Annotated in this window: 89 protein-coding genes and 1 riboswitch (1 of these 90 running past the window's edge); of the genes, 47 read left to right on the forward strand and 42 right to left on the reverse strand. The window is 67.7% G+C overall.

The features are described from left to right. Positions 1-10: 10 nt before the first annotated feature. The 22 genes from ileS to ACT86A_RS21510 all read right to left on the reverse strand — a co-directional run bounded on the left by ileS (position 11) and on the right by ACT86A_RS21510 (position 26,130). The gene (gene ileS / locus ACT86A_RS21405; RefSeq protein WP_445093961.1) at positions 11-3,145 is read right to left on the reverse strand and encodes an isoleucine--tRNA ligase; all 3,135 of its coding nucleotides are present in this window, start codon (positions 3,143-3,145) and stop codon (positions 11-13) included. 286 nt (positions 3,146-3,431) lie between these two features. Next, positions 3,432-3,632, reverse strand: a complete 201-nt coding sequence (locus ACT86A_RS21410) for a hypothetical protein (protein ID WP_445093962.1) — start codon at positions 3,630-3,632, stop codon at positions 3,432-3,434. Between the two features lie 77 nt (positions 3,633-3,709). Next, positions 3,710-4,564, reverse strand: a complete 855-nt coding sequence (gene wag31, locus ACT86A_RS21415) for a DivIVA-like cell division protein Wag31 (protein WP_445093963.1) — start codon at positions 4,562-4,564, stop codon at positions 3,710-3,712. Between the two features lie 69 nt (positions 4,565-4,633). After that, on the reverse strand, positions 4,634-4,936 hold the full coding sequence (locus ACT86A_RS21420; RefSeq protein ID WP_445093964.1) for a YggT family protein: 303 nt from the start codon (positions 4,934-4,936) through the stop codon (positions 4,634-4,636). An 88-nt stretch (positions 4,937-5,024) separates the two neighbouring features. After that, positions 5,025-5,801, reverse strand: a complete 777-nt coding sequence (locus ACT86A_RS21425; protein WP_445093965.1) for a cell division protein SepF — start codon at positions 5,799-5,801, stop codon at positions 5,025-5,027. A gap of 178 nt (positions 5,802-5,979) precedes the next feature. Beyond that, entirely contained in the window at positions 5,980-6,708 is a 729-nt protein-coding gene (locus ACT86A_RS21430; RefSeq protein WP_445094058.1) for a YggS family pyridoxal phosphate-dependent enzyme, read from the reverse strand. A gap of 53 nt (positions 6,709-6,761) precedes the next feature. After that, positions 6,762-7,490, reverse strand: a complete 729-nt coding sequence (gene pgeF / locus ACT86A_RS21435) for a peptidoglycan editing factor PgeF (RefSeq protein WP_445093966.1) — start codon at positions 7,488-7,490, stop codon at positions 6,762-6,764. A gap of 103 nt (positions 7,491-7,593) precedes the next feature. Then, positions 7,594-8,844, reverse strand: coding sequence for a cell division protein FtsZ (gene ftsZ / locus ACT86A_RS21440; protein ID WP_445093967.1), 1,251 nt, complete (start codon positions 8,842-8,844; stop codon positions 7,594-7,596). 345 nt (positions 8,845-9,189) lie between these two features. Further along, positions 9,190-9,912: a cell division protein FtsQ/DivIB gene (locus ACT86A_RS21445; protein ID WP_445093968.1), complete on the reverse strand. Its 723-nt coding sequence runs from the start codon at positions 9,910-9,912 to the stop codon at positions 9,190-9,192. Between the two features lie 6 nt (positions 9,913-9,918). Next, positions 9,919-11,358, reverse strand: coding sequence for a UDP-N-acetylmuramate--L-alanine ligase (gene murC, locus ACT86A_RS21450; RefSeq protein WP_445094059.1), 1,440 nt, complete (start codon positions 11,356-11,358; stop codon positions 9,919-9,921). A gap of 160 nt (positions 11,359-11,518) precedes the next feature. Continuing rightward, entirely contained in the window at positions 11,519-12,679 is a 1,161-nt protein-coding gene (gene murG / locus ACT86A_RS21455; protein ID WP_445093969.1) for an undecaprenyldiphospho-muramoylpentapeptide beta-N-acetylglucosaminyltransferase, read from the reverse strand. Next, positions 12,625-14,067, reverse strand: coding sequence for a putative lipid II flippase FtsW (ftsW, locus tag ACT86A_RS21460; protein ID WP_445093970.1), 1,443 nt, complete (start codon positions 14,065-14,067; stop codon positions 12,625-12,627). Before ftsW ends, murG begins: the two co-directional genes overlap by 55 nt. Continuing rightward, complete coding sequence (gene murD / locus ACT86A_RS21465; protein ID WP_445094060.1) at positions 14,064-15,506, reverse strand: UDP-N-acetylmuramoyl-L-alanine--D-glutamate ligase; 1,443 nt, start codon at positions 15,504-15,506, stop codon at positions 14,064-14,066. The genes ftsW and murD overlap by 4 nt, the downstream gene beginning before the upstream one ends. Positions 15,507-15,553: 47 nt before the next feature. Continuing rightward, the gene (gene mraY, locus ACT86A_RS21470) at positions 15,554-16,630 is read right to left on the reverse strand and encodes a phospho-N-acetylmuramoyl-pentapeptide-transferase (protein WP_445093971.1); all 1,077 of its coding nucleotides are present in this window, start codon (positions 16,628-16,630) and stop codon (positions 15,554-15,556) included. After that, on the reverse strand, positions 16,627-18,165 hold the full coding sequence (locus ACT86A_RS21475; RefSeq protein WP_445093972.1) for a UDP-N-acetylmuramoyl-tripeptide--D-alanyl-D-alanine ligase: 1,539 nt from the start codon (positions 18,163-18,165) through the stop codon (positions 16,627-16,629). Before ACT86A_RS21475 ends, mraY begins: the two co-directional genes overlap by 4 nt. Further along, positions 18,162-19,745, reverse strand: coding sequence for a UDP-N-acetylmuramoyl-L-alanyl-D-glutamate--2,6-diaminopimelate ligase (locus ACT86A_RS21480; RefSeq protein WP_445093973.1), 1,584 nt, complete (start codon positions 19,743-19,745; stop codon positions 18,162-18,164). Before ACT86A_RS21480 ends, ACT86A_RS21475 begins: the two co-directional genes overlap by 4 nt. Before the next feature lie 306 nt (positions 19,746-20,051). Then, positions 20,052-21,947: a peptidoglycan D,D-transpeptidase FtsI family protein gene (locus ACT86A_RS21485; RefSeq protein WP_445093974.1), complete on the reverse strand. Its 1,896-nt coding sequence runs from the start codon at positions 21,945-21,947 to the stop codon at positions 20,052-20,054. After that, positions 21,944-22,795, reverse strand: a complete 852-nt coding sequence (gene ftsL, locus ACT86A_RS21490; RefSeq protein WP_445093975.1) for a cell division protein FtsL — start codon at positions 22,793-22,795, stop codon at positions 21,944-21,946. The genes ACT86A_RS21485 and ftsL overlap by 4 nt, the downstream gene beginning before the upstream one ends. Positions 22,796-23,066: 271 nt before the next feature. Then, positions 23,067-24,041 carry a 16S rRNA (cytosine(1402)-N(4))-methyltransferase RsmH gene (gene rsmH / locus ACT86A_RS21495; protein ID WP_445093976.1) on the reverse strand — a complete coding sequence of 325 codons (975 nt, stop codon included), beginning with the start codon at positions 24,039-24,041 and terminating at the stop codon, positions 23,067-23,069. A gap of 185 nt (positions 24,042-24,226) precedes the next feature. Next, on the reverse strand, positions 24,227-24,658 hold the full coding sequence (mraZ, locus tag ACT86A_RS21500; protein ID WP_445093977.1) for a division/cell wall cluster transcriptional repressor MraZ: 432 nt from the start codon (positions 24,656-24,658) through the stop codon (positions 24,227-24,229). 423 nt (positions 24,659-25,081) lie between these two features. Further along, positions 25,082-25,501 (reverse strand): SCO2097 family morphological protein, encoded by a 420-nt coding sequence (locus ACT86A_RS21505; protein ID WP_445094061.1) that lies wholly within the window; start codon positions 25,499-25,501, stop codon positions 25,082-25,084. 197 nt (positions 25,502-25,698) lie between these two features. Continuing rightward, positions 25,699-26,130: an SAV_6107 family HEPN domain-containing protein gene (locus ACT86A_RS21510; RefSeq protein ID WP_445093978.1), complete on the reverse strand. Its 432-nt coding sequence runs from the start codon at positions 26,128-26,130 to the stop codon at positions 25,699-25,701. Between the two features lie 197 nt (positions 26,131-26,327). Here ACT86A_RS21510 and ACT86A_RS21515 point away from each other — a divergent pair, with 197 nt between their 5' ends. The 3 genes from ACT86A_RS21515 to ACT86A_RS21525 all read left to right on the forward strand — a co-directional run bounded on the left by ACT86A_RS21515 (position 26,328) and on the right by ACT86A_RS21525 (position 29,362). Continuing rightward, entirely contained in the window at positions 26,328-26,939 is a 612-nt protein-coding gene (locus ACT86A_RS21515; RefSeq protein WP_445093979.1) for a GNAT family N-acetyltransferase, read from the forward strand. 7 nt (positions 26,940-26,946) lie between these two features. Then, on the forward strand, positions 26,947-28,518 hold the full coding sequence (locus ACT86A_RS21520) for a phytoene desaturase family protein (protein ID WP_445093980.1): 1,572 nt from the start codon (positions 26,947-26,949) through the stop codon (positions 28,516-28,518). 112 nt (positions 28,519-28,630) lie between these two features. Further along, positions 28,631-29,362 (forward strand): LppM family (lipo)protein, encoded by a 732-nt coding sequence (locus tag ACT86A_RS21525; protein ID WP_445094062.1) that lies wholly within the window; start codon positions 28,631-28,633, stop codon positions 29,360-29,362. Between the two features lie 359 nt (positions 29,363-29,721). Here ACT86A_RS21525 and ACT86A_RS21530 read toward each other — a convergent pair whose 3' ends face one another. Beyond that, positions 29,722-30,429: a hypothetical protein gene (locus ACT86A_RS21530; protein ID WP_445093981.1), complete on the reverse strand. Its 708-nt coding sequence runs from the start codon at positions 30,427-30,429 to the stop codon at positions 29,722-29,724. 369 nt (positions 30,430-30,798) lie between these two features. Further along, a riboswitch (SAM riboswitch) is annotated at positions 30,799-30,892 on the forward strand. A gap of 99 nt (positions 30,893-30,991) precedes the next feature. Between ACT86A_RS21530 and ACT86A_RS21535 the strand changes: the two genes are divergently transcribed. The 14 genes from ACT86A_RS21535 (at position 30,992) to ACT86A_RS21600 (ending at position 45,604) form a co-directional block, all read left to right on the forward strand. Further along, on the forward strand, positions 30,992-31,993 hold the full coding sequence (locus tag ACT86A_RS21535) for an amino acid ABC transporter permease (RefSeq protein ID WP_445093982.1): 1,002 nt from the start codon (positions 30,992-30,994) through the stop codon (positions 31,991-31,993). Continuing rightward, complete coding sequence (locus tag ACT86A_RS21540) at positions 31,990-32,757, forward strand: amino acid ABC transporter ATP-binding protein (protein WP_445093983.1); 768 nt, start codon at positions 31,990-31,992, stop codon at positions 32,755-32,757. Before ACT86A_RS21535 ends, ACT86A_RS21540 begins: the two co-directional genes overlap by 4 nt. A 14-nt stretch (positions 32,758-32,771) precedes the next feature. Then, entirely contained in the window at positions 32,772-33,731 is a 960-nt protein-coding gene (locus ACT86A_RS21545; protein ID WP_445093984.1) for an ABC transporter substrate-binding protein, read from the forward strand. A gap of 4 nt (positions 33,732-33,735) precedes the next feature. Continuing rightward, a complete protein-coding gene (locus ACT86A_RS21550; protein WP_445093985.1) occupies positions 33,736-34,257 on the forward strand; it encodes a GNAT family N-acetyltransferase in 522 nt (173 codons plus the stop codon). Continuing rightward, positions 34,254-35,366, forward strand: a complete 1,113-nt coding sequence (locus ACT86A_RS21555) for an LLM class flavin-dependent oxidoreductase (protein WP_445093986.1) — start codon at positions 34,254-34,256, stop codon at positions 35,364-35,366. The genes ACT86A_RS21550 and ACT86A_RS21555 overlap by 4 nt, the downstream gene beginning before the upstream one ends. Further along, positions 35,363-36,982, forward strand: a complete 1,620-nt coding sequence (locus tag ACT86A_RS21560; protein ID WP_445093987.1) for an ABC transporter substrate-binding protein — start codon at positions 35,363-35,365, stop codon at positions 36,980-36,982. The genes ACT86A_RS21555 and ACT86A_RS21560 overlap by 4 nt, the downstream gene beginning before the upstream one ends. 2 nt (positions 36,983-36,984) lie before the next feature. After that, positions 36,985-37,992 carry an ABC transporter permease gene (locus ACT86A_RS21565; protein ID WP_445093988.1) on the forward strand — a complete coding sequence of 336 codons (1,008 nt, stop codon included), beginning with the start codon at positions 36,985-36,987 and terminating at the stop codon, positions 37,990-37,992. Positions 37,993-38,094: 102 nt separating this feature from the next. Next, a complete protein-coding gene (locus ACT86A_RS21570; protein WP_445094063.1) occupies positions 38,095-38,907 on the forward strand; it encodes an ABC transporter permease in 813 nt (270 codons plus the stop codon). Beyond that, on the forward strand, positions 38,904-40,517 hold the full coding sequence (locus ACT86A_RS21575) for a dipeptide ABC transporter ATP-binding protein (protein ID WP_445093989.1): 1,614 nt from the start codon (positions 38,904-38,906) through the stop codon (positions 40,515-40,517). The genes ACT86A_RS21570 and ACT86A_RS21575 overlap by 4 nt, the downstream gene beginning before the upstream one ends. A 176-nt stretch (positions 40,518-40,693) precedes the next feature. Further along, positions 40,694-40,930 carry a hypothetical protein gene (locus tag ACT86A_RS21580; protein ID WP_445093990.1) on the forward strand — a complete coding sequence of 79 codons (237 nt, stop codon included), beginning with the start codon at positions 40,694-40,696 and terminating at the stop codon, positions 40,928-40,930. Continuing rightward, on the forward strand, positions 40,930-42,063 hold the full coding sequence (locus ACT86A_RS21585; protein ID WP_445093991.1) for an LLM class flavin-dependent oxidoreductase: 1,134 nt from the start codon (positions 40,930-40,932) through the stop codon (positions 42,061-42,063). The genes ACT86A_RS21580 and ACT86A_RS21585 overlap by 1 nt, the downstream gene beginning before the upstream one ends. Continuing rightward, on the forward strand, positions 42,060-43,430 hold the full coding sequence (locus ACT86A_RS21590; RefSeq protein WP_445093992.1) for an NtaA/DmoA family FMN-dependent monooxygenase: 1,371 nt from the start codon (positions 42,060-42,062) through the stop codon (positions 43,428-43,430). Before ACT86A_RS21585 ends, ACT86A_RS21590 begins: the two co-directional genes overlap by 4 nt. Continuing rightward, positions 43,427-44,233, forward strand: a complete 807-nt coding sequence (locus ACT86A_RS21595) for a DUF1684 domain-containing protein (protein ID WP_445093993.1) — start codon at positions 43,427-43,429, stop codon at positions 44,231-44,233. Before ACT86A_RS21590 ends, ACT86A_RS21595 begins: the two co-directional genes overlap by 4 nt. Before the next feature lie 225 nt (positions 44,234-44,458). Then, positions 44,459-45,604: an LLM class flavin-dependent oxidoreductase gene (locus ACT86A_RS21600; protein ID WP_445093994.1), complete on the forward strand. Its 1,146-nt coding sequence runs from the start codon at positions 44,459-44,461 to the stop codon at positions 45,602-45,604. Positions 45,605-45,804: 200 nt separating this feature from the next. Here the strand turns inward: ACT86A_RS21600 and ACT86A_RS21605 are convergent, their stop codons facing one another. Beyond that, positions 45,805-46,803: a methylenetetrahydrofolate reductase gene (locus ACT86A_RS21605; RefSeq protein ID WP_445093995.1), complete on the reverse strand. Its 999-nt coding sequence runs from the start codon at positions 46,801-46,803 to the stop codon at positions 45,805-45,807. Between the two features lie 183 nt (positions 46,804-46,986). On the opposite strand from ACT86A_RS21605, the gene ACT86A_RS21610 reads away from it, so the two are divergent. The 4 genes from ACT86A_RS21610 to ACT86A_RS21625 all read left to right on the forward strand — a co-directional run bounded on the left by ACT86A_RS21610 (position 46,987) and on the right by ACT86A_RS21625 (position 52,563). Continuing rightward, entirely contained in the window at positions 46,987-48,120 is a 1,134-nt protein-coding gene (locus ACT86A_RS21610; protein WP_445093996.1) for a polyprenyl synthetase family protein, read from the forward strand. A gap of 67 nt (positions 48,121-48,187) precedes the next feature. Next, the gene (gene crtI / locus ACT86A_RS21615; protein ID WP_445093997.1) at positions 48,188-49,771 is read left to right on the forward strand and encodes a phytoene desaturase family protein; all 1,584 of its coding nucleotides are present in this window, start codon (positions 48,188-48,190) and stop codon (positions 49,769-49,771) included. Positions 49,772-49,834: 63 nt separating this feature from the next. Beyond that, a complete protein-coding gene (locus tag ACT86A_RS21620) occupies positions 49,835-51,532 on the forward strand; it encodes an alpha-(1->6)-mannopyranosyltransferase A (protein WP_445093998.1) in 1,698 nt (565 codons plus the stop codon). Continuing rightward, positions 51,529-52,563 (forward strand): phytoene/squalene synthase family protein, encoded by a 1,035-nt coding sequence (locus ACT86A_RS21625; RefSeq protein ID WP_445093999.1) that lies wholly within the window; start codon positions 51,529-51,531, stop codon positions 52,561-52,563. The genes ACT86A_RS21620 and ACT86A_RS21625 overlap by 4 nt, the downstream gene beginning before the upstream one ends. Positions 52,564-52,590: 27 nt before the next feature. Here the strand turns inward: ACT86A_RS21625 and ACT86A_RS21630 are convergent, their stop codons facing one another. After that, on the reverse strand, positions 52,591-52,959 hold the full coding sequence (locus ACT86A_RS21630; protein ID WP_445094000.1) for an Rv2175c family DNA-binding protein: 369 nt from the start codon (positions 52,957-52,959) through the stop codon (positions 52,591-52,593). Between the two features lie 165 nt (positions 52,960-53,124). Here ACT86A_RS21630 and pknB point away from each other — a divergent pair, with 165 nt between their 5' ends. Continuing rightward, positions 53,125-55,083, forward strand: a complete 1,959-nt coding sequence (gene pknB, locus ACT86A_RS21635) for a Stk1 family PASTA domain-containing Ser/Thr kinase (protein WP_445094064.1) — start codon at positions 53,125-53,127, stop codon at positions 55,081-55,083. 35 nt (positions 55,084-55,118) lie between these two features. Here pknB and ACT86A_RS21640 read toward each other — a convergent pair whose 3' ends face one another. After that, the gene (locus ACT86A_RS21640; protein ID WP_445094001.1) at positions 55,119-56,504 is read right to left on the reverse strand and encodes a class II 3-deoxy-7-phosphoheptulonate synthase; all 1,386 of its coding nucleotides are present in this window, start codon (positions 56,502-56,504) and stop codon (positions 55,119-55,121) included. A gap of 187 nt (positions 56,505-56,691) precedes the next feature. Between ACT86A_RS21640 and ACT86A_RS21645 the strand changes: the two genes are divergently transcribed. Continuing rightward, positions 56,692-57,192, forward strand: a complete 501-nt coding sequence (locus tag ACT86A_RS21645; protein ID WP_445094065.1) for a polyadenylate-specific 3'-exoribonuclease AS — start codon at positions 56,692-56,694, stop codon at positions 57,190-57,192. A 68-nt stretch (positions 57,193-57,260) separates the two neighbouring features. Here ACT86A_RS21645 and qcrB read toward each other — a convergent pair whose 3' ends face one another. The 4 genes from qcrB to ctaE form a co-directional block, all read right to left on the reverse strand. Further along, complete coding sequence (gene qcrB / locus ACT86A_RS21650) at positions 57,261-58,883, reverse strand: cytochrome bc1 complex cytochrome b subunit (RefSeq protein ID WP_445094002.1); 1,623 nt, start codon at positions 58,881-58,883, stop codon at positions 57,261-57,263. Next, entirely contained in the window at positions 58,880-60,055 is a 1,176-nt protein-coding gene (gene qcrA / locus ACT86A_RS21655; RefSeq protein WP_445094066.1) for a cytochrome bc1 complex Rieske iron-sulfur subunit, read from the reverse strand. Before qcrA ends, qcrB begins: the two co-directional genes overlap by 4 nt. 96 nt (positions 60,056-60,151) lie before the next feature. Then, the gene (gene qcrC, locus ACT86A_RS21660; protein WP_445094003.1) at positions 60,152-61,015 is read right to left on the reverse strand and encodes a cytochrome bc1 complex diheme cytochrome c subunit; all 864 of its coding nucleotides are present in this window, start codon (positions 61,013-61,015) and stop codon (positions 60,152-60,154) included. Between the two features lie 85 nt (positions 61,016-61,100). Further along, on the reverse strand, positions 61,101-61,709 hold the full coding sequence (ctaE, locus tag ACT86A_RS21665) for an aa3-type cytochrome oxidase subunit III (protein WP_445094004.1): 609 nt from the start codon (positions 61,707-61,709) through the stop codon (positions 61,101-61,103). A gap of 306 nt (positions 61,710-62,015) precedes the next feature. On the opposite strand from ctaE, the gene trpD reads away from it, so the two are divergent. Then, entirely contained in the window at positions 62,016-63,077 is a 1,062-nt protein-coding gene (trpD, locus tag ACT86A_RS21670; protein WP_445094005.1) for an anthranilate phosphoribosyltransferase, read from the forward strand. Positions 63,078-63,206: 129 nt separating this feature from the next. On the opposite strand, the gene ACT86A_RS21675 is transcribed toward trpD, so the two are convergent. Together ACT86A_RS21675 and ACT86A_RS21680 are read right to left on the reverse strand one after the other, a co-directional pair. Further along, on the reverse strand, positions 63,207-63,482 hold the full coding sequence (locus ACT86A_RS21675) for an Lrp/AsnC family transcriptional regulator (RefSeq protein WP_445094006.1): 276 nt from the start codon (positions 63,480-63,482) through the stop codon (positions 63,207-63,209). A 5-nt stretch (positions 63,483-63,487) separates the two neighbouring features. Next, positions 63,488-65,269, reverse strand: a complete 1,782-nt coding sequence (locus ACT86A_RS21680) for a DEDD exonuclease domain-containing protein (RefSeq protein ID WP_445094007.1) — start codon at positions 65,267-65,269, stop codon at positions 63,488-63,490. 558 nt (positions 65,270-65,827) lie between these two features. Here ACT86A_RS21680 and ACT86A_RS21685 point away from each other — a divergent pair. The 13 genes from ACT86A_RS21685 to ACT86A_RS21745 all read left to right on the forward strand — a co-directional run bounded on the left by ACT86A_RS21685 (position 65,828) and on the right by ACT86A_RS21745 (position 79,001). Next, positions 65,828-66,397 carry a C40 family peptidase gene (locus tag ACT86A_RS21685; RefSeq protein ID WP_445094008.1) on the forward strand — a complete coding sequence of 190 codons (570 nt, stop codon included), beginning with the start codon at positions 65,828-65,830 and terminating at the stop codon, positions 66,395-66,397. Positions 66,398-66,673: 276 nt separating this feature from the next. Beyond that, positions 66,674-67,699, forward strand: coding sequence for an NlpC/P60 family protein (locus ACT86A_RS21690; protein ID WP_445094009.1), 1,026 nt, complete (start codon positions 66,674-66,676; stop codon positions 67,697-67,699). 213 nt (positions 67,700-67,912) lie between these two features. Next, positions 67,913-68,944 carry a hypothetical protein gene (locus ACT86A_RS21695; RefSeq protein ID WP_445094010.1) on the forward strand — a complete coding sequence of 344 codons (1,032 nt, stop codon included), beginning with the start codon at positions 67,913-67,915 and terminating at the stop codon, positions 68,942-68,944. Between the two features lie 326 nt (positions 68,945-69,270). Next, a complete protein-coding gene (locus ACT86A_RS21700; RefSeq protein WP_445094011.1) occupies positions 69,271-70,398 on the forward strand; it encodes a glycosyltransferase family 4 protein in 1,128 nt (375 codons plus the stop codon). Between the two features lie 29 nt (positions 70,399-70,427). Then, positions 70,428-70,808, forward strand: a complete 381-nt coding sequence (locus ACT86A_RS21705; protein WP_445094012.1) for a polyketide cyclase / dehydrase and lipid transport — start codon at positions 70,428-70,430, stop codon at positions 70,806-70,808. Between the two features lie 37 nt (positions 70,809-70,845). Then, positions 70,846-71,283, forward strand: a complete 438-nt coding sequence (locus tag ACT86A_RS21710) for an SRPBCC family protein (RefSeq protein ID WP_445094013.1) — start codon at positions 70,846-70,848, stop codon at positions 71,281-71,283. Between the two features lie 23 nt (positions 71,284-71,306). After that, positions 71,307-72,581 (forward strand): ArsA family ATPase, encoded by a 1,275-nt coding sequence (locus ACT86A_RS21715; RefSeq protein ID WP_445094067.1) that lies wholly within the window; start codon positions 71,307-71,309, stop codon positions 72,579-72,581. After that, positions 72,571-72,996 (forward strand): hypothetical protein, encoded by a 426-nt coding sequence (locus ACT86A_RS21720; protein ID WP_445094014.1) that lies wholly within the window; start codon positions 72,571-72,573, stop codon positions 72,994-72,996. Before ACT86A_RS21715 ends, ACT86A_RS21720 begins: the two co-directional genes overlap by 11 nt. After that, positions 72,993-74,003, forward strand: a complete 1,011-nt coding sequence (locus tag ACT86A_RS21725; protein ID WP_445094015.1) for an ROK family protein — start codon at positions 72,993-72,995, stop codon at positions 74,001-74,003. Before ACT86A_RS21720 ends, ACT86A_RS21725 begins: the two co-directional genes overlap by 4 nt. 177 nt (positions 74,004-74,180) lie before the next feature. Further along, complete coding sequence (locus ACT86A_RS21730; protein WP_445094016.1) at positions 74,181-74,906, forward strand: lysophospholipid acyltransferase family protein; 726 nt, start codon at positions 74,181-74,183, stop codon at positions 74,904-74,906. A gap of 193 nt (positions 74,907-75,099) precedes the next feature. Beyond that, positions 75,100-75,864 (forward strand): sporulation protein, encoded by a 765-nt coding sequence (locus ACT86A_RS21735; protein WP_445094017.1) that lies wholly within the window; start codon positions 75,100-75,102, stop codon positions 75,862-75,864. A 244-nt stretch (positions 75,865-76,108) separates the two neighbouring features. Further along, positions 76,109-77,671 (forward strand): alkaline phosphatase D family protein, encoded by a 1,563-nt coding sequence (locus ACT86A_RS21740; protein ID WP_445094018.1) that lies wholly within the window; start codon positions 76,109-76,111, stop codon positions 77,669-77,671. A 52-nt stretch (positions 77,672-77,723) separates the two neighbouring features. After that, positions 77,724-79,001, forward strand: a complete 1,278-nt coding sequence (locus ACT86A_RS21745) for an FAD-binding oxidoreductase (protein ID WP_445094019.1) — start codon at positions 77,724-77,726, stop codon at positions 78,999-79,001. Between the two features lie 268 nt (positions 79,002-79,269). Here ACT86A_RS21745 and ACT86A_RS21750 read toward each other — a convergent pair whose 3' ends face one another. Further along, positions 79,270-80,031 (reverse strand): ESX secretion-associated protein EspG, encoded by a 762-nt coding sequence (locus ACT86A_RS21750; protein WP_445094020.1) that lies wholly within the window; start codon positions 80,029-80,031, stop codon positions 79,270-79,272. Further along, positions 80,028-81,875, reverse strand: a complete 1,848-nt coding sequence (locus ACT86A_RS21755) for a hypothetical protein (protein ID WP_445094021.1) — start codon at positions 81,873-81,875, stop codon at positions 80,028-80,030. Before ACT86A_RS21755 ends, ACT86A_RS21750 begins: the two co-directional genes overlap by 4 nt. Before the next feature lie 255 nt (positions 81,876-82,130). Between ACT86A_RS21755 and ACT86A_RS21760 the strand changes: the two genes are divergently transcribed. The 3 genes from ACT86A_RS21760 to ACT86A_RS21770 are packed head-to-tail and all read left to right on the forward strand — an operon-like array spanning position 82,131 to position 85,574. Beyond that, the gene (locus ACT86A_RS21760) at positions 82,131-82,385 is read left to right on the forward strand and encodes a hypothetical protein (RefSeq protein ID WP_445094022.1); all 255 of its coding nucleotides are present in this window, start codon (positions 82,131-82,133) and stop codon (positions 82,383-82,385) included. Next, positions 82,385-84,895: a TPR repeat domain-containing protein gene (locus ACT86A_RS21765; protein WP_445094023.1), complete on the forward strand. Its 2,511-nt coding sequence runs from the start codon at positions 82,385-82,387 to the stop codon at positions 84,893-84,895. The genes ACT86A_RS21760 and ACT86A_RS21765 overlap by 1 nt, the downstream gene beginning before the upstream one ends. A 25-nt stretch (positions 84,896-84,920) precedes the next feature. Then, positions 84,921-85,574 carry a hypothetical protein gene (locus tag ACT86A_RS21770; RefSeq protein ID WP_445094024.1) on the forward strand — a complete coding sequence of 218 codons (654 nt, stop codon included), beginning with the start codon at positions 84,921-84,923 and terminating at the stop codon, positions 85,572-85,574. Between the two features lie 92 nt (positions 85,575-85,666). On the opposite strand, the gene ACT86A_RS21775 is transcribed toward ACT86A_RS21770, so the two are convergent. The 4 genes from ACT86A_RS21775 to ACT86A_RS21790 form a co-directional block, all read right to left on the reverse strand. Continuing rightward, a complete protein-coding gene (locus tag ACT86A_RS21775) occupies positions 85,667-86,266 on the reverse strand; it encodes a DUF3558 domain-containing protein (RefSeq protein ID WP_445094025.1) in 600 nt (199 codons plus the stop codon). Continuing rightward, a complete protein-coding gene (locus ACT86A_RS21780) occupies positions 86,263-86,775 on the reverse strand; it encodes a hypothetical protein (protein ID WP_445094026.1) in 513 nt (170 codons plus the stop codon). Before ACT86A_RS21780 ends, ACT86A_RS21775 begins: the two co-directional genes overlap by 4 nt. 188 nt (positions 86,776-86,963) lie before the next feature. Beyond that, a complete protein-coding gene (locus ACT86A_RS21785) occupies positions 86,964-87,176 on the reverse strand; it encodes a DUF397 domain-containing protein (RefSeq protein ID WP_445094027.1) in 213 nt (70 codons plus the stop codon). After that, positions 87,163-88,080 carry a helix-turn-helix domain-containing protein gene (locus ACT86A_RS21790; RefSeq protein WP_445094028.1) on the reverse strand — a complete coding sequence of 306 codons (918 nt, stop codon included), beginning with the start codon at positions 88,078-88,080 and terminating at the stop codon, positions 87,163-87,165. The genes ACT86A_RS21785 and ACT86A_RS21790 overlap by 14 nt, the downstream gene beginning before the upstream one ends. A 308-nt stretch (positions 88,081-88,388) precedes the next feature. On the opposite strand from ACT86A_RS21790, the gene ACT86A_RS21795 reads away from it, so the two are divergent. From ACT86A_RS21795 to ACT86A_RS21805, 3 genes are read left to right on the forward strand one after another with little or no spacing between them, the layout of a single operon-like run. Further along, positions 88,389-88,769, forward strand: coding sequence for a hypothetical protein (locus tag ACT86A_RS21795; protein ID WP_445094029.1), 381 nt, complete (start codon positions 88,389-88,391; stop codon positions 88,767-88,769). Beyond that, positions 88,769-89,113 carry a hypothetical protein gene (locus ACT86A_RS21800; RefSeq protein ID WP_445094030.1) on the forward strand — a complete coding sequence of 115 codons (345 nt, stop codon included), beginning with the start codon at positions 88,769-88,771 and terminating at the stop codon, positions 89,111-89,113. The genes ACT86A_RS21795 and ACT86A_RS21800 overlap by 1 nt, the downstream gene beginning before the upstream one ends. Continuing rightward, positions 89,110-89,556 (forward strand): DUF4254 domain-containing protein, encoded by a 447-nt coding sequence (locus tag ACT86A_RS21805; protein ID WP_445094031.1) that lies wholly within the window; start codon positions 89,110-89,112, stop codon positions 89,554-89,556. The genes ACT86A_RS21800 and ACT86A_RS21805 overlap by 4 nt, the downstream gene beginning before the upstream one ends. 128 nt (positions 89,557-89,684) lie before the next feature. Here ACT86A_RS21805 and ACT86A_RS21810 read toward each other — a convergent pair whose 3' ends face one another. The 3 genes from ACT86A_RS21810 to ctaC all read right to left on the reverse strand — a co-directional run bounded on the left by ACT86A_RS21810 (position 89,685) and on the right by ctaC (position 92,911). Further along, entirely contained in the window at positions 89,685-91,262 is a 1,578-nt protein-coding gene (locus tag ACT86A_RS21810) for an AAA family ATPase (protein ID WP_445094032.1), read from the reverse strand. A 126-nt stretch (positions 91,263-91,388) separates the two neighbouring features. Next, positions 91,389-91,805 (reverse strand): cytochrome c oxidase subunit 4, encoded by a 417-nt coding sequence (locus ACT86A_RS21815; RefSeq protein ID WP_445094033.1) that lies wholly within the window; start codon positions 91,803-91,805, stop codon positions 91,389-91,391. Between the two features lie 14 nt (positions 91,806-91,819). Continuing rightward, complete coding sequence (gene ctaC, locus ACT86A_RS21820; protein ID WP_445094068.1) at positions 91,820-92,911, reverse strand: aa3-type cytochrome oxidase subunit II; 1,092 nt, start codon at positions 92,909-92,911, stop codon at positions 91,820-91,822. A gap of 366 nt (positions 92,912-93,277) precedes the next feature. Here ctaC and asnB point away from each other — a divergent pair, with 366 nt between their 5' ends. Next, entirely contained in the window at positions 93,278-95,221 is a 1,944-nt protein-coding gene (asnB, locus tag ACT86A_RS21825; protein ID WP_445094034.1) for an asparagine synthase (glutamine-hydrolyzing), read from the forward strand. A gap of 26 nt (positions 95,222-95,247) precedes the next feature. Here the strand turns inward: asnB and ACT86A_RS21830 are convergent, their stop codons facing one another. After that, the gene (locus ACT86A_RS21830; protein ID WP_445094035.1) at positions 95,248-96,357 is read right to left on the reverse strand and encodes a cytochrome P450; all 1,110 of its coding nucleotides are present in this window, start codon (positions 96,355-96,357) and stop codon (positions 95,248-95,250) included. A 423-nt stretch (positions 96,358-96,780) separates the two neighbouring features. On the opposite strand from ACT86A_RS21830, the gene ACT86A_RS21835 reads away from it, so the two are divergent. From ACT86A_RS21835 to ACT86A_RS21845, 3 genes are all read left to right on the forward strand, one after another. Next, positions 96,781-98,415, forward strand: a complete 1,635-nt coding sequence (locus ACT86A_RS21835; RefSeq protein ID WP_445094036.1) for a GMC oxidoreductase — start codon at positions 96,781-96,783, stop codon at positions 98,413-98,415. Between the two features lie 29 nt (positions 98,416-98,444). Then, a complete protein-coding gene (locus ACT86A_RS21840) occupies positions 98,445-99,314 on the forward strand; it encodes an SDR family NAD(P)-dependent oxidoreductase (protein WP_445094037.1) in 870 nt (289 codons plus the stop codon). A 395-nt stretch (positions 99,315-99,709) separates the two neighbouring features. Then, positions 99,710-115,343, forward strand: partial view of a non-ribosomal peptide synthetase gene (locus ACT86A_RS21845; RefSeq protein WP_445094038.1) — the 5' portion only. It continues 1,631 nt past the right edge of the window; 15,634 of the gene's 17,265 nt are visible here — the first part of the coding sequence; its start codon is at positions 99,710-99,712; the stop codon falls past the right edge of the window.

Consider the following 115,343-nt stretch of genomic DNA (forward strand, 5'->3'; position numbering starts at 1 on the left):
ACTCCAGCGGTCAGACCTTGGTGACCCTCGCGCGCACACCACCGACCAGATCGGCAGCCTCCGGGCCCGCGGCACCGAAGGTCAATGTGGTGGCCAGGATTTCGCCCGCGATCAGGTCACGATGGGTGTCGGCCCAGGCCGCCCGATCGGAGGGGACCTCCAACACCACGCTGATGCGATCAGAGACGTCGAGCCCAGCGGACTTCCTGGTCTCCTGGAGGTCGCGGATCAGGTCGCGGGCCCAGCCCTCGGCCTCCAGTTCCTCGGTGACCACGGAATTCAGCACCACCAAGCCCGCGTTGCCGGGCAGGGCCGCGGTCGACTCCGGCTCGGCGGCAACCAGGCGCTGGGTGTATTCCTCGGGCAGCAGAGCGATTCCGGCGACCTCGACCACGCCGTCGGCGCGCTCCGACCACTCCCCCGCCTTGACCGCCTTGATCACCGCTTGCACGTCCTTACCGAGGCGCGGACCCGCGGCGCGGGCGTTGACCACCAGCTCGAAACGGCCGTGCACGTCCACGTCGGTGGTCAGGTCCACCTTCTTGACATTGACCTCGTCGGCGATGATGCCGGTGAACGGCGCGAGCCGCTCGGCGTCGGCCGCGGCGATGGTGACCTCGCTCAGCGGCAGCCGCACCCGCAGGTTCTGCGCCTTGCGCAAACCGAGCACGGTCGAGCACACCATCCGCACCTCGTCCATGGCCGAGACCAGCTCCGGATCATCCGGCAACTCGCCCTGCTTCGGCCAGTCGGCCAGATGCACCGAATCGCCACCGGTCAGCCCACGCCAGATCACCTCGGTGATCAGCGGAAGCAGCGGCGCGGCCAACCGGGTGACCACCTCCAGCACCGTGTGCAAGGTGTCCACCGCGTCGCGGTCCTCGCTCCAGAACCGCGGCCTCGACCGGCGCACGTACCAGTTGGTCAGCGCATCGGCGAACGAGCGCAGTTCCGCACAGGCACCCGCGATGTCGTAGACCTCCAGCGCCTCGGTGATCACCTCGCTGGTTTGCGCCAGCTTCGCCAGGATGTAGCGGTCCAGCACGTGCGGTGAGTCCGTGCGCCAGGTCCCGGCCTTCGGCGCGTAAAGCTGCAGGAAGGTCCAGGCATTCCAGAGCGGCCGCAGCGCGTGGCCGACACCCTCGCGGATGCCCCGCTCGGTGACGATGAGGTTGCCACCGCGCAAGATCGGCGAACTCATCAGGAACCAGCGCATGGCGTCGGAGCCATCCCGGTCGAACACCTCGTTCACGTCCGGGTAGTTGCCCTTGGACTTGCTCATCTTCAGCCCGTCGTCGCCGAGCACGATGCCGTGCGCGGCAACGGTCTTGAACGCCGGGGAATCGAACAGCGCGGTCGCGAGCACATGCAGCGTGTAGAACCAGCCGCGGGTCTGCCCGTTGTACTCGACGATGAAGTCGCCCGGGAAGTGGCTGTCGAACCACTCCTTGTTCTCGAACGGGTAGTGCACCTGGGCATACGGCATCGAGCCCGACTCGAACCAGCAGTCCAGCACCTCCGGCACCCGGCGCATGGTCGCCGCGCCGGTCGGGTCATCGGGATTCGGGCGGGTGAGCTCGTCGATCATCGGGCGGTGCAAATCGGTTGGGCGCACGCCGAAGTCGCGTTCCAGTTCGTCCAGCGACCCGTACACGTCGACGCGCGGGTAGGCCGGATCGTCGGACACCCACACCGGGATGGGGCTGCCCCAGTAGCGGTTACGGCTGATGTTCCAGTCCCGAGCGCCCTCCAGCCACTTTCCGAACTGGCCGTCGCGGATGTGCTCGGGCACCCAGGTGATCTGCTGGTTCAGCTCGACCATCCGTTCGCGGAACTTGGTGACGGCAACGAACCAGGACGGCACGGCCATATAGATCAGCGGTTGGCCGGAGCGCCAGCTGTGTGGATAGGAGTGCTCGATCGTCTCGTGCCGCAACAGTTTTCCTGCGGTCTTCAGGTCCTTGATGATCACCGGGTTCGCGTCGAATACCATCAGGCCCTCGTACGGCGCAACCATCGAGGTGAACTTGCCGCCTGGATCCAACGGCTGCACCAACTCGATGCCGTGCGCGCTCGCGACCTCCATGTCCTCCTCACCGAAGGCCGGTGCGAGATGCACGATGCCGGTACCCGAGTCGGTAGTGACATAGTCGGCGTTCAGCACGCGGTGCGCGTTCGGGTGCCCGGCGAAGAAGTCGAACGGCGGTTCGTAACGCAGCTCGGCCAGCGCCGCACCGAGGTGCTCGGACAGCACCTCCGGTTCCGCACCGAACTCGCGGACATAGTGCGATACGCGCTCGGCGGCAACCAGATACCGCTTTCCGTCCTGGCCCCGCAGGTGCACGTAGGTGAACTCGGGATGCACCGCGATCGCCAGGTTCGACGGCAGCGTCCACGGCGTGGTGGTCCAGATCAGTGCGTTGGCGCCGTCGAGTTCGTGCAGCGGATGCTCGGCGGGCACCCGCAGCGGCATGTCGACCGTGACCGCCGGGTCCTGACGCATCTTGTACGCGTCGTCGAGGCGGGTCTCCTGATTCGACAACGGAGTCTGCTCATACCAGCTGTAGGGCAGCACCCGGAAACCCTGATAGATCAGCCCCTTGTCATACAGCGACTTGAACGCCCACATCACCGACTCCATGAAGTCGGTATCCAATGTCTTGTAGTCGTTGTCGAAGTCGACCCAGCGAGCCTGACGCGTCACGTAGTCGCGCCATTCCCCGGTGTAGCGCAGTACCGACGATTTACAGGCCGCGTTGAATTCCGTGAGCCCCATCTCGTCGATCTGTGATTTGTCCGTGATACCGAGCTGTTTTTCGGCTTCGATTTCCGCGGGCAATCCGTGACAGTCCCAGCCGAATCGCCGTTCCACCCGATGGCCGCGCATGGTCTGGAAACGCGGCACGACATCTTTGACGTATCCGGTGAGCAAATGTCCGTAATGCGGCAGACCGTTGGCAAAAGGCGGGCCGTCGTAGAAGACGAACTCCGCTGCACCGGAACGGTTTTCAACGCTGGAGCGGAAGGTGTCGGCGGCCGCCCACGCGTCGAGCACGCGGCGCTCCATCTCGGGGAACGACGTCCCGTTGCCGACGCCCAGGTCGGCGCGCGGGTACGCGCTATTGCTGGAAGTGTGGTCCGCCATGGCGGCTGCGTCTCCTCGTGCCGTGTCTCGTTGGCACGGGGACGATGACGGCGCCCGGTGCGCCGAAACCGCGGTACCACCCCGCTTGTCCGGCGGTACGCCGGACCTCTCGTTTCGCGAGCTGTGACGGGCTCACCCGTTCGGTTCTACTGAGTGCCCGGTTCGAGGCCGTGGCACCGTTCTTCCGAAGGCTCCCCGGTGATGGCCGGATCGACGCCGAGTTCAGGTTTGATTCTAGCCAGCCCGGTCAACTCAGTTTGCGACGCAGGTCGGAGTTCGGCCTGCTTCACCGTTTGGCATGACGACCGGGAGGCGGAGGAGCATCACTATCCGGACTCCGCATGGACAAGGCACTCACCAGCAAGAGCACAGCACCGACGACGCAGACCACGATGCATCCCCACGCCCAGATCACCGATCCCGTGGTCAACGCGGCCACGAGCAGGGCGAAGCCGATCGCGGCAAGGACGAGTGTCAAGACGAGCATGATGACCCCCAAGGCATGCCGGGCGGCTCGACCGATCCCCTAGCAGCGGATGAACCACTGCACAGGGGCGCGCCGTCCTACTTGCCGCCCTTGGCAAACGAGGCGGGCGCGAGGTTATTGGCCGTGTTGGAGTCGGCGAACGCTTCGCCGCCGTCCACCGGGACAGCCGATCCGCGGTTCTCCAGCTCTTCGAGCTGCGACTCCAGGTACGACTTCAACCGCACGCGGTATTCCCGCTCGAACGTCTTGAGCTGCTCGATCCGGCTCTCCAGCACAGTGCGCTGCTGGGCGATGGTCGCCATGATCTCGGCGTGCTGGCGCTCGGCATCGGCCTCCAGCGTGGCGGCCTGCTCCTTGGCCTGGCGCAACTGGTTGTCCGAGCGAGTCTGCGCGTCCGACAGCATCGCGTCCGACTTCTGGCGGGCGTCGGCGATCATGGCCTCCGACCGCGTCCGCGCATCGCCGACCAGCCGCTCGGAATTCGCCCTGGCATTCGTCAACAACCCCTCGGCCTCGGTCTTGGCATCGCTGGTCAGCCGGTCCGCCATCTCCTGGGCGAGGCTGAGCACCTTGGCGGCCTGCAGGTTCGCGTCAGCGCTCGTCTCCTTGGCCACCGGCGCGGCGGGGATCGGGGCCGGCGGCGCGGCCGGAACCGGCGGCTTGATCGGCTCCGGCGGCGGCGGCGGAGCCTGGGGCACCGGCGCTTTCACGACACTTGCCACCGCGGGGCCGCGAGTCTTCTTCGCATCGGCCAGTTCCGCGTCGAGTTCGCCGACCCGCTGGCGCAGATCGGCGTTCTCCTCGATCAGACGCGAGAGCTCCTGCTCCACGAGATCCAGGAACGCGTCGACTTCATCCTCGTTGTAGCCGCGCTTCCCGATCGGCGGTTTGCTGAACGCGACGTTGTGCACATCGGCTGGGGTCAGCGGCATGGAAGGATCCCTTCGCGCGTCTTTTGGAGATCTAGCAGATCTAGCAACCTGTCTACACGGCCCATTCTGTCATACCGGAGCTATGGGTTGCCCGAGCCTGCCCACGATCGACATCAGGATGAACACGATGAAAAGCAGGATCATTATCGACAGATCCAGGCGAATTCCCCCCAGCGACACCGGAGGGATCAAGCGCCTCAGGAGTTTCACCGGAGGATCGGTGATCGTAAAGATCACCTCCAGGACAACGACCACGACACCGGTGGGACGCCAGTCTCGGGCAAAGCTACGGATGAACTCGATGATCACCCGGCTGATCAGCAACAGCCAGAAGATGAACAGTACGAAGTACAACACCGCGAACAAGGCCACTACATCACTCTGCCGTAAAAATCGCGTCACGCAAAATGATCGCGCGGCGACACCGGCGATCGGTCTGCTTCACCCCCAGATCACGAGCTTATTTCTGGTTGTAGAAGCCGGTTTCCGCGATACGCCTGCGTTCTTCGGCTGATACGTCGACATCCGCCGGTGAGAGCAGGAACACCTTCGTCGCCACCTTGTCGAACGATCCGCGCAGGGCGAAGGCAAGACCCGCGGCGAAGTCGACCAGCCGCTTGGCGTCGGCGTTGCTCAGATCCACCAGGTCCATGATCACCGGATTGCCCTCACGGAAACGTTCGCCGATGATCCGAGCCTCGCTGTAGTCGCGCGGGCGCAGCGTCGTGATCTTGGACAAGGGGCCTCCGTCCTCGAAGATCCCGGGCCGCCGCACCGGGGCGGGCTCGGGACGCACGCGCTCCTCCAGCCTGCGCTCCTCGGCGTCGGGATCGACGGCGAGCGCGCCACGGGTGGCGCCACGCAGGGTCGGCGCGCTCCCGCCCGCCCGGAACCGGCCGGACGGGCCGGAGTCGATCCGGGTGGGGCGCCGCGGCGCCTGGTATCGGTCGTTACCGTACGGCTCGTCGGTGTAGTCGTCGCGCCGCGGCACCGGGTATCCCGCCTGGTACGGCGACTTGTAGGCCGGCTCCGGGTACTCGGCGTCCTCGAAACGGTCTGCGCCGTAACGCTCTTCGCCGTAGCGGTCGACATAACCGTCGGAATAGTCGCGGGGGCGGGGCCGACGAGCGTCACGCTCGTCCGCGCCTCTGGGGCCGCGATCGTCGACGTAGTCGTCTTCGTAATCCTCGAGCGGCACCATGCCGAAGTACGCCTTGAACTTGTGCAGCGTGCTCATGACCGCGCCTCGCTGTCGCTCGGCACCGTCATGAGCACGTCAGTGGCTGCGTCGATGACTCGCTCGCTCATTCTGGTCGACCTTCCTTCGGCCCCGGTGGCGGCCGGGTGTTGAAGTCTTGCTCAGCCCTCTTCAGTTCCCAGCATATGTGTCGAATGTGACTGATGAGGTTTCTTTGCTACGCCGAGGTTATCGGTCGCGCACCCATCAAGGCGGTACCGACACGCACAACTGTCGAACCATGTTCGATCGCCGATTCCAGATCTTCGGACATTCCCGCAGAAAGTTCCGTCGCGTCCGGATGTTCGGTGAGCAACAGAGTGCGCAATGTCGCAATTCGCGCAAATGCCGCATCAGACTCGACCCCCAGGGGCGGAATCGCCATCAGGCCGGCCAAACTCAATCCCGGTGTGGCGGCTACCTGTTCGGCGAGCGCGGCGAGATCACCCGCCGGCACACCGCCGCGCGTGGGGTCGTCATCCAGGCTCACCTGGAGCAACACGCGGACCGGTTCGGTGCGCTCGCCCGCCTCCAGCGCGGCTCGCGCACCAGCGCCGAGCGCGGTTGCCAGACGTTCGCTATCGACCGAATGGACCGTGTGCGCCCAGCGCGCCACAGCCCGCGCCTTGTTCCGCTGCAACCGCCCGATCATGTGCCAGTGGATGCCGGAGAGGTCTTGCTCACGTAGTGCGGCCACTTTGGCCGCCGCCTCCTGCTCCCGGGACTCGCCGAACTCGCGCCGTCCGAGCCGATACAGGATCGCCACGTCGGAGGCGGGGAAGAACTTCGTCACCGGCAACAGCCGCACCGCATCCGGTGCGCGTCCCGCTGCGCGACAGGCCGCATCGATCCGGGCGAGTAGCCCCGACAGCTCTGCGGACAGCTGCGCCGCACGCCCGTCCAGCACGGTCTTCGCCGCAGCGCTCACCCCGGTGCCGCGCAGCTGCTCGGGTCCGGTGCTCACGCCGTGGCCTCCATCCAGATCACCCCGCCGATTCTGCCGGTCGGCGCGCCGCGGCGGTGGCTGAAGAGAGCACGGTCCTCGATGGTGCAGCGCGGGTCGACGGCGATCGCGGCCACACCGGCTTCGGTGAGCTGCCGGGCGATGCCCGCGCGCAGGTCGAGCCCGGGGGTGCCGCGAGCGGTGGTGGTGGCGCTGCCGGGCAGGTGCGCTTCGACGTCGTCGCGCATCGCCGCGGGGACCTCGTACTGGCGGCCGGAGGCGGCGGGCCCGAGGAAGGCGCCGACGCGGTCCACGCGCGCGCCGACCGACACCATCGCCGCCAGCACCCGCGGCACGATGCCGATGCGGGCGCCGATGCGCCCGGCGTGCACCGCGGCGATCACACCCGCCTCGTCGTCGGACAGCAGGATGGGCACGCAGTCGGCGGTGAGCACGACGAGCGCGAGACCGGGCACGGTGGTCACCAGGGCATCGGTGGCGGGAACGGGTTCGGCCCGCGGGCCGTCGACGATCGCCACCGAGCGGCCGTGGATCTGTTCCATCCAGACGAGACGCTCGGGCAGCAGACCGATTCCCGCCGCGAGTCGATCCCGGTTGCGCCGCACCGCCGTCGGATCATCGCCGACGTGGTCGCCGAGATTGAACGAGTCGTAGGGCGGCGCCGAGTAACCTCCCGACCTGGTCGTGGTGACCCGTCGGACAGTCGTGGTCGGCGCGATAGTCATGGCGACGAGCCTAATGGCGCTCGGCGAGTCCACCCAAAGTCCGCAGGACCGGAGGCTGGGCAGCCGTCCAGCGCGCCGGACCGAGCGCACGCAAGGCGACTGTCTAGCCCCTTCGCATGAAGATCGGCACGTCCACGTCGTCATCGTCGTCACCGTCGCCGTCCGGCGGCGTGATGGGCGAGCGCGGGGTGTTCGCGGCGGTCGGCTCGGCCGAGGTGCGCGGCCGTTCGGTTTCCCGATAGCCCGGCACCGCTGCGCGGCCGGAGACGCTCGAACCCGACGTGCTCACCGAGCTGTCGGTACCGCGTGCGGCGATCTCGCCGACGCTTCGGTGCCCGACCTCGCCCGCGCGCGCCGGACTGATGCCACCGCCCCGGTTCGTGACCTCGAAAGTGCGCCGGGCGGGTCCACCACCATCGAAGCCCGCCGCGATCACGGTGACCCGCACCTCATCGCCGAGCGAGTCATCGATCACCGTGCCGAAGATGATGTTGGCCTCGATGTGTGCGGCCTCCTGCACCAGCGACGCCGCCTCGTTGATCTCGAACAGGCCGAGGTCCGAACCACCCGCGATCGACAACAGCACGCCGTGCGCGCCGTCCATGGACGCCTCCAGCAGCGGCGAATTGATCGCCGTCTCGGCTGCCTTCACCGAGCGGCCCTCGCCGCGCGCCGACCCGATACCCATGAGCGCGCTACCCGCCCCGGACATCACGCTCTTGACGTCGGCGAAGTCGACGTTGATCAGACCGGGGGTGGTGATCAGGTCGGTGATGCCCTGGACACCGTTGAGCAGCACCTCGTCGGCGGAACGGAATGCGTCCATCAGACTGACCGCCGCGTCGCCGAGCTGCAGCAGGCGGTCGTTCGGAATGACGATCAGCGTGTCGCACGACTCACGCAGCAGGTTGATGCCCACTTCGGCCTGGTTGCCGCGCCGCTTGCCCTCGAACGAGAACGGGCGGGTGACCACACCGATGGTGAGCGCGCCGAGCTTGCGCGCGATCTGCGCGACGACGGGGGCGCCACCTGTGCCGGTGCCGCCGCCCTCACCCGCGGTGACGAAGACCATGTCGGCGCCCTTGAGCACCTCTTCGATCTCGTCCTTGTGGTCCTCCGCGGCTTTCCGGCCGACCTCGGGGTCGGCGCCGGCGCCGAGACCACGGGTCAGCTCACGCCCGACGTCGAGCTTGACGTCGGCATCGCTCATCAGCAGCGCCTGGGCATCGGTGTTGACCGCGATGAACTCGACACCTTTGAGTCCCTGCTCGATCATCCGGTTGACGGCATTCACACCGCCGCCGCCGATACCGACGACCTTGATCACCGCAAGGTAGTTGTGCGGGGGCGTCATGGGCTCTCGCCTTCCTTCGATCTAAAGCCTGTCGTTTCCGGATGCTCGGCACGCCGCCTTCGCCCCGTCCGGGTCGGTTCGCTGCAGAAGCGAACCGCGGCATGGGCAACCCTAAAGCTGAACCATAGGGTTAGCGTTATGTCAAGTATCCGACTGGTGCGGAACGCTATTCGCAGCCGCCCCGATACTCGCGCAGGCGCGCCGAAACGAGAGCCAGAATCTTGCCGGATCCCGCTCGCCTCGCCGCTCCATACGTCGTATGGTGGACGGTCGCCCCCAAGCCCCTCTTCGACGTCGGAACCGCTGCCGGGCCGCCGAAAATTCCCTGGGCACAATGGGTGTGGATCATTTTACCGTGACCAGATTGGGACTCGAAACATCGAACACCGTTCCGGGGCGCGTCAACAACGGCACCACGACCGCCGACTTCCGTTCGCTGTCAGCGGTCCCGCCCCAGAGTACCGTGCGGCCGTCCTTCAGTTTCAGCGAAATATCCGAAATGGACCGTGCCACAACCTCGTCCACCTGAACGGCGAGCGCGGGCGGGGCAATGGCGAGGACCGACACGGCGGCACCGGTCACCGGGTCCGCGCTGCCGGGATGATCGGTGGTCAACTTCGGTACACCGATCGGCGTGGGCTCGACGGCGAATTCCACTCCCTCCGCGTCGAGCAGATGCGCACCATCGGGGCTGTCATAGAACAAGACAGGAACGCGCTCGACGAGCGTAACCCGAACCGTGGACGGGAAAACTCGCTGCACCCGCGCCGTGCGCACCTTCGGAATGGTCACCACACGCCGCGCGACCGCGGTGGTGTCGATGCGCAGGATGGAGCGCCCGGACGGGATTTCGAGCAGGTCGCGCACCTGCTGCTCGGGCACCGCCACCGCTCCCTCGACACGCACGGTGCGCACCGACAGCATGGGGGTGTACCAAGCGACGGCCCCTACCGTGGCGAGGACGCATACGGTCAGCAAGCCCCACAACCGAATCCGGTGCCATCGCACCGCGCCGAACCGCCCACCCGCACCGCGCCCGGCCCTGCGCGCCGACCAACCCCCGCGCACGCCAGGTCACCGACCGTGCTGGGGACGCGCCCGAAGTCCGTCGAGAATCTGACCGCCGAGCATCGTCACATCGCCGGCGCCCATGGTGATCACCACGTCGCCCGGCAGCGCCAACCCCGCGACCTGCCGGCCGACACGGGACATATCCGGCTGGTAATGCACCGGTTTCGTGACCGACTGCGCGACCAGCGCGCCATTCACGCCGGGCAGCGGCTTCTCCCGTGCACCGTAGACGTCGAGCACCACGACCTCGTCGGCCAGGCTCAGGGCGGTGCCGAAGTCCTGCGCGAAAGTCGCGGTGCGGCTGTAGAGGTGCGGCTGGAACACCACGATCACCCGCCCCTGCCGGGACCGCGCGCCATCGCGGGCCTCCTGCTCGACCAGTTCGGCGGCGGCACCGAGCACCGCGCGCACCTCGGTTGGGTGATGGGCGTAGTCGTCGAAGACCCGCACGCCGTTCTCCCGTCCGGCGAACTGGAACCGGCGGTGCACGCCGCCGAAACCCTCCAGGCCCTGGACGATTTCGCCCACGTCGGCACCGGTCGCCCGGGCCGCGAGCAGGGCGCCGAGCGCGTTGAGCGCCATGTGCCGACCGGGCACCGCGAGGCGCACGGTACGCGGGGCGGTCTCGTCGGCGAGCTGGAACTGCGCGATCCCGCCCACATCACGGGGCTCCCAGCTGTGCAGCCGAACACCGACCGGGACCGGCGCGTCGGCGAGCTCACCGGATCCGTAACCGAGCACCCGGACATTCCGCTCCGCCAGCCGCGCGCCGACCCGCTCGGCCAGCGCGCGCGAGCCGGGATCGTCCAGGCACACCACCAGCAGGCCACCCGCTGCGAGGCGGTCGGCGAAATCGTCGAAGACCTGGACATAGGCTTCGTCGGAGCCGAAGAAATCCAGGTGGTCGGACTCGATGTTGGTGACCACAGCGACGTCCGGGTCGTACTGCAGCAGCGATCCGTCGCTTTCGTCCGCCTCGGCCACGAAGATGTCGCCGGTGCCGTGGTGGGCATTGGTGCCCGCCTCGTTCAACTCACCGCCCACCGCGAAGGACGGGTCGACCCCGCAGTGCTGCAACGACACGATGAGCATCGAGGTGGTCGACGTCTTGCCGTGCGTGCCCGAGACGAGCAGGGTGCGGTGCCCGCGCATCAGCGCGGCCAGCACGGTGGGGCGCAGCAGCACCGGGATGTCGCGCCGGCCGGCCTCGACGAGTTCCGGATTGGTCTTCGGGATAGCCGCGTAGGTGGTCACCACCGCGGTCGGTCCGCCGGGTAGCAGGTCGAGCGCGGTCGCGTCATGCCCGATCCGCACCTGCGCACCCCGCGCGCGCAGTGCGAGCACCCCGCGGCTCTCCTTGGCATCCGACCCCGACACAGCACCACCGCGAGCGAGCAGGATCCGGGCGATGCCCGACATCCCCGCCCCGCCGATACCCACCATGTGCACGCGCGCCAGCTCCGCCGGCAGCGCGGCCCGCTCGACCGGCGTGTCCGCTCCCCGCTTGCTCGCGGTCGTCTCACTCACGCCTGCACCTCGCCGGCCCTCGGCTCGGTCGGGTGCGCCGGCGCGCTGCGTCCTCGGTTCACTCGCTGACGCGCATTCACCGGCTCGCCACCTCCATCGCGATACGCGCCACCTCGTCGGCGGCGTCGCGGTGCCCGGCGCCTGCGGCGGCCCGGCCCATTTCGATCAGCCGTGCGGGGTCCATGAGCAGTGGAATCACCTCATCGATCACGTACTTCGGCGTCAACTCGGAATCGGGGACAATTCTGCCACCGCCTTGCGCCGCGACCGGCCGGGCGTTGAGTTCCTGCTCGCCGTTGCCGTGCGGCAGCGGCACGTAGAACGCGGGCAGCCCGACCGCGGAGACCTCCGCCACGGTCATCGCGCCCGACCGGCAGACGACCGCGTCGGCGGCGGCGTAGGCGAGGTCCATCCGGGAGAGGTAGGGCACCGCCACGTAGCGGGCGTCCGGACCGGATACGGCCGCGTCACTGAGCTCGAGTGTGTTCTTCGGACCGTGCGCGTGCAGCACCGAGATCCGCGCCGCGGCCAACTGCGGCGCGGCCGCGGAGACCGCCTCGTTCAGGGTCCGCGCCCCCTGGGAACCACCGAAAACCAGCAGCACCGGGCCCTCGGCGGGCAGACCGAAGTGAGCTCGTGCCTCGGCGCGCAGGGCGGCGCGGTCGAGCCCGGTAATCGCTGCACGGACGGGAATGCCCACGACCTGGGCATTCGGCAAGCCCGAATCCGCAACAGCGGCCAGCACGCGGGCGGCGCGGCGCGCGCCGACTTTGTTCGCGATACCGGCCTTCGCGTTCGCCTCGTGCACTACCACCGCGACCGGGCGCCGACGACGCAGCACGCCCCGGCCCGCGGCCAGGTACGCGGGCAGCGCCACGTATCCGCCGAAACCGATGATCACGTCGGCCTCGACCGCGTCGATCACCGCCCTGGTGGCAGCCACCGAAGCGCGCACCCGACCAGGCAGCCGCAGCAGGTCGGTGGTCGGCTTGCGCGGCAACGGAACCGGCGGGATCAGCTCGAGCGGGTAGCCGCGGTCCGGAATCAGGCGGGTCTCCAGCCCGCGTTCGGTGCCCAGTGCGGTCACCCGGATCGAATCGTCGAGCCGCCGCAACGCGTCGGCCACCGCCAGTGCCGGTTCGATGTGTCCGGCCGTGCCGCCGCCCGCGACGATTACCGAGATCACCTGGATCTTCCTCGTTCCCTTGCGTGATTGACCGGATAGCTGGGTTCCCATGCCCTGGTGGCGCGCGCCGAACTGGTGCCGCGGCTCTCCGGCGACCGGCGCCGCGGCGGTTCCGTACCGTAGCGCCCGCGCCGGCCCGGCGGCAGCGCCGACGGTCCGCGCTCGGCAGATCTCGGCGCTCGCCCGCGCCGCGCCGCGCCGACCCGCGCCGGGGTGTACACCTCAGGTTTGGGCAACCGCAACAGCCTACTGAAACGACCGTCCTGTCCGGCATGCAGCGCCGCGACCGCCTCCGGCTCGTGCCGAGCCGCGTTCGCGATGATCCCGAACATGAACAGGGTGATGGCCAGCGACGATCCACCCGCGGAGACCAGCGGCAACTGCAGGCCGGTCACCGGGAGCAGGCCGACGACGTAGCCGATGTTGATCAGCGCCTGGCAGGTGATCCAGGTCGTCGCGGTCGCGGTGAGCAGCCGTAGGAACGGGTCCACCGAGCGGGCCGCGATGCGCAGACCGGTGTAGACGAACAGCGCGAACAGGCCGAGCACCAGCGCGCAGCCGAGATAGCCGAGCTCTTCGCCGATGATCGCGAAGATGAAGTCGTTGTGCGAGTTGGGCAGGTAGCTCCACTTGGCCCGGCTCTGCCCCAGCCCGCGCCCCCAGATGCCGCCGTCGGCCAGCGAGTACAGCGCCTGACGTGCCTGGTAATTGATGCCCTGCGGGTCGTCGCCGGGGTTGAAGAACGCGCGCATGCGATCGGAGCGATACCCCGCCGACAGCGCCAGCACCCCGGCGGCGATCGCGCCGGACAGCGCGATCGTCACGAACAGCCGCACCGGCAGACCACCGAACCACAGCAGCGCCACAAGCACCACACCCAGCGCGATCGTGGTGGACAGGTTCGGTTGCAGCACGACCAGCAGGCACACCAGCAGACCGGCAGGCACCAGCGGAACCAGGATGTCCTTCAAGCTCGCACGGTCGGCTCCGCGTGAGGCCAGCAGGTGCGCGCCCCAGACCACCAGCGTCACCTTCACGATTTCCGACGGCTGCACCGATACCGGCCCCAGCACCAGCCAGCGGCGCGCACCCTGCACCTGCGACCCGATGCCGGGAATCAGCACCAGCAGCAACGCGAACACCGAGAGCGCGAACACCGGGAACGACCACTGCCGCATCCTGCGCAGCGGAATACGCAGCGCCAGATAGAACAACACGGTGCCGACGACGGCGAACATGGCCTGCTGGATGAACAGCGAGTAGGCCGAACCGCCGTCGGCGTACGCCTCGACGCTGGAGGCCGACAGCACCATCACCAGCCCGAGCACGGTCAGCAGTGCGGCAATGGTGACCACCAGATGGAACGACGCGAGCGGGCGCGCCAGCCAGGCCCAGAAACGTGGGACCGACTCGCGCTTACGCCGCGCCGATTGCGTCATAGCTGCCGTCCGATGTCACCGTCTTCCAGAGCGTGCACCGCCGCGGCGAAGCTGCGGCCACGGTGCGTGTAATCGGCGAACATATCCAACGACGCGGCAGCGGGAGCCAGCAGCACGGTATCGCCGGATCGAGCGAATCCGGCCGCCGCCCGCACGGCGCGCACCATCACCGCGTCGGCCGCGGCGGTTCTCGACGCTTCGTCACCCATCCCTGCATCGTCTCCCGTGACCAGTTCGACGACCGGGACGTCGGGCGCGTGTCGCGCCAGCGCGGCCGCGATCACCGGCGCGTCGGCACCGATCAGCACGGCCGCGACCAAGCGGTCGGCGACCTCCTCGACCAGGTCCTCGATATGCGCGCCCTTGAGCTGCCCACCAGCCACCCAGATCACGTGCGGATGCGCGAGGATCGACGATCGCGCGGCGTGCGGGTTGGTGGCCTTGGAGTCGTCGATGAACTCGACCCCGGCCAGCTCGCGCACGAACGCGGCGCGGTGCGGGCCGACCTTGTGCTCGATCAAGCCCTCCCGGACGAACTGGGGGGCGATGTCGATCGCCCTGGTCAACGCCGAGGCGGCGAGCGCGTCGGCGACACCGGCGGGCCCGGGCGGGCTGATGTCGCCGACCTCGGCCAGGATCGCGGCCTTGGTGAACGCGCGGTCGAGTAGTTTGCCGTCGACCACGCCGAGCTCGCCATCGGCGGGCACCCCGACGCGGAAACCCACCGTCCGGCGCGCCTTGGACTTGCGGGCCAGTGCGGCCGCCACGGCGTCGTCCAGGCCGACCACGCCGACCCGGCCCACCAGCGCCCGCGCTTTCGCCGCGGCGTAGGCGTCCAAACTGCCGTGCCAATCCAGGTGATCCTCGGCCACGTTGAGCACGACGCCCGCCTCCGGCCGCACCGACGGAGCCCAGTGCAGCTGGAACGAGGAGAGCTCGACCGCGAGCACCTGTGGACCGGGAGTGCGCCGCAACGCGTCCAGGATCGGAAGACCGATGTTGCCGCAGGCGACGCTCGCGACCCCCGCGGCCCGCAAGATGGCGTGGGTCATCTGTGTGGTCGTGGTCTTTCCGTTGGTGCCGGTGATGACCAGCCACTTGCGGACCGGGCCGTAGATCCTGGCCTGATCGACCCACCAGGCGAACTCGACGTCACCCCATACCGGCGTGCCCTCGGCCACCGCGGAAACGAGCACCGGCGAGTCCGGCCGCCAGCCCGGGCTGGTGATCACCAGCGCGAACCGGCTCCAATCCGCGGACCGCAGTTCCGTGGACGTGGCCACCTCCACACCGAGCCCGGCGGCCTCGGCGAGCGCATCGGCGCCGCCATCGGTGACCACCGGACGGGCGCCGATATCGCGCAGCGGCTCGATGAGCGAGCGACCCGACACGCCCCAGCCGGCCACCAGGACGTCCCGGCCGCGCAGGAATTCCAGCATGGGCCCCGGTGTGCGCAGGGCCCGCGAAGAATGTTCGACCATATCGTTCACCCGACCGCGGAGAGATATTCGCTGTAGAACAGACCGAGCCCGACGGCCGACGCCATCGCGGCCAGCAGCCAGAACCTGATGATCACTGTGGTCTCGGCCCATTTGCTGAGTTCGAAGTGGTGGTGGAACGGCGCCATCTTGAACAGTCGATTGCGCGTGGTGCGGAAGACCGCGACCTGCAACACCACCGACGCCGTCTCGGCGACGAACAGCGCGCCGATCACGATCATCAGCAGCTCGGTCCGGGTGGTGATGGACAGACCCGCGAGCAGGCCACCCAGCGCCAGCGAACCGGTGTCACCCATGAAGATCTTGGCCGGGGCGGCGTTCCACCACAGGAAACCGACGCACGCCGCGGCGCCCGCGGCGCAGACCAGCGCGAGATCCAGCGGATCGCGCACGTTGTAACAACCGGTCTCGGGCTTGGTCTCGCAGGCGTGGTAGTACTGCCAGAAAGTGATGATCACGTACCCGCCGAGCACCAGGCTCATCGATCCGGCGGCCAGCCCGTCGAGACCGTCGGTGAGGTTCACCGCGTTCGACCAGGCGACCACCACGAAGCACACGAACACCACGAATACGACCACACCCATGGTCACCGTGCTGATGTCGCGGACATAGGACAGATGCCTGCTGGCGGGGGTCAGCCCGCTCGGGCCTTTGAACTGCAGCGCGAGCACGCCGAAGAGTACAGCCGCGGACAGCTGGCCGAGATACTTGCCCGCCGCGGTCAGTCCCAGGTTGCGTTGCTTGCGGATCTTGATGAAGTCATCGAGGAAACCCACCGCGCCGAGCGCCGTGGCCAGCCCGAGGACCAGCAACGCCGACGCCGAAGGGCCGTCGGCGTGGTAGCCGATGCCGATCAGATGCGACCCCAGATACCCGGCCCACATACCCACCAGAATCGCGACGCCACCCATGGTCGGGGTGCCGCGTTTGGCCTGATGGCTGGCGGGGCCATCGACCCGGATCTCCTGTCCGAATCCCTGCTTGGCGAACAACCTGATCAGCAGTGGGGTCAGCAGGATCGATACCGTCAGCGCTATCGCCGCGGCAAAAAGAATCTGTCTCATCCTGCTGCCTCCGTGTCCTGTCCCACCCCGCCGGTCGCCGCGGCGGCGCGGCGTGCGGCCACGGCGCCCGGGTCGGTCAGATGCTCGGCGACCTCCCACAGGCCGACCGACTTCGACGCCTTGACCAGCACCACGTCGCTCGCCCCGACTTCCTCGTCCAGCAGTGCGATCGCCGCCTCGATGTCCGGTACGAGGACCGATTCCTCGCCCCACGACCCTTCCATCACGGCTCCCTGGTGCAGCGCGCGGGAGGGCCTTCCGGTACCGACCACGACGACGCGGCTGACGTCCAACCGCACGGCGAGCCGGCCGATGGCGTCGTGTTCGATAACCGACTCCTCGCCCAGTTCGGCCATCTCGCCCAGCACCGCCCAGCTGCGTCGCGGCGTCCGGCCCGCCCGCGCCATACTCACCAGAGCCTTGAGCGCGGCGCGGACGGAATCCGGGTTGGCGTTGTAGGAGTCGTTGACGACGGTGAGCCCGTCGGCGGTGGTCCGCACGTCCATCCGGCGCGCCGACGCGGCGCGCGCACCGGACAGCGTCTGCACCACGGCGCCCAGATCCGCCCCGCATTCCAGCGCGACCGCGATCGCCGACAGCGCGTTGCCGACCTGGTGCTCGCCATGGACCGCCAATCGGACCGGTGCGCTGCCCGCAGGGGTGTGCACGGTGAACTCGGCGCGGGCTTGGTCGTCGAGCCGGATGTCGGTAGCGCGGATGTCGGCAGTGCCGGCCTGCCCGACCGTCACCACCCGGGCGGACGTGCGCGCGGCCATGGCGGCCACTTGAGGATCGTCGGCGTTGAGCACCGCGAGCCCGGTCGACGGCAGCGCCTCGACCAGCTCGCCCTTGGTCTGCGCGATGGCCTCCCGGCTGCCGAACTCACCGAGATGCGCAGTTCCGACGTTGAGTACCACCCCGATACTCGGTGGCGCCACCTCGGCCAGCGCGGCGATATGCCCTGGTCCCCGCGCGGACAGCTCCAGCACGAGGAAGCGGGTGCCCGCATCGGCGCGCAGCGCGGTCCACGGGTGACCGAGTTCGTTGTTGAACGAACCCGGCGGCGCCACCACCGGGCCCAGCGGCGCCAGGACGGCGGCCAGCAGGTCCTTCGTCGAGGTCTTGCCGGAGGAGCCGGTGACGCCGACGACGGTCAGCCCGCCGACGACCAGGCGCGAGACGCTGGCGCGCGCCAGTGCGGCGAGCGCGGTGAGCACGGCGGCCCCCGAGCCGTCCGAATCATGCGTCAGGGCAACGGAATTCGACGGCATAGTGGCATGGTCCGGCGCGACCACGATGGCCGGCACGCCCACCCGCCGCGCCGCGAGCACCGCCACCGCGCCCGCCGCGACGGCCGCGCCCGCATAGTCGTGGCCGTCCGAGCGCTCGCCCGGCAATGCCAGGAACAGGTCGCCGGAACCGATTCGGCGCGAATCGAATTCGACCGCGCCGGTCACCCGCACCTCCGGGTCTGCGACGTCGTGCAGCGTGCCGCCGACGACGTCCGCGATCTCCCGCAGTGTCATCTCGATCATGAAACCGTCAAGTCCTCCGCGTGATTTCCTTGCGGGCTGCGTCTTTCCAATGCGGCCGCGAGAACGTCGCGGTCGTCGAACGAATGCTTCACGCCGTCGATCTCCTGCCCTACCTCATGTCCCTTGCCCGCGATCAGCACCACGTCACCGGGGCGCGCCCAGTCCACCGCGGCCGCGATCGCCGCTGCCCGATCACCGATCTCGCGGACCTCACCGCGCTCGGCCTCGGGCACCTCCAGCGCACCCGAACGCAGGGCGCCGCGGATCGCCGCCGGGTCCTCGGTCCGCGGATTGTCGTCGGTGATGATCAATAGATCGGCCCCCCGCGCGCCCGCCGCTCCCATCAGCGGCCGCTTGGCCACGTCCCGGTCGCCGCCCGCACCGACGACCACCGCGAGCCGTCCCGTGCTGTCCGCCGCGAGATGCCCGCGCAGCGTGGCGATCACGGATTCCAGCGCGGCCGGCTTATGGGCGTAGTCGACGATCGCCAAGAAGTCCTGTCCGCGCTCGACCCGCTGCATCCGTCCGGGCACGTCCACGGTCGCCAGCGCGGGCGCGGCGACCGTCGGCTCGACCCCCGCGGCGGCGCACACGGCGACCGCGAGCAGTCCGTTGGCGACGTTGTAATGACCGGGAAGACGCAGGCGCACAGCGACTTCCCCCTGCGGACCGGACGCGATGAAGTCCTGTTCACCGCCGTGCGCCGACACCGCGCCGGTGACCTTCCACGCGGCCGAACGGGTGGTCGAGACGGTGATCGGGGTCGCGAGACCGGCGGCCAGCCGTTGTCCCCACTCGTCGTCGACGCAGACCACGGCGGTGCGCGCCGCTACCGGCGAATCCGGCTGGAACAGTCGGCGTTTGGCGGCGAAGTAGTCCTCGAAGTCGGCATGGAAATCCAGGTGGTCCTGCGACAGGTTGGTGAACGCGCCGACCGTGAACCGCACCCCGTCCACCCGTCCCAGCGCCAGCGCGTGGCTGGACACCTCCATCACCACCGCGTCCACGCCCTGCTCGACCATGAGCGCGAACATCGCATGCAGCTGCGGCGCCTCCGGGGTGGTCAGCGCGCTCGGCACCCGCCTGCCGCCGATCCTGGTCTCGATGGTGCCGATCAGGGCGGTGGACAGCCCCGCGGCAGCCAGGCCTGCCTCGACCAGATAGGAGGTCGTCGTCTTGCCGGATGTGCCGGTGATCCCGATGATGCGCAACCGTTCGGACGGGTTGCCGTAGATCGCCGCCGACAGCTCGCCGAGTACCGCGCGCGGGTTCTGCTGGATCAGGACCGGCACCTCGAGCGTGCCCATCAACTGCGCACCCGCCGCGTCGGTCAGCACCGCCACCGCGCCGCGCGCGACGGCGTCCTGCGCGAAACGCGCGCCGTGCGAACGGGCGCCCGGCAGTGCGGCGAACAGATCGCCCGGCAGCACGGCATCGGAACGCTGCTCGATACCGGTGACCGACACGCCACGCGCGGCCGTTTCGGGGCTGGTCACCGCACCGATGACGGCGGCCAGCGAAGCCAGCGGCGTCGACGGCGAGTGCTCTGGCCGCAATGCGCGCGGTTGGCCGGACTGCACAGAAACCAGGCTCCTTTCGAGGGCAGCGATCGAGGTGTCAGGTTACCGGCGACCGGTCACGGCGGGACCATGCGCCCCACCGCAAAGCCGGGGACCCTGCCCACCGCACACTACGGGTTCGTTCTCCCGGCCGGGAGCGCGCCACGCGCCGGTCGAAGGTCGCCCAGCCCGGCCGCTGCGGGCGAGGCCGATCGGCGATCACCGCTGCGGCCGCACGATGTCGTCCACCTGCTGATCGCTGTGCACAGTGCCGATGCCTTTCCGGCCGGTCACGCCCGCGGTCGTCGTGCCGTGGCAGCGGCCGGATCACCCGGCCTGCAGCACGAATCGCTTGGACGGCTGCGGCGACGGCGGAACACGGTCGCGCTGCAGCGCCCACGAGGCGATGTTGTGGAACAGCGGAGCCACCGACCCACCGCCGCTGCCGTCCGAACTGCGGACGGGCGCGTCGAGCATGAGACCGATCACGTACCGCGGATTGTCGGCGGGAACCATGCCCGCGAACGTGATCCAGAACGACGACGTGGAGTAGCACCGGCACCCCGGGTCCACCTTCTGCGCGGTACCGGTCTTGCCTGCCACCTGGTATCCCGCGATGGCTGCCGGCCACCCGGTGCCGTTCTGCTCGGCGTTCATCGGGTCGCGCTGCACGACCGCCTGGAACATCGTCCGCAGCGTGGCGGCGGCTTGCGGGCTCACCACCCGGACGCCGTCCGGCTGGGTCTCCTCGGTACGTGCGCCGCCCGGCGCGATCGTCGCTCGCACGATTCGAGGCGGGATGCGAACGCCGTCGTTGGCGATGGCCTGGTACATCCCGGCCATCTGCAGTGTGGTCATCGAAAGACCTTGCCCGATCGGAAGATTCGCGAACGTGCCGCCGGACCATTGGTCTCGGTCCGGCAGCAACCCCGCGCTCTCGCCCGGCAGGCCGATACCGGTGCGCTGCCCGAGCCCGAACCGGTGTGCCATATCGGCGAAGCGGTCCTCGCCGACGCGCTGGGCCAGCAGCAGGGTGCCCACGTTGGAGGATCGGCCGAAAATGCCCGTGGTGGTGTAGGGCTCGACCTCGTGCGACCACGCGTCATGCACGGTGACGCCCGCCATCTGAATCGAGCCGGGGACCTGCAGCACCTCGTCGGGCTGGGTGAGGCCGTACTCGATGGCCGCGGCTGCCGTCACGATCTTGTTCACCGAGCCGGGCTCGAACACATCGGTGACCGAAGGGTTGCTCAGGTCGGCGTTCACCCAGTTCTGCGGTCCCAGCTCCGGGTTGAACGTGTTGTCGTTCGCCATGGCCAGGACTTGCCCGGTCTTGGCATCCAGCACGACGGCCGAGGCAGCACCCGCGCCGGAGACCTCTTTCGCCTGCTGCACTTGTTGCTGCACGTAGTACTGCAGATCCGAGTCGAGGGTCAGCTCTACCGCCGCCCCGTTGACCGCCGGTTGCTCGTCTCGCCAGCTGCCCGGTATGACCGCGCCGTCGGAACCACGATCGTAGGTGTGCGACCCGTCGGTACCGGCCAGCACCGCGTCCATCGACGACTCGAGTCCGACCTGTCCGTGGCCATCCCACCCGGTGGCGCCGACCACGTTCGCCGCCAGCGAGCCGCCGGGATGCACCCGGATGCTTTCCGGGTCGGAGCCCACCTGAGCGAATTGCTCGGTGATCTCGCCGGCGATTCGCGGATCCACCTTGTGCGCAAGGTACACAAACGGCTCGTCGCTGCGCAGCTTCGCCAGCAGATCCGCTTCCGCCGGGGCGTCCTTGCCCAGCTTGTCGTGGATAGTGCGCGCGATGGCACGCAGCCGCTCCTCCGGATCGGGTGCCTTGTCACTCTTGGCTCTGGCATCCGCCAGTTCCTGGCGGACCCGGATCGGCTGGAAGTTGAGGGCTTTCGCGGAGATGGTGAAAGCCAGCGACTTGCCGTTGCGGTCGGTGATCGGCCCGCGGGTCGCCGGGTCCGGTTGATGGGTGGTGCGCTGACTGGCCGCTTGCGCCGACAGTCCCGGCGCCGCGATGCTCTGTACCCACAGCAGTTGCAGCGCGACCACGGCGAGCGCGACCAGCATGACCACCCGTCCGACGCCGAGGCGCAGTCGCAGCGGACCGCCCGGGACCGACGCCGGAGTCCGATGCGGTCTGCCGCCGCCCCTCGGCGCCGAGGGTCGGCGCGCGCGTTGCGCTTGCCTGGGTGGGGTCACTGTGGCACACCGTCGGTCTGTGGCTGCGGCGCCGCCAGCGCCTGCGGCGCCGCCAGCGCCTGCGGCGCGTCTATCTGCGGTTGCGCGGCCTGCGCCACCCCCACCTCGGGCGAAACCGACTCCTGCGGTGCGGCGGCCGGTGGCACCGCCGGATCGCCGAGCGGACCAGCCTGCGGCCGGCTGCCAACCGGAGGAGACACTGGTACCGGGCTCCCCGGTGCGGGTGCCGCGTTCGCCTGAACGTTGGTTTGCGGCCCGGTGATCGGCCGTCCCGGCGCGGGGGCGCCGGGTGTGGTGGTGACCGGGACAACCCGTTCACCCCTGGCCGCGCCCGATGGAGTCGGCGATGCGTTCAGCGGCGGGGCCGGGTCGCCTTGGGCCGGGGTCGGCGTGCCGATCACCGTCACCGAGCCGTGCGGGCCGACCAGCAGGCGGGCCGGGTCCTTGGCCGGAATCATGCCGAGTTCCCGCGCCCGCGCGGCCAGCTCCGGCGCCGAGTCGGCGGCCTCCACCTCGCGCTGCAGGGCGGCGCGCTCGTCGGCCAGTCGCCGGTTGGTGGCCCGTGCGTCCCCGAGCTGGTAGCTGTCCTCGGCGGCACGGGTGGTCAGCAGCAGTGTCAGCGCGAGACCACAGCCGAGCAGCGCGATGAGCGCGGTGACGAAAGGAATCCGCGCAGCCATCGCCGAGCGCCGCACGGCCGGTCGAAACGTATCGTCCGAACCGCTCTCGGCGCGCATCCGCCGTCGCGCGTAGGCGCGTTGCGCCGCACCGGATTTCACCCGCTCGGCATCCTGGACCCGCCGGGCGACCCGGCCCGGCGCCGCAACGGTCCGCGTCCGCACGCTCATCGGTTCCCCTCCTCTGTCCGCATCGGATGCCGGATCGACGCAGCACGCCGCTGTCTCATCCGGCCCCCGGTGCCTTTACAGGACATCCGCGTCCGATCGGTACGACCGGACGCCAACCGCGGGTTCCGCACCACACCCGCGCAGTCTTCGCAGTGCACCCACACCCACGCGGCGCCACCCGACACCGCAGACGCATTCCGCGCCCGGCCCGCTGTGTCTGCACAGGACAACCGCGTCCGGTCGGCGCGACGAGGAGCTGCGCGATGCCTCGTCATTGCGCCTCCTGGATCCGCTCCGCCGCGCGCATCCGGACGGGCGCCGCCCGCGGGTTCTCCTCGATCTCCTGTTCGGTCGCCTTCTCCGCGCCGCGGGTCAGCAAACGGAACTCCGGTCCCATGCCGGGCAGTTCGACCGGCAAGCCCACCGGGGTCCGGGACGTGGTGCGGGCGGCCAGCTCCTGCTTGACCACTTTGTCCTCCAGCGACTGGTAGGACATCACGACGATGCGGCCGCCGATTCGCAGCGCGGCGAGTGCGGCGGGCAACGCGGCCCGCAGCGATTCGAGTTCCTGGTTCACCTCCACCCGCAGCGCCTGGAAGGTGCGCTTGGCCGGATGCCCGCCGGTGCGGCGAGTCGCCGCGGGGATCGTGGCGTAGAGCAGTTCCACCAATTCGGCGCTGGTGGTGAACGGCTTGATCCGGCGCCGCCGGACCACCTCCGCGGCGATCCGGCTCGCGAAGCGTTCCTCCCCGTAGGTTTTCAGCACGCGGGCCAGTTCGCCGTGGCTGTAGGTATTGAGCACGTCGGCGGCGGTGGGCCCGGTGGTCGGGTCCATCCGCATATCCAGCGGGGCGTCGACGGAATAGGCGAAGCCGCGGTCGGTTTCGTCCAACTGCATCGACGACACGCCCAAGTCCATCAGGATCGCCGAGACCGAGCCGCCGACAGGCAGTCCCGCCTCGGTCAGCGCACCGGCGATACCGTCATAGCGGGTGTGCACCAACGTGATTCGGCTCGCGAACGGCGCGAGTCGTTCGCCGGCCAGGGTCAACGCCGTGGTGTCACGGTCCAGCCCGACGAGATGGAGGTTCGGGTAGGCGCGCAGGAAATGTTCGGCGTGACCGCCGAGGCCAAGGGTGGCGTCCACGTAGACCGCGCCGGGCTCGGACAGAGCCGGACCGAGCAGCGCGTCGGCCCGCTCGAGCAGAACCGGAACATGGCGAGGGCCGCGCTGTTCACGGTTCACCTAGACCTCCCGGAGTCCTGCCTCGCGTCGTCGCGCACCGCACACGGGTCGCCTTGTTACACAGTGCTTTCGATACGGATACGAATGCCTCGTGGTCTCTGACCGAACTTTCGGCACCTGGCGTCGGGGAAGTACGTCAGGGTCCGCGTCCGGGCAGAGACCGCGCGGCACTCGTTCGCCCGCGGCTAGAAGATTCCGCCCAGCGACTCGTCTCTGGCTTGCGAGAAGTCCTCCTCGTGCTCGGCGAGGTAGGACTCCCACGCCTGCTTGTCCCAAATCTCCAGGAAATCGACCGAACCGATCACCACGCAGTCCCGTGTCAGGTTGGCGTAGCGACGATGATCGGCCGACAACACGATCCGGCCCTGCCCGTCCGGACGTTGCTCGTCCGTTCCGGCCGCGAGTGCCCGGACGAACGCCCGAGCCTGCGGGTTGCTTCGAGACGCGGCCGCGGCCCGCCGGGCGAGCGCGGTGAACTCTTCCTTCGGGTACACGGCAAGGCTGTGGTCCTGACCTTTCGTGACCATCAACCCTCCCGCCAGATCGTCTCGAAACTTCGCAGGCAACGTGAGTCGCCCCTTGTCGTCCAAGCGAGGTGTGTAGGTACCGAGAAACATCTCGATACCTCCCTAGTCGATCACCTCGATGGTCGGCCTTCGGTACTGCGCGCTCCACATTACCCCACTTTCCCCCACTTTCAATCGAAACAACCGGTGATCTGGCTCCCGGCCGACACGATTCCGCAGGTCATTCCAGCTATCACTGCCGTGGAGAACTTTCGCGAGTTCTGCCGACACGCGTCGACCTCCGCGACAAACACCCGAAAACACCCAGCAAACGCCCTGATCAGCCCAATGTGGACGGCGTGGGGTGGCAGCGTGGGGACGCTCGTGGGGAGGTGTGGAGGAGGGAAAACCACCGTCCGAAAATCCTCCGCGCGGACGGCATCGGCGCGCATGAGACGGCGACGCCGCACCATTGCGGTGCGGCGTCGCCGTCGGTAGTGAAGTTCAGGCTGATGAACTTCAGGCTAAAACACGCTATTCCTGCTCGAACCGTCGCCGAAAGCGATCCTCCATACGCTCGGAGAAACGACCGGACTTGCGCTGGCGTCCGCGTCCACCCGAGCCACCACCCGAGGAGGCGTCGCCGCCGCCGGAGCGGTCGTTCTTGCCGACAGCCTTGGCGGTGCCGAGCAGCAGGAGCACACCCGCGCCGAACATGACGATGAACCCGATCAGGCTGATGATCGGGAAGCCGCCGGGCTTCACGGGCGCTGCGATGCCTGCGACGAGGAGAAAAAGGCCGAGGACGAACAACGCCGCGGCCTGGAGTCTGCGACGACTCGAGGTCGAACGAAGCCGTCCGCCGCGGACGGACGAGGCGAACTTGGGATCCTCAGCATAGAGAGCGCTCTCGATCTGTTCGAGCATGCGCTGCTCGTGCTCGGAGAGTGGCACGGTACCTCCCCCGGCACTAGACGTGGCTGCCGCCTCCGGGTAGGCGACAGACAGCCGACCTTGGCGGCTATCTGACACCAATGATACGAGTTCGATCAGGGCCATACCACCTAATGGGCACAGTCATACGTAGCCCGTCTTCGGTCCGCGCACGGCCGGAGCCGAGATCAACCGGTCATGGACTAAGCGGTCATGGATCAAGCCGTCATGCCGCCGGTCCAGCCCGGCGCGGGTCGCAGCCGAGCCGAGGCCGAGAGGAGATCTTCCACGTCGTGCAGAAATGCGCCCACCCGGGAAGCGAACTCATCCGCCTCGTGGTCGTCGACATTTCGGTCGAGCCCCGCCTCCAGCGCGGCCCGAGTCTGCGAGCGAGCGCTGAAATAGTCTGCCCACATCACGAACTCGGGCGCGGCGCGCTGCATGAGCACCCACGCATTGCGCGAGCGCGCCCGCGGCGCGGCGTCGGCGCCGGTGAGCGCGAGAACGGCGCCGGCGCCACGCAGCGCGGCCAGGTAGGCGGTGCGGAACCGCTCTCGCGGATCGCGTTCCCCCGCCGCTTGCAGGAGCAAACCGTCCGCCCGCGCCAGCAGTTTGCCGGCCCGCCCCGGGTGTTCCACTCGACCAGACATCGCCGTCCCTCCACTTCGCGCACCGCTTTGTCCCGGCCGCTTTGTCCCGGCCGCTTTGTCCCGGCCGCATCGGAGACGGCGCGCCGCACCACATTCCGCTACCGCCCGGACCGAACAGGTATTCGAACGTTTGAATTGAGCTTGAATATAGAGACGCCCACCGACAAACTTCCGCGTCCGCGCGACCGACGAGAGCCATGACCGCCGTCAAGCCCAATCACACTCCAGCCCCCGCCGTCGTCGACCTCTCAGTGGCGGCGCTGCGCTCCCGGCTGCACGACGCGCTGGCGGTGTACGTCGCCGCGATGGACTATCCACGCGGCACCGAGCACCATCGCGCGCCGATGTGGACCGAACACACCACCCGTCCCGGTTGGCAGGCGGTCGCCGCCGTGGTGCCCGACGACTGCGGCCGGATCGATCTGCGCAGCGCGCCCATCGTGGCGATCGCCTACGGCTATCGCGGCGCCGCCCACCAGTGGTGGCACCAGCAGGTACACAGCGGAATGCGGCGCTCGGGCTGGCCGGAACCCTCCGCACGCGAATTGCTCTCGGACTATTTCGAGCTGACCGAACTGCATGTGCATCCCACCGCGCAGGGCCGCGGCATCGGCGCGACGCTGCTGCAACGATTGCTGCGCGACCGGACCGAGCGCGCGGTGCTGCTGTCCACCCCCGAGGTGGACGGCGAGGACAACCGCGCCTGGCGGCTGTACCGCAGGGCGGGATTCACCGACGTGATCCGCAACTTCGTGTTCGCCGGCGACAGCCGGCCGTTCGCGATCCTCGGTCGTCGGCTGCCGCTATGAGCGTGACATGTCGGTAGTCGTCGTCGGTTCTGGGCACAATGCTCTGGTGGCCGCGTGCTATCTGGCCCGCGCCGGGTACCCGGTCGAGGTGCTCGAACGCGACAGCGTGCTCGGGGGCGCGGTGTCGACGGTCGAGCGGTTCCCCGGCCACCAGGTCGATCGCGGCTCCTCGGCGCACATCATGATCCGCCACACCGGCATCATCGAGCAGTTGCAGCTCGACCAGTTCGGCCTGCGCTACATCGATTGCGACCCATGGGGATTCACGCCGGCTCAGGCGGACCGCCCGGCCATCGTGTTCCACCATGACCTGGACGCGACGTGCGCGTCGATCGCGGCGGCCTGCGGGCGGCGGGACGCGGCGCAGTATCGCCGGTTCGTTCGGGTGTGGGGGCCGCGCAGCGCCCGCGTGATGCGGGCTTTCGGTGGCGCCCCGACGCCGGGCAGGCTGGTGCGGTCGTTCTGGGAGCTGGACGCTCGCCGGCACCCGAGCGCGCTGTCGCGGGAGTTCCTGCAATCCGGAGACGCGTTGCTGGACACCTACTTCGACGACGAACGGCTGAAAGCATCGCTGGCCTGGTTCGGCGCACAATCCGGCCCGCCGATGTCGGAGCCGGGCACCGCGCCGATGGTCGGCTTCGCGGCGCTGCTGCATGCGCTGCCGCCGGGCCGCGCGGTGGGCGGCAGCGGCGCGCTGACCGAGGCCCTGGTGGCGCGGCTGCGATCCGACGGCGGGGTGGTGCGCGCGGGCGACGGTGTGACCGCCCTGCATCGCGTCGGCGACCGGTGGCGGGTGCGCACCGAGTCGGGCCGAGAACTGCGCGCCGACATCGTGATCGCCGGCTCGCACGTGCTCACCACGCTGGATCTGCTGCGCGCCGGCGGATTCGATGCCGCACGACTGGACGACTGGCGACGGCGCATCCGGGTCGGTCCCGGCACCGGGATGGTGGTGCGGGTCGCCGCCACCGCACTGCCGCGCTATCCGGGCAGTCCGAGCGACGTATCCGCCCGCGGCCTGCAGTTCCTGGTCTCCGATCGAGCGCAGCTGCGCCGGGCGCACGGCGCGGCGCTGGCCGGGGATCTGCCACCGCGGCCTGTGGTGCTGGTGATGAGCTTCAGCGCGCTGGATCCGACCATCGCGCCGCCGGGCGAGCACCAGCTGTCGCTGTGGGCGCAGTGGCACCCGTACCGGCTCGCGGACGGTGGCGACTGGGCCGCCCTCGCACAGCGGGAGGGCGAGCGGATCATCACCGAGGTCGATTCGTACGCACCCGGTTTCGCCGGCTCGGTACAGCACACGCACGTGCAGACCCCGGTGGACCTGGAGCGCGAGCTCGGGCTCGTCGGCGGCAACGTCATGCACGTGGAGATGTCGCTGGACCAGATGATGCTCCTGCGCCCACTACCGGAACTGTCCCGGCAGCGGGTACCCGGTGCGCCGGGACTGTATCTGACCGGCGCGTCCACCCATCCCGGTGGCGGCGTGTCCGGCGCCAGCGGTCGCACGGCCGCACAACTCGCGCTGCGCGACCTTCGCCGGCCTAGAGGTGCGCGGCGGTTCGGGCGACGCCCCTGACCCGCGGTGACTCGCTCGATGCGGCACACCGACGCGCGTCGCGACCGGCGCCTTTCATTCCGGCCGACCGGCCTGGCACGATGTCACCGTGCAGCCGAGTCCCGTCACCACGATGCCCGTTGCCCCGGATCGCCCGCGCAACCGCCCCCGCCGGGTCGTGCGGGTAGCGGCGGCTGTCCTGCTGGCGGCGTTGCTGGTCCCGGTGCTCGCCAGCTGCCTGCGCGTGCAGGTGTCGATGGGCTTGTCGTCCAACGACCGGGTATCCGGACGGATCGTCGCCGCCGTGGTGCCCACGGGTCCCGAGGACAAGGGCCCGCAGCTGAAGGCGCCCGACACGCTCGCCGCGAAGGTGCGGGTGGAGCCGTACGCCCAAGATGGGTACACCGGCAGCCAGGTGTTCTTCGAAGACTTGTCGTTCGGCGAGGTGCAACAGCTGGGGCAGCTGTCCGAGCAGACCCAGGGCATGTTCCAGCTGCAGTTCCAGCGCACCGGCGACCTGGTCAGCCTCAACGGCCGAGTCGATCTCAAATCCGTGCCGCCGCACGGCTCGGACGTGCAGTTCACCATCGCGTTCCCGGCCCGCGTCGCGAAGACCAATGGCAGCCGCGAGGGCGACAACGTCGTCTCCTGGAAACTGCCGCCCGGCGACGTCTCCACACTGCGGGCCGAAGTCAGCTACGCCGACCCGAACACCCGCTCGTTCGCGGGTTGGGCGGGCATCGTCGGCGGCATCACGCTCGCGGTGGCCGCGATCGCCGCCGCACTGGCGTACCTGGACCGCAATCCCGCCGCGCCCGGCGCGCCGAAAGCCGGGTTTTCCCTGGGCCGCCGGGGCGTTCGGTAACGCAGAATTACTGAGCGGCATTCTCGACCGCTCGACACAACGCGGCGGCTCGCTTCGGGTACCCGGATGTCCTTGCCGCCCTGGCACATCGGCCGTGGGTAGATCAGGTACCTCTCCTCCGTTGCGGGTCGACCGCATCGGTGTGATCGCCTGACCCACCACCGAATCCCGGGCCGGAAGGCCACATCAGCACGGGCGGAGTCCACCTCGCTGCGCAGCCACCGTGCCCCCGTCGGGCTCCCCCGAACTGCCCGACCGGGGCACGGTGCGATGGCAGGGTCCCCCGCTGCAATAGCGCGGTCGACACCTGGCCGCGGCGGACCGTCGTCACGGCTACGACGGCAGCCGACGCCCGGAGCTCATGGCACGGTGGTGATTCCGACTGTCGGCAAGAAGTGGCACGACTTGGCGCCGTTCTGGACCGTGCCGAACACCGCGGCGAGAACCGTGCCGCGGCCGGTATCGACCGGGACCGCGCGGACGCCACCCATCGGAAGCGTCGCGAAGAGGAACTCCCGGATGGCCTGCTCCGCTTTGGGTCGCAACTCCGGCGGGACTGCGGCGGGGATCATCGCGCGGGCCACCTCCGACAGCGGCCCCATGGCGGCGGTGCCGCTGCGTCCGTTACTCAGATTGAGCCAGGCGACCTGCATACCCGCGGTGTTCGAGCCGTCCGGCCCAAGCCCGTACGGCACGAATGTGAACATGGCCTGCCCCGTTTTGACGGCGTTGAGGTCGAGCCCGGGGATCTGCACGGTGTTCTTCGGCCACGGGCCCGGAATGGTCCCGGCCACGGCGGGCGCGAGCCCGAGGGTCGTGTTGTCGAGGCACAACGCCGCCGCGGCCGGATACGCGAACGGCTCGATGCCGAGGCCGCGCAGCGCGTCGAGCGCGGAGTTGTAGATGCTCCACGGGTCACCGGGCGCCGCGGTCTGCGTGGCGCGGTCGGAGAACGCGGGGGCCGGGTCGTCCGGGGCCGCGCCGGCGGCCCCTGGTCCCGCGAGCGCGAGAGCGACCGAGCCGGTCACGACGGCGGACAACAAAGTCAGACTACGCAACGTGATCACGAAACCTCCTCATCGGCGGAACGATCGAGGGGCACAGTACTCCGGCAAACGCACGCAACAGCCGAGATTGCCAACAGCAATTCCACAGCAGTCCAGTTTGCCGGGATCTACGGCACCGGTCGGCCGCCACCGACAAGCTGTACGCCGCGTCCGGCCGCCGCTTCGGCTCCCCCCGGCACGCCGGCGATGATGCGACCGGGGACCGCACCGCTCTCATTCGGCAGCGCACGCCTGGCTACCAGAATTATCCGACGAATCCAGGCCCGACAAGATCTACGCTCACGCTGATTACTTCTCTTGTTCCAGAGTCCAGTTGCTCGGCATCATGATTCGGCTCGACCCCGACATCGGCCGGCGGGGGGTCGGCACCAACCATCCAGAGCGACCGAGAGACCTGGCTCGTCGACGTCGCAGCAACCCCCCGGTCACCGGGTGCGGGTGCTTCCGCCGGGACCGATGGAGGAACCGAAGTGATTATCGAGGACCTGGCATGGCGTGAGCGTGCCATGGACGCAGCCGCGTTCACGCTCAGGCCGGAACCGAGCGCCCGCGAGGTGCGGGCATGACCACGTCCGCCGCACCCGAAACCTCCTCGCTCGGCGATCCGGCCCCGGCCGGCACATCCGAGCCGCATCCCGCTCGAGCAGGTGAGACGCCTGAGGTAGCCAAGAGCCGGCACCCGTGGCGGTGGGTGGTCAGCGCTGTCGCGCTGGTTCTGCTCGCCCAGTTCGTGCACGGTCTGGCCACCAACCCCGGCTGGGATTGGCCGACGTTCGCGCAGTACATCACGGCGAAATCGGTGCTGTCGGCATTGCAAGTGACGTTGGAGCTGACCGTGTGGGGTACCGCGCTGGGATTCCTCCTCGGCACCGCGCTGGCGGTCGCCCGGCTATCGAACAATCCGGTATTGCGGGTGATCTCCTGGGCCTACATCTGGGCGTTCCGGGCCATCCCGCTGATCGTGCAGCTGCTGTTCTGGTTCAACATCGCCTATCTGTACCGGACGCTGTCGATCGGCATCCCGTTCGGCCCGGCGCTGTTCACCTTCGAGGTGAACGGCGTGATCAGCGGCTTCACCGCCGCCGTGATCGGATTGGCCCTGCATCAGGCGGCATATTCCGCCGAAATCATCCGCGCCGGATTCATCTCGGTCGACGCGGGACAGCTGGAGGCCGCCGCCGCACTGGGGATTCCGCGACTGCGGCAGTTCCGCACCGTCGTTTTCCCGCAGGCGATGCGCTCGATCCTGCCGAACGCGACCAACGAGGTGATCAGCCTGTTCAAGGGCACCTCGATCGTGTCGGTGATGGCGATCGCCGAGCTGTTCTACCAGGTCCAGGTGATCTATGGGCGCAATGGGCGGGTTGTGCCGCTGCTGATGGTCGCGACGGTGTGGTACTTCGTGCTCACCACCGTGCTCTCGGTGGCGCAGTATTACATCGAGCGTCACTACGCCAAAGGCGCGCACCGCAATCCGCCGCCTTCGCCGCTGCAGCGCGCGTGGCAGAAGCTGCAGGAAGTCGCCGAGATCGGTTCCACCGCACCACGCGGAGCGACACGATGACCGGCACGCTCGCCGTCGAGGTTCGCGGCGTCCGGAAATCCTACGGGCCGCACCAGGTGTTGCGCGGCATCGATCTGACCGTTCGCTCCGGCGAAGTGGTCACGGTGATCGGTCCATCCGGCTCCGGCAAGTCGACCCTGCTGCGCGTGGTGAACCGCCTGGAATCACTGGACGCGGGAACTGTGCACATCGACGGCGAGCTGATCGGCTACCGCCTGCGCCGTAACCGGTTGCACGCGCTGCCGGACCGGGAAGTGCGCAAGCAGCGCTCCCGGATCGGCTTCGTCTTCCAGCAGTTCAATCTGTTCCCGCACCTGACAGTGCTCGACAACATCACGCTCGCACCGCTTTCCGCGCAGCACCGCGACCGCGCCGAAATCGAGCGCGAGGCAAAGGAACTGCTCGAACGCGTCGGCATCGGGCAGCTCGCCGGAGCGTATCCGCGCAGGTTGTCCGGCGGCCAGCAGCAACGCGTGGCGATCGCCCGCGCACTGGCGCTGCGGCCCCGCGTGATCCTGTTCGACGAGCCGACCTCCGCATTGGACCCCGAGCTGGTCGGCGAAGTCCTCGACGTGATCCGCGACCTCGCGCACGGCGGCACCGCCCTGGTGATCGTCACCCACGAAATCGGTTTCGCTCGCGAAGTCGCCGACACCGTGGTGTTCCTCGACGAGGGGGTCATCGTCGAGCAGGGTCCGCCGGCGGCCGTCCTCGACCACCCCGAACACCCGCGCACCCGCGCCTTCCTTTCCCGAGTCCGCTGATGAACAGGTATCCGATGAAGCTTTCCGCCCTGGTCACCGCCGCCGCGACCGCGGTCGTGCTGCTGAGCACCGGCTGCACCGAACCCGAGGCGGATTCCGCCGCGCAGCCCGTCGGGTCGATTACCTTCGACCTTTCCCCCGCCCAGTCCGGTCGCGTCCGGGCCGCGAAGGTCGACGCCATCGCCGCGGAGGTGCCGCAGGCGATCCGTGACCGCGGCACCCTGATCGTCACCGGGTCCGCTGGGACCGCGCCGCCGCTGCGGTTCTACGCCACCGACGACAAGACCGTGGTCGGCTCCGAAATCGACTTCGCCTCGCTGGTCGCCGACATTCTCGGCCTGCGACTCGACGTGCAGGTGGCGGACTTCTCGCAGAACTTCGTGCGGGTGGACTCGGGCGAAGTGGACGCCTTCATCTCCAACGTCACCGTCACCGAGGAGCGCAAAGAGAAGTACGACTTCGCGACCTACCGCAAGGACAACGTCGCGCTGGAGGTGCCGATCCAGAGCAAGCTGGAGTACAAGGACCGCACCAGCCTGGCGGGCAAGCGGATCGGCGTCGGCAGCGGCACCAACCAGGAGCAGCTGCTGGTTACGTGGAACGAGCAGAACCGGGCCGAGGGGTTGCCTCCGATCGACATCACCTACTACCAGCAGTTCAGCGACTACTACCTGGCACTGGCCTCGCAGCGGCTGGACGGCTTCCTCGGCCCCAATCCGACCGCGATCTACCACGCGGCCACCGCGAAACAGACCAGGATCGTGGGCACCTTCTCCGGCGCGGGCGAGACGCTGCAAGGCGAGATCGCGGTGCTCACCAAAAAGAACAACGGGCTGATCCCGGCCGTGCAGCACGCGTTGGCCTACGCCATCGAGCACGGCAGTTACCAGCAGGTGATCGACCGGTGGGGCCTGCAGAGCGAGACGGTCACTGAGTCTCGGATCAACCCGCCCGGCCTGCCGAAGAAGCGGTGAGCCCGTGACACAGCAGCTTTCGACCGCGCCACTGCGCGTGCACCGGGTGCTCCAGGACGACCCGCTGGCCGCGCCTCTGCTCGCCGAACTCGCACTCGAATACAGCAGCCGTTACGGCCGCACACCCGGCGAGGTGCACGCCGCGCTACGCGAGCACCCGGCCACGGCGTTCACGCCACCGTACGGGGCATTGCTGGTCGTCACCCAGGACGGGGAGGCGGTGGCGGGCGGCGCGTTCCAGCGCTATGACGCGCACACCGCGGAGCTGAAACGGATCTGGACCTCGCGTGCGCACCGCAGGCGGGGGCTCGGGCGGTTTGTGCTCGACCAGCTGGAGACCGAGATCACTCGCCGCGGCTACCGGCGGGTGTACCTGACCACCGGACCACGCCAGCCCGAAGCCGTCGCCCTGTACCTCGCCGCGGGCTACCGCCCCCTCTACGACCCGGACCTGCCCGCGGAACAGATCGGCAAGCACCCGTTCGAGAAGCACCTGCCAGCCGCCAGTTTGGGAGCCACCGCATGAAGTTTCTGCTTTTCACCCTCGTCACCCGGGTGCCGGACCCGCGGACCGGCCGTCTGCCCGGCACCCGCGAGCGGCTGCGCGAGGTCGTCGACCAGGCGCGACTGGCCGACGAGCTGGGCTACGACGGGTTCGCCGTCGGCGAGCGGCACGAGGACCCGTTCCTGTCCGCCGCGCCGCCGGTGATCCTCTCGCACCTGGCCGCCGTGACCTCCCGGATCACGCTGTTCACCGCGGTGACCACGCTGAGCCTGCTGGACCCGGTGCGTGCTTTCGAGGACTACTCGACGCTGGACAACCTCTCCGGCGGTCGGCTGGAACTGATCATCGGGAAGGGCAACGGCACCGCACAGGCGCAGCTGTTCCACGTCACCACCGACGACCAGTGGGATCGCAATCGCGAAGGCTACGAGCTGTTCCGCGCGCTGTGGGCCGGCGAAAGGGTCACCTGGTCGGGGCGGTTCCGCCCGCCACTGCGCGAGGCCAAGGCGCTGCCGCGGCCGCTGCAGCCGAACATCCGGATCTGGCACGGCAGCGCGACCAGCCGCGACTCGGTGGAACTGGCCGCGCGGCACGGTGATCCGGTGTTCTCGGCGAACGTCACCAATCCGATCGAGCCCTATGCCGAGCTGGTGCGCTACTACCGGGAGCGTTGGGCGTTCCACGGCAACGATCCGGCGGATGCGCTCGTCGGGGCGGGCACCGCCGGATTCCACGTCGCCCGGACCTCGCAGGAGGCGCGGACCGCGTACGCGCCGATCTTCCAGGCGCGACTGGGGTTGGCCCGCAAGCTCGGGCTGCCGGTCGTGTTCGAGACCCTCGACGACTTCGTGGCGCGCAGCTCGGCCCTGGTCGGCAGCCCCGAGCAGGTGATCGACAAGGTCGGCCGCCAGCACGAGCAGCTCGGCCACGAGGTGATCAACCTGTCCGTCGAACGCGACGGACGCCCCGAACGGCAGTACCTGGACAGCCTGGAGCTGTTCCAGGCCGAGGTGGCGCCCGAACTGCGCCGCCGCATTCCCAGCCGACCGTTGGCGAGTTTCGTCGCCGACGCCGATCCCGACCCGGGCGAGCAGCTCGCCCGCACGGAAGTATCTGGAGTTGTTTCGTGATCCGATCCCGTCACCGAATCCTCGCGCTCGCAGGCGCGCTGGCCGCGGCCGCTTCGGTAGCCGCCTGCGGCAGCGATTCGGCCACGCCCGCCACCGTCGCGGGACCGCCGCGACCCGGCGGCACGCTGCGCTACGGCCTGTCCCAGGCGCCGACCTGCTCGGACCCCGCACAGTCCGCAACCAACCAGACCCTCTACGTGACCAGGCAGATCGTCGATTCGCTGACCGACCAGGATCCGGACACCGGTGAGCTGAAGCCGTGGCTGGCGCAGCGCTGGGAAGTGAGCCCCGACGCGAAGGTGTTCACCTTCCACCTGAGCGACGGCGTCACGTTCAGCGACGGCACGCCACTGACCGCGGACTCGGTGCGCACCACGTTCGATTCGGTGGTCAAGCTCGGCTCGGGCAAGGCGCCGCTGGGCAGCAGCTATCTCGCCAACTACGTCGGCACCACCGCCGTCGACCGGCTCACCGCCCGGGTGGAGTTCAGCAAACCCAACGCGCAGTTCCTGCAGGCCTCCTCGACCGCCCAGCTCGGCATCCTGGCCGACGCGACCACGGCCAAGCCGGCCGAACAGCGCTGCCTCGGCGACAACGTCGGCAGCGGGCCGTTCACCTACGCGGCCTACCGCCAGGACGCGGCGGTGACACTGGCCAAACGCGCCGGCTACAACTGGGGTTCGGCGGTGTTCGCGCATCGCGGCGAGGCGTATCTGGACAAGATCGAGTTCACCGTGGTGCCCGAATCCGGGGTGCGCACCGGCAGTGTCGCCTCCGGGCAGCTGGACGCGATCAGCGATGCGCTGCCCCAGGACGCCCCGCAGATCGAAGCGACCGGTGGACGGGTGCTCAGCACCGCCAATCCGGGCGTGCCATTCGGCTTGCAGCCCAACGTCACCCGCGGACCGCTGCGCGATCCCGCGGTGCGCCAGGCACTGCTGCCCGCGATCGACCGCAAGCAGCTGGTGGACACCGTACTCGGCCCGCAGTTCAAACCCGCGACGAGCCCGCTGGCCGGACGCACCCCCGCCTACACCGACCTCTCGGCGCGCCTGACCTACGATCCGCCGAAGGCGCGCACCATCCTCGACCAGGCCGGATGGGTGCCCGGCGCGGACGGCATCCGGGCGAAGAACGGTGAGCGGTTGACGTTCTCGGTGCTGTTCAGCCAGGTGTTCTCGGGCAACCAGGCGATCCTCGAGCTGGTGCAGCAGCAGCTGCGGCAGGTCGGTGTCGAGCTCAAGCTGGACCTGGTGTCGGTGGCGGAGACCACGGCGCGGCAGAACAGCAAGGATTTCGACACCATCTACTTGAACATCACCCGCGCCGATGGTGACATCTTGCGTACCACCTTCGGTCTCGACGGACGCAACCTCAATGTTCGCGGCCCCATCCCGGCGCTGGACGACGCATTGAACGGCCAGCTCAGCGCGGTGGACACCGCGGCACGTAAGCAGCTCATCGGTACCGCGCAGCAGCAGGTACTCGACGCGGGGTTGTTCGTCCCGACCGTCGAGCTGTCCCAGGCCATCGGAGCCGCCGCGAACACCCAAGGCCTGAAGTTCGAAGCCTCCGCGCGATTGCAGTTCTTCGACACCTGGCTGAGCGGGCGGTAATCGTGGCGCGCTATCTGGCCCTGCGGGCGTTGCAGGCGCTCTGGGTGCTGTGGGCGGCGTTCACGCTGTCGTTCGTGGTGCTGTACCTGCTGCCCGCCGACCCGGTCTCGATCGCGGCCGACGGCGGCGGTACGGGGACCCCGGTGGACAAGGCCGCCATCGCCGAATTGCAAGCCCGCTACGGGCTGGATCGGCCGCTGTGGGAACAGTATCTGACCGCGCTCGGGCACGCCGTCCGCGGCGATCTCGGGCACTCCATCGCGACCGGGCAGCGCGTCACGGACGCGATCGGCGACGCGCTGCCCGCCACCCTCGAACTGACCGGGACGGCGCTGCTCATGGCGATCGTCGGTGGCGTTTCGCTCGCGTTCGCCGCGACCTACACCGGCCGTCCGTGGCTGCGCAACGGCTTGGCCGCGCTGCCGTCGCTCGGCGTTTCGGTGCCGACCTTCTGGACCGGTCTGCTGTTGCTGCAACTGTTCTCGTTCCACTGGCGGCTGGCGCCCGCGTTCGGCGGACACGGCTTCGCGGGCACGGTGCTGCCCGCGCTCACCCTGGCTCTGCCGATCGGGGCGGTGATCGCGCAGGTACTCACCGCCGGGTTCGAAACCACCTGGCGTCAGCCGTTCGTCGACGTGGCGGTGGCCAAAGGCGGGTCGCGCTGGTGGGTGCAGCGCACCCACGTGCTGCGCCCGGCCAGCGTGCCTGCGTTCACCATCGCGGGCGTGCTGGTCGGCAACATGCTGGCCGGATCGGTCGTGGTGGAGACGGTCTTCGCCCGCCAAGGCGTCGGGCGGCTGACCCAGACCGCCGTACTGGCCCAGGACATCCCCGTGGTGCAGGGCATCGTGCTGCTCACCTCGGTGGTGTTCGTCAGCGTGAACCTGGCGGTGGACCTGATCTACCCGCTGCTCGACCCCCGCATCGCGGCGCGCTCGCGCGGCGGCGCCGATCACGGATCCGAGCACACCGCGGTGGACGCCGCCGAGGAGGCGATCATCCGTGCCTGACCCTGACTCATCATTCGTCCGCGCAGCGGGAGGTGACCAACCGTGGTCGACGTAACCGAGGAACGCCGCGGGGTGGTCCTGGCGGGCCTGCGGCAACCGAGTGTGAGCTGGAAGTCGGTGCGCCGCAACGCCGGACTGCTGGTGGCGGGCGCCGTAGCGCTGCTCGCCGTCGGATGGGCGCTGGCGCCGTCGGTGTTCGCGAGTGGCGATCCACTGACCGGCGTTCCGGCGCAGAAGTTCCAGGCGCCCAGTGCCGAACACTGGTTCGGCACCGACAATCTCGGGCGCGACCTCTACACCCGGATGGTCCACGGCGCAGGACTCTCGCTGACCGCAACCCTGTCCGCGGTGGGCATCGCGCTCGTCGCCGGGACCGTCCTCGGGCTGCTGTCGGGTGCGATCGGCGGTGTGGTCGACACGATCATCATGCGTTCGGTCGACGTACTGCTGTCCATCCCCGCCCTGCTGCTGTCGCTGGCGCTGGTGACCGCGCTCGGGTTCGGCACCCGCAATGTGGCCCTCGCGGTGGGTATCGCGCTGGTGGCCAACTTCGCGCGCGTGATGCGTTCGGAGGTGCTGCGGGTGCGTCAGGCGGTCTACGTGGAGGCGGCCCACGCGGCGGGCGTGCGCTGGTACACGGTGCTGGCCCGGCACGTGCTGCCCAACGCCTACCAGCCCGTGCTCGCGCTGGCGGCGGTCGAGTTCGGCATGGCGGTGCTGTCGGTGTCGGCGCTCAGTTTCCTCGGCTACGGCGCGAAGCCGCCCACCCCGGAATGGGGGACGCTGATCTCCGAGGGCCGCAACTATCTCGCGACCGCCTGGTGGATGACCACCCTGCCCGGCTTGGTCATCATCGCCGTCGTCCTCGCCGCTCAACGCCTCGGACGCGCCATCGCGAAAGGGGAACACGCATGAGCCCGGCGCCGCTGTTACGTGTCGAGGATCTGCATGTCCGCTATCGGTCCGATTCGGGGCCGGTCACCGCGCTGGCGGGTGTCTCGCTCACCGTGGCGCGCGGCGAGGTGGTGGCGCTGGTCGGCGAGTCCGGCTCCGGCAAGTCCACCCTCGCCCAGGCCGTGATCGGTCTGCTCGGAGCCAACGCCGAGACCACCGGCGGAACCATCACTTTCGACGACTCGGTGGTCGACACCAGGTCCGAACGAGCGCTGCGCCGGTTGCGCGGCGCCCGGATCGGTTTCGTCCCCCAGGACCCCGGCTTGTCGCTGAACCCCGTGCGGCGCATCGGCGACCAAGTGGCCGAACCACTGCTCGTGCACGGGCTGGCCGCCCGCAACGCGGCGCGCGCGCGAGCGATCGAACTGCTGGCCGACGCCGGGCTGGACCGGCCGGAACTGCGCGCCGAGCAGTACCCACACGAGCTGTCCGGTGGGCAGCGCCAGCGGGTGCTGATCGCGGCCGCGCTGGCCTGCGCACCGGAGCTGGTCATCGCCGACGAGCCGACCAGCGCGCTGGACGCCACCGTCGCTCGCCGAGTGCTGGACCGGCTCGCGGAGCAGATCGCGGCGCGCGGCACCGCAGTGCTGCTGATCACCCACGATCTGGCCGTGGCCGCCGAACGCGCGGACCGGCTCGTCGTGCTCAGCGGCGGCGAGGTGGTCGAGAGCGGCCCGACCGCCGACCTGCTCGCCGCGCCGCGCCACCCCTACACCAAGCGGCTGCTCGCCGCCTCACCGAGCCTCGCCGCGCCGGGCGCCTACCGCGCCGCCAAACCCCGCGACGGCCAGCCGCTGCTGGTCCTGCGTGACGTGCACAAGGCCTTCCGGGCGCACGGCGGCACTGCCGTGGCCGCGGTGGCGGGGGTCGGTTTCGAACTCGGCCGCGGCGAGACTTTGTCGCTGGTCGGCGAATCCGGTTCCGGTAAATCCACTACCGCCCGGATCGCGTTGCGGCTCACCGAACCCGACCGCGGCGAGGTCATCTTCGACGGGCAGGAGCTGTCGAGGGTACGCGGGGCGCGGCTGCGTGCGCTGCGCAAACGCTTCCAAGTGGTGTACCAGAACCCCTACGCCTCGCTGGACCCGCGCTGGCGAGTGGGCGCGATCATCGAAGAACCCTTGCGCGCGTTCGGGATCGGTGATCGTGCGGCGCGGCGGGAACGGGCGGCCGAACTGCTCGAGCAGGTCGCGCTGCCGGCCGGATTCGCGCAGCGGCGTCCCGCCGAATTGTCCGGCGGACAACGCCAGCGCGTCGCCATCGCCAGGGCCCTGGCGCTGCATCCCGAACTGCTCGTGCTCGACGAACCGGTTTCCGCGCTGGACGCGTCCGTGCAGGCGCAGATCCTCGAGCTGCTGGACCGCCTGCAATCCGAGCTGTCGCTGAGTTACCTGTTCATCTCGCACGATCTGGCGGTGGTCCGCCGCATCAGCGATCAGGTCGCGGTGTTGCGGCACGGTCGTATCGTCGAAAGCGGCCGCACCGCCGATATTTTCGACAACCCGCAGCACGAGTACACGCGCGAGCTGCTGTCGGCCATCCCCGCCCCCGCCACGGCAGGCGCTTGCTGATGCCGAATCCGACCTATCGCCACAGCCGATTACTGAACCGGCAGGAGCACCGGGCGCGCTGCCGCAGCCGCTCCGAGCCGGCCGCACCCGTCACGACCACCGGAACCCGCACACCGGAGCCCACCACCGGCCGCACGCCGACCACGTGGTGGCACTCACCGAAAAGGATCGTCCTGATGGTGTCTTCCACCTTCTCCCACGGCAAATCGGACCGCCCCGTGGCCGCGCCGTCCCCCGGGCCGAACGTTCCAGCCAGCCTCGTCCGGCTCGCCGTCGGCACGGCACGGTGGTGGCGCACCCACGCGCCGCGCACCGCGCTGTGGCAGCAGGCGCTGTTCTCGGCGCCGGACCTGGCCGGTGCGGGCGTACACCCGGCACTGCTGCGGCAGCTCGAAGCGGAGGCCACGGCCTGATGGCTGATCCGGATTTCTTCGTGGCCGTCGAACTCACCGGAACCGGCGCGCATCCCGCGTCCTGGCGACGTGACGACTCGCGCGCGGAGGACCTGTTCACCGGCCGGTACTGGCTCGACGTGATAGTCGCGGCCGAAAACGCCGGTGTCGACGCGGTTTTCCTGCCCGACTCGTTCGGCTTGCAGCCCGGCGGCCCCGGCGCCACCCGCGGCCGGCTCGACGCGGTGGCGATTGCCGCCCGGGCCGCCGCGGCCACGCGCGGCATCGGGCTGGTGCCGCAAATCCCGGTCACCCACACCGAACCCTTCCATCTGGCGAAGGCCATCCAGAGCCTCGATTTCGCCACGTTCGGCCGGGCGGGCTGGGAGGTCACCGTTTCGGAGGGCGCCGAACAGGCACGGGCGTTCGGGCGCAAGCAGGCGCAAGACGCGGCCGCGCTGTGGCACGAGGCCGACGAAGCGATCGAAGTCGTCACCCGCCTGTGGGACAGCTGGGAGGACGACGCGGAGATTCGTGACCTGCCCACGGGCCGCTTCATCGACCGGGGCAAACTGCACTACATCGACTTCGCCGGAGACAACTTCGCGGTGAAGGGCCCCTCGATCACGCCACGGTCGCCGCAGGGCCAAGCGATCGTCGCGGTGCGCGCCGACGATGTGACCGATGCCGCAGTCGCGGTGCGCCGCGCCGATTTGATCCGAATCGGCGCCATCGATCTCGACGCGGCACAGGCACGGCGCACGCAGTTGCGTGCGGAGCTGACGGCGGCCGGCCGCGACCCCGACCGCGTGCGCATCCTGCTGGATCTGGACATTCACCTGGCCGATTCGGTGGACGCGGCGACCGACGAGGTGCGCACACTGGACGGCTGGGCCGACCAGCTCGTGGCGTCGGCCCCGAGCGGCTTGCGGCACATCGGCACCGCTGAGACACTGCGCGAGGCACTGGCGGCCGTGCACGCCGCCGAGGCCGCTGACGGTGTAGTGCTGCGCCCGCTCGCCGTCCCGGCCGCGGTCCACCGTTTGCCGTCGTTCGGCCGCACAACCCTGTCCACCGGCACTCTACGCACTCGCCTCGGCCTGCCGCGGCCCGCGAGCCGCTACGCCACCAGCACAGAAGGCACGCCGTCATGACCGACAAGCCGCGCAAGCTCGTCCATCTCGCCGCCCATTTTCCCGGCGTCAACAACACCACCGTGTGGAGCGACCCCGCATCGGGCAGCCAGATCGACTTCGCGGGGTTCGTGCATCTGGCGCAGACCGCGGAACGGGGCCTGTTCGACTTCTTCTTCCTCGCCGAAGGACTGCGGCTGCGCGAACACCTCGGCCGCATCCACGATCTGGACGTCGTCGGCAGGCCGGACACCTTCACCGTGCTGAACGCGCTCGCGGGGGTGACCGACAAGCTCGGCCTGGCGGGCACCATCAACAGCACCTACAACGAACCGTTCGAACTGGCCAAACAATTCGCGTCGCTCGACCACCTCTCCGGCGGGCGGGCCGCGTGGAACGTCGTCACGTCCTCCGACGCGTTCACCGGCGAAAACTTCCGCCGCGGCGGCTATCTGGAGCACAGCCAGCGCTACCGCCGCGCCGCCGAATTGATCGACGTGGCCAGGGCACTCTGGGACAGTTGGGACGCCGACTCGCTGGTCGTCGACCGGAAAGCCGGCGTTTTCGCCCAGCAGATTCCCGAAACCCGCCATCGCGGAGCGCAGTTCGACATCACCGGTCGATTCGTGCTCCCGCCGAGCCCGCAGGGCCACCCGGTACTGTTGCAGGCGGGCGACTCCGACGACGGCCGCGAGTTCGGTGCGGCCACCGCCGACGCGATCTTCACCGGCCACGGCACCCTCCAGGAGGGGCAGCAGTTCGACGCCGACGTGAAGGCACGCCTGGCCAAGTACGGCCGGACCCCCGACGAGCTGAAGATCCTGCCCGCCGCCACCTTCGTCCTCGGCGACAACGAGGCCGAGGCGCAGGAACGGGCCAGGCACATCCGCCTGCAGCAGGTCAGCCCACAGACCGCGATCGCGTTTCTCGAACAGGTTTGGGGCCGTGATCTTTCCGGCTACGACCCGGATGGCCCGCTCCCCGACGTCGAGCCCGCCGACGACGTAACCATCACCCGGGGCCGCGTGCGCCACGCCAAGGACCCGCGTGCGGTCGCCGAGGCGTGGCGGGCCAAAGCGGAAGCCGAGCGGCTCAGCATCCGGGAGCTGATCATCGAGGTGACCACGCGGCAGCAGTTCGTCGGCACCCCCGCCTCGGTCGCCGAGCAAATCGACACCTACGTGCAATCCGACGCTGCCGACGGATTCATCCTCGTCTCGCACCTGACCCCGCACGGGCTGGACGAATTCGTCGACCGGGTCGTCCCGGAACTCCAGGAACGCGGCAGCTTCCGCACCGAGTACACCGGAACCACCCTGCGTGACCACCTCGGCCTGCACCATCCCCACCACCGCACCACCTCCCGCGAAGGAGCCAAAGCGTCATGACCACCAGCATTGCCAGCGTTTTCGAGACCGAGTGGGCGCACTGGCACCGCGCGCGCGTGGACCGGTTGCGCGACCCGCTCGGATTCCTCAGCCTGACCGCGCTGCACTGGCTCACCGACAGTCCCGAGCGGTTGCCGGACGTACCGGGCACCTGGTGGGTCACCGACGACAAGGTGTTCATCACGGCGCAGCCCGCCGACCGGCTGGAGTACGAGGGCCTGACCATCGCGGGCGTGCAGATCGTCCGGCCCACCGAAGGGGCGCCGGGATTGCTGGTACGGCATGAGCGTCGGGCCCTCGAGGTGATCCGCCGCACCGGCCGCCACGCGGTCCGCGTGCACGATCCGGCCGCGCCCGCTCTGCTCAGCTTCACTGACATACCGGCCTACACGCCGGACCCGAACTGGGTTGTGTACGGCCGGTTCACACCGTTCGACGAAGCGCAGACCGTGACCACCGGCGCGGTGGTGGAGGGTCTCGAGCACCGGCACCGTGCCGCGGGCACCATCGAATTCCGCATCGGCGAGGTGACCGAACGCGTCGTCGCATTCGGCGATCCGGGCAACCTGCGGGTGCTGTTCACCGACGCGACCAGCGGCGTCACGACCTACCCGGCGGCACGCGCGCTGGCAGTCGACCCGCCGGAGGCGGACGGCACAGTCCGGTTGGACTTCAACCGGGCGGCCAATCTGCCCTGCGCCTTCACCGATTTCGCGACCTGCCCGGTGGCACCCGCGCAGAACCGGCTGCGCGTGGCCATCGAGGCCGGCGAGCAGGACCCCCAGCGCGGACGCCCGGCATGAGCGGTCAGGCCTGGAGGCGGCAGCACAGCCATAACCACGCAAGGCCCCGCCCATGCCGAAAAACAGACACAGCATGAGCGCCGGACTTGGACACGGCAGCACAGCCATAACCACGCAAGGCCCCGCTCATGGCGAAAAACAGACACAGCATGAGCGCCGGACTTGGACACGGCAGCACAGCCGTAACCAGGCAAAGCCCCGCTCATGGCGGAAAGGAGACACAGCATGAGCGTTCCACTGTCGATTCTCGACCTCTCCCCGGTCAGTGCGGGCTCGACCCCGCAGCAGGCGTTGCGCAACACCATCGATCTGGCCCAGCGCGCCGAACGGTGGGGCTACCACCGGTATTGGCTGGCCGAACACCACTTCGTCTCGGTAGCGAGTTCGTCGTCCATCACGCTTATCGGCTTGGTCGCGGCGGCGACGACGCGCATCCGGGTGGGTTCGGCCGCCGTGCAGGTCGGTCACCACACCTCGGCGTCGATCGTGGAGGCATTCGGCACCATCGACGCGCTGCACCCCGGCCGGCTCGACCTCGGGCTGGGCCGTTCCGGTCATCGGCGCAGCCAGTTAGGTGCGGAAACCGCGCGCCCCGCAAAGCCCGTGAGCGATTCCGTGATCGGTCGCACCGAGATCCGTGACGGTGTCGTGGTTCCGCCGCCGTTCGATCCGAAACGCATCGTGGACCGGTCCCGGTTCCGCGCCTCGTTGAGCGCGCTGCAGCAGCAAGGCGCGCAGCCGCTGGAGTTCGCCGAGCAGCTCGACGAGGTGCGGGCGCTGCTGGACGGCAGCTTCGTCAGCCCCGAAGGCGTCTCGCTGCACGCGGTCCCGGGCGAGGGCGCGCAGGTGCAGCTGTGGCTGTTCGGCAGCAGCGCGGGCGAGAGTGCGGAACTGGCCGGGCGACTCGGCCTTCCGTTCGCGGCGGCATATCACGTCTCGCCCGGCACCGCGCTGGACGCGATCGATGCCTACCGTGCGGCATTCCGTCCGTCCGCGATTCTGGCCGAGCCGTACGCGGTGATCTCCGCGGACGTGGTCGTGGCGAATGACGACGCGACCGCGCAGCGCCTGGCCGCCAGTTACGGACACTGGGTCTACAGCATCCGCAGTGGCGCAGGCGCGACCCCCTACCAGGACCCGGCGACCATCGCACCGCTCACCGCGGAACAGCGCCGCCTGGTCGATGATCGCCTGGCCACCCAGATCGTGGGTGCACCGAGCACCGTCGTGGAGCGGCTCGCCGCCCTGCAGCGGGTCACCGCCGCCGACGAACTGCTCGTCACCAGCGTCACCCATCGGCACGCCGACCGCCTCGAATCGCACCGGCTGCTTGCCGAGGCGTGGGGTTTGCGGGCGGCGCGCGCCGCCTGAAACACCGCCTCGCGATCCGGCCCCGGCCCCGGCCGATGCGCGCACCGGTCGGGGCCGGGCCGTCGAGCAGCACCCCGGACTGCCCGGTTTACGAGCAGCGCCGCCGGATCACGACTACGACCGCCGGTAACCAGGTGCTCGAGCAGCTCACGATGAAACACCTTCGCCCGGCCCAGCGCGGGCCGGGCGAAGCTCGCGGGTCAGGCGCCGATCGGCGCGGCGGCTACGCCGTAACCGAGGTTGGCGAGCACCTCGCTGGTCGCCCTGGCGAAATTGAGCGTGATGAAGTGCAGGCACGGCGCGCCCTCGTCGATCAGCCGCTGGGCCATCTCGGTGGCGATCTCGATGCCCGCCGCGCGGACCGCGACCGCATTCTCCTCGGAGCCGTCGCTCGCCGCGGCCCACAACCGCTCCGTGACAGCGGCGGGCAGCTGTCTGCCGGACAGTTGCTCGGCGCGCCGCACCGTGCGCAGCGAGGTGATCGGCATCAGCTCCGGGATGATCGGTTTCGCGCCCTCGATCGGGTCGAACGCCGCGAGGCGATCACGTAGGCGCAGATAGTGCTCGACATCGAAGAACATCTGCGTGATCGAATACTCCGCGCCGGCCCGCAGCTTCGCGGCCAGGAAGGCGGTATCGGTGTCCAGGTCCGGTGAGCGGTGGTGTCCCAGCGGGAACGATGCCACGCCGACATGGAAATCGCCGAGGTCGCGCACGATGCGCACCACCTCCTCGGCGTAGGAGACACCCTCCGGGTGCCGGTGCCATTCGCCGAGCGGATCGCCCGGCGGGTCGCCGCGCAGCACCAGGATGTTGCTGATGCCGGAGTCGGCGTAGGCGCCGACCAGCGAACGCAGTTCGGCGACGCTGTGCTCCACCGCGGTCAGGTGCGCGACCGGCAACAGCGTGGTCTCCTGCGCGAGCTGGCCGGTGACGCGTACGGTGCGGTCACGAGTGGAACCGCCCGCGCCGTAGGTCATCGACACGAACGCGGGATGCATGCACTCGAACTGCCGCACGACGCGCCACAGCCGCGCCTCGGCTTCGGCGTCGCGCGGCGGATTGAACTCGACCGAAAACGGCACCGCGTGCCCCTCGTGCATTCGCAGGCTCTCGACGACCGAAGGTGTTGCCGAGATACCCGGCTGGGTCCGGGACGACCTGTCGGCGGAGTTTCCCCGCACGTTGTCGAACGTCACCGGTTCAGTGTAAGAGGGGGCCGGTGGCAGCGCTGTCGGGTAGCTCGGACCGCCCGCGTATCCTTCGGACCTAGGCGGCAAGTCCGCCACGCCGGACGACACGCGCGCACGAACTCGCTCGGCCGCGGACACCCGAAGCGCTCGGGCACCCCGCGGCGGAGTGCGTCCACCACCCGCACGACCTTGGAGGCTCCCCTGTCCGCCGGAACCGGTACTCAGTCGCCGCGGGCCGCCGTGCCGCAGCCAGGCACGCCCGCCTTCGTTACCGCCGTGGAAGATGCGCTGACCAGCTTCTTCGCCACCCGCCGCGACACCGTCGAGCGCCTCGGCCCGGTCTTCGTGGAGGCCGCGGACGCGCTGGAGCAGTTCGTGCTGCGCGGCGGAAAACGCACCAGGCCCGCGTTCGCGTGGACCGGGTGGCTCGGCGCGGGCGGAGATCCGCACGGACCGGCCGCCGCCGCGGTGCTCACCGCCTGCTCGGCGCTGGAACTGGTCCAGGCCTGCGCGCTGATCCACGACGACATCATCGACTCCTCCCGAACCCGCCGCCGCTTCCCCACCGTGCACGTCGATTTCGAGCGGCGCCACCGCGACCGCGGATGGACCGGCGACGCGGCCCACTTCGGCACCAGTGTGGCCATCCTGATCGGGGACCTGGCGCTGTCCTGGGCCGATGACATGGTGCACGCGTCCGGTCTCGCGCCGGCGGCCATCGCCAGGTTCGCGCCGGTGTGGGCCGACATGCGCACCGAGGTACTCGGCGGTCAACTGCTCGACATCACCGGCGAGGCGGGCGGTGACGAATCGGTCGAGGCCGCGCTGCGGATCAACCGGTACAAGACCGCCGCCTACACCGTCGAACGCCCGCTACATCTCGGCGCCGCCATCGCCGACGCCGGACCGGGACTGATCGAGGCGTATCGCAGGTTCGGCACCGCCATCGGCATCGCCTTCCAGCTGCGTGACGACCTGCTCGGCGTGTTCGGCGACCCGGCGGTGACCGGCAAGCCCTCCGGCGACGACCTGCGCGAAGGCAAGCGCACCGTGCTGCTGGCGGAGGCACTGCGCCGCGCCGACGCCTGTGACCCCGCCGCCGGCGCGCTGCTGCGCACCAGCATCGGCACCGAGCTGAGCGCGGAGGCGGTGCAGCGGATGCGCTCGTTGCTCATCGAGCTCGGCGCGGTCGACGAGGTGGAGCGGCGGATCACCGAACTGACCGACAGCGGCTTGGCCGCCATCGCGTCCAGTTCGGCGACGACCGTGGCGAAAGAACGGCTGCGCGCGATGGCGCTGGCCGCGACCGAGCGCACGGCGTGACCGTGTCCATGTCACCGGCCGCAGCGACCAGCTATCCCGTTCAAGCGGCGACGGGAAGGTGAACCGGATGAAAACCGTTGCGGGACCGACCGATCGTGTCGTGATCGTCGGGGCGGGCCTGTCCGGGCTGTCGGCCGCGCTGCACTTGACCGGCGCCGGCCACACAGTCACGCTGCTCGAACGCTGCGACCACCCCGGCGGCCGGGTCGGGCGCTATCAGGGCGCCGACTATGACATCGATTCCGGCGCTACCGTGCTGACCCTGCCGGAACTGATCACCGACGCGCTCGCCGCCGTCGGCCGTACACCGGAAACCTGCGTCCCCCCGCTGCGGATCCGGCAGCTGGCGCCCGGCTATCACGCCCGCTTCGCCGACGACACCGAGATCAGGGTGTTCGCCGACCCGGACACGATGGCCGCGGAGGTCGAGCGGACCTGCGGCCCGGCCGAGGCACGAGGCTACCGGCGCCTGCGTGACTGGCTGGCCCGCGTCTACGCGGCCGAGTACAGCGAGTTCATGGACACCAACTTCGACTCGCCGCTGGATATGGTCCGTAGCGCCGAAAAGCGCCGCGCACTGGTCGAATTGGTGCGGCTGGGCTGCTTCGGGCGGCTCGGGCCGCGGGTGCGCCGGTTTCTGCGTGATCCGCGCTCGGCCCGCCTGTTCACCTTCCAGGCCCTCTACGCGGGTATGCCGCCCGCCCGAGCGCTCGCGGTGTACGGCGTGATCCCGCATATGGACACCTCGTTGGGCGTCTATTTCCCCGAGGGCGGAATGCGGGCGATCGCCGAAGCGCTGGCGCAGGCGTTCACCGACGCGGGCGGCAGGCTGGAACTCGGCGCCGAAGTGGTCGGGATCGACTACGCCGGGCGCCGGGCGCGGCGCGCCCGCACCGCCGACGGGCGCTCCTTCGACTGCGACGCCCTCGTGCTCACCGCGGACCTCGGGTCGCTCGACCGGTTCGGAGTGCGGCCCAGGCGCGGACTGCGGGCCGCACCATCAGCGGTCGTAGCGCACGGCACCATCCCCGCCGCGATCGCGGCGCGCTGGCCGGTGCAGGCACACCACGCCATCGAGTTCGGGCAGGCCTGGGACGCCACGTTCGCCGAGATCACCGCGCGCCGCGGCCGCGGCGCGCTGATGAGCGATCCCTCCTTGCTACTGACCCGGCCCGCGCTCACCGACCCGAACCTGTTCATCGACCGGCGCGACGGACAGCACGAGCCGTTCTCCGTGCTGGCACCGTGCCCGAATCTGGTGGCGGCGCCACTGAACTGGCCGGCGCTCGGCCCCGCCTACCTGCGCGAGCTGCTCTCCGTTCTGGAAGCGCGCGGGTACCGCGGCATCGCCGAGCACTTCGCTGTCGATCAGCTCGACACGCCGCAAACCTGGCACGACCGCGGAATGCTGGCCGGCACACCTTTCTCGGCGGCACATCTTTTCCGGCAAACCGGCCCATTTCGATCGAGCAATTTCCCGCGCTCCAGCGACAACGTGGTTATCGCTGGTTGTGGCACCACCCCCGGCGTAGGTGTGCCGACCGCACTGCTTTCAGGAAAACTGGCAGCAACCCGGATATCCGGACATAACCGGCCAACGTCGCGTGGAACCCCGCGCACCAGCCCGATAGTGTTCGAGGCGACGCCGTAAACTAAGCGCCGACCTATTCGCTCGCGGTTGCGACCGCCGACCATTCGGGGGGACCGAAACCAGATGGCATCCCCCGAAACGCGCACCGCAGAGGCCGCATCCGCCGATAGCCCCGGCCGAGCATCGCCCACCTCCGCACGTCGGGAATCAGCCGCCCCCCGCACTTTCCTGTGGTGGGTGCGCACCTACGCCGATTTCGCCAGGAGCCCCGAGGGCCGCGCCGCACTACTCGGATTCTTCGGCGCCGTCATGATCACCTTCGGCGGATTCGGCGCGGGCAGCGTCCGCAAGCGTGACCCGCTGCTGGAAGCCATGCACCTGTCCTGGCTGCGGTTCGGGCACGGCTACGCGCTGTCCACCATCTGCATCTGGATCGGTGTGCTGCTGATGATCACCGCCTGGGTCCGGCTCGGGCGCGCCACGATCGGAACCGGCGACCGGATCGGCGCCGGGGTGACGCTGAACGAGCTGCGCGCGATCGTCGGCATCTGGATCGCCCCGCTGCTGTTCGCCGTGCCGATGTTCAGCCGCGACGCCTACTCCTACCTGGCGCAGGGCGCGCTGCTGCGCGATGGCTTCGACCCCTACCAGGTCGGGCCGGTCGCGAATCCCGGTGTGCTGCTGGACAATGTGAGCCCGGTCTGGACCACCACCACCGCGCCGTACGGCCCCGGGTTCCTGCTGCTCGGGCGCGCGATCACGGCGGTGACCGGCGACAACGTGGTGGCGGGCACGATCGCGATGCGGCTGGTCATGCTGCCCGGCCTGGTGCTGATGATGTGGGCGGTGCCGTATCTGACCAAGCATCTCGGCGGCAAACCCACCGTCGCGTTGTGGCTGGCGGTGCTCAACCCGCTGGTGCTGATCCACCTGATCGGCGGGGTGCACAACGAGATGCTGATGGTCGGGCTGATGTGCGCGGGCATCGCGCTGGTACTGGAGCGTCACCATGTGGCGGGCGTCGTGGTGGTCGCGATCGGCGTGGCCATCAAGGCGACCGCGGGTGTCGCGCTGCCATTCCTGGTGTGGATCTGGATGCTGCACGAACGGGAGCGCCGAGCGGCGTTGCGCGTCGGGCAGGACCCGACGCGCCTGCCCCCGGGCGAGCAGCCGGGCGACGCCGCCGAGCGCACCGCGGATATGCCGCATCCCGCGCTGATGTTCGGCAAGATCGCCGGCCTCGGCCTCAGCGTCTTCGCGGTGGTGTTCGTGACCGCTTCGGCCATCGCCGGTGTCGGCATCGGCTGGCTGACCGCGCTGTCCGGCTCGAAGAAGATCATCAACTGGCTTTCGCTGCCCACCGTCATGGCCCACGCCGTCACCTGGGTGACCCCGCTGCGGTTGGAGTCGGTACTCGAGGTGACCCGTGCGATGTGCGCGCTCGCCTTGGTGGCGGTGCTGGCCTGGACGTGGTGGCGGTTCCGGCACAGCGAACGGGAGGCGGTCCTCGGCATCCTGATCGCCTTTGTCGCGATCGTCATCCTCTCCCCCGCCGCCCTGCCCTGGTACTACTCGTGGCCGCTGGCACTGGCCGCCGGGTTCGCGTTGTCCACCACCACGCTGATGGCGCTGGTGGGTGTGTGTACCTGGCTCATGCTGGTCTTCCAGCCGGACGGTTCGATCGGCCTCTACAACTTCTGGCATGTCGTCGCCGCCACCTTCGCCGCTGTGGTCGCGGCGCTGTCGCTGCGCACGGTGGACCCGCTGCGCTTGCGCGCCGGCCCGCCGAGCAGCGCCACCGCCGCGCCGATCACCCAATGACCGACGAGCAGCTATCGGCCGACGCCCTGCTCGCACTGGCCTACCGGGAATGCCGACAGATCGCCGCCACCCACGGCCGCACCTACTTCCTGGCCACTCGTCTGCTGTCGCCCGAGCGGCGGCCGGCCGTGCACGCGCTGTACGCATTCGCGCGGATGGTGGACGACGTCGTCGACCGCGCCGATCGGCACGGCGCAGCGGACACAGGCACAACGCCGGGTCGCGGACCGGCCGATACGCTCGACCGGATCGAGCGGAAGCTGAGAGACACGCTCGAATCAGGCACACTCGCTCTGCCGCCGACCGGTGAGCCGACCTCCGTACCATCCGCCCCGAACCCGGAGAACGCGCCCGGTGCGCGGACGCGAACGCTGATCCTGGCCGCGGTCACCGATACCATCCGGCGCTACGCGATCGCCCCGCGGCACTTCTGGACGTTCCTCGATTCCATGCGGATGGACGTACCGGACACCAGGGTCTTCCGGAACCGATACGCCACCATGGCCGAGCTACAGGAGTACATGCGTGGCTCCGCGGCCGCGATCGGATTGCAGTTGCTCCCGGTGCTCGGCACCGTGGCCCCGGTGTCCGAGGCCGAACCGGCCGCCGCCGCGCTCGGCGAGGCCTTCCAGCTCACCAACTTCCTGCGCGATGTCGCGGAGGACCTCGATCGCGACCGGGTCTATCTGCCCGCTGACGCACTCAGCGCGTTCGGCGTGGATGCCGACCTGCTGCTCGAGTGCCGCAGCACCGGATGCACCGACCCGCGTGTACGCCGTGCCCTCGCCCACCTCATCGCCGTCAACCGCGATCTCTACCGCCGCGCCGAGCCCGGCATCGCCCTGCTCGAGCCGCGCGTTCGCCCCGCCATCCGCACCGCGACCACCCTTTACGCCGACATCCTGCACCACATCGAACGCAGCGACTACGCTGTCTTCGCGCACCGCGCAGTAGTCCCCCGCCGCCACCGCCTCCGTGTAGCCGCCACCGAATTCACCACCGCCACCCTCCGCAGTGGGTTCCAGCGCTGAACGAGAACAACCGACTCCCCGCTACCGTCAAAACGGATCCGCCGACGCTCGGCGCAACACTTCGCGGGCGAGCGGGCCGTGCAGGGCGTCGATCGGCTTTCCGGGCAGGCTGTCGTCCTCGGTGAAGATCCATTCCAGGATCTCTTCGTCGGTATATTTCGCGTCCCGCATGACCGTGATCAGGCCCGGGAGCGGCTTCACGACCGCGCCGGTGTCGTCGAAGAAGCGCTCGGGGATGCCCGCCACGCCGTGTCTGCGCACGGCGATCAAGTGGTGGTCGCGCAGCATCTGATGCACTCGGGTCACCACCAGCCCGAGTCGGTCGGCCACCTCGGGCAGTGGCACCAGGGTCACCGACTGGGGAAGGACGTCCTCGCTGCAGGGAAATGCACTCACCCGCACAACGGTAGACGGTCCGGCATCGCACGTCGTGAGCCACCCGGCGTGGTGGGAGTCGATACCATCGTGAGGGCCGCAGGGAGCGGTTGACCGCTCGTCGCAGGTATCGCGCGACGGGTGAGAACTTTTGTGAAAGCCGGAGGACATCACTTGATCGGCCAGATGCTGGAAGGGCGCTATCGGATCGATGCGCCGATCGCCCGCGGCGGCATGTCGATGGTCTTCCGGGGGGTCGATACCCGCCTGGACCGGCCGGTCGCTGTCAAAGTGATGGATCCGAAGTTCGCCGGTGACCCGCAGTTCCTGTCCCGGTTCGAGTTCGAGGCGCGCGCGGTTGCCAAGCTCAAGCACCCGTCGCTGGTCGCGGTGTACGACCAGGGTGTCGACGGCGAGCACCCCTTCCTGATCATGGAGTTGGTCGAGGGCGGCACGCTGCGCGAACTGCTGCGCGAGCGTGGCCCGATGCCCCCGCACGCGGTGCGCGCGGTCGCCGAGCCGGTGCTCGCGGCGGTCGGAGTCGCGCACTCGGCAGGCCTGGTGCACCGCGATATCAAACCGGAGAACGTGCTGGTCTCCGATGCGGGTGAAGTGAAGATCGCCGATTTCGGCTTGGTCCGGGCGGTCGCCGCGGCGAACACCACGTCGGCGAGCGTCATTCTCGGCACCGCTGCCTACCTCTCCCCTGAGCAGGTCACCAGCGGCTTCGCCGACGCGCGCAGCGACGTGTACTCCTTTGGCCTGCTGATCTTCGAAATGCTCACCGGCCGTGTGCCTTTCACCGGCGACACGGCACTTTCGGTGGCCTATCAGCGCATCGAGAACGACGTGCCGAGCCCGAGCGGATTCATCTCCGGTGTACCGCCGGAATTCGATGAGTTGGTCGCCAAAGCCACCGCGCGCGAGCCCGCGCACCGCTTCGCGGACGCGAATGAAATGGCCGGCACGCTGCGCCAGATCAGCGCGGCACTGCACCTGCCCGCCTACCGGGTGCCCGCGCCCCAAGAGTCGGCCGAACATCTCAGCGCCGGCTACCGGGCTGTCGCGCCGGACCACGATGGCCGCCGAGGTCCCGCGGGGGCGTCGGCGCACGAGCCGCGTCCACCGCAACCCGTGCAGCACACGAAGGTGGTCACCGCCCCGCGTTCCCGTGTCGACTACGGCCCGCCGGACATCTACGACCAGCCGCCACCCGTTCCCCAGACCCACCCCGCGCCGCCGTATTCGCCCTACGCCCATGAACTCAGCCGGTCGCGGCGCACCGTGTGGGTGTGGGTGGCCATCGTCGCGGTCCTGACCCTGTTGGTCGGGATCGGCGGCTGGTGGCTCGGTTTCGGCCGCTATTCGGCGATTCCACCGGTCGCTGGATTGAGCACCGACAAGGCCATCGCCACGCTGCAGGATGCCGGTTTCGAGACCGAGGTCCGGCAGAGAGCGTCGGACACGATCCCCGTGGGCGGCGTGGTCGGCAGCGACCCGTCGGCCGGTTCCAAAGTCACCAAGGGGTCGACGGTCGCGGTCATGGTCTCCAGCGGGAAGCCCAAGGTGCCGGACGTCCAACCCGGTGCCCAAGTGCCGCGGGTCAACCAGTTGATCCGGGATGGCGGGCTGCAGCCGGTCGACGCGGGAGAGGAATCCAGCACCGCACCCAAAGGCACCCTCGCCAGAGTGGAACCGAAGCCGGGGACGGTGCTGCCCCTCGGCGCGCAAGTGAAAGTGTTCCGCAGCAAGGGATCTCAGCCGGTCCGCGTGCCCGACGTCCGTGGCCGTCCCAGCGCGGAGGCGGTGCAGATCCTCACCGCGGCCGGAATCACGGTGCGCGAGAACCGCAATCAGTTCGATCGCGGCGTTGAAGCCGACCATGCCATCGGCACCGACCCCGCCGCCGGAGCGACGATTCAGTCCGGCGACGGCGTCGTATTGCTGGTCTCCAACGCGTTGAAGATGCCGAGTCTGCTCGGTGCCACCGTCGGTGACGCCCGGACCCGGCTGGAGAAGCTGGGTTTGCAGGTCCAGGTCAGTCAGCTCACCCGGTCGGACTCCTCGGTGATCATTTCGCAAACGCCCGCTATCGGCGCGAATGTCGAGCCCGGCAGCACCGTGTCACTGGTCGCGCTCCCCTGACCTCGGCGCACCGGGTACCGGCGGCGCGCCGAAGCTCAGCGCAGCATCTCCGCGACGAGGAAGGCGAGCTCCAGCGATTGCTGGGTGTTCAGCCGGGGATCGCAGGCGGTCTCGTAGCGGCCGGACAAATCCAGATCCGAGATGTCCTGGGCGCCACCGAGGCATTCGGTGACGTCCTCGCCGGTCAATTCGATGTGCATGCCGCCGGGATGCGTGCCGAGCGCGTGGTGCACCTCGAAGAAGCCTTGCACCTCGTCGACGATGCGGTCGAAGTGACGGGTCTTGAACCCGGTGGACGCCTCGTGGGTATTGCCGTGCATCGGGTCGCACTGCCAGATCACCTGGTGGCCGGTGGCCTGCACCTTTTCGATAATGGGCGGCAGGACCTCGCGGACCTTGGTGTTGCCCATGCGGGAGACGATGGTGAGCCGGCCCGGCTCGTTGTTCGGGTCCAGCCGCTCGACGTATTCCATGGCCTGCTCGGGCGTGGTGGACGGACCGATCTTCAGGCCGATCGGGTTGGCGACCAGCTCCGCGAACGCGATATGCGCGCCGTCGAGCTGGCGGGTGCGCTCGCCGATCCAGAGGAAGTGCGCGGACAGGTCGTAGAGCACCGGCTCACCGATCGCGTTTTCGCTCAGCCGAAGCATCGCCCGCTCGTAGTCCAGCACCAGCGCCTCGTGACTGGCGTAGATCCGCGCTGATTTGAGACCCGGGTCGTTGACCCGGCACGCTGTCATGAACGCGAGGCCGCGGTCGATCTCCTCGGCCAGCGCCTCGTATCGGGCTCCCGCCGGCGACTTGGCGACGAAGTCGCGGTTCCAGTCGTGCACCTTGTGCAGGTCGGCCATGCCCGCGCCGGTCAACGCCCGCACCAGGTTCATCGCGGCACTGGCATTGGCGTAGGCGCGGACCAGCCGCGACGGGTCGTGTTCGCGCTGCGCCGCATCGGCCGCCAGTGCGTTCACCATGTCGCCGCGGTAGGACTTGAGGCCGAGCGAATCGAGGTCGGAGGAGCGCGGTTTGGCGTACTGACCCGCGATGCGCGCCACCTTGACCACCGGCAGGCTCGCGCCATATGTGAGCACGACCGCCATCTGCAGCAACGTGCGGATGTTGCCACGAATGTGCGGCTCGGTGTTGTCGGCGAACGTTTCCGCGCAGTCGCCGCCCTGCAAGAGGAACGCGTCGCCGCGCGCGACCTCGGCCAGCTGCGATCGCAGCTCTTCGACCTCGGCGGGAACGCAGATCGGCGGCACGCTCTCCAACACGGTGCGCATCATGGCCGCCTGCTCCGGATCCCAGGACGGCTGCTGCAGCGCGGTGCGCGCCAGCGCGTCGTCCAGCCGTCTGCGCAGCTCGGCGGGCAGCGGCGGCAGTTCGGGTAGGCGATCGATGGGTACGTCGACGGTCCAGTTCACTCCTTCAGAATACGGACCGGACACCCTGCTGCGATACCCGGTGGCGGGGGTCGAAGGGTTGCACCAAGGTGGCGAAAATCTCCACCATATGGCCCCTTGCGCAGCGGAGCCACCCGCCACCATAAGGTTGCTGGGAACCCATCACCTGCCGTAACGGCACCTGAAGGCCGAGGAGAGACCGATCTCGCTGCGATATTTCTACGACTGCGAATTCATCGAAGATGGAGTGACGATCGATTTGATCTCCATCGGCGTCGTCTGCGAGGACGGCCGGGAGTACTACGCAGTATCCACCGAATTCGATCCAGACCGTGCGGGACCATGGGTGCGCAAATTCGTGCTACCGCAACTGCCGTCGCCGGCGTCACCGCTGTGGCGCAGCCGCGCGCAGATCCGCGACGAGCTGTATGCGTTTCTGGTGCCCCGCCCCAGTGTGCAGCCGGAGCTGTGGGCGTGGGTCGCCGCCTACGACCATGTGGCGCTGTGCCAGCTGTGGGGGTCGATGGTCGACCTTCCCACCGCGCTGCCCCGCTACACCAACGAGCTGCGCCAGCACTGGGCGGCGCACGGTCGTCCCGAGCTTCCGCCGATCCCGCCGGACGCCCATGACGCGCTGGCCGACGCCCGGCACAATCTGGCCAAATTCGACGCCATCGAGGCCGCCCGTCGCGCGGCGCCGCACCTGTAACACCCCCACCCGTGCACGCACGCCGGCCCCCGGGTCCCATCGGACTCGGGGGCTGGCGTGTGGACGCGTCAGTGGCTGTGGTTGCCGTTCGCCGCCTCCTGAGCCCGCTGCAGCACCTTCAACTGCTTGTGCTCTTCCGCGTGCTCGATCTCGAAGTGCTTGTCGCTTTCCGCCTGCGGGTCCGCACGGAGGAAGCTGCCGGTGCCCGGCCTGCCAGCGGAGCCCAGCTTGTTCATCTTCTTCGGGACCGGGGCACCCTGGTACTCCAGCGGAATCGGGTGACCGTGGTCATCGACCGGCCCCAGCGGCTGGTGCACCTCGATGTACTCGCCGTGCGGCAGACGCTTGATCACACCGGTCTCGATGCCGTGCTCGAGCACCGCGCGATCGCTGCGCTGCAGGCCGATGCAGAACCGGTAGGTGAGGTAATAGGCGATCGGCGGCGCGATGAGCACTCCGATGCGGCCGATCCAAGTGGTGGCGTTGAGGGAGATATCGAACTTCAACGCGATGATGTCGTTGTTGCACGACAGGGTGAGCACCACGTAGAACGCGATCGCCATCGCACCGATCGCGGTGCGGACCGGCACATCGCGCGGCCGCTGCAGCAGGTTGTGGTGCGCGACCGTATCGCCGGTGAGGCGCTTCTCGATCCACGGGTAGGCGATCAGCATTCCGAACACCGCGCCCATCACCAGCATGACCCAGAACGGGGCCGGGATGGTGTAGCGATCGAACAGATAGATCTCCCATGGCGGCAACAGGCGAAGGAACCCATCGGTCCACATCATGTAGAAGTCCGGCTGCGAGCCGGCTGACACCTGCGAGGGGTTGTAGGGCCCCAGATTCCAGATCGGGTTGATCTGGAACACGCCGGAAATGATCGCGACGATACCGAGGGTGAAGGCGAAGAACGCGCCCTGATCCGCCGCGAACACCGGCAAGATCCGCGCGCCGACCACGTTGTTCTCGGTGCGGGCCGGCCCGGGGAACTGGGTGTGCTTCTGGTACCACACCAGCGCGATGTGCGCGGCGATCAACGCCAGGATGATGCCCGGGAACAGCAGCACATGCGCGATGTACAGACGCGGGATGATGATCTCACCTGGGAAATCGCCACCGAACATCAGCCAGTGCAGCCACGTGCCGATGATCGGGATACCCATCACGAGTCCGCCGAACGCGGCCCGCAGACCGGTGCCCGAGAGCAGGTCATCCGGCAGCGAGTAGCCGAAGAACCCCTCGAACATCGCCAGGATCAGCAGCAGCGAACCGATGACCCAGTTCGCTTCCCGTGGTTTGCGGAAGGCGCCGGTGAAGAAGATCCGGAACAGATGCACGATGATCGACGCCGCGAACAGCAACGCCGCCCAGTGATGCACCTGCCGGACGAACAGACCACCGCGCACCTCGAACGAGATGTTCAGCGCCGTCTCGTACGCCCGTGACATCGTCACACCGCGCAGGGGCTGGTAGGACCCGTTGTAGACGACCTCCGTCATCGAAGGGTCGAAGAACAATGTCAGATACACACCCGACAGCAGCAGGATGATGAAGCTGTAGAGCGCGATCTCACCGAGCAGGAACGACCAATGCGTCGGGAAGACCTTGTTGATCGACCGCTTCAGAAACGCGGCGGCCCGATACCGCTCGTCCGCCCCATGGGCTTGGGCTGCGACAGAAGGACTCATGAACGGCGCTCCCAGTAGGCCGGGCCGAGCGGCTCGATGAAGTCGCCGTTGGCGACCAGGAAGCCCTCAGCGTTGACGGTGATCGGCAGCTGCGGCAGCGCGCGAGCGGCGGGACCGAAGACCGGCTTGCCCCATTCGGTCGCCGAGAACTGCGACTGGTGGCAGGGGCACAGGATCCGGTTGGTCTGCTGCTCGAACAGTGACGTCGGGCAGCCGAGGTGGGTGCAGATCTTCGAATAGGCGAAGTAGTCGCCGTAGTTGAAGCTCTCCTGGCCCTTGCGCTTGATCGCCTTCTGCGCGTCCTCGGTGCGCAGGCGGATCAGCATGACAGCGTTGCGGACACCGCGCAGTGACGCCAGCGTGGCGTGTTCGTCGCCGCGCCACTTCTCCTTCCACGGGAACACGGTTTCCATGCCCCCCGCGTCCAGATCTTCCGGACGCACCAGCACGACATCCTCCGGGCGACCGGTGTCGCGGCGGATGTAGATGGTTTCGCCCGGGTAATCCGGGGTCCAGCCGGAGACCCACAGCGGCGACTTGTCGCCCTTGGCCCACGGGTTCTTGATCATGCCGCCGACGAAGACCAGCAGCGCGCCGATACCGAGTACGCCGACGCCGGCGCCCGCGGTGCGGGTGAGCATCTTGCGGCGACCGAGGGTGGAGGTCTCCAGCGCGTCCTGCAGCTCGGCCACCAGGGTGCGGCGCTCCACCTCCGGCGAGGGACCGTCGTGCCGCGTCTGGATGGACAGCTCAGCGGGGATGAACAGCTTGCGGATCAACACCACCGCCACGCCGATGACCAGGACGGAGATGCCGAGGGTCAGACCGATCAGCGGGGTGAACAGCGAGTAGACGCCGTGGCCCTCCTCTTCCTTGCCCTTGAATTCCCAGGGCCAGAACAGGAACACGCCGACCAGTGCGGCGGCCGCGATGCCGGACACCGCGAACCAGAAGGTCACCGCGCGCTCGGCCCGCTTCTCCGCGCGGGTGCCCGGGATCGGGAAACGTTCGCGACGGTAGGCGACGTCCACGTCGTCACGCGCGGTACCCAGCTCGACCAGCTCATCGTGCGACATCGCGTCGAGTTCCGCCTCGGTCGGCTCCGCCAGGGTGGCGTGCGCCGACTGGTCGTTCGACGGTTGCGCGTCGTGGCCCTCATCCGCCCGACCCATGTCGTCTCGCTCCTTATCCCTCATGACCTGTGTCCTTTCGGCATGACCGGGCGCCTGCCGTGGTCACGTAAGCTACCGCCGCCGGGCGCGCAACGGTCATGACCGGGATCCGATCCACAACGCGGCGCCGACCGTGAGCGTGATGCCGACCACCCAGATGGCCAGGCCCTCGGTCGCGGGACCGAACCCGCCGAGATCCCAGCCGCCCGGGCTCTTCTCCTCGGTCGCGTTCTTGACGTAGGCGATGATGTCGCGCTTCTCCTCCGGGCTCAGCTGACGGTCGGAGAACTTCGGCATGTTCTGCGGACCGGTGAGCATCGCCGCCAAGATCTGCTGCTCGCTGGCGGGCTCCAGCGGGGGCGCGAACTTACCGGAGGACAGCGCACCGCCGCGTCCGGTGAAGTTGTGGCAGGACGCGCAGTTCATCCGGAACAGCTCCGAACCGCGAGCGGTGTCGCCACCGCGCAGCGACTCCTGAGCGATCTCGCCGTTGGCGTCGCGGACCACCGTGGGACCGCCACCGTTGGCCGCCACGTAGGCACTCAGCGCGTCGGTCTGATGCGCGTCGAACTTCGGCGGCTTGCGCTGCGCCTGGGCCTCGTTGCGGGCCATCGGCATGCGGCCGGAGGATACCTGGAAGTAGACAGCGGCCTCGCCGACGCCGATCAGGCTCGGGCCACGGTCGGTCACACCCTGCAGGTTCGCGCCGTGGCAGGTGATGCAGGACGTGTCGTAGAGCTGCTGGCCCTCGCGGATCAGCGCGGACTGGTCCTCGTGCGCGGTCGCGCGCTGGGGGTCCGGCGTCAGCGCCGACGCCAGGAAGCCTGCTCCGACGAGGCCCACCAGCAGCACAAGCCCGCCCGCGATGCGACGGCGAACGCGGCGCTGCCTGCGCGTCCTGCTGGCCTCGCCGTTCCCGGGGCTCGCGGGCTCTGGCGCTGACGGGGGAGATGAACTCATCTGTGTCCCTTTGGAGTAGACGGAACCGACTTGTGCAAAAGATCTGGGGTCGTGCCGCGTCTGCTGCGCGGCGCGGCAGCCACGCTCAGCGGACGAAGTAGATCGTGGCGAACAACCCGATCCACACGATGTCGACGAAGTGCCAGTAGTAGGAGACTACGATCGCTGCGGTGGCCTGCGCGGGGGTGAACTTGCTCACCTTGGTGCGGACCAGCAGGAAGACGAACGCGATCAGACCGCCGATGACGTGCAGTCCGTGGAAGCCGGTGGTGATGTAGAACACCGAGCCGTAGGCGCTACTGGAGATCGACGTGCCCTCGTGGACCAGGTTCATGTACTCATAGCCCTGGCCGCTGACGAAGAACGCGCCCATCACGAGGGTGATGACATACCAGCGGCGCAGGCCGAAGACGTCGCCCTTCTCCGCGGCGAAGACGCCCATCTGGCAGGTGAACGAGGACGCGACCAGCACGGCCGTGACCGGCACGGCGAGCTTCAGGTTCAGCTCGGTCGGTTCCGGCGGCCAGGTTGCCGCCTGGGCGCGCGCGACGAAGTACATCGCGAACAGGCCGGCGAAGAACATCAGTTCGCTGGACAGCCAGATGATGGTACCGACGCTGACCATGTTGGGCCGGTTCAGCGAATGCACACGCTGGGTAATGGCCGATCCTGGGGTCCCTACTGCGGTCGTCACGGGGGTAAGTATGACTCGTCGTAGTACGACAGCGGCAGCCGGGTACGAAACTTGTTCTCCGCGTCGGAGAACACGGGGTCGGAAAACCCGGGGAAGGACAGGCCTCGACCAGCCGCGGACACAGGGGACGCGGTATTCGCGGACGTCGAACCGACCGCTGCCAGCGTGCCAGGCCAGGGTAAGGAGAAGCTGAGATGGACGCGTGTGTTCGATTCGCTCGGTCTCGCTACGCTCGAAACCAGTGGTGGGCCTAGGCTGCTTGCGGACAAACTGGTGGGCAAACCAGTGTGACGGGAGAGGTGTGGAATGAGCGTGCGCAGCTGGCCCCAGGTGCTCGGAACCCTCGCCGACGGTGGCGACCTGGCCGCGGACGACACGGCGTGGGCGATGAACGAGATCATGTCCGACAACGCCACCCCCGCGCAGATCGCCGCGTTCGGCATCGCCATGAAGATCAAGGGCCCCACCTCCGCCGAACTGACCGGACTGGCCACGGGCATGCTCGACCACGCCCGGCTGGTGGCGATCGACGGCGACGCGGTGGACATCGTCGGCACCGGTGGCGACCGTTCCGGCTCGGTGAACATCTCCACCATGTCCTCGGTCGTGGTAGCCGCAGCCGGGGTCCCGGTCGTCAAACACGGCAACCGCGCCGCGTCGTCCAAGAGCGGCGGCGCCGATGTGCTGGAGGCGCTCGGCGTCAAGCTCGCGATCGGTCCCGAGTCGGTGGCCCGCTGTGTCCGCGAAGTCGGTATCGGTTTCTGTTTCGCGGCCTACTTCCATCCCGCGCTGCGGTATGCGGGAGCGGCGCGTCGTCAGATCGGTATTCCCACCGTCTTCAATGTGCTCGGGCCGTTGACGAACCCGGCGCAGCCGCGTGCGGGACTGGTGGGGTGCGCGTTCCCCGATCTGCTCCCGGTGATCGCCGGCGTGTTCGCCGAACGCGGCTCCAGCGTGCTGGTGGTGCGCGGCGACGACGGCTTGGACGAGATCACCACATCGGACACCACCACTGCGTGGGTCGTCACCGGCGGGCGTATGCGCCAGGTGACCATCGACCCCACCCGCATCGGGATCCCGCGGGTGGAACTGGACGCGCTGCGCGGCGGCGACGCCGAGGTCAACGCGGGCGTGGTCCGCGAGGTGTTCGCCGGTCGCGGCACCGCGGTGCGTGACGCGGTGGTGCTGAATTCGGCCGCCGCGATCGTGGCCTACGACTGGTCGCGGGGCACGGCCGATCCCGATGCGGACCTGCACGACGCACTGGCAGCGGGCGTCGAGCGCGCCGCTGAGGCGATCGACACCGGCAACGCGGCCGGGTTGTTGGAGCGCTGGGCGAAGCTCACGCAGACGCTCGGCGAAATCTGACCGTCACCACGGCGGCACGCCGCCGCTCATCGCTTGCCCCGGTCGCCGAGCGCACCGCGCCACCTCAGGAGGCGGCGGGATCGTGACCACGACCCGAACGTGGGGTCCTCGTCCGGCCCGTTGCACGGGCTACTCCCCCAGTGAGAAGCCCGCCTCCACCTCGGCACGCGAGTACGACTTGAACGCGATGTGCGTGGTGGTGCGGATGACACCGGAGATCTTGTCGATCCGGCCGGTCACCACCTCGGCGATCTGCTCGTGATCGCGCACCCGCACGATCGCGATCAAGTCCACGTCGCCCGCGCAGGAGTAGACCTCGGCGACACCCTCGGTGTCCGCCACCGCCTGCGCGGTCTCGGGGATACGGCCGTTGTCGGCGTGAATCAAGACGATCGCGGTAATCATGATGCTCAGCCTAAGCGGTCGAGGTATGCCTGGTCGGCCGGTCGGGCCTGCGCCGCCGCGCCGGCCTGCGCCGCCCAGCCCAGCCACCGTGCCGCGCCGTAGATCGGCTCGCGATATCCCTCGGTCGTCCGCACGATCCGGACTCCGGGTCGCTCCAGCCAGCGCACCACCAAGGCGACTTCTTCCGGCGCGGCGCCGCGCAGTGGCGCAGCGTCCGCGAGCCCGTGCTCGGAGTGCACGGAAATACCTGCGGGAACCACCGTTTCGGCGGCGGCGGCGAGCTGTTCGACGATCGGCATCGGCGGCACTGCGCGCGGCGCGGTGCCGGCACCGGCGAGGCGACCGTATCGGATGACCGCGAACTCCCAACCGCCGTTGCCGTCGGGATGCGCGGCGATCAGCTCGGCGATTCGTGCCACGGCGGCGAGTCGCTGTGTGCGGCGCAGCGCACGCACCACCATGGCGGTGCGATCACGCCACCGCGCCGCGGCCTCGAAATGCTCGGCGCGGGAGTGTGTTTCGATTCGATCGAACATGGCCCGCAGCGGCGCGTCGGAACGTCCCGCGAACAGTGCGCGCACGAGCGCAGGAGCAGGCGCGTAGTCCGCGGTCCGCAGCGATCTCCCGTCCGCGCCCGCTGGGCACCCGCCCACGATCGCGGGCGGGCAGTGGTGGACCGCATCCCGGGGCAGTCGCGTGGTGCAGCTGCGCAGACCCGTGCACTCGGCGATGATCGCGCCCAGTTCCGCGGCGTCGTTGCGGGAGTTGAACGGCCCCAGCGCGTCCCGGGCCGGTTCGCGCACCACGGCGAAGCGTGGGAACGGCTCGTCGGTCAGCGTGAGCCACCATGCCCGCTTCGGATACTTCGACCGCCGGTTGTACGGCGGGGTATGCGCCACCAGCAGCCGCAGTTCCCGCACTCCCGCCTCGAGCCCGTGCGCACACACCACATGGTCGACCCGGATCGCCAGCGACACCATCTCTTTCATCCGGCCTCTGGTCTCCGAACCGGTGAAGTAGGTGCGGACGCGGCGGCGCAAGTTCACGGCTGTCCCTATATAGAGGACTGCATCCGAGGGACCGCGGAACAGATATACCCCGGGGGCGGTGGGCAGGTCGGCGGCGAGGAAGCGCTTCGAGCGCTGTCGGGGCGTGACGTCGGGCAGGTAGTCGAGCAGCTCGGTGAGGCTGTGCACGCCCTGGTTGCCGACGCGGCCGATCAGCGCGTGCAGCACGTCGACCGTCGCGCGGGCGTCCGGTAGCGCACGATGGGTCGGCACAGTGGCGGCGCCGAGCAGACGGGCCAGCGAGCTCAGCCGCACCGAGGGCGCTTCGTCGCGTCCGAGCACGCGGCGAGCGAGTTTCACCGTGCACAGCACCTGCGCTGGGGGCCATGGTGTGTCGCACTGCGCCGCGGCGGCTCGCAGGAACGCGATGTCGAACCGGGCGTTGTGCGCGACGAGCACCGCGCCGGCGGCGAATTCGAGGAACCCGGGCAGCACCGCCTCGATCCGCGGCGCGGCGGCGACCATCGCGGTGGTGATCCCCGTGACGTGCACGACCGCGGGTGGCACGGCGCGCCCCGGATCGACCAGTGTCGCGAACTCACCGAGCACCTCTCCGCCACGCACCTTGACCGCGCCGATCTCGGTGATGCCATCGGCTCCGGGGCTGGTCCCCGTGGTCTCCAGGTCGACCACTACGAAAGTGGTCTCGTACAGCGGGGCGTCGAGTTCGTCGAAGGCCAGTTGCTGAGCGGCGGTCACACGCGGCGCTGGGTCGGACACGGCGTGCAGCGTAGGGCCACGGTCCGACAGGAAACGGGTGTGCGGGACGGTGCGAAATGTCTGAATAACACCAAGGGGATTCGATGGTCATATCCGGGAAATGATCTAGAAATGTCGAAAAGTGACTCAGATCACAAACAAGACAAAACGGTATCAAACCCGGAGCCGCGTCACATGACACGGGATCGGGCGCCGCCGAGTAGTCGGCCGCCTCGAGCGCAAGGGCGCGCGACGAGATGGTCATACCCGGATCTACATCAGATTTACTAGATCTACCTGGGAAAACCCATATCAGCGCGGGATGGCTCCGAGGCGGCCCCCAACCACGTCGCGACATCCACGGAATCACCATTTCGGCGTCGTTATATTTTCGTGATTATCTGGGATATATCTCACATCTATTCGGCCGCCAATTCTGCGATTAGCAGCTTTTCCCATTCCGCAGGCTTTACAAATCACCGTGATGTGTTCGTAATCTTTTCGAGACCTCACGGAGTCCGACGAAGTCCGCGGCACCACCGGGTGCGGCGTCGTGAGGCAGATTGGGAGTACCGCATCATGACGACCAACGCCGTCAAGCGTCAGGCCCAGCGCGCAGTCGCCGCCGGAGCCATCGGCGCAGCCACCCTCGGCGCGTTCCTGCTGCCGGCCGCCCCCGCCTCAGCCCAGCCGCTGACCATCCCCGGCGTGGGAACCATCGAGGTTCCGAACGAGGTCCCCATCCCTCAGGGCGTCCCCGGCCTCGAACTGCCCGGACCGGCTCCGCTACCCTTCGTCGCCCCCAAGCCCGCCGGCGAGATCGCTCTGGACGCCGCGCTGAGCAAGGTCGGCGCCCCCTATGTCTACGGCGCCGCCGGCCCCAACGCATTCGACTGCTCCGGCCTGGTCCAGTGGTCCTATCGACAGGCGGGCGTCGAGGTACCGCGCACCAGCGGCGCGCAACTCGCCGCGGGCACCCCGGTGTCGCTGAACGATCTGCGGCCGGGCGACGTGATCTCGTTCTACGGCGGCGGCCACTCCGGCTTGTACGCCGGTGACGGCAACATCGTGCACGCGTCCACCTCCGGCACGCCGGTGGGGGTGGCGCCGATGTCCTCCATGCCGATCGCAGGCGCGCGCCGCTTCTGAGAAGCCGCTGGTCGGGCCCCGCATCGTGGCCCGATCGCGGGGCGGGCGATGTGATCGTTTCGTTCTCTACTGGACATCGACGCAGACCGTTCCGTAACCTAACCGAGACCTTCTGCTGAGTACCCGGGGTTCGCATCGGGCAAACCTCCGGGTTCGGCGAAGGCCTTTGCGTCGGTTTCACGAGAGAGATCGCTTCACGAGAACGGGGCACCGCGGGCTGTGGCTGAATATCATCGAACGACGCGATATCACCGAAGGACGCGCACGAAACGTCTGGTGGGAGCGACGCTCGCAGCCGGAATCCTCACCGCGGGCCTGTGCGGCGGTGGTCCGGCCGGAGCCGATCCGGTCGCGCTGCCCGCGACAGCCACCGAGGCGGTGCAGCGGATGATCGACCTCTCCCGCCAGTCCGAGCAGCTCAACCAGCGCGCGCTGGACGCGGAGACCGAATTGGACGCCAAGCTCGTCGTCCAGCGTGACGCGGATGCCAAACTCGCCGCCACCACCGACCTGGTCAACCGCGCCCGCGACGAGGTGCGCCGGTACCAGCCGGTCATCGACCGCACCGCGATCGCCGCTTATCAGGGCGCGCGCACCAACCGCCTGTTCGCCGTGCTGGTCAGCGACTCACCGCAGCAACTGCTCGACCAGATGTCCACACTGGACGTGGTCACCGCACAGACGGCGGCCCAGCTCGATCGATACAAGAAGGCCACCGACGCCGCGGCCGCGGCCGATACGACAGCCCGCGTCGCTGCCGATGCCGCACGCTCGGCCGCCGCGAAGGCCGACGACGTGCGCAGCGATCTGGAAAAGAAGCGTGGTGACCTCGGCAACGCCATTGCCCAGGTGGTGCAGGCATGGAGCGCGCTATCGGCCACGGATAAGTCGGCGCTGGCGGGCTCGGCGTTCCCCTCCGGCTACGACCGCGACGCCCTGCTGCAGGGCCTCGTCCCGGGTAGCGGCACCAGCGCGCTGGCCGCCGGGCTCACCCGTGTCGGCGATCCTTATGTCTGGGGCGCCACCGGCCCGAACCAGTTCGACTGCTCCGGCCTGGTCCAATGGGCGTTCAAACAGGTCGGCAAGTCCGTTCCGCGCACCAGTTCCCAGCAGGCCGCCTACGGCACACCCGTCGCCAAGCAAGACATGCTGCCCGGCGACGTCGTCTTCTTCTACTCCGACGCCTCACATGTCGGCATCTACGCGGGCAACGGACTGATGTTGCACGCCTCCACATTCGGCGTCCCCGTCGCGGTCGCGCCCCTCGGCTCGACACCGTTCCACTCGGCTCGGCGATACTAGGCGCCGTGAGCGAGCGCCGGCGAGCGAACCGAAAGCGCAGCGCGCGCACGACGAAGCCGAGCGCCCAGCCGGACGCAGTCGTGCGCGAGTGCCGGCGAGCGAACCGACGACACAGGGCGCAGTCGTGAGCGGCCCCGGTGGTCGATACAACGCACCGCGGACCGCCCGCCCAGAGGCTCTCATCTGCGGCATGGCCCCCGACGAGGCACGTCTATGACCGCTATTCGGATGACTGCTATTCGGAGGTTGCGCGACTGGTGGTCGGCGCGGCGTCGGTTCGAGTTCTGTCTCACCATCGCCATGGTTGTCGTGCTGACCGGCGTGTGTGTCGCCCTGCTCATGCTGCCCAACTCGGCACTGCCGACAATGCGCGCATCCCAACCCGGTACGACCAATGTGACCAGCCAGGATGTCATGAGCCAGGCCGCGGCCGACGATCCCCGGCTGGCCGAGGTTCGGCGCATCATCGAACCCTTCGGACCGATCGTCGCCCGCCGGGTGCCGACCGGTGCCGGACGGCAGTCCCTGGTCGTCGGTCATCCCACTCAACAGGCCGATGTCGACATCCTGGAGCGTGAACTCGCCGCCGCTACCGTCGCGGTGACCGACGTATGGGGCACCGGCTGGGCGCAGTCGGCGCTGGTGGTCGTAGCCTCTTCCCCGTCCGAATTCGCGGCCCTGCTGCACTCGGGCACCCTCATGCCCGCCGAGGTCGCCGCCGCGTCGGTCGCCGACCCGTTCCCGTTCGGCTCCCAACCCACCGGCCAGCGGGTGGTCTTCGGGCCCGACGCGGGCCGCCGCCTCGATCCCGCGGGAATGGCCACCTTGCTGCGGCACGAACTCACCCACGTGGCAGCCCGCGCCGACACCGTCGACAACGCACCGCTGTGGATGCTGGAGGGCTTCGCCGACTACACCGCCAACCAGGGACCGGGCCGTCGCTTCGCCGTTGTCGCGCCCACCCTCACCGCCAGGATCCACGCGGGCGACATCCCCGAAAACTTCCCCACCGACGCCGAATTCTCCGGCCCGAGCGCCGCACTTGCCTACGAAAAGGCCTGGTCCATCTGCGCTTTCGCCGCCGAGAAGTACGACCGCCCGCACCTCGTCCAGCTCTACCACCACATCGCGGCGGCCGAACAGAACCCCACCACCGAAGACCGCGCCCTGCGCGAAGTCCTCGGCACGAGCCGCGCCGACTTCATCGCCGACTGGCGCTCGTGGCTCACCACCCGGACAACCTGACACCGCGTCCCCGATAGCACCCGCACCCTCCGGATGCCCGCAGTCACTCCGGCGCGCCAGCACACCAGCCGACCCCGCTTCCGAGCGAACTGCTCAGGGGCGCGACGCGCTCGACCGTGACACAACCCGCCGCCACTCCGGCAACCAGGCTCCCCGGCAAACATCAAGGCAGCGCGATTTCCCGCACTCGAGATTGCTCGGCCCAACTCCCCCTTCCGAGCGAAGCGAGATCCTGCACACAACTGTTCGCGGCCCGGCTCGCCGTCGGGGGCCGCGAACCCGCAGCGCCGCGGGGGCTGCGAATCGAACACAGTATTTTGTTCCGCATGGCCCGAACTTTGCTGGTTACCAATGATTTCCCGCCACGGCCGGGCGGTATCCAGTCGTATCTGCAGGCGTTGGCCGGTCAGCTACCGCCCGATGACCTGGTGGTCTATGCGCCGCGCTGGCGCGGGGACAGCCATCTGAAGTTCGATGCCAAACAGAATTTCCAGGTGGTTCGCCATCCCACCACGCTGATGTTGCCGACCCCGCTCGTGCTGCGCCGCGCCGCGCGCCTGCTGCGCAGCGAGCAGTGCGATGCGGTGTGGTTCGGCGCCGCGGCGCCGCTGGCACTCATGTCGTCGCCGCTGCGCCGCGCGGGCGCGGAGCGCATTCTGGCCAGTACGCACGGCCACGAGGTCGGCTGGTCGATGCTGCCCGGCGCCAGGCAGTCGCTGCGCGTCATCGGTGAGCGCACCGACGTGGTCACCTATGTCAGCCGCTATACCCGACGCCGGTTCGCGTCCGCGTTCGGGCCGAACGCGGCGCTGGAGTATCTGCCGCCCGGCGTGGACTCCGAGGTTTTCCGCCCCGATCCGGCGGCGCGGGAGCAGCTGCGCGACCGTTACGGTCTCGGCGATCGCCCGACCATTCTGTGCCTGTCCCGGCTGGTTCCGCGCAAGGGGCAGGACGCGCTGATTCTCGCGATGCGCGATATCCGGGAGCGGGTCGATGGGGCGGTGCTGGTGATCGCGGGCGGCGGCCCGTTCGAGGACAAGCTGCGCGCGCTGGCGGTTGCCGCGGGCGTCACCGATGACGTGGTCTTCACCGGGCGCGTCCCATCGGGTGAGCTGGCCGCGCATCACACGGTGGCCGACGTCTTCGCGATGCCGTGTCGCACCAGGGGCGCGGGTCTGGACGTGGAAGGCTTGGGGATCGTCTACCTGGAGGCGTCCGCGTCCGGTGTTCCGGTGGTGGCCGGTAGGTCCGGCGGCGCACCGGAAACCGTCATCGAAGGCAAGACCGGTCATGTGGTGGACGGCCGTTCCGTGCAACAGATCGCGGATGCCTTGGTAGCGATCCTGTCCGACCGGGATGCCGCCGCGCGGATGGGCGCGGCGGGGCGCGCGTTCGTCGAGCAGCAGTGGCGCTGGGACAGCCTGGGCGCACGCCTGCGACAGCTGCTGCGGTGATCCACGCCGCATCTACTACGCTCAGCGGAGTGAGCAGTATCCAGGTCGCAGATCAGACGTTCGTCGCCGCCTCGGGGGCCGCCGTCGCCGAGCTGCTGGCGGGACCGAACAATTGGCGCCGCTGGTGGCCGGACCTGGTCCTGCAGGTCCGGGAGGATCGGGGTGAGAAGGGGATCCGCTGGTCGGTGACCGGCGCGCTGACCGGAACAATGGAAGTGTGGCTGCAGCCCTCCCTCGACGGGGTGATCCTGCACTATTTCCTGCACGCCGAGCAGCCCGCGCTGCCCGCGGGCAAGCTCGCCGCGGCCAGCCGGGCACGCCGGGTCGGGGGCAAGAACATGTCGTTCGAAGTGAAGTCCCGGCTGGAGGCGGGTCGCCCGGCCGGTGTGGCGCCCCCGCACCGGTCCTGACGTCCCAGCACCGACGCTGAAAGGAAGCGCTGTCCGCATGACCGACCGGACCCAGAGATCGATCATCATCGAGGCTCCGTCGCAGCAGGTGATGGCCGTCATCGCCGACCTGGAGTCGTACCCGGAGTGGGTGGCGGCGGCGAAATCGGTCGAGGTGCTCCGGAAGCGGCCCGACGGCCTCGCCGAGACCGCACGATTCGTGCTGGACACCGGGGTGGTGAAGGACACCTATGTGCTGTCCTACGACTGGCGGGCCGATCGCATGGCGGTCAGCTGGACGCTGCTCAGCGGAGAACTGCAGAAAGCGCAGCACGGCACCTACGAGCTGAACGATCTCCCGGATGACAACACCGAGGTCGTCTACACGCTGACGGTCGATTTGAACATCCCGATGATCGGCATGTTCAAGCGCAAGGCCGAGAAGGTGATCACCGATACCGCGCTGAAGGAACTGAAGAAACGGGTCGAAGGCTGACCGCGCAGCCGACCCGGGTCGAACTGTTCATCGGCAAGGGCGGGGTAGGCAAGACCACACTCGCGTGCGCGACCGCCATGGCCGAGGCCGGATCGGGCCGCCGGGTGCTGGTCGCCTCGCTCGATCAGGCGCACTCCCTGGGTGACGCGCTGGGTTTTCGTTTCCCGCACGATCCCGGCACCGTGACCGGTATCGCGACGGTGCTGCCCGGTCTGGACGTGATCGAGGTGGATTCGCTGGCGTTGCTCGAGGACCGGTTCCGCGACGTGGTCCGGCTGATCTCGACGGGTCGCGGACATCAGCACGAGGTCGACCTCGCCGCGCTGGACCCGGCGGAGCTGACCGGGCTGCCCGGCGTGCAGGAACTGCTGATGCTGGTCGAGATCGCCCAGTTCGCCGCGGAGCACACCTGGGACCTGATCGTCGTCGACTGCCCACCGTCGGCGGACATGCTGCGCATCGTGACCGCGCCCGACACGCTGCTGGGATATCTGGAGCGGATCTGGCCGCCGCATGTACGGGCGATGAGCGCGATCGGCACCGATCCGCGCCGCGCTGTGCTCGCGGCGACGGTCGAACGGATCGTCAAGGCGGTCACCGAGGTTCGTGATCTGCTGGCCGACCACAGCCGCACCGGTGCGCGGCTGGTGACGGTCGCCGAGCGGGTCGCGGTGGCGGAATCCGAGCGGGTGCGTTCCGCGGCGGCGCTGGTGGGTCTGCGGCTGGACGCCGTTGTGGTGAACAAGGTCCTGCCCGACCTCGCCCCGCCCGCCGGGGCCGAACATCCAGCGGCGCAGTGGTATTCGAACCGGTGCGGCGAACAACAGGATGTGATCGTCGAGTTGCGGCGCAAGATGCCGGGCGTCCCGGTGTTGATCGCGCAGCACACCGGTGCGGAGCCGATCGGGCTGAATTCGCTGGCCGCGTTGTCGGATGCGGTGGACTCGGCGCGCAACACACGCGACGCTGCGCTTAAGCTGAGCGACAATCAGACGGAGGTCGACGCGAGTTCCGGCGAACCGCTGGTTCGACGGGAATCCGGCACCGGGTGGCAATCGGTGTACGCGCTGCGCATGCACCTGCCGGTGGTCGACGCCGCCTCGCTGCGCCTTGGCCGAGTGGAGGACGATTTGATCGTGGGAGCGGACGGTATCCGGCGCCGGGTGCGCCTGGCGCCGGTATTGCGGCGGTGCACGGTCGACAGCGCCGCACTCGATGACGGATACCTGGTGGTCCGTTTCCGGCCGGATCCCGGGGCATGGTCGCCGATGTCCGGAAGCGCCGAATATGACGGGTGATCCGCACCCGCCCGGGGATGACGAGGCCGACAGCCGCGCCACGCACGACGGCATCGCCGAATTCACCGAGGAACTGAAACTGCTGGCCGAAGCGGTGCTGCAGCGCGTCGAGCCGGTGCTGCGGCACGCCGCCGACGGGCAGCGCGAATGGTCCAGTTGCAGCTGGTGCCCGGTGTGCGCGGCCGCGGCGCTGGTGCGCGGTGAGCACCACCAGGTGCTGACCGCGGTCGCCGAGCACGGCACCGCGATCGTCACGGTGCTGCGCGAGGCGCTGGCCGGGATGCCGGTCGAGCCGGTCATGCCGACCGACGCCGATCCGGCAACCGGCACGCCACCTCGGCACGGCCCGCGTGCGGACGCGCGGGACCAGGAGCGCTCCCGCTACGTCGACATTCCGGTGACGATCAAGGTATGACGCATCGGATGGCGGGCGCACGAACGCTGACCGTCGGAATCGACGTCGGCGGCACCAACATTCGCGCCTCCGTGGTCGATGGCGGCGGCGAGGTGCTCGATACCGTCCAGGCGCCGACCCCGCACTCCGCGCGGGCCTTGGAGGAAGCGCTGGACCGGGCCGTGCGCGACCTGTGCGGCAGGCACCCGATCAGCGCGGTGGGCCTGGCCGTCGCCGGATTCATCAACGGCGACCGCTCGGCCGTCCGGTTCGCCCCGCATCTGCCCTGGCAGGATGCGCCGGTCACGCAGCGGCTCACCGAACGCCTCGGGCTGCCGGTGATCCTGGAGCACGACGCCAACGCCGCGATGTGGGCCGAATACCGGTTCGGCGCCGCGGCGGGCGGGCACAACGTGGTGCTCATCGCGATCGGCACCGGCATCGGCGCCGCCCTGCTCATCGACGGCCAGCTGTATCGGGGCACGCATGGCGTGGCCCCGGAACTCGGCCATCTGCAAGTGGTTCCGCAGGGACGGCCCTGCCCGTGCGGCAAGCACGGGTGCTGGGAGCGTTATTGCAGCGGAACGGCGCTGGCCGACACCGCGATCGAGATGCTGGCCACCGATCCGGTGCGATCGGTGCTGGCCAGGGACGTGGCGCGCGATCCAGGGTCGCTGACCGGCCGCCGGGTTGCCGGCGCCGCGCAGGACGGTGACCCGCTCGCGGTTCGGGTGCTGGCCGACTTCGCCCGCTGGCTCGGGCTCGGGCTCGCGTTCGTCAGCGACATCTTCGATCCGGACCTGGTGGTCATCGCGGGCGGGGTCAGCAGTTCGGCGCCACTGTTCTTGGACGAGGCGCGGGAAGAGTACGCGCGCGCGGTCACCGGCGCGGGACACCGGCCCTTGGCCCGGATCCGGACCACCCAGCTCGGCGAGGCGGCGGGCATGATCGGCGCCGCGGACCTGGCCAGGGCCGCGCTGCCCGCCGGCGCGCGCAAGCCCGCGCGAGTGGCACGGACCAACCGTTGACCTGCCCCGGCGAGACTTCGTGGCCTGCGACGACACGCTCAGCATCGCCATCGGTCGGCGCCGGGAACGAAATGTGGTGAGATTAGCCGCTGCGCTTGGATGTGATCTTGCGCCGACGGTAAAGTCGGCACTTGACGCAGTTGCCCGCAACTATCCCGGCTCCGGGGGAAGGACGTCATGTTCTACTGGCTGCTGAAGTTCGTGCTGCTGGGACCATTCATTCATCTGTATAACCGACCTACGGTCGAGGGTGTAGAGAACATTCCGGCACATGGGCCGGCCATCATGGCGGGTAACCATCTCTCCTTCGCCGATTGGCTGTTCGCGCCGCTGCTGAGCCCGCGGCGAATCAACTACCTCGCCAAGGCCGAGTACTTCACCACCCCCGGCATCAAAGGCCGGTTCCAGAAGTTCTTCTTCAGCGCCACTGGCCAATACCCGATCGACCGCCGCGGCGCCGACGCGGCCGAGGACGCCCTGCACGCCGCCCGCAAGCTCCTCGATCAGGGCCGCCTGGTCGGTCTCTACCCGGAGGGCACCCGCTCCCCCGACGGCCGCCTGTACAAGGGCAAAACCGGCCTGGCGCGCCTGGCGCTGGAGACCGGCGTCCCCGTCATCCCGGTCGCCGTCATCGGCACCGACGCTGTTTCCCCACCCGGACCATTCCGCTGGCGCCGCAGGAAGGTCTCGGTGAAGTTCGGTGAGCCGATCGACTTCTCCCGCTACGACGGCATGGGCGGCAACCGCTTCGTCGAACGCTCCGTCACCGACGAGGTCATGTACGAGCTGATGCAGCTCACCGGCCAGGAGTACGTCGACGTCTACGCCCACAGCCTCAAGCAGGGGGTTCCGAACGGCAGCCGACCGGAGGCCGCGCGCATCCCCGACACCGCGGCAGGCTGACCCGAACCCACTACGGCCCGAACCCACTACGGCCCGAACCCACTGCGCCCTGAGACCGCCTGGCCTCGGGGCCGTTTCATATCTCGGCTCCGCTCACTCGAGCCGCACAGCGCCGCCGATAGTGAGGTGAGGTTTCGCACAGCGCAAGAAAACGCCAAGGTTTTTCTCGAGTGAGCCGGGGAGACTGCAGGGCATGTTCAAGAAGTTGTTGGCGGCCGCCGGAGTCGGCGGGGCCGAGGTAGAGACGGAGTTGTTCACACCGGGCGTGCAGCCTGGCGGCACGGTCGAGGGCATGGTCCGGTTGCGGGGTGGGCAGGTCGCGCAGGAGATCGCCTCGGTGGCCGTCGAATTCGTGACGAGGGCGGAACAGGAGTACGAGGATCACGAGGGTGTGCGCGATATAGCTTTCGGCCGAACAGGGGTATACGGCTCGCTGCACCTGTCCGCGGGCGCGATGCTGGAGTTTCGTTTCGCGGCCCGCGCGCCGATGGAAACACCGATCACTTTCTACAACGGCAGGCATCTGCCCGGCACGGTGGTCGCGCTGCGCACGATCGTGGCGATCCAGGACGCGGTGGACGCGGCCGACACCGACCCGATCGGCGTCGGCGCGCTGCCCGCCCAGCACGTGCTGCTGGAGGCGGTGGAGCGCTTGGGATTCCACCTGCGCAGCGCGGACGTGGAGGCGGGGCGGGTGCACAACACGCCGCAGAGGCTGCCGTTCTATCAGGAGATCGAATTCGCGGGTTCGCCGCGCTACCCACGCCTGAACCAGCTCGAGGTGACATTCGTTCCGACCGAGAGCGGCATGAGCGTGGTACTGGAGGCGGACAAGCGCGGCGGATGGATCTCCGAGGGGCGCGACGTCTTCGATGCGCTGTGGGTGGACTACCAGCATCTGGGCGGCGTGGACTGGGCGGGCGAACTGCACCACCGCCTCGAACGGTTGGCGCACTGAGCGAACGCGCACCGAGCGGGCCTGGCGCAGAAGCCCTTTCGCGCGTGGAATCCAGCGGTGAAACGGCGGCTCGCACTGCCGCGACAATCGCCATTCGACGCGCTTTGATGCGTGCGATCCACAACACTCAGCTACCAGCGGCTCGTCCTGGACGTCCTGCGGCGGTGGCCGAGAAGAGTGGCTGTTGGCCGTACAGACCGCGCCTGTTTACATGGCGTTGAGATGGCTGCGCCAGGGTTGCTGCATGAGCGGTTCGGAATTCGGCATCTCCCGGCGCACCATACTGCGCGCCTCCGCCCTCGGACTCGTCGCCGCGCCCGCGCTGGTCGCGTGCTCGCCGAGCGGCCCCGGCCTGGTTCGTCCGCGCCCGGTGCTCACGCACGGCGTCGCGGTGGGCGACCCACGCACCGACGGCGCCCTGATCTGGGCGCGCGCCGACCGGCCGGCCACGCTGATCGTCGAGACCGCCGCCACCGAAGCATTCAGCGACGCCAAGCGGTTTACCGGGCCGCTGCTCACACCGGATGCCGACGGCACCGGACGGGTGCGGATCAACGGCCTGCCCGCGGGTCAGCAGGTGCACTATCGGGTGACGCTGCAGAGCGAGGACGGCGCCACCTCCGAGCCTGTCACCGGCGTCTTCCGCACCGTGCCCACCGCCGCGGCGGACATCAAGCTGCAATGGTCGGGTGATGTGGCAGGCCAGGGCTACGGCATCAATCCCGACCTGGGTGGCATGAAGATCTTCGCCACCATGGCCGCTCGCGACCCGCACCTGTTCCTGCACTCCGGTGATTCGATCTACGCCGACGGACCGCTGAAGGAATCGGTCACCCTGCCCGACGGCCGGGTCTGGCGCAATGTCGTGACCGAGGCGAAAAGCGCTGTCGCGCAGACCTTGGAGCAGTTCCGCGGCAACTACGCCTACAACCTGACCGACGAAAACTACCGCCGCTTCAACAGCTCGGTCGCGCAAGTGGTGCAGTGGGACGACCACGAGACGGTGAACAACTGGTACCCGGGCGGTCTGGTCGCCGAGACCAAGGGCTACCGCGAACGCAGCATAGACACCCTGGCCGCCCGTTCCTGGCAGGCCTTCCACGAATGGATGCCGCTGGAACCCCGAGAAGCGGCGGACGGCCGGCTGTATCGCAAAATCGCGTACGGCCCGCTGCTGGACGTCTTCGTGCTGGACATGCGGACGAACAAGGACACCAACGACGCCAACAACGGCCCCAATGGCCACATCCTCGGGGCGGCCCAGACGGCCTGGCTGATCGACGGCCTGCGCGAGTCCAAGGCGACGTGGAAGATCATCGCCAACGACCTGCCGCTGGGCGTGATCGTCCCGGACGGCGAGCAGAAGGACACCAGCGCCTACGAAGGCCCCGCCAACGCCGACCCGGGCGCACCCTCGGGCCGGGAAAGCGAGATCGCCCGGGTGCTGTCGGAGATCAAGGCGAACAAGGTGGCTAACGTCGTGTGGCTCACCGCGGACGTGCACTACACCGCGGCGCACCGCTACTCGCCCGAACGCGCGGCATTCACCGACTTCGACGAGTTCTGGGAGTTCGTCTCCGGTCCGCTCAATGCGGGCGCGTTCGGCCCGAACCAGCTGGATGGCACGTTCGGTCCGGAGGCGGTGTTCGTGCACGCACCCCCGGTCCAGAACAGCTCGCCACTGGACGCATTCCAGCATTTCGGCGAGGTGCGCATCGACGGAAAGTCAAGGGAACTAGCCGTCGACCTGTGCGACGCGAGCGGATCGGTCCTGTTCAGCCAGCGCCTTACGCCCGCAGCGCGGTAGCACCCGATATCGGGCGAGCGTCACGGGCCGCGCTGTGGTTAGCTTTCGTGCCATGAGCACGCCGCACACTGTCTCCAACGCGGAAGAATTCCTTCCGCGCGATACCGCCGATGTCGTTCGCACAGTGCGGGATTCACGGGGGCGAACAGAACGGCTGACCGTGCGCGGCGGCGAACCGGTCGATGCGGGCCTCACGCTACCCGCCCAGCCGACCGTGGTGTCGCTGCGCCGGATGAATCAGGTGCTGGACATCAACCTGGGCAGGCGCACCGTCCGCGTGCAGGCGGGCGCCAAACTCTCCGACATCGACCGCAGGCTCGGCGCGCACGGGCTCGGCCTGCCCATCGTCGGCGACCACCGTGACATCACCGCGGGCGGATTCGCCTCGGTCGGCGGCGTCAGCACCGCCTCGCACAAGTACGGCCTGTTCATCGACCAGGTGGTCGATCTCGAATATGTCGACATCGACGGCCGGATCGGCACCTGCGGGCGCACCCACCACACCGAGCGGTTCCAGCGCATCCTGGGCGGCGGCGGGCGCGCGGGCATCATCACCGCGCTCACCCTGGAGGCTATCGAGGTCGACAAGGACCGCACCTGGCTGACCACCTCCGCTGACCGGTTCCTCGAATTCGATTCGTTCGTCGAGCACGCCCATGCCGAGATCGCTCGGCCGGGCAACACCCAACTCCAGGTCGGCCGCTGGGTCGACACGGCGCCGCTGAAGGTGGCGCGTCCAGTGGGCACCGGCCACGTGCAGCTGGGCACCGTCCGTTTCGGACAGTGGTCGAGTCTGTATCCCACCACGCCCACCAGGGGACTGCGCGCCCGCCGCGAGGTCGGGGCGCGGGCGCGGAAATCGCTGGGCGCCATCGCGTCCGCCGCGCCCGGCAAGGCGGGCATGCCGGTGCGCAACGCGGCCGCCGGCGCGGTGCTGTTCGCGCCGAAGGTGCAGACGCTGCGCGACGCCGAATACCTGGCCGACACCGCCCTCAGCTCGTCCGAGCGCGGTCCGGCCTATCGGGTGGGCATTTTCGCGCCGCTGTCGAGCTACACCTCGGTGTTCTACCGCCTGCACGACCTGTTCGCCGGTCACCGGGAGCGCACGGGCTGCTTCACCGTCATTTCCGCGATGACCTACGGTGTGCGCTCCCGCTACCTGCGCGCGGAATCGGCCGCCCGCGGCCTTCCCCCCGAGGACCATGGCCTGATCACGTTCACCTGCCGCCTGCGTCCCGCCGCCCTGCCGTCGGAACTGCTGCGCGAAGTCATGTCCGGTATCGACGAGATCTGCCGCTCGGAGAACGCGCTGCGCTACGAAGCCGAATAGCGGAAGGCTGATCCTTGTCCCGCACAACGATCACTCGGCCGGTGCGGGCGCGGGTTCGGCCGGAACGGGCGGCCACTGGTCGGGCTTGACGTTCGCCGGTTTGCCGCCGGGCTGCCCGTCCCAAAGCGGAATCGCAGCGACCGATGTGCGCGCAGTCGATTCCCACAGCCGAACCCCAACGGCGGCCCGCTTCGTCCTCGAGTCCGCTGCCCCTATACCAGCTGCGACCCTCACCCGGCCCAGCGCAGGCACATAGCCCTGCAAGTCGTTATTTTCCCAGATCCGCTCGACGATGCAGCTCACTGGCAATGACATCGGAGGAGGCAGGCAAGACTACCGTCTCGGTGTTCTCGACGCTGATGAGATAGCGGCCGTGGGCCGACTGGTCGTCTCGGATATCCAGCCAGCTCACATAGCACGGCGGATGTGGGCGCAGGTCGTGCAGGTAGCGTTCCACCCGCAAGTGTCCCTCCGCGGTGCGGGGCAGACGAAGCAGGGCCCGGATACGTTCTTCAACCGGGGTGTCGCGGTCCGACGATGATCTCCATGAAGTGGGTGGTTCTTCGCCGCGCACGCGGGGTGTGTAACCGATCATCCGGCCCGCGGTGCCAGCCGGTGCGGCGGGCATTGCCGCGGCGACATGCTGCCCGAGGCTCTGCCTCCGCGTGACGACCAGCTTGATATCTCCCCCGAAATCAGCGGTGCTACCCGATCTCTGGAAGAGCACAACGCCAAGACTTCCTACCGCGACCGCAGTCGTGCGGACTCGCTTGTGGGATCGAAGCGAACGGCCGATGCACACGATCCGCAGTTCAGGGTTGGCGAGTGCGCGCAATGGACCGGTCAAATCCGGGTCGCCATGTCGAGGATGCCGACTGCCGATTTCGGCAGCCAGGCGAGCGTATTCGTCCTGCGTGGTGGGTGTTTCGATAATGCTGATCGGGTCGGGGTACTCATCAAGTCCCGTTTCCGCCGCCCATACCCACGCGAACTCGTCCGGGCTGAACTGCCAAACCGTTTGCGTTGTCACCGACCGGCGCCCTCGTCCTCATCCATGATCGGGCCGGTGCCGGAGATCGTGAATATCTGGGTTTCGTTTTCTGCGGCGCCCGGATCGTCCATCGTCGGACCATTGCCCGCGATAGTCACCGAATGCTGTGAGGCAGGTTGTGACTCATGGTCCACAGTCCGCTCAGCGTTCATCGGTTCTGCACTCGAGACCGTCACCGCGGCGGAGTTCTCAGCGGAGCGAGGCAACTCCAGATGACTGGTACTCACGGGATCGCGGTCTACGGTAACAGTCTCCGATCTCTCCGCCGCTTCGGCGGGTCCGGAAGCAGGAAGACCCGGTCGGTCGAAACCAGTGTCGTGTGTGGAGTGCGGGATAACTGGATTCTCTTGTGACAGCACCGAAGGCTCGGCCGGCGGTGTCGGATCGAATTCGTATGCGCTGGCCACCGCGGTATCTGGTTGAACCCACGGTCGCCGAGGCACCGAATCCATTCCGGAGATATCCGTAGTTGCCGTGCCGGTTTCGTGGGCGAATCCGGCAATCTGATCGTCGCCGATAACACCAACTGAGCCGCCGAGACCCTCGGTCCAGTCGGAATGCACGCGCCGAAGATAGCCGGGCGACTCGTGTATGGCTTCGTCGTCCTTCTTTCGGGCACCGGCGGCGGGACTCATCGGTCCCATAGGTGTCCCCATCCCCCCGCGAGTAGCAGCGGGACCGCTTGTGCCCATCATCGTCGGCGGCAGACCTGAGGTCGGGGCGCCCGGAATTGATGAGCCAGGGCCGCCGGGGCCAAGACCAACGCTGCCGGGCCCACCTGGGGTGCCGGGCCCGGGACCACCTGGCGACAAACCCGGAGTGCCGGGTGCGGGGCTGAGCCCAGCTAGTGTAGTGGCGTTGCTGGGCGTGGTATCGGGTTCAGGACGTAGTCCTTCGGGCAGTCCCAGTCCAGGGGGAAGCTTCGGCACCTCGGATGAGACGGGTTCCGTGCCGCCAGGATCGCTCGGATTCTGCTGGAGTGCTTCGACGTTCGAGTTCGAGGGCACTCCGGTCGCATTGCCGGGACTGCCGTTCTGGCTCGCGCTGATGACTGGGAGCCCATCGGCAGCGCCGATCTGTGGGACATTGGTATACGCGGGAACGCCGGCCCCAGCCGGAGGAAACGCCGGTGTGTACGCGCTGTTGAGTGCGCGGATGACGGCCTGGCGTGCCTGCTCACGCGCGGCCCGAGCTTGGTCATCGAACTCGGGATTGATCAGGCCGGGCAGAATCGACTCCACCGGATTGTCCGGATTGGGTGTCGCTGTGACCGACGCGAGTGGGGGTTGAACGGCGGCCCGCACCGCTTCGGCCGACCACGCGAGGGAATCCAGTCGGTTCGCTACCGAGTCGAATACCCGGCCGATCTGATTCGCCGCTCGGGAGAACTGGGTCGACGCGGCCTGCGCCGCGTCGCCGCTGATGCCCTGCCAGAGCCCGTTACCGAAGATCCGATTGAGACCCATCAGATTGAACGTGGACAGGTTCACAAGATCGGAATAACTTTCGAACCAGACTCGCTGCAGCGTCCGCAGACCCACCGCGTCCAATCCCCCTGGTCCGTGCACTGCCTCGTACATGGCCTCGTGGGTCATGCCCTCGAAATGCTCTATGGTTCGCACGAAATCGGGGTCCGTCCCGGCTCCGAGATCGCCGAGCTCAGCGTCTCCAGTGTTGATGCGGTTGCGTGCCGCTTCGGCTCGCTGTTGGGCGTTGGTGGTTTGCTGGACCGCGGCGGGACCGAGGACCCCCGGAAGCGGTATCGGGCTCGGGACGCCAGGTAACGGGACAGGACTCGGCACCGGCTCGTTCTGCCCACCCATCCAGCGCCCCCTCGTATTCCGCAAGCCGAGTGTTTCTGGCCCCGGAGGTTAGCAGCTGCGGTGAAAACCCGCCCGCCCGAGCCGGTCATCAGCTCGTGTGGGTTGGCCCAAAGATGTTCTCCCAGGTTATCGTTCGAGGCAGCAGCCTTGCCGCTCCGGGTCGCACGGAGCTCGTCTTACTCGAAGGGGGAACAGTTCGCCGTGTTCGACGCCGACATACAACACCTGAGGTCGCTGGCAACCACATTGGACGGCGTGTCCACTGAGATCGACAAGATCGACGTTCGCACCAGCGGCGACAAGATCAGTGAGGTGCTGCCCGGCTGTTCGCTCGGCCAGGTGTGCTCGCAGGTGGGCGAGTTCACCGAGGGAGCATGGCTGCGGGCCGCGCAACGGATTCAGCAGCTGTCCGGAATCGTGCGGCAGTCCGCGGACGCCTACCAAACCACCGACGAAGACTTCAAGAAGAAGCTGGATGCCATGGACTTCCACGTGCGAGGTGACCGCTGATGCCAACGCGTGCACAAGTCGAAGCGTGGAGGCTCGAGAAGCTGTCGGAATGGGCGGGTGAATTGGAGGCCGACACCCAAGAGTACGAGAACCAGCTCGGCAAGATTCTTACCCACTTCACCGATGCAACGTGGTCGGGCAAGGCGCACGACGCAGCGGCCGACCGCTTCACCGAGGAAACCGACCAGGGCCGCAGGCTGTCCCAAGAGATCCTGGCCACCACCGCCGCTCTACGAGTGGCTGATGGAAGACTGGCCGACGAGCGAAGAATCCTCCTCAATCGCGTGGCGGACGCCGTCGCCGACGGAGAATCCCCGATCCCCCTCACCGTCGATGACAAGTGGACGGTGTCGGTGACCTACCTTGGCGCCGAGCTCTCTGCCCAAGACCGGCAAAAGGTCAAGGAAAAGGTCGAGCATCATCAGGGCATGATCAACGGTGCGTACTACAGCCTGATGAACGCGGTCAGTGAAGTCGGTGCCGCGATCACCGCGAATGCGCAGGCGATTCGTGCACGCGGCGACCTGCTCGGTGACGGTGTCGATGCTCCCACCTCGACAGCTTCAGATTCGGCCGCCCTGGGCCGCGACGACGGTGAAGCGATCCGAGCAGCGCTGCGCCCGGACGGCACGATCGACCCTGCAGTCCTTGACCAGATTGCGAGTCGATTGCCGCAGGGCATACTCAGCGAACACGACGTGCAGGCGCTAGCGGACGGCAAGGAAATATCAACGCTGCCCGCATCGACCCAGCAGTACTACCGGGAGTTCTTCCAGAGTGCCGGCAAAGACGGCATTCTCGCGCTGAATGATCAGCTCAAAGCACAGGAAGACGCAGGAAATCCAACGGCAGCAGCACGTCGCGACGCCTTGGCCAACGGCCTACTGGCCGTATCGAACGAAAAGATCGGGACCGGCCGAGACGCGAATGGCAAACTGCAGTCGCCCGGTGGCTACCAAGAGCTGCCACAGGATCTCCGTGATCTGGTATCCAGCCGCTGGGAAGGCAGCGCGGACCTGTCCACCACCGGCGACCAGCCCAAGAAATTCCAGGATCTCTCACGACTCGGAGATCTGCTCTCCCAATCCGACGAGAAAATCCCGCCGGGCAAGACCCTTGCGGTAGAGCTCTCGCGTCAGGCCGCAAGTACGGCTGATTATTTCGACAAATTCGAAGGTAACGGCCACCCCATCGGTTACACCACCGAAGATCAGGAAGCGATCAATGACGGTGCGGGCAAACTCCTCTCGGTCGGTGGCCGGAACAACGAGGCCAACTACGCACTCCTCACCGGCGAAGGGATTCCTGAAGTCCCGGCACCTTCTCCTGATACCGGCGAATACCACGTCCAGCCGTTCGACCGTGACAAGTTCACCGCAACGGTGTTCGGACACGACTGGGGCGACGACGGCAAAGCGCCTTCGCAACTGATCGACTGGATCGGCACCGAAAGCCACGACACCGGACCCGATGGGAAACCGACCGAGCAGGCCATCCTGGCACGTAGGGCTCTTGCCGAACTGCCCGAAGTTTTCGCACCCTCGCAGGACACAGACAATAGCGGTGATAAACCGAATGTGCACCGCCCCGGAGGACTGGACGCAGAGGCCTTCGGGAACAACGCGACAAAGTTCGCTGAAAACCCAGAGCTGTCCAGCGCACTGGCGCGAGTCATGGGATCCAACATCGATTCCTATATCGAGCCGTTCCGCGAATCTGTCTATCTCCCTGAAGGCAATGAGACACAACTGAATCAAACGGATGCGAACCGGCTTCTTTTTCTTGCGAGCCAATCCGACCAAGGTCGGTTGACACTTGAAGTATCGAGACAAGCATTCGAATCGAATGTCCTCACGCAGGCGTTCACAGAGTCTGGCCCTGGGGAATTCGCTCGCCCCCACCTCGGCGAACTCGCAATGCTCGATGGCCGCATTACGAATGCCGCCCAGAATGCTCTGACCTTCCAGGATCAGAACAAAATCAATGACTACAACAACACCCAGCAAGAGATTTTTGAGAAAAAGCAGGCAGCAGCGCAAATTGTAGCCGACATGACTCTCGGACAACTCGAGATTCCCAACCAGGTTCCCGGCAGCCAGATCGCCAATCAAGTAGCCGAGGTCTTGAAAGAAAAAGCTACAGAATCGGCCATCAATAACTTCATCTCCGAGCCGGAAGCCGTGCTAGCACGGTATCCAGACACGGGAGAAATAAACGCGCAAGCCGAGAGGAATTTTCAACAGACCCTACTCAACGCCGCAAACACGGCTGGATATAAGGTTCCCGATATACTTATGAACGAAACTACTGGGCAACCGATAGACGTAACAGGGACGGTCAGCGAGAAGCATCGGACGGCTCTTCAAGATTTCATGAATAATGCGGGATTCTCGGATGAAAAGTTTATGGATGCCTACAAGGCCGCTCACGGTATTCAGACACTTCAGGGGTTGGGCACCAACGGAACAAGCCTTCAGGTTATATTGACTGGCAGCGAGGCCGGAAAATAATACATTTCCAGAGCAGAAGGGTTCGATGAATACATCCCTTTCCACACTGATCGCCACCGTTAAATCTAATCGACGTCTCGCGATTCTGGGTGCAGCGACTATTCTGGCATTAGCGTTGGCGGCGGTACTCAAGAGTACGAATTCTGAGGATGCTACTTCACGGCTTTCATATCCACCGCCGAGCGACCGCTGGGATATCGGCACGCCTCTTGAAGGCCAAGACCTCGAGATTGCCCAGTTCGTCGTCGATACACTGAATCTCGAGACGCAGGCCGTTGTCGACCCGAATGCCCGAGCCGAGTGGAATAAGCGTGTTGCACCCGACTATTCGTCAGATTTGTTGTCGGGGCGCTACACTGGCGGCATGATTGGGCGCATGGTCCGGGTTCAAGACGGTCCACAGCATTCCTCTTTCACGGTCGAAGCATGCGAATACAACACGCCAGGAAAGTACTTCATTGAAGAAAACGGAAGCCTGAATGCACTGGATTTCGACCGAACTCCATTCAATTACCTAGTAGCGTGGACCACAGCTGAGTCAGCCAGCGGCGAACACCCAGACAATCCGCGGTGGCTCCTGTGGGCGACAGCACTCAGTGGTGGCGATCTCAAACTGTGTAACTCAGTTCGGCCCACCCCGTACCTGCGTATCGTTCCGACGACAAGTGCCGGGAAATAATTGCCGAGGCTCACTATCAGCCATCAAGCGAAGCTTCGATCACACTGGAATACCAGGAGGCGACGGACCGAACGCCCCGTTCATCGCAACAATTATTTGCCAAGTGCCGATTCAACTATCTCGGCTATTTCGGTAATTCGCTCACATGGTCGTTCAGCGGTCGAAGCTCCATTGACGCTCTTGGCTACGTCGATCGTGCCGCCACTGACGCCTATTGTGACGTAGCATGCTTCAGCACTTGCGTCACGATAGGTTATCGCATCTCGACCATTTACCTTTGCTTCGGTTACATTACTCCCTTCACGATTTCTGAACTCGTCCAGTGTGATATTCGTCGCGGATACAGTCAGAAATCTCATCACCACGGACACTCCGCGAACCTGCTCTTTATGTGCAAATTTGCATCCAATAAAAGAATATGTGTCATAAATTTGGTCGGCTCGGGCGCGAGTACTGGGATCAAATCCGGCGCGAAAAACCGTGGTGTCATCCAATTTCAGGCAGGGATCGTATTCGACGGCGCCCCTCCCCTTGTTGACCTGGCTGGGTGCCGGTGATACCGGGACAGCCAGGCTAGGTTGGCTTGTTGAAGTTTCACTACCAGCAGATCCGGTGTCAGGCACACTGTTTCCGCACCCAGCCACAAGTAGCGCGATCATGCACAAAGACGGCGTCGCCCTGTAGATTTTCATGCGTTGGTTTCGTCCAATCCCGCGTTCTGAGCGGCGAAGCGCAGTGCGTCGGCGTTTCTCTGATCGGCATCAGCGATCAACCCGCCAGCCCGAAGATACGCCTCCTGCAGCCGCATAGCGCCCTCGATCAGTTGATTGACCGCGTCAATACCACTAACAGCCTTATTGGAGAAGCCATTTCGGAGTTGCTGAGCCGAATCGAACCCTCCGAAACTAGTGCCCTGGGCCGCTTCTCGCAGTCTGTCCCGTACAACGATCAACTCGTTGATCATCCGCTCGTACAGAGCCACAGCTTCCTGAACCGCACCTTCCTCGTAGCGGATCGCGCCCGCGCTCGCAGCTTGATTGAACGCGGCAATCTCAGCTTGGCCGTAATCAATTCTTGCCTCGGTCATGGCTAAACCCCCCGAATCGAGTCTTCTCCGGCGGACGGTACCACGCTTCGCCTCACGAAGGCTCGTGACCGGCCACTCGACCAGCGCTTCGGCCGGGAGCACATACAACTCCACACCTTACCGCTCGGGTCCGGCCGCTTTGTCCGACACGGCCGGGTGTGGTGCTCGCTGCTGGCCGCCACGAACGCCGACCGCAGCCGCATGGTGGCACGCAGCATCTACGCACTGCCCGGTTTCTCGCCGTGGCTGCTCTTGAACCATCGAGCTCCGGCAACGTCGACGCTCATCCACGTACTCCCTTGTCAGGCTGGGCGATGGAACTCGCCGTCGGTGACGCCCGCCGTGAAGGTAGCCCACTCACCGGACGTGAACACCAGAGCCGGACCAGTCGGGTTCTTCGAGTCGCGAACGCCGACGCCGCCCGCGTCAACCCACGCCACCTCGACACAATCGCCCTGGCTGCCGCTGTAGCTGCTCTTGAACCACTCGGCTCCAGATAGGTCAATGCTGGTCACGCTCGTACTCCTTCGTCACCCGGCGAATCAGTTCCCGGGTCTGCCTATCGTCTAGCGATGCACTCTGGATGTCGGAAGCAAGATCACTATAGAGCCGTACCTCATCTGGCTTCTCCAGGTATACCGACTGGCTCGGCCCACCCTCCATGTAGACAATCGGCGGCTCGACAGGCTCGCCCTTTGCGGTCGTGTCGAACCCGAGAACGGTGAACGACCCGTGTGGCATACCCCAGATCAGCCCCGCACCATACGGGACTATCCGCAGCACGACGTTCGGCAGCTTGGAGATCTCCGCCAGATGCCGAAGCTGGGTCACCATGACCTTTCGACCACCGACGACCCGGCGCAGCGCGGACTCGTGCAGCAGCACTTCCAGCATGACCGGGTTGACCCTACGGGTAACGATGGCCTGTCGCTTGAGTCGGAGTTCCACGCGCCGGTCGACGTTGTCACGGTCTTTGAATCCGGGATATGCACCGATCACCGCGCGTGCGTAGTCGGCGGTCTGCAATAGTCCTGGGACGTGCTCGTGGTACGTGATCAGATGCCGCGCAGCCGCTTCGAGCCCGACGTACATGTTGAACGCGGTCGAGTACAGGCCCCCGTAGGCGTGGTACCAGCTCTGCGTCTTGGCGAGGGCCGCAAGGTCGATCGCGCTTCGGGTATCTTCCGCGTTGACGCCGAACAGCTCGCACAGAGCTCGGACGTCTTGACTGCGAACCTTCTGGGTTTGGCCGGTCTCGATGCGCTGGAGGGCGGGCGGGGACAGCTCGACCAGCTTCGCCGCATTGGCGAGGGTGAAGCCGTTCGCTTCTCGGGACTCGCGTAGAAAGCGGCCGAGTTGGCGTCTCGGTAGGGTCGAGTTCGGTCCGGTGTCGGTGATGTCATCAATGCCGCTGGTCATGGCCTCCCCTTCAGCGCGGAATCGGATCGAGTGACACACGAAATCGGTTCAGTTCTATCGCACTGCCGGATGTCCACGTGCAGCTTCGGGAGAATTGCCACTGGACATCCGATTTGCATTGAACCGATCGGTCGTCGGTGATGTTCTTGGTCATGGCATTCGGGTGATACCGCCGTTCGACATCTCCCAATTTGCCGGAGCGACAACAACTTCAGCTAAGGATCGGGCCGGCAACCGAGGCGATCGGTCCCGCTTGCCCGGACGCCACGCCGACCAGCCTATCGACTTCGAACAGGGGGAACGAACCCATGACCTGCACCCGCATCATCAAACCACCACCCACTGACATCATCGCGCCACCGATAGCGCCCAGGCCGAAGGCCATCGGGCTCGTACGCAATGATGTGTCCGGACTGAACGCGCCACGTCATGCCGATGAGGTGCGGCGCCACGCTCGCACGCTGGGCTATCAGTACGTTTACGCCATCCGCCCGCCGGCCGATGAGCCCGATCCGATCCGGTACGCGCTCGGCATCGCTGCTGGGCTCGGCGTGGAAATCATTGTCGTGTTCGATCTGGAGCAGGTGAACAACCAGCCCGCGCTGATCTGTGACGAAGGCTGTGACTTGGAAACCGTTTCCCCGCAAAGCACTTGGGTGCGTTCGGCAGTCGAGAGCGGAACGGCGTGATGAGCGAAGCCACCCTCGTCAGCCCGCCGCGTATCTGCGCCGTCGCCGAGATCGAGTTGGCGCATCGGCAGATGCAGCGGCATTGCGCATGCCAGGTCGATCGTTGCGCGTGGAAGTGGGTCGCGTACTACACCCTCGTCCGCCACGGCCGCATGACGCCGCCGGAACTGAGCCCACGCGAGCGGGCATATCTGCGGGGCGTCTCATTCCCCGCCGACGACACCGAGTGGTCGCCGACACACGACAATCTGCCGAAAGTCCAGACATTCCAACAGGTTCTCGACCGACTCAGCGCCCTCGCACAGGACATACGCCGTCCATCGGTCACGGGGAGCAAGCGGTGAACCCAGTTCTGCCTTCGAAAGACCTTCTGCTCGAAGCCTGCACCGGCAGCATCCGCCAGCCGCACCCGGTTCTCGAGGCAGCGTATGAACTCGCCAGCCTCCACGAAGCACTCCAGGACACCCCGCACGCGCAACGGCAGGAAATCGACCGTCATCGCACCAGGCTGACCCGGGACATCGACCACTGGGTCGCGTCCGCGTTGCCGCAGGCATTGGGCGCGGCGTACATGCATACCGAAACGATCGGCGCGGTGGTCGACCGGCTCGCCGAGTACTCCGTGCTCGCCCACACCGCACTGAGCCGCGACACGCAGCAGCCGCACATCCACTACATATGGCGGCAACTGGCCGAACTCGCACTCGGCTACGGCGATCTGTCCTTCGAACTGACCACAGGCGCCCGCCGTCTACCGAATCTCGTTGTGCTGCAACCAGATATATAAGACCGACGACGATCAAGCCCACACCGTACATGCGAAACGGCCCCACCGGCTCGGGGCCGTTTCGGCAGTCTTCGTGCCCCGCCGCGCGAGCCGCGAGCCGCGAGCCGCGAGCCGCGAGCCGATCGAAGTCATGCGCGCAGAAGGGTAACCCTCCGCCCCGCAGGTGTTGTCGCCTCGGAGAACGCTGTGCGCCGGTCGATCGGCTCGGCCTGAGAGCGTCGGTCGAAGATCACCAGCACCCCGGTGCGCAATCCGAACCGATCGAGATAGCCATCGAGCTGACCGAGCCCGTCGGTGAGCGGATCGGATTCCCTGTCCCGCCACACCTTCAGCTCCAGCGCTTCGCGCTGCCACGCTCGGTGGCCGTTCGCGTCGGTGTAGGGCTGACGGATGAGCAGATCGATTCGGCCTCGGCCGACGCCGTACTCGCGATCGATATAGCCGCCGCCGTTGACGATCCGATGGAGGAACGCCATCATCACCAGTTGTGCAGCAGCCTCGTGGTAGCCCTGCTGCGCGGCGAGGATCTCCCCGTTCAGCATCCAGAACCCGGTGAACTCGGTGAGCAGACGCGGGAAATCGAGCCGTCCATCAGGCAACCGGAAGCTGCTCGGCTCGGCGAGGATGACACTTTCGACTCCGTTACCGAGAACCCGAACGATGACCTCGTTATAGATCGGGTTGGCGACACGGACCATCCTGCCAGTCGCGACCAGGCCGAGATCGCGAACGTAGCTGACGGCATCATTGAAGGTCAGGTCGACATTCGGGAGGGTACCTGCGATCAGCGGTTCGATAACGCGTCGCACCCGAGGTTCCTCGAGTTTGGCAACCAGGGAGTCCAGGTGGGTAGCCCGAGCGATGATCAAACGCTCTTTCGCCTCGTCGATGTGGTCGTCGGTAATCGTGGAGTCGACCCGCATCCGATCGATCATTTCCGCGGCGAGGGCATTGACCAGCCAGGGTTGACCTTGCGAATAGAAGTACGCGAGATCCACTGCGCGAGCAGTGAACTCCTGCCCAGTCGCCATGGTGTGCTGCTCATAGAGCTCGCCCACCTCGGTACGGCTGAAGTCACCGATGCGCACCGATTCGACTTTGATGTTGAATGGGCTCGCCGACCCGAGCCGGGCCGGATCACCGCCGGAAGCCGCCTTGTAGTCACGGACGTCACGCAGCCCGCACAGCACGATCGCGTGCACGAACCCGTCCCGGTTGATGGTGTACCCGTCGCGCAGCTGACGCAGCACGCTCCGCAAACTCTCGCCCCGGATCGCATCTATCTCGTCGAAGAACAACACCAGCGGCCGTGGGCACCGAGCGACCCACGCGGTCAGCCCGGCATTGATCCGGTTGCCCGGCGCCGCCTCCGGCCACGGATCTGGTGGCGACAGCTCGGGCGCGAACCCGCGCGCCGCGGCCACCTTGCTGATCACGTCGAGCAGCACCCGCTCGGCACGATCGAGATCGTCGCCGAAGGGCTCGGCAGCCTCGCAGGAGAAATGCAATGCCGCGTACTCTCCCTCAGCGGTCAGCTGCCGGGCCAGCTGCGCCAGGCTCGTCGTCTTGCCGGATTGCCGGGGCGCGTGCACGACAAAGTACTGGCCCCGGCCGATGTAACGCCGCGCGTCGATCAGGCGCTCGGCGGCGGGCAGCATGTAGTGGCGTCTCGGGTCGCACGGCCCGGTGGTGTTGAAGTACCGCACTGCCGATCCTTCCTCCCCTCTCCCCGCGCGGGATACCCCTGGCGCCGACTCGACTGGCGAGCATACCCGGACACACAGAACGGCCCCACCGGATTCCGGTGGGGCCGTTTCAGCAGGTCTTTCGGCTCAGTGCCGTTCCGGCCCGAGGTAGTACTCGAACACCAGCCCCGCGGCGGCGGCCAGGACGCAGATCACTCCGATGCCGATCAGCCAGAACTGGAAGAACGCCAGGCCAAGGGCGGTCACCGCGCCGGCGGCGGCGAGGGTGATGGGCCAGAAGCTGCCGGGCGAGAAGAAGCCCAGATCGCCCGCGCCGTCCACGATCTCCGCGTCCTCGTAGTCCTCCGGGCGCAGATCGAGACGACGTGCGACAAAACGGAAGTAGGTACCGATGATCAGCGACAGGCCCGCGGTCAACACCGTGGCCGTGGTGCCGGCCCACTCCACGCCGGTGCGCGACTGGCCGGTGAAGAAACCGTAGACCACCGCCACGATGACGAAGAACACCGTGAGCAGTTCGAAAATCCGAGCTTCGATCTTCATGTCAGATCAATTCCTCACTTGCTCTCAGCCGCGGCCGCGCTCTTGAGGTCGCGCTTGGTGTTGAACGGCGTCGTCGAGGTGGCGACCGGGGACTCACCGATGGACTGCAGCGCCTCGGCGTTCGTCTTGCCCGCTTGGCGCGCATCCAGATACTTGGTGAACTTGTCCGGCGAGACCGCGCGGACCTCGAAGTTCATCATCGAGTGGAAGGTGCCACACATCTCCGCGCAGCGGCCGACGAACGCGCCTTCCTTCTCGATCTTGGTGATCTGGAAGACGTTGTCGGAGTGATTCTCCTTCGGATTCGGCATCACGTCGCGCTTGAACAGGAACTCCGGCACCCAGAAGGCGTGGATGACGTCCGCGGCGGCGAGCTGGAATTCGATCACCTTGCCGGTCGGCAGCACCAGAACCGGAATCTCGCTGCTGGAGCCGATCGTCTCGACCTTGTCATAGTGCAGGTAGGACAGAATGTCGTTCTCCGGTTTGCCGTGCACCGGGCCCGGCTGCGGGTGACCGTCCTTGGTCCGCTCCTTGTACCCCTCGAGCTGTTCCTGGCTCAGCGCCTCACGCGCGGTGTCGATGCCGTTGAACTTGTAACCGTCCTTGAAGTCGACGTTGCGATAGCCGAACTTCCAGTTCCACTGGAAGGCGGTCACGTCGACCGTGACGTCGGGGTCGCTCACCTTTTCGTGCACGAAGTTCTGCACGACCACGGTGAAGTAGAAGAGTACGGCGATGATGACGAACGGGATCGCGGTGTAGGTCAGCTCGAGCGGCACGTTGTAGCCGGTCTGCCGGGGAAACTCCGGCGAGTCCGCCTTCTTCCGGTGGAAGGCGACGGTCCAGAAGGTCAGGCCCCAGACCAGCACGCCCATCGCCAGCGCGGCGATGACCGACCAGGTCCACAGTTCCCGCATCCGGGTCGCCTGCGGCGTGATACCCGACGGCCAACCGAACCGCAGCCAAACATTGTCGATCGAGCAGCCCGAGACGAGCAGCACGGTGATCCCCAAGGACACCGCCAGCCCGGCCCGCCGAAGGATACGGCCCTGCGGGCCCGGGGCTGGTCGTGCCCCGATCTCTTCGCTCGCCTTGTGCGCCACGCTCACGCCTTCCTGGTCGCCACACATTCCGACAGTGCATCGTCAGGGCTGCGATGGGCCCTGACGATACGTCCTAAGCTCGTTCTCCGGCACCCTCCGGGCCTGCGCATTCACGCGCGGGTCGCCTGAGAGAGACCTGAGTACTACGCAGCGTAGACCAAACGGACGCCCCTGTTGTCGCCGGGTCGGCTTCAGCTCCTGGCCGGGCGCGGCCGGATCATCGCCACCAGCGCTTCCGGCCAGGACCCGGTGCGTGCGAGGCGCGGACGCGATGTGTGCGGCATACTCGGACACTAGCTTTCACCCTGTGCGCCCCGTTCGGTGCGCGCGCGTATCCCGACTGCGAGAAACGAGGTTGCCGACGCCGTGTGTGGACTGCTCGGATTCCTGGCATCTGACGAGGCGGCACCTGGCACAGTGGAGCAGGTCTACGAAGCCTTGCACTGCGTGCGCCACCGCGGCCCGGACGAGCGCGGTACCTGGCACGACGAGCGCCTGATCGTCGGCTTCAACCGCCTGTCGATCATCGACATCGAACACTCCCACCAGCCGCTGCGCTGGGGCCCGCCCGAGCACCCCGAGCGCTACGCGCTGACCTTCAACGGCGAGATCTACAACTATCTGGAACTGCGCAGCGAGATCGCCGAGGCGCACGCGGCCGAGTTCCCGGACGGCAAGATCTTCCGGACCGAGGGCGACAGCGAGGCGATCGTCGCGGCCTTCCATTACTGGGGACCGGACGCGGTGCGGCGTCTGCGGGGCATGTTCGCCTTCGCGATCTGGGACACCGAGACCCAGGAGTTGTTCCTCGCCCGCGACCCGTTCGGCATCAAACCGCTGTTCCTGGCCACCGGACCGGGCGGCACCGCGTTCGGCAGCGAGAAGAAGAGCCTGCTGGAACTGCTGCCTGCGCTGCAGCTCGCCGAGGCGCTCGATCCGCGGGCGCTGGAACATTACACGGTGCTGCAGTATGTGCCGGAACCGGAAACGCTGCACAAGGACGTGCGCAGGCTGGAATCGGGCAGCTATGCCACTGTGCGCCCGGGTGCGGCACCGACGATCACTCGATACTTCACCCCGAAGTTCGGGGTCCGTCCGTTCGCCCCCGGCTCGGCGCAAGCCCGCTACCGGGAGATCGCCGAGGCACTCGAGGACTCGGTCGCCAAGCACATGCGGGCCGATGTGACCGTCGGCTCGTTCCTGTCCGGCGGCATCGACTCCACCGCGGTCGCCGCGCTGGCCATGCGGCACAACCCCAAGCTGATCACCTTCACCACCGGGTTCGAGCGCGCGGGCTACTCGGAGATCGACGTGGCCGCCGAGAGCGCCGCGGCGATCGGCGCGCGACACGTCGTCAAAGTAGTCTCCCCCGCCGAGTTCGCCCAGGCGATACCCGAGATCGTCTGGTACCTGGATGACCCGGTCGCCGACCCGGCGCTGGTCCCGCTGTACTTCGTGGCCAAAGAGGCACGCAAGCACGTCAAGGTGGTGCTCTCCGGCGAAGGGGCCGACGAGCTGTTCGGCGGATACACCATCTACCGGGAACCGTTGTCGCTGAAGCCGTTCGAGAAACTGCCTCGCGGGCTGCGCAGGTTGGCGGGCAAGCTGTCGGACCGGATCCCGGAAGGCACCAGAGGCAAGAGCCTGCTGCACCGCGGCTCGCTCACCCTGGAAGAGCGCTACTACGGCAATGCGCGCAGTTTCAATGACGCCCAGCTGCGGACCGTGCTGCGCGAATTCCGGCCCGAATGGACGCACCAGGACGTCACCGCGCCGCTGTATGCCCAGTCGCGCGGCTGGGACCCGGTCGCACGCATGCAGCACCTGGACCTGTTCACCTGGCTGCGCGGCGACATCCTGGTCAAAGCCGACAAGATGACCATGGCCAACTCGCTGGAGCTGCGGGTGCCGTTCCTGGATGCCGAGGTGCTGAAGGTAGCGGAGGGGCTGCCGTTCGACCAGAAGATCACCCGGGAGACCACCAAGTACGCGCTCCGGCAGGCGCTGGAGGGCATCGTCCCCGCGCATGTGCTGCACCGCGCCAAACTGGGCTTCCCGGTCCCGCTTCGGCACTGGCTACGCGGTTCGGAACTCTACGACTGGGCCCAGCAGCAGATCACCGAGTCGCAGACCGGCCACCTGCTGAACAAGCCCGCGATCAGCGAGATGCTGGTCGCACACCGCGCCGGGAGCGCCGATCACAGCCGGCGGCTGTGGACGCTGCTGGTGTTCATGGTGTGGCACGGCATCTTCGTCGAGGAACGGATCAAACCGGAGATCCAGGAGCCGGTGTACCCGGTCTCGCTGTAGCGGCGCCGTCGCGCCCGGTAGCTGGGCTAGTCGACCGACAGTTCGACGGGCATGCAGCGGTAGGCATGGAGGTTTCGCAGCGGATGCGGGACCGGTGGGCCGTCCAGGCTGAGATTCGGGTACCGATCGAACAGTGCCCGCAGCGCGATGGTGCCTTCCAATCGGGCCAACCTGGCTCCCAGGCAGCCGTGTATCCCGCTGCTGAACGCCAGATGTTCCGCCGCGTTTTCCCTGGTCACATCGAATTTCCGGGGATCGGGGAAGACCGCAGGGTCGCTGTTGGCACCCGCCAGCGACAGCAGGACCAGGTTGCCCGACTCGATGCGCTGATCGGCGATGTCGACGTCGCAGTTCGCGACCCGGCCGGTCATCCGCACCGGGCCGTCGTAGCGCAGGATCTCCTCGACCGCGTTGGGCCACAGCCCGGGCTGCGCGGCCAGCAGTTCCAGCTGGTCCGGATGGTTTGTCAGCAGGACGATGCCATTGCCGAGCATGTTCACTGTCGTCAAGAATCCGGCGTCCAGTAACAGGGCCGCGTTGGCCACTTGTTCGCGGCGGGTGAGCTCGTCGTTTCGCACCAGCATGCTGAGCACGTCATCGCGCGGCTCGGCGGTGAGTCCGTCGAGGTGCTGGTCGAAGTACTGTTTTACTTCGGCCAGATCTTCGATCGCGTGACGGTAGGTGGTCCAGCTCAGGCCACGTTCGAGCAGCGGCGCACCGGAGTCTCCCCATTTCAGCAGGGTCGAATGCATGTCGGCCGGCAGCCCGAGGATCTCGGCGATGATCGTGACGGGCAACTGTGCGGAGAAGTCGCCGATCAGATCGGGGCGAGGATTCGATTCCAGGCGTTCGACAAGGTCGTCGGCCACTTCGGCGATTCGTTTCTCCAGCGTGGCGATCGCCTTCGGGCTGAATGCCTGCCCGACCAGCCGTCGGTACCGGGTGTGATCCGGCGGATCGGTCACCAGCATCGAAGGAGGTTCCCCGAGATTGGGAAGTCCCAGGTCCGTCTTGGTTACCAGCCAGCGGACCGGCTTCGGCAGGGCTGGATGGAAGGGCGGGACCACGCTGAAGCGTCGGTCGCGCAGGACGAGTCGGCACAGTTCGTAGTCTGCCGTGACGTACACCCCCGACATCCTGGTAATTCGGCCCCGCCGCCGGATCTGCTCGATGTACGGTGATGAGCCGAGCAAGCGATCTTGACCGAAGGCGATTTGCCCGAGCGGATCACCTCGATGCGCCGACCACTGGAGATAGGTCCGCAGGAGGCCATGCGTGAGCAGCCAGCGAGTCCATGTTCGAGTCGACCATCTTCGAGTCGATGATGTCCGAGTCGACCATGCACGAGTCGACCATGTTCGAGTTGACCATGTTCGAGTTGACATTGTCACCTCCTACCCGACCTGCTCTATATGATAGATAGCCACTATGACGGCTTCTAACGCAGCTGATCCGGCCGAAATCGTTCGCAGCCCGGGTCGGTAAGGGGTGCTACGCATCGTCGTCGTGCTCGGGCGCTCGGGTGACGGAGTGACATTCGGATCGGGCGAGGGACCATCATGGACAGGCGCGATTTCGTCAAGGGCGCCGGCTTGGCTGCCACGATGCTGGGTCTAGCCGGTGTGCACACCGCCGGTTCCGTCGCAGGGGCCGACAACTTCAGCCCGAGCCCGCGAACGCCGCTGTATCGCAGACTGGTGCCGGAGATCTTCGCACCCCTGCCGGATCCAGCCGATCATGTACCCGCGATCGTCATCGGATCGGGGTTCGGGGCGTCGGTCACCGCGCTGCGCCTGTCGCAGTCCGGGACCCAGGTCGCGGTGCTCGAGCGCGGGTCGCGCTGGCCGAGTGATCCGTGGCGCGACATCTTCGCCACCGACACGACTCCGGATGGCCGTGGCTTCTGGCATCGCACCACCTTTACCGGGGCGAACAGGATCCCCCAAACCATCGATCCGTTCGGTGGGGTGCTCGATGTTTGCAGCTACCCAGGTATCGACGTGTGGCGCGGGGCGTGTGTAGGCGGCGGCTCGGTGGTGTTCACCGGGGTGATGATCGAGCCGGAGCAGCGGTTCTTCGAGCATGTGTTCCGCGGCGTGGTCGACTATCGCGAGATGCACGACGTCTACTACCCCAGGGTCCGAAAGATGTTGCGGCCGAGCCTGATGCCGGACGACATCTACAACTCCTTCGCGTTCGCGCATTCCCGCGCTTGGGACGAACAGGTCCGCGCGGCCGGCTATACGCCGCAACCCATCGACGGCGCATGGAATTGGCACATCATCCGCGACGAGCTGGCCGGACGATCGAGGCCGTCGGCGACGGTCGGCTGTTCGAACCTCGGCAATTCCAACGGCGCGAAGTTCGATCTGAACCAGAACTACCTGCGCTATGCCGAGGGCACCGGCCGAGCCCGGATCTACCCGGGCCATCGCGTGGACGCCATCGCCGAGGAACCGGGAGCGTCGGGTCGCTATACCGTCGCGGTGACCAAACTCGCCCCGACCGGCGAGGTGCTCGGCTCGCGGACGCTGACCTGCGACATGCTGTTCCTCGCTGCGGGCTCGATCGGCACCTCCGAGCTGTTGGTGCGCGCGCGGGCCACCGGCGCGCTGCCGAACCTGAACGAGCACGTCGGCGAAGGCTGGGGCAGCAACGGCGACGTCGCTTTGGCGCGGCCGCTCAGCACGCTCGACGTGGGCACGCAGGGCGCGGCGTCCGCGAGCCGGATTCTGGACGAGGCGGGCGCACCCGTGTCGCTGGAGAGCTGGTTCATCCCCGGCACCACGCCCTTCGACATCACCCTGCTCGGATCGCTGGGCATCGTGCTCGACGACACCCGCGGCCGGTTCGTCTGCGATCCGACCGACCAGCGCGTCGACCTGCAGTGGCCAGACGACGGGGCTGCCGCCTATCTCGCGCGTGCGCGGGAAGTCAACAACAACGCCGCGTGTAACTGTCAACCTATTTCGCAACCAGCCCTGGATGCGGACGCGTCGTTCACCTCCCATCCGTTGGGCGGCGCAGTGCTCGGACGCGCGACGGACGGCTACGGCCGGGTGTGTGGTTATCAGAACCTCTATGTGATGGACGGGGCGGCTGTGCCCGGTAGTACCGGAACGGTGAACCCTTCGTTGACGATCAGCGCGCTGGCCGAGCGCAATATCGAGCAGATCATTCGTTCCGGGGGGTAGTGGACAGTCGAGCGATACAGTCGAGAGCTGTGAACGAGACTCCGGTCACAAACCGTCAACGGCCGCTCGCCGAGCGGGTGGCGATCCGGCTGCTGTACCCGACATTCCGGCCCACCGAGGAGTCATTGCGGGCGGCCGTCGCCGGCAAGGTGGTGTTGGTGACCGGCGCCTCGCACGGTATCGGCAAGGCCACGGCGCGGAAGCTGGCCGCGGCCGGAGCGGTGGTGCCGCTGGTGGCCCGTTCCCGGGCCGAACTGGAACGGCTGGCCGCCGACATCACGGCCGATGGCGGCTCGGCCCGGGCCTACCCGACCGACCTGACCGACATGGATGCCGTCGATCTGCTCGGCCGAAAGCTGCTGGCCGAGTACGGGCATATCGATATCGTGATCAGCAACGCGGGAAAGTCGATTCGGCGGCCCATCGCCGAGTCCTACGACCGCTTCCACGATTTCACCCGCACCATCGACATCAACTACCTCGGCCCGGTGCGGCTGCTGCTGACTCTGCTGCCGCATATGCGCGCACGCAAGCAGGGGCATATCGTGAATGTTTCGACCTGGGGTGTGCTCATGCCGCCGAGCCCACGCTGGTCGGCCTACAGTGCCTCGAAAGCGGCTTTCGACGTCTGGCTGCGCAGCGTCGCCGCCGAAATCGCCGGCGACGACGTCACCACCACCTCGGTGTACATGCCATTGGTCCACACCAGAATGAGCGCCCCCACCGACTTCCGCCGCATCCCCGGTCTGACCGTCGAGGAAGCCGCCGACCTCATCTCGCACGCTGTCACCGCCAAACCGCGCGCCGTCGCCCCATGGTGGGCAGTCCGGGTCCAAGCCTGGTCCGCCGTCCACCGCGACCACGTCCAGCGCCTCTTGGAACGTAGGTTCCACCGCTGAAGACCGGATCACCAAGTGCGGGCCGGGTTTCGGCGAATGCTCGGCCGATCCGGTGGCCGACAGCAGTGGATAACCGAGCAGCCAACCCGGACTATTTGTCCATAAATAGTCGGGCAGAATACACGCGCTCGGCGGATCGAGAAATGTTGAGAGTTGATCCGAAGGTCGACCGATACAAATGCGGAACTGGATGGATTATATAGTCGTCGAATCGAAATCTGAAAGTCTCTGAATCGCTACTGTTCGTTCGTATCGGCGCCCCGGTGAGCTCCACCGAGAATCCGCAGCGCGCTGCGTATCTGCTCGTGGATAGGGAAACTGCCTTCGCAATCGGCGGTGTACAAGCACGTATCGTTCGGCTTACACTGGGGAGCGGTCGGGGTAGGAAGGTAATAATGACCGCTCCGCGACCGGAGTTCGATCCGCAGCAAGGATCGAACAGAAATTCCGAGCCGGACGCGTCAGTCATACAGCCGATACCGCTGTCGGTGGGACAGCAGGGGTTATGGCTGGCGCAGAAATTGAGTCCGGATGTGCCGATATCCGAGGCACAGTATGTCGAGTTCCATGGCGAACTGGACGTCGATCTGCTGCGTAAGACGACGATTCAGGCCGGCCACGAGTTCCAGTCGGGCTATCTGCGACTGATCGAGACCGACGGTGAACCGCGACAGCTGTACGACCCGTCGCTGACCTCGGCGGGACCGGTGATCGATGTGCGTAGTGCACCGGATCCCGTTGCCGCAGGCTTGGCGTGGATGCGCCGGGAGTACACCGCGCCGGTCGATATGACCCGGGACCGGTTGGTCGCAACGGCGGTTGTCCAAGTGGGGGATCGGCATTATCTGCTGTACTGCAGGAGCCACCACGTCGCACTCGACGGCTACGGCGCGATGATGATCGTGAACCGGATCGCGGCGCTGTATACGGCGGCGGTGCAGGGCCACACTGCGGAGCCCAACCGGGCGGCAGACATCCACACCCTGTACGAGGCCGACCGCAGTTACCGGGAGTCGAAGCGGTTCACCGACGACCAGGAATACTGGGTGAACAGACTCGCCGGCGTCGGCGAGGAGCTCAGCCTGGCTGCCGGGCAGGCGCCCGCGTGCGCCGACAGCGTCGTCGCAATCACCGAACTGTCGGCGGCGACAGTGGGGCGGATCGAACGTGCGGCGAAGGCATTGGACGCGAGCCCGGCCGCGGTGGTGATCGCCGCATTCGGCTGTTACCTGGCCCGCAGGACGGGGCGAGACGACGTCCTGGTCAACATTCCGGTGTCGGGTCGCACGACCGCCGTGCTGCGGCGGTCCGGGGGTGTATTCGTCAATGTGGCACCGCTTCCGATCGTCCTCGATGCCGGGGACACCGTCGCCACGCTGGTGCTGCGGGTCCAGTCCGATCTGGTCGGTGTGTTGCGGCACCAGCGGTGCGGCCTCACCGACATTCGCGCCGCCACCGGGTTCCGTGGCGCCCAGCGGCGCTTCGCGGGCCCGGTGGTGAACGTCATGCTTTTCCACCAGCAGATCCAGCTCGGGTCGGTGACCGGGGAATTCCACATCCTCAGCTCCGGCCCGGTCGAGGATTTGCTGGTCGACGTGTATCAGACCGGAGATCCGCCGCGGACGATCTTGCAGTTCATGGCCAATCCCAACCTCTACACCGACCTCGAACTGTCGGCACACAGCACCAGATTTATGGAGTTCATCGACGAATTCGCGGCCGCCACCCCGGACACCGAGCTCGGACAGGTCCACCCGGGCAGCGCCGCAGAGGGCGCCGAGATCCGCCGCCGCCGCGAGAACCTGATGTTCTGGCGGGCCGCGCTTGCGGATCTTCCTGCGGAACTTCGCCTGCCGTTGGACAGGCCGCGGCCGGTGGTGATGTCGAATCGGGGTGCCAGTGTCGTCCGCTCGCTGGGTGCCGGGTTGGTTCAGGCGTTGGAAGATGTCGCTCGGCAGCGTCATTCTTCGCTGTTCATGGTGATTCATGGTGCGCTGGCGGTGTTGCTCGCCCGGATGAGCGGTACCACCGATATTCCGGTCGGCACACCGGTCGCCGGGCGTGATGTGGCGGCACTGGACGATATGGCCGGGAGGTTCGTCCATACCTTGGTGTTGCGGACCGAGGTGGACCCGGCAGAGTCGTTCACAGGTCTGCTCGGCCGCGTTCGGCAGGTCGATCTGGATGCGTTCGACCATGCCGACATCCCGTTCGAACACGTGGCAGACCAGCCATCCCAGTCGCGACACCCCGTGCATCAGGTGATGCTGGAGTTCCCGAGCCTGGCACCAGCCGAACCGGCGCTACTCGACCTCGACCGGCCGGCCGTCGGCCGCTCCAGCGAGATATCCTGCTGCGACCTGCGATTCATCCTGTCCGCAGAGCACGACAGCGGTGCTGTGACAGCCACGATCGGCTACGCCACCGACTTGTTCGATGATGCGACAGTCGACTCCCTCGCCCGGCGATGGATCCGGATACTCGAATCGGTAGCCGCCGACCCGACGATCCCGGTCGGCGCGATCGAGGTGCTCGAGCCTGCTGAGCGGGCCGACTTGTTGTCTCGTTCGGGTGACGCCACGGCGCCGGTGCGGACGACGTTGCCGGAGCTGTTGACCGCGGTGGTGCGGCGGAATCCTGATGCTTCGGCGGTGGTGTTCGATGGGCAGCGGTTGAGTTACCGGGAGTTGGACGAGCGTTCGAATCGGTTGGCTCGGTTGCTCGTTCGGCGTGGCGTGGGCCCCGAGGACGTTGTCGCGATCGGGATACCACGTTCCCCGGAATCGGTGGCGGCGGTCTGGGCGGTGGCGAAGTCGGGAGCGGCTTTCGTGCCGGTCGATCCGGGTTATCCGAGCGAGCGGATCGCTCACATGGTGGCTGATTCCGGGGCGGTTGTGGGCGTGACCGTGACATCTGTGCGTGCGCAGTTGCCAGATGGCATCGAGTGGTTGATTTCGGACGACACCGACGGCACCTTGGCGGCTCAGCCGATCTCCGACGGGGATCGGACAACCGTGCTCCGCCCGGAGCATCCGGCGTACCTGATCTATACCTCGGGCTCCACCGGTGTACCGAAGGGCGTGACCGTGACGCATGCGGGGTTGGCCGCACTCAGTCGCGAACAGCGGGAACGCTATGGGGTAACCCCGGTTTCGCGAACCCTGCATTTCGCATCGCCGAGCTTCGACGCCTCGGTCTGGGAGTTGCTGCTTGCGGTAGGAGCGGGGGCGACGATGGTGATCGCCGCGCCCGGCACCTACGGTGGCGCCGAGCTGACCGATCTGCTGCGCCGCGAGCGAGTGACACATGCGGTGATTACGCCGGCCGCGCTGATGTCGGTTGACCCGGCCGGTCTCGACGCTCTGCGCGTCGTCGTCTCGGCCGGTGACGCGTGCCCACCGGAGCTGGTGCAGCGCTGGGCCGCCAACGGCCGCGAATTCATCAATGCTTTCGGGCCTACCGAGGCCACGATCATGACGAACCACAGCACCCCGCTGGCCGTGGGTGGCGTGGTGACGATCGGCGGCCCGATACGCGGTGCGCGGGAATGGATCTTGGACCAACGGCTCGAACCCGTACCCGTCGGCGTCGCAGGCGAACTGTATGTCGCGGGTAGCTTATTGGCCCGCGGATACCACGCCCGACCCACGACAACCGCAGAACGTTTCGTCGCCTGCCCCTGGGCACCAGGTGAACGAATGTACCGAACCGGTGACGTAGCCCGCTGGACACCCGACGGAGCCGTCGAACACCTGGGTCGCACGGACTTCCAAGTGAAAATCCGGGGACTACGTATCGAATTGGGCGAGATCGACACAGTACTGGCCGCCCACGAGACCGTCGGCTACGCCGTCACCATCGGCTACCGTGGCGATACAGGCACACAATCACTGGTCTCATACGTCGTCGCCGCACCAGATCGCTCGATCAACACCACAGCGCTGACCGAACACCTGAGCCACCGACTGCCCTCCTACATGATCCCCGCCTCGATCATGGAACTGGACCGCATACCACTGACACCAGTCGGAAAACTCGACCGCAAAGCACTACCGAAACCGGTATTCACCGGCGACAAACCTTTCCGCGCACCCCAAACCCCGACCGAACAGACCATCGCCCACTGCTTCACCGACATCCTCGGAACCGACACCATCGGCGCCGACGACTCATTCTTCGCCCTCGGCGGAGACAGCATGGTAGCGACGCGGATTGCCGCGCGAATCGGGGTCGCCCTGGATACCGACGTCCCGGTGCGACTGTTGTTCGAGGCGTCCACAGTAGCGACACTCGCGGCTCGGATAGATCAGCATTCCGGTACCCGGCGACGGCGCCCACCGCTGGTCGCCCGGCCGCGCCCCGATCTCATTCCGTTGGCGCCGGCCCAACAGCGGATGTGGTTCTTCAACCAGTACGACACCAACTCGGGAATTTACAATATGCCGATCGTCATCCGGCTGCGCGGCGAGTTGGACGTCGAGGCGCTGCGATCGGCCATGATCGACGTCCTGGGTAGACACGAATCTTTGCGAACGCGGTACCCCGATCACGACGGAATGCTGATCCAACTGATCGAACCCGTCGACAATGTGGACCGCGAGCTGACCCTGGTATCGGTTCCGCCGAGCCAATTGATTCCAGCGGTAACCGAATTCGTTACCGAGGGCTTCGATGTGAGCACCGAGATCCCGGCGCGGGCCCGAGTGTTCCGCGTTACCGGCGGCGCGGAAACCGAATACGTTCTGGCCTTTGTGGTGCACCACATCGCCGCGGATGGGTTCTCCATGGCGCCCCTGGCTCGTGATGTGACCACCGCATATGCCGCCCGGATCCGCGGTGCCGCCCCGTCCTGGGCACCGCTGCCCATCCAGTACGCGGACTACGCTCTGTGGCAACGAGCCACTCTGGGCGCACCCGATGAGCCGGAATCGCTGTGTGCCCAGCAGATCCGCTACTGGAGCGAAACCCTGGACGGAACTGCTGAGCAGTTGAGCTTGCCGGTCGATCGGCCGCGTCCGGTGGTGATGTCGAATCGGGGTGCGACGGCGAGTCATGGGTTGGATTCCGGCTTGGTGCGGGCATTGGAGAGCTTTGCGCGGCAGCATGATTCGTCGTTGTTCATGGTGGTTCACGGCGCGTTGGCGGTGCTGCTCGCGCGGTTGAGTGATAGTGCCGATATTTCGATCGGCACGCCGATCGCGGGGCGTGGTATGGCGGCGCTCGATGACGTGATCGGTATGTTCGTGAATACTTTGGTATTGCGGACCCGGATCGATCCGGATGAGTCGTTCACGGATCTGCTCGGCCGGGTCAGGCAGGTCGACCTGGATGCTTTCGACCATGCCGATGTTCCGTTCGAACAGTTGGTGGACCAGCTGGTCGGTCAGCGGTCGCAGTCTCGACACCCGCTGTTCCAGGTGATGCTGGCGTTCCAGAACTTGCAGCCGGTGCAGCTGGAACTGCCGGATCTTTCGCTGTCGGTGGTCGATCTCCCGAACGAGGTGTCTCGTTTCGACCTGCAGTTCATTCTGTCCGAAGACGGCGGCAGTGGCGGTATGACGGTGGCGGTCACGTACGCCACGGACTTGTTCGATGCCCCGACGATCGATTCTTTCGCACGCCGGTGGATCCGGGTACTGGAGTCGGTGGTCGCCGATCCGGCGGTTGCGGTCGGGGCGATCGAGGTGCTCGAGCCTGCCGAGCGCGCTGATCTGCTGGCCCACCGCGGCGCAACTGCGGCGGCACCGAGGACGCTGCCGGATCTGTTGGCTGCGGCAGCGGCGCAGGATCCCGACGCTGCGGCGATCGTGTTCGATGGGCAGCAGGTGAGTTATCGGGAGCTGGACGAACGTTCGAATCGGTTGGCTCGATTGCTCATTCGCCGAGGAGTCGGCCCCGAGGACGTAGTAGCGATGGGGATACCACGTTCCCCGGAATCGGTGGCGGCGGTCTGGGCGATCGCAAAATCGGGGGCGGCTTTCCTGCCCATCGATCCGGGTTATCCGAGGGAACGCAGCACGCACATGATGACCGACGCGGGGGCGGTTGTCGGGATGACCGTGACGTCTGTGCGCGCGCAGTTACCAGACGATATCGACTGGCTGACACCGGACGACCTCGACCGCACCAGCAGCGTCGATGCAGCCGGCAACGGCGATGCAGCCGGCAACCGGCCCATTACCGACAGCGAACGGACACGCCCACTGCGTGTCGACGATATCGCCTACGTCATCTACACCTCCGGATCGACCGGGCTGCCCAAGGGCGTCGCGGTCACGCATCGAGGACTGCACAACTGCGCCGCCGAGCACCGGGATGTCCTGAGCATCGAATCCGATTCTCGTACTCTGCATATGGCGTCACCGAGCTTCGATGTGTCGGTATTGGAATTGCTGTTACCGCTGTGTCCCGGCGCCACCATGGTGATCGCACCCAGCGACATCCACGGCGGTGACGAACTCGCCGACCTGATCGCCCGCGAACGGGTCAGCCATGCCCTCATGACACCTTCCACGCTGTCGACTATCGACCACACCCGTTGGCCGCTACCAGAGTTGACCCACCTGATAGTCGGCGGCGAGGACTACGGCATCGAAGTGGTTCAGCGCTGGGGTGACGGCCGCACCATGTTCAACGAGTACGGGCCTACCGAAGCCACGATCATGACGAACCACAGCACCCCGCTGGCCGTGGGTGGCGTGGTGACGATCGGCGGCCCGATACGCGGTGCGCGGGAATGGATCTTGGACCAACGGCTCGAACCCGTACCCGTCGGCGTCGCAGGCGAACTGTATGTCGCGGGTAGCTTATTGGCCCGCGGATACCACGCCCGACCCACGACAACCGCAGAACGTTTCGTCGCCTGCCCCTGGGCACCAGGTGAACGAATGTACCGAACCGGTGACGTAGCCCGCTGGACACCCGACGGAGCCGTCGAACACCTGGGTCGCACGGACTTCCAAGTGAAAATCCGGGGACTACGTATCGAATTGGGCGAGATCGACACAGTACTGGCCGCCCACGAGACCGTCGGCTACGCCGTCACCATCGGCTACCGTGGCGATACAGGCACACAATCACTGGTCTCATACGTCGTCGCCGCACCAGATCGCTCGATCAACACCACAGCGCTGACCGAACACCTGAGCCACCGACTGCCCTCCTACATGATCCCCGCCTCGATCATGGAACTGGACCGCATACCACTGACACCAGTCGGAAAACTCGACCGCAAAGCACTACCGAAACCGGTATTCACCGGCGACAAACCTTTCCGCGCACCCCAAACCCCGACCGAACAGACCATCGCCCACTGCTTCACCGACATCCTCGGAACCGACACCATCGGCGCCGACGACTCATTCTTCGCCCTCGGCGGAGACAGCATCATGTCGATCCAGTTGGTAACTCGCGCCCGGGCGGCCGGTGTGCTGTTCTCCCCCCGCGACGTATTCGAGCGCAGAACGGTCGCTGGGCTGGCCGAGGTCGCCGTCCACGACACCGGCGCGGTGACTCCACTTCCGGCGGAACTGCCGGGCGGGGGTGTGGGACCGATTCCGTTGACGCCGATCATGCGGTGGCTGGTCGAACGGGCGCAGGCGGGGTTCGGTCGCTTCGCGCAGGCAATGGTGCTGGGCCTGCCTGCGGGGAGCGACCGGCAGCAGCTGGCGGACACGGTGCAGGCGGTCCTCGACCGGCACGACATGCTGCGCTCGCGGCTGCGCGCAGGCGCCGAGGGGAGCTGGACGTGGGAGGTGCTGCCGGTCGGAGCCGTTCGAGCCGACGACGTCATCCACCGGGTGGCGATCGAAGACCGACCGGACAGCGCCGAGTTCGGCTCGGTGGCGGCGGCCGAGCTGGATGCCGCCGCGGACCGGCTCGATCCGGGCGCGGGGATCGTGGTGCAGGTGGTCTGGTTCGATCCGGCCGATCCGGCCGAGCCGGGCCGGGCACTGGTGCTGGTACATCATTCGGCGATCGACGGGGTTTCCTGGCGGGTGCTGGTGCCGGACCTCGCGATCGCGTGGGCGCGGCTCGAATCCGGACAGCCACCCGACCTGGCCCCGGTCGGAACATCGATGCGCAGGTGGGCGCATGGGCTGGTCGAGGCAGCACAGCGGCCGGAGCGGGCCGCCGAGCTCGAATTGTGGCAGGCGATGGCCAGCGGAGACGATCCGGTGCTCGGGTCCCGCCCCCTCGACCCGGCGATCGACGTGGCTGGCACCGCCGGCACGGTCGAGGTCGAGGTATCCCCCGAGGTGACCGAGACGCTGTTGACCGAGGTGCCCACGACATTCCGTGGCACTGTTGCCGATGGGCTGCTGGCCGCTCTCGCGGTGGCGGTGACGACGTGGCGGCGCGGGCAGACGACGGACGGCTCCGGTGGCCCGCGCACCGACGTGGTGATCGGTCTCGAAGGGCACGGCCGTGAGGAGGGCACCCTCCCGGGCTCGGACCTGACCCGGACGGTCGGCTGGTTCTCGACGAGTTTTCCGCTGCGCCTGGATTTGTCGGGCATCGATCTCGACGACGCGTGCGCCGGAGGGCCGGCCATCGGGGGGGCGGTCAAGACCGTCAAGGAGCAACTTCTCGCCGTGCCCGACCACGGGATCGGTTACGGCCTGCTGCGGTATCTCAACGACGACACCGGACCGATACTCGCGGCTGCGCCGACACCGCAGATCGGGTTCAACTATCTGGGCCGGGTCGCCACGGGGATCCCCGAAGGCGACGTCGTCGCCTGGATGCCGGTGGCCGGCGGCGGCCTCTCCGGGGCCGAGCTCGCCGGTGCGCACAATCCCGCGATGCCGCTATCGGCGGTGCTCGACATCAATGCCCTCACCGTCGACGAGGCGGGCCGACCCCGGTTGCGCGCGGTCTGGTCGTATCCGACCGGGGTACTCACCGCGGCCGAGGTGCGCGAGGTTGCGCAGTCGTGGTGCCGGGTATTGACAGCGCTGGCGGCATACACCCGCCGCTGCGGGAACGGCGGACGGACGCCGTCGGATCTGGATCTGGTCCGGCTCGGGCAGTCGGAGATCGAGCGCCTCGAGGACCGGTACCCGGCATTGAGCGACGTCTGGCCGTTGACCCCGTTGCAAGAGGGTCTGCTGTTCCACGCGCTGGTGTCCGAAGAGTCGGTGGCGTCGGTGGACGCCTACCTGATGCAGCTGGTGCTCGAACTGCAGGGACAGGTCGATTCGCAACGGCTGCGCCGGGCCGGACAGGCGCTGCTGCACCGGCATCCGAATCTGCGCACCGCATTCGTCGCCGATAGCGACGCCGGGCCGGTGCAAGTGGTCCAGGAGGACGTCGAGGCACCATGGTCGGAGCTCGACCTGTCCGGGCTGGACGACGAGACGCGCAAGCGCGAGTGGGAGTCGCTCATGGCCGCGGACCGGGCGACCCGGTTCGACCCCGCCCGGGCTCCGCTGCTGCGCTGGATGCTGGTCACGATGGAGCCGCAGCGTTACCAGCTGGTGTTGACCAATCACCATGTGCTGCTGGACGGCTGGTCGACGCCGCTGCTGCTGCAAGAGCTGCTCGTGCTCTATGCCACCGATGGCGACGCCACGGTGCTGCCGCGAGTTCGCCCCTATCGGGACTTCCTGGCGTGGATGGCCGCACAGGACCCGGCCGCGTCGCTCGACATCTGGGCTCGCGCCTTCGACGGCGCCGACGGGCCGACTCTGGTGGCGCCGGCCGATCCCGGCCGCCGGTACCGCGAATCGCGGGATGTGCTCGGTGCGCTGACCGAGGAGCAGACCGCCGCGCTGACCGGTTTCGCGCGGGCGCGCGGCATCACCCTCAACACTGTGGTCGAGACGGCGTGGGCGATCGTGCTGGGCACGTTGACATCCCGTGACGACGTGACGTTCGGCACCACGGTCTCCGGGCGGTCTGCGCAGATCGCGGACATAGAGTCGATGATCGGGCTGTTCATCAACACATTGCCGGTACGGGTGCGCCTCGACAAGACCGCGAGTTTGGGCCAACTGCTCGACCGAATCCAGGCGGAGCAGGCCGTTCTGCTCGATCACCAATTCGTGGGCCTCCCAGATATCGAGCGGGTGGCCGGGCCCGCAGCGGTGTTCGACACGATGACGGTGTTCGAGTCCTATCCGGTTGATCGATTCGGGCTGACAGCGCAGACCGATATCGCCGGCATGCGGCTGGTCGACGTGGCCGGCACCGACGCCGCGCACTATCCGCTCGGCGTGGTTGCGCACGTCGACACCCGATTGCACCTCAAAATCAAGTACCTGCCCGAACTCTTCGACCAGCCCACAATGGATACGACCCTGCAGCGGGTGCTGCGTGTGATCGACGCAATCGCCACCGAGCCGGAGCTACCGCTGGCCCAGCTGAATCTGCTCGCCTCGGCCGAATACCGCGAGCTGACATCGGTATCGGGCGATCCGGCGGTGCCGGGGTCGGTGTTGCCGGAGCTGTTGGCGAGGACCGTGCGGCAGGATCCAACGGCGGTCGCGGTGGTATGCGGGGATCGGCAGTGGACGTACGGCGATCTGGACGCCGAGTCGAATCGGTTGGCGCGACTGCTGATCCATCAAGGGGTGGGGCCGGAGACGAGTGTCGCGGTGGGGTTGCCGCGGTCCTACGAGTCAGTGCTCGCAGTATGGGCGGTGGCAAAGTCGGGGGCGGCATTCGTCCCGGTGGATCCGCAGTATCCGGCCGGTCGGGTCGCGCATATGCTCACCACTTCGGACGTCGCGGTGGGAATCACACTGTCGCACTGGCGTGATCGGCTGCCCGAGTCGGCACGGTGGTTGGTCCTCGATGAACCGGCGGTCGAAGCAGAGCTGGCCGGGGTGTCCGGGCGGCCGGTGACCGATGCGGAGCGAACCCGGCCGGTGCGGGTCGACAACGCGGCGTATGTGATCTACACGTCCGGTTCGACCGGTACGCCGAAGGGTGTGGTGGTGTCGCACCGCGGATTGGCGAATCTGGCGGCCGAGCAACGCTCGCGGTTCGGCGTCGGGCCGGGCGCGCGGGTGCTGCATGCGGCATCACCCAGTTTCGACGCGGCCGTTCTGGAACTGCTGGGGGCGTTCGCGTCGGGTGGGCGCCTGGTGATCGCACCGCCGACCGTCTTCGGCGGAATCGAGCTGGCGCAGATCATTTCGCAGAACTCGGTGACTCATGCCGCGCTGACTCCCACGGCCCTGGGCACGGTCGACCCCGCCGGGGTGCGGAACCTGCGGACGGTCGTGATCGGTGGCGAGGCGCCTCCGCCACAACTGGTGTCGCGGTGGGCTCCGGGCCGGAAACTGTTCAATACCTACGGTCCGGCGGAGGCCACGATCATGACCGATGCCGGTGCGCCGATGGTGCCGGGTGAGACGGCGACGATCGGCGGACCGATCCGCGGCGTCACTGAGGTCGTGCTCGACGCATGGTTGCGTCCGGTCCCGCTCGGAGTCGTCGGCGAGTTGTACCTCACCGGTCCGGGACTCGCACGCGGCTACCGCAACCGCGCGGGTCTGACGGCATCGCGGTTCATCGCCGATCCGTTCGCCGAGCAGGGGCAGCGCATGTATCGGACCGGGGATCTGGTGCGGTGGCTGCGGTTACCGGAGGGAGGTCTGACGCTCGACTATGTCGGCCGGACGGACTTCCAGGTCAAGATTCGTGGTTTCCGCGTCGAGCTGGGCGAGGTCGAATCGGGTCTGCTGGCCTGCCCGGGAGTGGCTCGCGCGGTGGCGGCCGTGCACCGTGGCTCCGCCACCGGCGACCGGTTGATCGGGTACGCGGTGCCCGAGCCCGGCGCCGACCTGGATCCGGCCGCGGTTCTCGCGTTCGCCGGGCAGCGATTGGCCCCGCCAATGGTGCCTGCGACCGTGATGGTGCTCGACGCGCTGCCGACGACGGAGACGGGCAAGCTCGACCGCAAGGCGTTGCCCGAGCCGGACTTCAGCACGGGCCGAGCCGAATTCCGGGCGCCGGTCACCGATACGGAGACGACGCTGGCGGGTCTGTTCGCCGAGATCTTGGGTGTCGACCCGATCGGGCTCGACGATTCGTTCTTCGCCCTGGGTGGCGACAGCATCATGTCGATCCAGTTGGTGACGCGCGCCCGGACGGCGGGGCTGGTGCTCTCCGTCCGTGACGTGTTCGAGGGCAAGACGGTCGCCGGGCTGGCCCGGATCGCCGTCCGCGACAGCGCCGTGGCGGCCGCCCTGCCGGCCGAACTGCCCGGCGGCGGTGTGGGGCCGATGCCGTTGACGCCCATCATGCGCTGGATGTTCGAACGCGGTGCCTTCGACCGCTTCTGCCAGTGGGTGATGCTCACGCTGCCGGCCGGTATCGACCGGACCGCGATCGCGGCGACCGTGCAAGTGGTGATCGATCACCACGACATGCTGCGGGCCCGGCTGCGGCCCGAACCGGTACACCCCTCGGGCTGGGCGTTGCAGGTGCAGCCGGCCGGGGCATCCGCCGCGGGACTCATCCGGCATGTGTCGGTGGACGCGGCCCCGGACAGCAGGGCGTTCGCCGCAATTGCCGACGCGGAGGTATGTTCGGCCGCCGAGCGCCTCGACCCCGCCGCGGGAGTCGTGTTGCAGTTGGTTTGGCTGGACTGCGCCGACCGGGCGGGTCGGCTGCTGGTCGTCGCACACCACCTGGTGGTAGACGGAGTGTCGTGGCGGATCCTCGTTCCCGACCTTGCCATCGCCGGGGCCCAGGTGAGTGCCGGGCAACGGCCACAGCTCGCGCCGGTCGGTACGTCGATGCGACGCTGGGCGCACGGTCTGCACGACGCTGCCGCGAACCTCGATGAACTCGACTGGTGGCGTTCCACGCTCGCCGCGGCCGACCCGCCGATCGGGACGCGCCCGCTCGACCCGGACGTGGACGTGCAGGCCGACGTCGCCACTGTCCGGGTGACGCTGCCTGCCGCGACGACTCGCGCGGTACTCACCACCCTGCCGCAGGCGTTTCGCGGCAACGCGGACGACGCTCTCATCGCCGGACTGGCACTGGCGCTGACCCGGTGGCGGCGCCGGCACGGCGATGACATCACCGAGACGCTGCTCACCCTCGAAAGCCACGGCCGCCACGACACAGTCCTGCCCGGCGCCGACCTCACTCGCACTGTCGGCTGGTTCACCACCACCTACCCGGTACGGCTCGACCTGTCCGATATCGATATCGATGACGCGTTCGCGGCCGGGGCTGCCGCGGGGGCGGTGGTCAAATCGGTCAAGGAACAGCTCCGGCGGGTCCCCGGCCACGGCATCGGCTATGGGCTGCTGCGCTACCTCAACACCGACACGGCCCAGATCCTCGGTGCGCTGCCCAGCCCCCAGGTGAGTTTCAATTATCTCGGCCGGTTCGACACAATTCCCACCGCGTTGCGCGACAGCGGGTGGTTGCCCGCCGGCGGCGAGGCCGACGGCGGCGGCGTCCAGCACCCCGACGCCTCCGCGGCAGCCGTGCTCGGCGTCAACGCGGTCACCGCGGACACACCGGACGGACCTGCCCTGACCGCGGCCTGGGACTATCCCGCCGGACTGATCACCTCCGCCGAGGTCACCGACCTCGCGGAACTGTGGCGCGACGCGGTGACCGCCCTCGCCACCCACGCGGCCCGGCCCGGCGCCGGCGGGCTGACGCCTTCCGATGTCGGCCTCATCGACCTCGACCAGGCCGCGATCGACCGGCTCGAGGCCCGGTTCCCGGCACTGGACGATATCTGGCCGCTCACGCCGCTGCAGGCGGGGCTGCTGTTCCACGCCCAGCTCGCCGACGGTGCCCGGGACGACTACATCGTGCAACTGTGGATGGAACTCGGTGGGCGCGTCGACGCGGACCGGTTACGCCGCGCCGTGCAGACTCTCCTCGGCCGCCACCCGAACCTGCGGACCGCGTTCGTGAGCGACGGCACCGGCGAGCCGGTCCAGGTGGTGCACCGCCGTGTCGACGTGCCGTTCACCCAGATCGACCTCGCCGAATGCCCCGACACCGCAGCCGCGCTCGATGAGCTCATGGAGACCGACCGGCACTTCGACACGACCGTGGCGCCACTGCTGCGACTGACCCTGATCAGCACCTCCGCCCAGCGGCACAGGCTGCTGCTGAGCATGCATCACATCCTGATCGACGGCTGGTCCACGCCACCGCTGATCCGGGAACTGCTGATCCTCTACGCCGGCGACAGCGACCCCGGTGCACTGGCCCCGGTGCAGCCCTATCGCGACTACCTGACGTGGCTGAAAAACCAGGACCAGGACGCGGCGGAAACCGCCTGGGCGCGGACACTCGAGGGCGTCGCCGAGCCCACTCTGCTGGCGCGCGCGGGGCGCGGCCGACGCCATACCGCCGCCGCGCGCGAAGTGCAGGTGCGGCTGAGTCGACACCGCACCGGGGCCCTGGTCACCATGGCCCACCAGCAGGAGACCACCCTCAACACCGTCGTCCAAGCGGCGTGGGCGATCGTGCTGGCGAGCGCGACCGCGCGCGACGACGTCGTCTTCGGCACCACCGTCTCCGGGCGCCCCCCACAGCTGCCCGGCATCGAATCGATGATCGGACTGTTCGTCAACACCGTGCCGGTCCGGGTCCGGCTCGACTTCGGCGAAAGTCTCGCCCAGCTACTGCGGCGAATCCAGACCGAACAAGCTGCGCTGCTCGACCACGACCACCTCGGACTCGCCCGGATCCAACAGGTGGCCGGGCCCGGCGCGATGTTCGACACGATGACCGTCTTCGAGTCCTACCCGGTCGACGCGTCCGGGCTGTCCGAAGACGTCGACATTGCCGGGATGCATGTCCTCGACGTGCACGGACGAGATGCCGCGCACTATCCGCTCGGCGTGATCGTCCATCTCGGTACCAGGCTGGAGCTGACCTTCAAATACCTGCCCGAACTGTTCACACAGCACCAGATCGACGCCCTCGCCCGCCGAGTGCTGCGGGTGCTCACCGCCATGACCGACGACATCGATCTCTCGCTGCGGCGAGTGCAGCTGCTGTCGCGGCAGGAGCTGGCCACACTGGTACCCGTTCGCGGTGCGCCCAGCGCGGCTGCGTTGGTGTTGCCGCAGGTGTTGACGGCCGCAGCGCGGTCCGGCACGGATGCGGTGGTCTGTGCCGGTGAAAGGTTGTCCTACCGCGAACTCGACGAAACCTCGAACCGGTGGGCGCGGGTACTGATCGACGCCGGAGCCGGACCGGAATCGTTGGTGGCCGTGGCGCTACCGCGCTCCATCGACGCCGTGATCGCCGTATGGGCAGTCGCCAAGACCGGCGGCGCGTTCGTTCAGATCGACCCCGCCCAGCCCGAAGACCGGATCAGCAGCATTCTCGCCGACGCGGGCGCCATCGCCGGGCTGACAGCGGAGACCTATCGCGACCGGCTGCCGGACGCCACCATGTGGCTCAGCCTCGACGGCCCCGAATTCGCCACGAAGGCAGCAGTGGCAAGCGACACCCCGATCGCTGACCGCGACCGCACCGCCACGCTAAGGCCGGAGCATCCCGCCTACCTGATCTACACCTCAGGCTCCACCGGGACCCCCAAAGGGGTCGTGGTCACCCATACCGGGATTGCGAATCTGGCCGCCGAAGCGAGGGAACAGTTGGGCCTCACCCCGTCTTCTCGAATGCTTGCGGCGGCCTCTCCGAGCTTCGACGTATCGATCCTCGAATGGCTCAGCGCCGCCGCCGCCGGATCCACACTGGTGCTCGCTCCAGCGCGGGTGGTCGCCGGTGCCGAACTGGCCGAGCAGATCAATGCCGCACAGGTCACCCATGCGGCCTTCACCCCCACCGTGCTCGCATCGCTGCACCCCGACGAACTCGATTCCCTGCACACCCTGATCCTCGGCGGCGAGACATGCCCATCGGATCTGGTAAACCGGTGGGCGCCGGGCCGCACGCTGATCACCGCTTATGGGGCTACCGAGACCACCATCCAGAGCTGCCGCGAGGCCCTGACCACAATCACCGACAGTCCGCCGCCGATCGGTGGCCCGGCCCGCGGGTTCTCCGCCGTCGTGCTGGACCCCG

The sequence above is a fragment of the Nocardia glycosmidis genome, from assembly GCF_052545115.1.

Bases quoted from the DNA above. Each gene is read 5' to 3' on its own strand.
- ileS (WP_445093961.1), bottom strand. From the start codon at position 3,145: ATGGCGGACCACACTTCCAGCAATAGCGCGTACCCGCGCGCCGACCTG.
- ACT86A_RS21410 (WP_445093962.1), bottom strand. From the start codon at position 3,632: ATGCTCGTCTTGACACTCGTCCTTGCCGCGATCGGCTTCGCCCTGCTC.
- wag31 (WP_445093963.1), bottom strand. From the start codon at position 4,564: ATGCCGCTGACCCCAGCCGATGTGCACAACGTCGCGTTCAGCAAACCG.
- ACT86A_RS21425 (WP_445093965.1), bottom strand. From the start codon at position 5,801: ATGAGCACGCTGCACAAGTTCAAGGCGTACTTCGGCATGGTGCCGCTC.
- pgeF (WP_445093966.1), bottom strand. From the start codon at position 7,490: ATGACTATCGCGCCGACCACGACTGTCCGACGGGTCACCACGACCAGG.
- ftsZ (WP_445093967.1), bottom strand. From the start codon at position 8,844: ATGACGCCCCCGCACAACTACCTTGCGGTGATCAAGGTCGTCGGTATC.
- murC (WP_445094059.1), bottom strand. From the start codon at position 11,358: ATGGTGGGTATCGGCGGGGCGGGGATGTCGGGCATCGCCCGGATCCTG.
- murG (WP_445093969.1), bottom strand. From the start codon at position 12,679: ATGGGAACCCAGCTATCCGGTCAATCACGCAAGGGAACGAGGAAGATC.
- ftsW (WP_445093970.1), bottom strand. From the start codon at position 14,067: ATGACGCAATCGGCGCGGCGTAAGCGCGAGTCGGTCCCACGTTTCTGG.
- murD (WP_445094060.1), bottom strand. From the start codon at position 15,506: ATGCTGGAATTCCTGCGCGGCCGGGACGTCCTGGTGGCCGGCTGGGGC.
- mraY (WP_445093971.1), bottom strand. From the start codon at position 16,630: ATGAGACAGATTCTTTTTGCCGCGGCGATAGCGCTGACGGTATCGATC.
- ACT86A_RS21475 (WP_445093972.1), bottom strand. From the start codon at position 18,165: ATGATCGAGATGACACTGCGGGAGATCGCGGACGTCGTCGGCGGCACG.
- ftsL (WP_445093975.1), bottom strand. From the start codon at position 22,795: ATGAGCGTGCGGACGCGGACCGTTGCGGCGCCGGGCCGGGTCGCCCGG.
- mraZ (WP_445093977.1), bottom strand. From the start codon at position 24,658: ATGTTTCTCGGTACCTACACACCTCGCTTGGACGACAAGGGGCGACTC.
- ACT86A_RS21510 (WP_445093978.1), bottom strand. From the start codon at position 26,130: ATGTCTGGTCGAGTGGAACACCCGGGGCGGGCCGGCAAACTGCTGGCG.
- ACT86A_RS21515 (WP_445093979.1), top strand. From the start codon at position 26,328: ATGACCGCCGTCAAGCCCAATCACACTCCAGCCCCCGCCGTCGTCGAC.
- ACT86A_RS21520 (WP_445093980.1), top strand. From the start codon at position 26,947: ATGTCGGTAGTCGTCGTCGGTTCTGGGCACAATGCTCTGGTGGCCGCG.
- ACT86A_RS21525 (WP_445094062.1), top strand. From the start codon at position 28,631: ATGCCCGTTGCCCCGGATCGCCCGCGCAACCGCCCCCGCCGGGTCGTG.
- ACT86A_RS21535 (WP_445093982.1), top strand. From the start codon at position 30,992: ATGACCACGTCCGCCGCACCCGAAACCTCCTCGCTCGGCGATCCGGCC.
- ACT86A_RS21540 (WP_445093983.1), top strand. From the start codon at position 31,990: ATGACCGGCACGCTCGCCGTCGAGGTTCGCGGCGTCCGGAAATCCTAC.
- ACT86A_RS21545 (WP_445093984.1), top strand. From the start codon at position 32,772: ATGAAGCTTTCCGCCCTGGTCACCGCCGCCGCGACCGCGGTCGTGCTG.
- ACT86A_RS21555 (WP_445093986.1), top strand. From the start codon at position 34,254: ATGAAGTTTCTGCTTTTCACCCTCGTCACCCGGGTGCCGGACCCGCGG.
- ACT86A_RS21575 (WP_445093989.1), top strand. From the start codon at position 38,904: ATGAGCCCGGCGCCGCTGTTACGTGTCGAGGATCTGCATGTCCGCTAT.
- ACT86A_RS21580 (WP_445093990.1), top strand. From the start codon at position 40,694: ATGGTGTCTTCCACCTTCTCCCACGGCAAATCGGACCGCCCCGTGGCC.
- ACT86A_RS21585 (WP_445093991.1), top strand. From the start codon at position 40,930: ATGGCTGATCCGGATTTCTTCGTGGCCGTCGAACTCACCGGAACCGGC.
- ACT86A_RS21590 (WP_445093992.1), top strand. From the start codon at position 42,060: ATGACCGACAAGCCGCGCAAGCTCGTCCATCTCGCCGCCCATTTTCCC.
- ACT86A_RS21595 (WP_445093993.1), top strand. From the start codon at position 43,427: ATGACCACCAGCATTGCCAGCGTTTTCGAGACCGAGTGGGCGCACTGG.
- ACT86A_RS21600 (WP_445093994.1), top strand. From the start codon at position 44,459: ATGAGCGTTCCACTGTCGATTCTCGACCTCTCCCCGGTCAGTGCGGGC.
- crtI (WP_445093997.1), top strand. From the start codon at position 48,188: ATGAAAACCGTTGCGGGACCGACCGATCGTGTCGTGATCGTCGGGGCG.
- ACT86A_RS21620 (WP_445093998.1), top strand. From the start codon at position 49,835: ATGGCATCCCCCGAAACGCGCACCGCAGAGGCCGCATCCGCCGATAGC.
- ACT86A_RS21625 (WP_445093999.1), top strand. From the start codon at position 51,529: ATGACCGACGAGCAGCTATCGGCCGACGCCCTGCTCGCACTGGCCTAC.
- pknB (WP_445094064.1), top strand. From the start codon at position 53,125: ATGCTGGAAGGGCGCTATCGGATCGATGCGCCGATCGCCCGCGGCGGC.
- qcrB (WP_445094002.1), bottom strand. From the start codon at position 58,883: ATGAGTCCTTCTGTCGCAGCCCAAGCCCATGGGGCGGACGAGCGGTAT.
- qcrA (WP_445094066.1), bottom strand. From the start codon at position 60,055: ATGGGTCGGGCGGATGAGGGCCACGACGCGCAACCGTCGAACGACCAG.
- qcrC (WP_445094003.1), bottom strand. From the start codon at position 61,015: ATGAGTTCATCTCCCCCGTCAGCGCCAGAGCCCGCGAGCCCCGGGAAC.
- trpD (WP_445094005.1), top strand. From the start codon at position 62,016: ATGAGCGTGCGCAGCTGGCCCCAGGTGCTCGGAACCCTCGCCGACGGT.
- ACT86A_RS21675 (WP_445094006.1), bottom strand. From the start codon at position 63,482: ATGATTACCGCGATCGTCTTGATTCACGCCGACAACGGCCGTATCCCC.
- ACT86A_RS21685 (WP_445094008.1), top strand. From the start codon at position 65,828: ATGACGACCAACGCCGTCAAGCGTCAGGCCCAGCGCGCAGTCGCCGCC.
- ACT86A_RS21695 (WP_445094010.1), top strand. From the start codon at position 67,913: ATGACCGCTATTCGGATGACTGCTATTCGGAGGTTGCGCGACTGGTGG.
- ACT86A_RS21700 (WP_445094011.1), top strand. From the start codon at position 69,271: ATGGCCCGAACTTTGCTGGTTACCAATGATTTCCCGCCACGGCCGGGC.
- ACT86A_RS21710 (WP_445094013.1), top strand. From the start codon at position 70,846: ATGACCGACCGGACCCAGAGATCGATCATCATCGAGGCTCCGTCGCAG.
- ACT86A_RS21720 (WP_445094014.1), top strand. From the start codon at position 72,571: ATGACGGGTGATCCGCACCCGCCCGGGGATGACGAGGCCGACAGCCGC.
- ACT86A_RS21725 (WP_445094015.1), top strand. From the start codon at position 72,993: ATGACGCATCGGATGGCGGGCGCACGAACGCTGACCGTCGGAATCGAC.
- ACT86A_RS21730 (WP_445094016.1), top strand. From the start codon at position 74,181: ATGTTCTACTGGCTGCTGAAGTTCGTGCTGCTGGGACCATTCATTCAT.
- ACT86A_RS21735 (WP_445094017.1), top strand. From the start codon at position 75,100: ATGTTCAAGAAGTTGTTGGCGGCCGCCGGAGTCGGCGGGGCCGAGGTA.
- ACT86A_RS21740 (WP_445094018.1), top strand. From the start codon at position 76,109: ATGAGCGGTTCGGAATTCGGCATCTCCCGGCGCACCATACTGCGCGCC.
- ACT86A_RS21745 (WP_445094019.1), top strand. From the start codon at position 77,724: ATGAGCACGCCGCACACTGTCTCCAACGCGGAAGAATTCCTTCCGCGC.
- ACT86A_RS21755 (WP_445094021.1), bottom strand. From the start codon at position 81,875: ATGGGTGGGCAGAACGAGCCGGTGCCGAGTCCTGTCCCGTTACCTGGC.
- ACT86A_RS21765 (WP_445094023.1), top strand. From the start codon at position 82,385: ATGCCAACGCGTGCACAAGTCGAAGCGTGGAGGCTCGAGAAGCTGTCG.
- ACT86A_RS21770 (WP_445094024.1), top strand. From the start codon at position 84,921: ATGAATACATCCCTTTCCACACTGATCGCCACCGTTAAATCTAATCGA.
- ACT86A_RS21775 (WP_445094025.1), bottom strand. From the start codon at position 86,266: ATGAAAATCTACAGGGCGACGCCGTCTTTGTGCATGATCGCGCTACTT.
- ACT86A_RS21790 (WP_445094028.1), bottom strand. From the start codon at position 88,080: ATGACCAGCGGCATTGATGACATCACCGACACCGGACCGAACTCGACC.
- ACT86A_RS21795 (WP_445094029.1), top strand. From the start codon at position 88,389: ATGACCTGCACCCGCATCATCAAACCACCACCCACTGACATCATCGCG.
- ACT86A_RS21800 (WP_445094030.1), top strand. From the start codon at position 88,769: ATGAGCGAAGCCACCCTCGTCAGCCCGCCGCGTATCTGCGCCGTCGCC.
- ACT86A_RS21815 (WP_445094033.1), bottom strand. From the start codon at position 91,805: ATGAAGATCGAAGCTCGGATTTTCGAACTGCTCACGGTGTTCTTCGTC.
- ACT86A_RS21830 (WP_445094035.1), bottom strand. From the start codon at position 96,357: ATGTCGGGGGTGTACGTCACGGCAGACTACGAACTGTGCCGACTCGTC.
- ACT86A_RS21835 (WP_445094036.1), top strand. From the start codon at position 96,781: ATGGACAGGCGCGATTTCGTCAAGGGCGCCGGCTTGGCTGCCACGATG.